At 34.3% G+C, this 115343-nt stretch carries 68 protein-coding genes, 1 tRNA gene and 2 pseudogenes (1 of these 71 running past the window's edge); 24 read left to right on the top strand and 47 right to left on the bottom strand.

The annotated features are described in order from the left end of the window. Positions 1-3041 precede the first annotated feature (3041 nt). Entirely contained in the window at positions 3042-4484 is a 1443-nt protein-coding gene (gene pcnB / locus CIPSTX3056_RS01215; protein WP_083595500.1) for a polynucleotide adenylyltransferase PcnB, read from the top strand. After that, positions 4481-4978 carry a 2-amino-4-hydroxy-6-hydroxymethyldihydropteridine diphosphokinase gene (gene folK, locus CIPSTX3056_RS01210; RefSeq protein ID WP_072666147.1) on the top strand — a complete coding sequence of 166 codons (498 nt, stop codon included), beginning with the start codon at positions 4481-4483 and terminating at the stop codon, positions 4976-4978. The genes pcnB and folK overlap by 4 nt, the downstream gene beginning before the upstream one ends. Before the next feature lie 737 nt (positions 4979-5715). Here folK and CIPSTX3056_RS01205 read toward each other — a convergent pair. From CIPSTX3056_RS01205 to ispA, 8 genes and pseudogenes are all read right to left on the bottom strand, one after another. Further along, positions 5716-6345 carry a DsbA family protein gene (locus tag CIPSTX3056_RS01205; protein ID WP_072666146.1) on the bottom strand — a complete coding sequence of 210 codons (630 nt, stop codon included), beginning with the start codon at positions 6343-6345 and terminating at the stop codon, positions 5716-5718. Between the two features lie 1061 nt (positions 6346-7406). Further along, entirely contained in the window at positions 7407-7970 is a 564-nt protein-coding gene (locus tag CIPSTX3056_RS01200; protein ID WP_072666145.1) for a UbiX family flavin prenyltransferase, read from the bottom strand. A gap of 700 nt (positions 7971-8670) precedes the next feature. Beyond that, entirely contained in the window at positions 8671-10188 is a 1518-nt protein-coding gene (purF, locus tag CIPSTX3056_RS01195) for an amidophosphoribosyltransferase (protein ID WP_072666144.1), read from the bottom strand. Between the two features lie 35 nt (positions 10189-10223). Beyond that, complete coding sequence (locus CIPSTX3056_RS01190; protein ID WP_072666143.1) at positions 10224-10715, bottom strand: CvpA family protein; 492 nt, start codon at positions 10713-10715, stop codon at positions 10224-10226. A gap of 428 nt (positions 10716-11143) precedes the next feature. Next, positions 11144-11278 (bottom strand): hypothetical protein, encoded by a 135-nt coding sequence (locus CIPSTX3056_RS03460; RefSeq protein ID WP_269456849.1) that lies wholly within the window; start codon positions 11276-11278, stop codon positions 11144-11146. 26 nt (positions 11279-11304) lie between these two features. Then, positions 11305-11541: pseudogene (locus CIPSTX3056_RS01185) on the bottom strand (accessory factor UbiK family protein); the annotation flags it as partial. 950 nt (positions 11542-12491) lie between these two features. Next, positions 12492-14357, bottom strand: a complete 1866-nt coding sequence (gene dxs / locus CIPSTX3056_RS01180; protein WP_072666141.1) for a 1-deoxy-D-xylulose-5-phosphate synthase — start codon at positions 14355-14357, stop codon at positions 12492-12494. A 17-nt stretch (positions 14358-14374) separates the two neighbouring features. Further along, positions 14375-15274, bottom strand: a complete 900-nt coding sequence (gene ispA, locus CIPSTX3056_RS01175) for a (2E,6E)-farnesyl diphosphate synthase (RefSeq protein WP_072666140.1) — start codon at positions 15272-15274, stop codon at positions 14375-14377. A 313-nt stretch (positions 15275-15587) separates the two neighbouring features. Between ispA and CIPSTX3056_RS01170 the strand changes: the two genes are divergently transcribed. Then, positions 15588-16565 carry a polysaccharide deacetylase family protein gene (locus CIPSTX3056_RS01170; protein WP_072666139.1) on the top strand — a complete coding sequence of 326 codons (978 nt, stop codon included), beginning with the start codon at positions 15588-15590 and terminating at the stop codon, positions 16563-16565. A 320-nt stretch (positions 16566-16885) separates the two neighbouring features. Here the strand turns inward: CIPSTX3056_RS01170 and pgi are convergent, their stop codons facing one another. After that, the gene (gene pgi, locus CIPSTX3056_RS01165) at positions 16886-18535 is read right to left on the bottom strand and encodes a glucose-6-phosphate isomerase (protein WP_072666138.1); all 1650 of its coding nucleotides are present in this window, start codon (positions 18533-18535) and stop codon (positions 16886-16888) included. 839 nt (positions 18536-19374) lie between these two features. Here pgi and hemH point away from each other — a divergent pair. After that, positions 19375-20334 (top strand): ferrochelatase, encoded by a 960-nt coding sequence (gene hemH, locus CIPSTX3056_RS01160; RefSeq protein ID WP_072666137.1) that lies wholly within the window; start codon positions 19375-19377, stop codon positions 20332-20334. An 841-nt stretch (positions 20335-21175) separates the two neighbouring features. On the opposite strand, the gene ychF is transcribed toward hemH, so the two are convergent. The 3 genes from ychF to mrdA form a co-directional block, all read right to left on the bottom strand. After that, complete coding sequence (gene ychF / locus CIPSTX3056_RS01155) at positions 21176-22270, bottom strand: redox-regulated ATPase YchF (RefSeq protein ID WP_072666136.1); 1095 nt, start codon at positions 22268-22270, stop codon at positions 21176-21178. Positions 22271-23555: 1285 nt separating this feature from the next. Continuing rightward, the gene (gene mrdB, locus CIPSTX3056_RS01150) at positions 23556-24665 is read right to left on the bottom strand and encodes a peptidoglycan glycosyltransferase MrdB (RefSeq protein WP_072666135.1); all 1110 of its coding nucleotides are present in this window, start codon (positions 24663-24665) and stop codon (positions 23556-23558) included. Positions 24666-24671: 6 nt separating this feature from the next. Beyond that, positions 24672-26579, bottom strand: a complete 1908-nt coding sequence (gene mrdA / locus CIPSTX3056_RS01145; protein ID WP_072666134.1) for a peptidoglycan DD-transpeptidase MrdA — start codon at positions 26577-26579, stop codon at positions 24672-24674. Positions 26580-28830: 2251 nt separating this feature from the next. Here mrdA and tamA point away from each other — a divergent pair. The 7 genes from tamA (at position 28831) to htpX (ending at position 43976) form a co-directional block, all read left to right on the top strand. Continuing rightward, positions 28831-30582: an autotransporter assembly complex protein TamA gene (gene tamA / locus CIPSTX3056_RS01140; RefSeq protein WP_072666133.1), complete on the top strand. Its 1752-nt coding sequence runs from the start codon at positions 28831-28833 to the stop codon at positions 30580-30582. After that, the gene (tamB, locus tag CIPSTX3056_RS01135; RefSeq protein ID WP_072666132.1) at positions 30579-34400 is read left to right on the top strand and encodes an autotransporter assembly complex protein TamB; all 3822 of its coding nucleotides are present in this window, start codon (positions 30579-30581) and stop codon (positions 34398-34400) included. Before tamA ends, tamB begins: the two co-directional genes overlap by 4 nt. 1168 nt (positions 34401-35568) lie before the next feature. After that, on the top strand, positions 35569-36636 hold the full coding sequence (gene hemE, locus CIPSTX3056_RS01130; protein ID WP_072666131.1) for a uroporphyrinogen decarboxylase: 1068 nt from the start codon (positions 35569-35571) through the stop codon (positions 36634-36636). A 1563-nt stretch (positions 36637-38199) separates the two neighbouring features. Further along, positions 38200-38418 carry a translation initiation factor IF-1 gene (gene infA / locus CIPSTX3056_RS01125; RefSeq protein WP_072666130.1) on the top strand — a complete coding sequence of 73 codons (219 nt, stop codon included), beginning with the start codon at positions 38200-38202 and terminating at the stop codon, positions 38416-38418. Positions 38419-38708: 290 nt separating this feature from the next. Further along, complete coding sequence (gene fldA / locus CIPSTX3056_RS01120) at positions 38709-39230, top strand: flavodoxin FldA (protein WP_072666129.1); 522 nt, start codon at positions 38709-38711, stop codon at positions 39228-39230. 238 nt (positions 39231-39468) lie between these two features. Continuing rightward, on the top strand, positions 39469-40104 hold the full coding sequence (gene grxB, locus CIPSTX3056_RS01115) for a glutaredoxin 2 (RefSeq protein ID WP_072666128.1): 636 nt from the start codon (positions 39469-39471) through the stop codon (positions 40102-40104). Positions 40105-43076: 2972 nt separating this feature from the next. Beyond that, entirely contained in the window at positions 43077-43976 is a 900-nt protein-coding gene (htpX, locus tag CIPSTX3056_RS01110; RefSeq protein WP_072666127.1) for a protease HtpX, read from the top strand. A gap of 70 nt (positions 43977-44046) precedes the next feature. On the opposite strand, the gene ruvX is transcribed toward htpX, so the two are convergent. From ruvX to paeA, 4 genes are all read right to left on the bottom strand, one after another. Next, the gene (ruvX, locus tag CIPSTX3056_RS01105; RefSeq protein ID WP_072666126.1) at positions 44047-44502 is read right to left on the bottom strand and encodes a Holliday junction resolvase RuvX; all 456 of its coding nucleotides are present in this window, start codon (positions 44500-44502) and stop codon (positions 44047-44049) included. Further along, positions 44499-45062: a YqgE/AlgH family protein gene (locus tag CIPSTX3056_RS01100; protein ID WP_072666125.1), complete on the bottom strand. Its 564-nt coding sequence runs from the start codon at positions 45060-45062 to the stop codon at positions 44499-44501. The genes ruvX and CIPSTX3056_RS01100 overlap by 4 nt, the downstream gene beginning before the upstream one ends. Before the next feature lie 84 nt (positions 45063-45146). Then, positions 45147-46109: a glutathione synthase gene (gene gshB, locus CIPSTX3056_RS01095; RefSeq protein ID WP_072666124.1), complete on the bottom strand. Its 963-nt coding sequence runs from the start codon at positions 46107-46109 to the stop codon at positions 45147-45149. A gap of 1090 nt (positions 46110-47199) precedes the next feature. Then, positions 47200-48504 (bottom strand): polyamine export protein PaeA, encoded by a 1305-nt coding sequence (gene paeA, locus CIPSTX3056_RS01090; RefSeq protein ID WP_072666123.1) that lies wholly within the window; start codon positions 48502-48504, stop codon positions 47200-47202. Positions 48505-49180: 676 nt separating this feature from the next. Here paeA and CIPSTX3056_RS01085 point away from each other — a divergent pair. The 7 genes from CIPSTX3056_RS01085 to murA all read left to right on the top strand — a co-directional run bounded on the left by CIPSTX3056_RS01085 (position 49181) and on the right by murA (position 55149). Then, on the top strand, positions 49181-49993 hold the full coding sequence (locus CIPSTX3056_RS01085; protein ID WP_072666122.1) for an ATP-binding cassette domain-containing protein: 813 nt from the start codon (positions 49181-49183) through the stop codon (positions 49991-49993). Beyond that, positions 49993-50775: a lipid asymmetry maintenance ABC transporter permease subunit MlaE gene (gene mlaE / locus CIPSTX3056_RS01080; RefSeq protein ID WP_072666121.1), complete on the top strand. Its 783-nt coding sequence runs from the start codon at positions 49993-49995 to the stop codon at positions 50773-50775. Before CIPSTX3056_RS01085 ends, mlaE begins: the two co-directional genes overlap by 1 nt. Before the next feature lie 6 nt (positions 50776-50781). Continuing rightward, on the top strand, positions 50782-51333 hold the full coding sequence (mlaD, locus tag CIPSTX3056_RS01075; protein WP_072666120.1) for an outer membrane lipid asymmetry maintenance protein MlaD: 552 nt from the start codon (positions 50782-50784) through the stop codon (positions 51331-51333). Positions 51334-51344: 11 nt separating this feature from the next. Next, positions 51345-51974, top strand: coding sequence for a phospholipid-binding protein MlaC (mlaC, locus tag CIPSTX3056_RS01070; protein ID WP_072666119.1), 630 nt, complete (start codon positions 51345-51347; stop codon positions 51972-51974). A 2-nt stretch (positions 51975-51976) separates the two neighbouring features. Beyond that, the gene (gene mlaB, locus CIPSTX3056_RS01065) at positions 51977-52273 is read left to right on the top strand and encodes a lipid asymmetry maintenance protein MlaB (protein WP_072666118.1); all 297 of its coding nucleotides are present in this window, start codon (positions 51977-51979) and stop codon (positions 52271-52273) included. A 1239-nt stretch (positions 52274-53512) separates the two neighbouring features. Then, positions 53513-53770, top strand: coding sequence for a BolA family protein (locus CIPSTX3056_RS01060; protein WP_072666117.1), 258 nt, complete (start codon positions 53513-53515; stop codon positions 53768-53770). Between the two features lie 92 nt (positions 53771-53862). Next, positions 53863-55149 (top strand): UDP-N-acetylglucosamine 1-carboxyvinyltransferase, encoded by a 1287-nt coding sequence (murA, locus tag CIPSTX3056_RS01055; RefSeq protein ID WP_072666116.1) that lies wholly within the window; start codon positions 53863-53865, stop codon positions 55147-55149. 932 nt (positions 55150-56081) lie between these two features. Here murA and dapD read toward each other — a convergent pair. The 5 genes from dapD to rsmH form a co-directional block, all read right to left on the bottom strand. Then, the gene (gene dapD / locus CIPSTX3056_RS01050) at positions 56082-56906 is read right to left on the bottom strand and encodes a 2,3,4,5-tetrahydropyridine-2,6-dicarboxylate N-succinyltransferase (RefSeq protein WP_072666115.1); all 825 of its coding nucleotides are present in this window, start codon (positions 56904-56906) and stop codon (positions 56082-56084) included. Positions 56907-58777: 1871 nt separating this feature from the next. Further along, positions 58778-58865 (bottom strand) — tRNA-Ser (locus tag CIPSTX3056_RS01045). Positions 58866-59955: 1090 nt separating this feature from the next. Beyond that, positions 59956-63402 (bottom strand): transcription-repair coupling factor, encoded by a 3447-nt coding sequence (gene mfd, locus CIPSTX3056_RS01040; protein WP_072666114.1) that lies wholly within the window; start codon positions 63400-63402, stop codon positions 59956-59958. A gap of 843 nt (positions 63403-64245) precedes the next feature. Next, positions 64246-64542, bottom strand: a complete 297-nt coding sequence (ftsL, locus tag CIPSTX3056_RS01035) for a cell division protein FtsL (RefSeq protein ID WP_072666113.1) — start codon at positions 64540-64542, stop codon at positions 64246-64248. Positions 64543-64545: 3 nt separating this feature from the next. Further along, a complete protein-coding gene (rsmH, locus tag CIPSTX3056_RS01030; RefSeq protein WP_072666112.1) occupies positions 64546-65481 on the bottom strand; it encodes a 16S rRNA (cytosine(1402)-N(4))-methyltransferase RsmH in 936 nt (311 codons plus the stop codon). Between the two features lie 1578 nt (positions 65482-67059). Here rsmH and CIPSTX3056_RS01025 point away from each other — a divergent pair. Then, positions 67060-68433: a UDP-glucose dehydrogenase family protein gene (locus CIPSTX3056_RS01025; protein WP_072666111.1), complete on the top strand. Its 1374-nt coding sequence runs from the start codon at positions 67060-67062 to the stop codon at positions 68431-68433. A 247-nt stretch (positions 68434-68680) separates the two neighbouring features. Here CIPSTX3056_RS01025 and tldD read toward each other — a convergent pair whose 3' ends face one another. From tldD to rpsB, 16 genes and pseudogenes are all read right to left on the bottom strand, one after another. Then, positions 68681-70126: a metalloprotease TldD gene (tldD, locus tag CIPSTX3056_RS01020; protein ID WP_072666110.1), complete on the bottom strand. Its 1446-nt coding sequence runs from the start codon at positions 70124-70126 to the stop codon at positions 68681-68683. 362 nt (positions 70127-70488) lie between these two features. Beyond that, positions 70489-71457, bottom strand: coding sequence for an acetyl-CoA carboxylase carboxyl transferase subunit alpha (accA, locus tag CIPSTX3056_RS01015; RefSeq protein WP_072666109.1), 969 nt, complete (start codon positions 71455-71457; stop codon positions 70489-70491). 12 nt (positions 71458-71469) lie between these two features. Then, complete coding sequence (dnaE, locus tag CIPSTX3056_RS01010) at positions 71470-74952, bottom strand: DNA polymerase III subunit alpha (RefSeq protein ID WP_072666108.1); 3483 nt, start codon at positions 74950-74952, stop codon at positions 71470-71472. A 574-nt stretch (positions 74953-75526) separates the two neighbouring features. Beyond that, positions 75527-76671 (bottom strand): annotated as a pseudogene (gene lpxB / locus CIPSTX3056_RS01005) (lipid-A-disaccharide synthase). Between the two features lie 3 nt (positions 76672-76674). Beyond that, positions 76675-77463, bottom strand: a complete 789-nt coding sequence (gene lpxA, locus CIPSTX3056_RS01000) for an acyl-ACP--UDP-N-acetylglucosamine O-acyltransferase (RefSeq protein WP_072666519.1) — start codon at positions 77461-77463, stop codon at positions 76675-76677. A gap of 3 nt (positions 77464-77466) precedes the next feature. Further along, entirely contained in the window at positions 77467-77922 is a 456-nt protein-coding gene (gene fabZ / locus CIPSTX3056_RS00995; RefSeq protein ID WP_157883603.1) for a 3-hydroxyacyl-ACP dehydratase FabZ, read from the bottom strand. 178 nt (positions 77923-78100) lie between these two features. Beyond that, the gene (gene lpxD, locus CIPSTX3056_RS00990) at positions 78101-79129 is read right to left on the bottom strand and encodes a UDP-3-O-(3-hydroxymyristoyl)glucosamine N-acyltransferase (RefSeq protein WP_072666106.1); all 1029 of its coding nucleotides are present in this window, start codon (positions 79127-79129) and stop codon (positions 78101-78103) included. Between the two features lie 3 nt (positions 79130-79132). Continuing rightward, positions 79133-79630: an OmpH family outer membrane protein gene (locus tag CIPSTX3056_RS00985; RefSeq protein WP_072666105.1), complete on the bottom strand. Its 498-nt coding sequence runs from the start codon at positions 79628-79630 to the stop codon at positions 79133-79135. A 144-nt stretch (positions 79631-79774) separates the two neighbouring features. Further along, entirely contained in the window at positions 79775-82192 is a 2418-nt protein-coding gene (gene bamA, locus CIPSTX3056_RS00980) for an outer membrane protein assembly factor BamA (protein WP_072666518.1), read from the bottom strand. A gap of 1481 nt (positions 82193-83673) precedes the next feature. Next, positions 83674-84537, bottom strand: coding sequence for a phosphatidate cytidylyltransferase (locus CIPSTX3056_RS00975; protein WP_072666104.1), 864 nt, complete (start codon positions 84535-84537; stop codon positions 83674-83676). A 26-nt stretch (positions 84538-84563) separates the two neighbouring features. Next, positions 84564-85313 (bottom strand): polyprenyl diphosphate synthase, encoded by a 750-nt coding sequence (gene uppS / locus CIPSTX3056_RS00970; RefSeq protein ID WP_072666103.1) that lies wholly within the window; start codon positions 85311-85313, stop codon positions 84564-84566. Positions 85314-85454: 141 nt separating this feature from the next. After that, positions 85455-86669 carry a 1-deoxy-D-xylulose-5-phosphate reductoisomerase gene (gene ispC, locus CIPSTX3056_RS00965; protein ID WP_072666102.1) on the bottom strand — a complete coding sequence of 405 codons (1215 nt, stop codon included), beginning with the start codon at positions 86667-86669 and terminating at the stop codon, positions 85455-85457. Positions 86670-86779: 110 nt separating this feature from the next. Then, positions 86780-87337: a ribosome recycling factor gene (gene frr, locus CIPSTX3056_RS00960; RefSeq protein ID WP_072666101.1), complete on the bottom strand. Its 558-nt coding sequence runs from the start codon at positions 87335-87337 to the stop codon at positions 86780-86782. A gap of 135 nt (positions 87338-87472) precedes the next feature. Further along, positions 87473-88198, bottom strand: a complete 726-nt coding sequence (gene pyrH / locus CIPSTX3056_RS00955) for a UMP kinase (RefSeq protein ID WP_072666100.1) — start codon at positions 88196-88198, stop codon at positions 87473-87475. Positions 88199-88354: 156 nt separating this feature from the next. Continuing rightward, positions 88355-89209 carry a translation elongation factor Ts gene (gene tsf, locus CIPSTX3056_RS00950; protein WP_072666099.1) on the bottom strand — a complete coding sequence of 285 codons (855 nt, stop codon included), beginning with the start codon at positions 89207-89209 and terminating at the stop codon, positions 88355-88357. Between the two features lie 310 nt (positions 89210-89519). Beyond that, entirely contained in the window at positions 89520-90206 is a 687-nt protein-coding gene (gene rpsB / locus CIPSTX3056_RS00945; protein WP_072666098.1) for a 30S ribosomal protein S2, read from the bottom strand. A gap of 1195 nt (positions 90207-91401) precedes the next feature. On the opposite strand from rpsB, the gene map reads away from it, so the two are divergent. The 4 genes from map to serS all read left to right on the top strand — a co-directional run bounded on the left by map (position 91402) and on the right by serS (position 99606). Continuing rightward, positions 91402-92190, top strand: coding sequence for a type I methionyl aminopeptidase (gene map / locus CIPSTX3056_RS00940; protein ID WP_072666097.1), 789 nt, complete (start codon positions 91402-91404; stop codon positions 92188-92190). 2847 nt (positions 92191-95037) lie between these two features. Further along, positions 95038-95610, top strand: a complete 573-nt coding sequence (gene gmhB / locus CIPSTX3056_RS00935; protein WP_072666096.1) for a D-glycero-beta-D-manno-heptose 1,7-bisphosphate 7-phosphatase — start codon at positions 95038-95040, stop codon at positions 95608-95610. An 851-nt stretch (positions 95611-96461) separates the two neighbouring features. After that, a complete protein-coding gene (asd, locus tag CIPSTX3056_RS00930; RefSeq protein ID WP_072666095.1) occupies positions 96462-97568 on the top strand; it encodes an aspartate-semialdehyde dehydrogenase in 1107 nt (368 codons plus the stop codon). Between the two features lie 745 nt (positions 97569-98313). Then, positions 98314-99606, top strand: a complete 1293-nt coding sequence (gene serS, locus CIPSTX3056_RS00925) for a serine--tRNA ligase (protein WP_072666094.1) — start codon at positions 98314-98316, stop codon at positions 99604-99606. Positions 99607-100097: 491 nt separating this feature from the next. Here serS and thiL read toward each other — a convergent pair whose 3' ends face one another. From thiL to CIPSTX3056_RS00885, 8 genes are all read right to left on the bottom strand, one after another. Continuing rightward, positions 100098-101087 carry a thiamine-phosphate kinase gene (gene thiL, locus CIPSTX3056_RS00920; protein ID WP_072666093.1) on the bottom strand — a complete coding sequence of 330 codons (990 nt, stop codon included), beginning with the start codon at positions 101085-101087 and terminating at the stop codon, positions 100098-100100. 49 nt (positions 101088-101136) lie between these two features. Beyond that, positions 101137-101556 (bottom strand): transcription antitermination factor NusB, encoded by a 420-nt coding sequence (nusB, locus tag CIPSTX3056_RS00915; RefSeq protein ID WP_072666092.1) that lies wholly within the window; start codon positions 101554-101556, stop codon positions 101137-101139. A 23-nt stretch (positions 101557-101579) separates the two neighbouring features. Further along, positions 101580-102050 (bottom strand): 6,7-dimethyl-8-ribityllumazine synthase, encoded by a 471-nt coding sequence (ribH, locus tag CIPSTX3056_RS00910; RefSeq protein WP_072666091.1) that lies wholly within the window; start codon positions 102048-102050, stop codon positions 101580-101582. 72 nt (positions 102051-102122) lie between these two features. Next, positions 102123-103241, bottom strand: coding sequence for a bifunctional diaminohydroxyphosphoribosylaminopyrimidine deaminase/5-amino-6-(5-phosphoribosylamino)uracil reductase RibD (gene ribD / locus CIPSTX3056_RS00905; RefSeq protein ID WP_072666090.1), 1119 nt, complete (start codon positions 103239-103241; stop codon positions 102123-102125). A gap of 1667 nt (positions 103242-104908) precedes the next feature. Continuing rightward, complete coding sequence (locus tag CIPSTX3056_RS00900) at positions 104909-105922, bottom strand: NAD-dependent epimerase/dehydratase family protein (protein WP_072666089.1); 1014 nt, start codon at positions 105920-105922, stop codon at positions 104909-104911. 214 nt (positions 105923-106136) lie between these two features. Continuing rightward, positions 106137-108572: a glycerol-3-phosphate 1-O-acyltransferase PlsB gene (gene plsB / locus CIPSTX3056_RS00895; RefSeq protein WP_072666088.1), complete on the bottom strand. Its 2436-nt coding sequence runs from the start codon at positions 108570-108572 to the stop codon at positions 106137-106139. Between the two features lie 2218 nt (positions 108573-110790). Beyond that, positions 110791-111432, bottom strand: coding sequence for a phosphatidylglycerophosphatase C (yfhb, locus tag CIPSTX3056_RS00890; RefSeq protein ID WP_072666087.1), 642 nt, complete (start codon positions 111430-111432; stop codon positions 110791-110793). Positions 111433-111985: 553 nt separating this feature from the next. Next, complete coding sequence (locus CIPSTX3056_RS00885; protein WP_072666086.1) at positions 111986-112354, bottom strand: Grx4 family monothiol glutaredoxin; 369 nt, start codon at positions 112352-112354, stop codon at positions 111986-111988. A 461-nt stretch (positions 112355-112815) separates the two neighbouring features. On the opposite strand from CIPSTX3056_RS00885, the gene galU reads away from it, so the two are divergent. After that, on the top strand, positions 112816-113718 hold the full coding sequence (gene galU / locus CIPSTX3056_RS00880; RefSeq protein WP_072666085.1) for a UTP--glucose-1-phosphate uridylyltransferase GalU: 903 nt from the start codon (positions 112816-112818) through the stop codon (positions 113716-113718). 191 nt (positions 113719-113909) lie between these two features. On the opposite strand, the gene rluB is transcribed toward galU, so the two are convergent. Further along, positions 113910-114659 (bottom strand): 23S rRNA pseudouridine(2605) synthase RluB, encoded by a 750-nt coding sequence (gene rluB, locus CIPSTX3056_RS00875; protein WP_072666084.1) that lies wholly within the window; start codon positions 114657-114659, stop codon positions 113910-113912. Positions 114660-115009: 350 nt separating this feature from the next. Continuing rightward, positions 115010-115343, bottom strand: partial view of a phosphoglucomutase (alpha-D-glucose-1,6-bisphosphate-dependent) gene (pgm, locus tag CIPSTX3056_RS00870; RefSeq protein WP_072666083.1) — the 3' portion only. 1310 nt of this gene lie beyond the right edge of the window; only the last 334 of its 1644 coding nucleotides appear in the window; the start codon falls outside the window, past its right edge; it ends in the stop codon at positions 115010-115012.

Below are 115343 nucleotides of genomic sequence, written 5' to 3'. Positions count from 1 at the left end.
ATGCAGAAGATCGTATTAAATATTCAGTAAAGGTATAGGATAAAACCTGCTTGTATATTCTGACATAGATGCTACAGAACATATAGCACTGCTCTATGACCGGCATGGAGGAGTTTTTATATGCTAGCTGATCTCCATGACTACATGAAGGTTTTGATATCCCAGAAAAGGCGTTGTCATCACTTTTAATACCAATAAATCATGATCTCTGCATGCTGAATTTTTCTCTTAATACGAATAATTTTAGGACCATATATTCCTGAAATTATAGGTTTCACCTCTACGGTACTGAATTAATCGCATCTATAGAAATAACTAGTCAAGACAAGCGATACCTTTAAAATTAGGTATTGTACAATCAATAGAAAGCAATGATGACTAAAGAAAAAACTTAAAAAGATTACTAACAATATATCGTTGATTGAAAATTAGTCTCATAACTAAAATCGGAAAATAGTAAAAACACTGAAAGAAAAATGCAAGATGTGATCTCACATTTTCACTTATGCTATAAAATATCTCAAATGCTGAGTTTTTAGTCAAACTAAAAACTAAAAAATATACATGTAGTGCATCGTGTAGTATATCATTTACGACAATCACTAGAATACATGATTAATGATGCCTGCGTTATCCATTGATTTAGCAACATATAAAAATTTCCTGTACCATCACATCAAGAATATTGGTTCTCACATGATATGATGAAATTTATATAACTTCATATACAATATATTATTCCAATGAAGGTAAAGTTTTTACTAATCAAAATTTTTCAAAACATATACAGTATTTCATATAAAATCTATCTAACTTATAGTAATTTCGAATGATTAAGTATCATGTTTCAATCATTCTTAATATTACATATTTATGATGCCATTAGATTATCGTTAGTTTTATAAAAACTATTCAGTTCACAGATGAAGTATAATGATAAAGCGATCATCCTAAATTAATATTTTTAATCTTTATCACTCAACAGATCTTTTAAGATATAAGCGAAAAACTACTATTGATTAGTAAAGAATGGTTTTATATTTTATGTAGATAATATCTGTATATATAGATAAGAGATAATGATTACACTAAAACCATGTAAACATTTAATGTGAAAATTTAATAAAAATATAAATCATAAAAACCTGAAAAATTTTCTAATATATTGATTAGTTATGGATGTACATAACTTACAATTAGATCACAATCTATTATATATAAAAAATATAATATATCTTACTACTATTAATATTAATTCAATCTAACGTTTATAATTAAAGATCATAAAATCTTTTTTATTATTTTTTAATATACATTATTTAGAGTAACTTACTCTAACGACAGAAGCTTATAAAGGTATAATAAATATTATACCTTTATAAGCTAAAGTTTGTTTACCAGCTGTTACACTGATAGACTGTCATAATAATATATATAAAATATATCTAGAAATAGATATATTGCTAGAATTTATTTTCTAAAATACATTGTGATATTATATTTTATGCAATTTTATATCATGATCACTATCATTGACAAATGGTAAGAAAAATTAGAATGTCTAGACTAGATAATATCACGCTTGTTTTATTTGCAAAACATAACTAAGTTAACTCAGTCATAAGATCCATGATGTACATTATTAAGAACGAATAATCTTCAACACTCGATGCACTATGCTAAAAATATCATCCCGATTAATAATATTTTATATAATATATTACATGTGTATTTTTCTGATAAAATGACTTACTACGTTAGTAGCAATATCAATCTACCCATCATAGATCGATCAGACGCATTCAAAAATTGCACTCATAGAATAAGATTAACTGTATAATCTCACTTGATTATCGTTCAATCACTTCCTGGGTATCACTAAAGCTAATGTGGGTGAAAAATCATAATCTCGTCAAATATTGCTCCATGAACCTTACTCGTGCTTGACTCAATTTTTCACTACATTGCTTACCATTTCTTTAATACATAACAGATATATAGGGTTATATGTCATGAATTATGTGAGATGCAATCTGGTATTGTAATATCTGTTGGGCGTGACTTCTCTACTTACCAAAACTTTGTAAAAATCAACTCTCGCTTTATATCTATCACTTACTTAAAACTAAAAATCATTAAGTATCGTCCGTTTGTTTATCCAACAGGATATATAAAATTATATAAACAAATCAAAACTGCATTCATTGTTTTATTTATGAAAAAACTACCTGAATAGACCCTCCAATCCTTGAACTCTTTAGTATAATGCCAGGATATAGTTATTCTCTTAAAAATAATAGAGTGCTATAGCACTATTTTATTCTAAGATAAAATCCTAGTACCTTTATTACACAACATGCACTGTCTGTGCAGGGGAAATAATAAATAATATAATCAATAAAAACATCCAACACCTGAATACAGTAAGCTAATCTATTATGTTATGATTATCGCTAATCTCAAAATTCTTCGTATATTGTTACGAAAAACGGAAGCATACTATACTTACACATACATTGTTCACAGAATAGCATTGACTTTACATAATAGGCAGCTAAACTCACACTAGAAAATCACCTACAGTATATAGATTATCTGTAATACGGATATAAAACACGCTAAATAGCACTCACTCATGTAAAAATATGAAAGATATCAACTGTATAGTTGATGTTATGTATTGTATTATAATAGAATACATCACTATATGGAAATATTTCATATTGATTCAAACACCCAGTGCTTTTATCTTACGCTGATCTTACTATCCTCTATAATATCTGCATAGATTCTGATACAGATATGATAATTGGCACAATTTTAGAATAAAATGCATCATCTTAGTGACGAAATTGTATCAAGAAGAGCCACATTTCAATGTGCAATTCTATTCAGTAAGAATAAAAAGTGTTGGTGACTATCGCATATGAACCGATCAAGACGCAGTAGTCATAACGTTCAACATAATCAATGGTTTTCATCTGAGCTATTGTTGAAGTTACCTTGCAATAGATTAGATACTTTTAGCATAGAGGTGTCCTATTTTTACCAGAGTTGCTAATTTTTATCGAAAAGTCCGTGGTTGCGAAGAAGTTATGGCAACTGAAATATCAGAAACATGCCAAGTGGCTATTATTACGCGGAATCACCATAATATCTTACATAAGAATATCAGCAGTAATGCTCTTAAAGTATTATATCGTCTGCATAAATTTGGATACGAGGCGTACCTCGTAGGTGGTGGAGTACGTGATTTATTGCTTGGTAAGCAACCTAAAGATTTTGATATAACTACTAATGCCACACCCGAGCAAATGCGTAAATTATTTCGTAACTGTCGTTTAGTTGGTCGCAGATTCCGTCTGGCCCATATTATGTTTGGAGACGAAATTATCGAAGTGGCAACCTTTCGCGGACATCATGAAATAGAATCAAAGAATATGAATCATCGTTATCATGCACAATGCGCTAAAAGTGGTATGCTATTGCGTGATAATATTTTCGGCTCTATCGAAGATGATGCTCAACGTCGTGATCTTACAATTAATAGTCTATATTACAATATCACTGATTGTACGGTACGTGACTATATAGGTGGATTAAACGATCTTAAGACAGGAGTAATCCGTATTATTGGAAATGCCGAAACTCGTTATCGTGAAGATCCAGTACGCATGCTACGGGTCGTGCGCTTTGCTGCTAAATTAGGAATGGGCATTGCCGATGACACTCGAGAACCAATCCCACGTTTAGCTACCCTGCTATACGATATTCCCCCTGCTCGTTTATTTGAGGAAATACTCAAACTTTTTCAGACTGGCCATGGCTATAGTACATATCTTAAGCTATGCAAGTATCAATTGTTCCAGCCTCTGTTTCCGATCATTACACAATATTTTACTGAAAGTGGCGATAGTCATATGGAACAGATGATCCTCTTAGTATTAACAAATACTGATATACGCATCCATAATCACATGCGTGTTAACCCGGCGTTTTTATTCGCTGCTATGTACTGGTACCCACAATTAATCATATCACAGACACTATCTAAAGAAAAAAACCTCAACTATTATGATGCCTTTATATTATCCATGAATGACGTGTTAGAAAGAGCTAATCGTGCGCTAGCAATACCAAAACGTATTACTACATTAGTGAGAGAAATTTGGCAACTTCAGTTGCGCCTCACTCGCCGGCATGGTAAACGAGCATTTACAATTATAACGCATCCGACATTTCGCGCTGCATACGATCTTTTAAAGATGAGGGCTCAAGTAGAAAAAAATAATAATTTAAAGCATCTGACCACCTGGTGGCTTGAATTCCAAATATCGGCACCACCAGAGCAAAAGACAATGCTTCAAATGCTTGATAGGAACCTAGTAAATTCATATACAAAGCAAGCAATATGTACATGTTCACCTGCTGATTACCACAATAAGACAATATCTACAATCAACAATAGTGATTATATAGAATGAATCGTGTATATCTCTTATTGGGTAGTAATCTTGCTAACCCACTGCGCCAAATTAGTAGCGCACTGGAGAAAGTGGCATCTATTACAAAATCTTACATTGTTTCGACCTCTTTCGTCTACGAAACCCCACCCTATGGTCCAGAAAATCAACCTAATTTTTTTAATGTAGCGGTAGCGCTTGATACTTGTCTAGATCCTCAGTCATTACTTAGTAGTACACAATGTATCGAAATAGAACAAGGGCGTATTCGACAGGAACCTCGATGGGGGGCGCGTACATTAGATATTGATATGATGCTGTTTGGGAATATAACGCTTAAAACACCTCAATTAACAATACCACACTACGATTTACATAATCGTGCTTTCATGATGATACCCCTTCTGGAGATCGCCCCCAGTATTTGTTTACCTAATGGTCAGCGGCTATCAGTTATTCTAGGAACTCTAGATCATGAGATAATAAATAATATTAGAAAGTCTCATTGTATATGAACTAAGTACATGAACTAAACCGGGCTTGACAATGCTAATCCCATCAACATACCATCTGTTTGTATAAACATTACTAGCAAGTAGCTATCTGGCGATACAAATAAAAATGTATCGCTTTATGGTTTTTCATACCTCTTATGCTTTATCGATGTAACCATTTAGTTCTACTAAAACAATACAAAAAGTATTTATCTTTAAAAGATTAAAAGAAATTATTTATCTTTAACATTTAAATAAGATCTACCATCTATATATCCGATAGTGAACAGCGTACACAGATGCTAGGTATCTATATGTGTACTTACACTAGGCTCTGGTCAGCTCTAAAGCTTATGCGTGGTTAATAAAATCCTTCTATGATGGATGTTGGAATATAATTCACCACATACTCTCTAAAAATAATTCTTATTTTATATCTCAATCAAGTGTCTGATTTATCTCGTAAGATAACTAATGTAAAGTCACTGTGCTGATAGTAAGAATATTACCGCTCTGTTTATTAGAAAAAGTATCTATATTGAAAGTCAAATGATCGTATTTACAGAACCCTCTCCAGATGGGAGATTATGATTCGTCTTTCTTCTAAACTCCTATCAAACAGGTACATCAGGTTTGGCATAGTTGATTCTATTAATGAAATAATAAAACTAGTAAGCATATTCTGCTTAAAATAGAACAGTATTCTAATGTTGATTATGCTTGTTATTATGTGTTCTTCTATTCTTAATAGAAATGCATTACTTCTTATGTAGTAAGAACTGAACTAAATCAGCATATTGCTGAACATAGGTAGCTATAGAGCTTGTATCAAATTCATCACTATTAATCATATATTTTCCATTTATAATCATTGTCGGTATTCCTTTAAGATGCATATCTCGTGCAACTTTGCCTTGCTGTGCACACAATGCGTCAATTACTGGGCTATTCCATGCAATATCATATTGCTTTGCTTGTATTCCAGTTGATTCAATAAACACTGTTTTTAAGGAAACTGGATCTACAATGTTCTTTTTAATAAGAACTCCTTCAAAAATAGGAAGAATTACTTTCTCTTCTAGACCCATCATCATCGCAATAGCCCATGCTCGAGTTATAGTATTACCCATCTCTCCACCAAGATTCGTAATATGATACTTAATCAGTTTGCTATGTAACGGAAAGTTGTTCTGGACAGTTTTATTAGACCGCCATTCTTTTTCAAACTCATAACAATGAGGGCAATAAAATGAAAAAAATTCCAGAACATTAGGCAGACCCATAACGGGCTGATCGAGACAGATATAATTTTGACTATGTGTTAATGGAGCAGCATAAGAATTACAAGTTAACATGGTAGCTAATAATAGTAATAGAATGTTTTTCATTTAATAATCTCTAGGTTAATAATTAAATTATTGAACTCATCATAAATCAGACAGGCAAATAAAAAATTATTCTTAATCACACCTTTATATTAAAGCGCTTAGTATACTTAACTAGCACAGTATTCTTACTGTCTGATGACTGTTTTTATGTATACCAAGTCAAATAGCAAGAGAAAACAGCTCTTAAAGAACTAGTTAATAAAAATGCACCGATGATAGAATGATGAAATGAATTAATAGCATCAAAAGTTCTAGTTAGACATCGATTATATATCATAGTTGTATTATTGCTATTGATACCTCTAGAAGTTGTAAGATCTAAAAATTCTATATGAGTAATACACGAGAATAAGCCAAACTACTATCGTAACGAATCATGCTGAATTAGAGCTACTCCAGTAGGATGTTAAGAATCGGTATTGATGATTTATCTCCATTCATGATAAATAATCATTATATAGATTTTTAGTACAATATCATTGTATTAAGCATGTATTGGCATTTAGAATATACATAATTAAACCAATAGATCATTTATAGTGAGGCACTGAACTTCCGTTAGGTTAATCAGTTACAAAAGTATTTTGTACGCCCTATTAAGCAAAACATATTCTTACAGATTTTTCCATGGCCAACGTTAAATTCTAGTTACTAAACCTTTGATATACACACCTGGTAATGTGCATTACCAATACCATGCAGTGTTATCAAAATTTTCACTCAATATTGATATCATATGCATTATAGACGAGTTGATTGTACCAAAGCTATCGTATCTTATTTCCTCTGCGTAATCCTTACTGAAGCGACACTGACATATCTATTGATATAGATTGTATGATTTTAAATTTTACCTGACTTGTGTGATGTTAGACATCTGATATAGAGTTTAGATATAAAACTACATCATACAAAGAAATACAAAGAAGAGCATAGATTATACACCTAAAGCTATTCTAGTAATAAGCGATCCTATGCATTCTATACTATTAAGCTGAATCAGAATCTAATTCAACCATATCTGTATCAATATGTATGAATATAGTGTATAGCTACTAAACTTACTTCCAGCGCATAAAAAGATCATTGTCTAGTTCAATGTCAAATTGATCTAATATACGATTGACTGTCTGATTGATAACATCCATTAAATTGTTGGGGCGGTGATAAAATGCTGCTACCGGAGGCATGATAATTGCGCCCATCTCAGCTGCCGCAGTCATCATGCGAAGATGCCCAAGATGCAAAGGGGTTTCACGAACACCTAAAACTAATCGACGCTTTTCTTTTAATACTACATCTGCGGCACGCGTCATTAATCCATCATGAGAGCTATAAACAATGCCAGATAAAGTTTTTATAGAGCATGGCAAAACTAACATACCAAGTGTTTTAAAAGAACCGGAAGAAATGCTCGCCGTGATATCACTTATATCATGTATGACATCAGCCATTTCCTGTATATCTCTGACCGAATAATCGCTCTCCAGCAGGAGAGTTTGAGATGCCGCTTGAGTTATTATGATATGCGTTTCAATATCACGAACCTTCTGTAAAACCTGTAAAGCTCGCACGCCATAAATTACTCCACTGGCTCCAGAAATTCCTAGAATAAGTCTTTTCATATCGTATTCTCCTATACAACATGATGAACAACATAAGGAATAAAATACTATTACACCTTATTAATCAACCCTATATTAGGTATATCTAGAAAATTATTTATTAATCGTAATATAACTTTTAAAAGAATGAAACACTTTGTCAAATTCAATCATTGAGTTAAATCGATTTTTATCTCAGAATACTTTTTGCAATATCTATTATCAATAGATCAATATGTCTTATACTGACGATTCTGCTGATTACAATCATTATTGTAATCAATAAATTTTAAGTGTATACTTTTTATGCAATATTAAAAAATAAAAATTTAGAAAAAATATATCTTTATTTCATAAAATGATTATATATGATTATATATCAGAAATTAATTGTAATAAATAACTGCCTGTAGTTTACCATCGTTTAATATAGCTAAAATATTTTGTAATTAAACTGTACCTGTCAAATAAGACTCTAATATCAGATAGATATTATCGTCTGAGAATATATATTCTACGGATAAAACATCAGATGGTATCTCATTATTGCTATCAGTTCAGTTTGCACTAAGATTATGATAAGAATCATCATTTCTATTACCTGCAGTACAGGCTTCATGCAATATCACGATTTCGTAAAGCTTAATTCATACGTTATCACTAACTTTAAAAAATGGAAAAACGTATAGCACTACTACCCTAAATTGATCATTATATCATTTTAGATCTCATTATATATTTCTAGACTCTCCATATCATTTTGACGCTGTAATGCTTTTGCGTCATCATTACGTAGTAATTGCAGATAATCAAGGTACGTCTTATCAATATCTTGAGTAACATACATACCATCAAATACAGAGCATTCAAATCGTTTAATCTCTAGATTATCTTCCCGAACAGCTTCAATGAGATCTGTTAAGTCTTGAAAAATTAATGCATCAGCACCAATTAACTGACGAATTTCTTCTAGATTTCTTCCATGAGCAATAAGCTCTTTTGCGTTTGGTATATCAATGCCATAAACATTTGGAAAGCGAATTTCCGGAGCTGCTGAAGCTAAGTAAACTTGATTTGCCCCTGCTTCACGTGCCATTCCAATGATTTGTTCTGAAGTGGTTCCACGAACGATTGAGTCATCTACCAGCAATACATTTTTACCAAAGAATTCTGCACGGTTAGCATTGAGTTTGCGCCTCACAGCACTACGACGCAAATGTTGCCCTGGCATAATAAAAGTACGACCGACATAACGATTTTTTACAAATCCTTGTCTATACGGCTTGTTCAGAATACGCGCCATCTCTAACGCTATATCACAAGATGTTTCAGGAATTGGGATCACTACATCAATATTATGGTCCTTCCATTCTCGGGCAATTTTAAGTCCCAGCTTCGTGCCCATGCGAACTCTAGCGCTATATACGGAAATCTTATCCAGAAATGAGTCTGGACGCGCAAAATACACATACTCAAATAGGCATGGATTGTGCTGTGGATTCTTAGAGCACTGTTGGCTAAATAGTTGACCGCTACCAGTGATGTACACTGCTTCCCCCGGTGCTACATCACGTAAAATTTTAAAACCCAGCATATCTAGCGCAACGCTTTCAGAAGCTACTATATGTTCCATGCGACCATCAGCTCTTTGACGCGCACCAATAACTAATAGACGAATCCCGTTGGGATCACGAAAAGCAACCAACCCGTGACCGATAATCATCGCAACACATGCATAAGCGCCGCGCACCTTCTGGTGCAGTCTAGAAACAGCTGAAAAAATATTTTCTGAAGAAAGTCGGTGCGCCTCAAAGCGATTAATTTCTTGCGCGAAAATATTAAGTAGAATTTCTGAATCCGAAGTGGTATTTACATGACGATGGCTATTTTCAAATAATTCTTTACGCAAAGTATGCGCATTTGTGATATTGCCATTATGCGCAAGGGTGATTCCATACGGAGAATTTACGTAAAAAGGCTGTGCCTCAGAAGCACTACAGCTACCAGCTGTAGGATAACGAACATGCCCAATACCCATATTACCTTGCATACGCCGCATATGACGAATATTAAATACAGCGCTTACCAATCCATTTGCTTTTCTCATATGAAAGCAGTTTAGGTCATCAAGAGTCACGATACCAGCAGCGTCTTGTCCACGATGTTGTAATACTGTTAATGCATCATAAATAGATTGGTTTACTGGCATAAAACCCGCCATCCCAACAATACCGCACATATTAATCGTTCCTCATAAGCTGAACAATAACACGCTTACCGTGGTATAGAAATTGATATGCCTTTTAGATAATTTAAAATCCAATGCATTAGACAAATACACTTCGGAGCAAGTTGAGATTTTTGCCAATCTGGAACTGCGTTACAATCAGTAAAGGTCTCTAAGAAAAAAAGTATTAATGAAGCAATGATCATGCCTCGTAATCCTCCAAAGCACATTCCAAGAACCTGATCCGTTCCTGTCAAACCGGTCTTTGAGACTAAGCATTCCATAAAAGAGCTCGCAATGGCTCCTATGGTTAGTGTACTAATAAATAAAGATGTTATAGCTACCCCATTGCGAAGAAGTATATTTTTTAATCCTGCAATAGTTAACCAATTCGACAAAACATTATAATAAGAATAAGCAATAAATAATGCCAGCCCCCAAATTACGAGAGATAATACTTCTTTAATTAAACCGCGTGTGAGACTCACTAAGATTGAACAAGCAATGATCGCTAATATAATATAATCTATCCAGATCATTACACGCTTCCGTTATTATTTTAATTTATGATATTTAATGTGTTTATACTAAAATTATACTTTTGATCTGTAAATATACTTTAATACAGTCAATCAGTATGCAATGCATGGTTAAATTATACAAGATAATGCTACAAAAGAATATCTATGCTATTAACCGTAAATACCTACGCATTAATACCTAATTAATTTGGAGGATGCTTAGTAGCATACCTTATATTACGTCAGATTATCTCTACTCTATTCAGAAAATGCTGTAAAAGTAAATCATGTCTAGCTTGATACGTCTGATTTTAAAAATGTTACTACACATCCTTTAATGACGCCTCATCGATCTTAACTATGACAGACTATGAAAGGAAATCGTAACAATATGGTTATATTTAATCTATATTACAGTCAGCATAGCTGTATGTATAAGTGGTGTATTAAAATGACGCTACTCTAGGCTTACCCTGCATGAATGACACGCGCTCACCATAAAACTTTAGTGGAATATTATCATCCTGCTCCCTATCTACTTGATAAAACTGAAGAGAAACGAGTGCTGAAACGCTGATCATAAAACTTGAATGGGGTATTATGATAATTGTTTTTCCAATATCACTAAGCGCTGTTCTAGAGCAGAGAGTTTTTCTTTCATGAGCAATAGAGCTTGAACTTGAGCATCAAACTCTGTACGGCTAACTAAATCCAGTTGCATTAATTGTGATTGAAGAATCTGACGGATTTTTTTTTCCATGTCATACCCGACGTCTCTTACACTTATCGGCATTGCGCTATGAACCTGACGAGCTAGACTTTCAATTTTTTTTAAATCAATCATTGTAGTTTACCTAATAAGCTCTAAGGATAGGTTATCTAATATACTTAGTTCTACTAGAAAGAACAGTCAGTACTATAGATAAAGTGTACATTTTTACAATATATCCTACAGATAGGAACATTTTTTGAACGCATGCATTATATCCTGATATAATGCTTATTAAAAATCACATGCTATAAAAAATATTCAATCTTGCCATAAGATTGATGATATCGCTGCGTTATGCAAAAAACACTTCTTATAATCCATATGCAGATCATCCGTAGTAGATCACGATGCAATATCAGATTCTCTCTGGATGCTGAACACTAATCATTATTCCTAGAATATAATACATAGTTAATATATTGTAGAATAATAATCTACAATATATTATGATTACAACGAGAACATGTAATATAAAATAAAGTAAAATGATTTACCGATACTATTTTACCGATACTATATATAATATATTCATATTTCTTGCTATAACTGCTGTGATCTGCATTACGTCTATTGCGTATACTGTAATCCGTAATGTTGTTGTATCTATTTAAATATATCTACGATACATATAGCAGCTTCATGCACCGAGTAATAGTGGATTAATTAAAAAAGTGCTTATCTATAGCGATAGAATACACGCACTACTAAATCTTAATATGCTATAACCTAAGAATTATCGCATGAATTCAGATATATCACTTTGCGTACCATAATGTTATGCATCCTTAACTGTCAAATCTGTATTTTTATTACAGACTGTCGTAGTCAGTAAGATACGATTGTATCACCATCGTTACTGATCGTATGATCTATCCAGTGGATGCATCTGTGATATCATGCTCAATATTGCACTAATATGAATAACTATATGTAATAATCATTACAATAAATTTCAATCATATAATGCAACAGAGTATTATTCTGCAATAATATAGCATTTTGATTGAATCAAAATAGCGCGTTTATTGTGCCAACCAATCTACGATTTGTTTTTGAATACCGATCCAATCTAACTGATAATCAATACGAATTTCATCTTGAGTTCCTTGAGGAATAAACTCATCCGGCAAACCAATATTCAAAACTGGCATTAATTTACGCTTAGCCATAAAAAGTTCATTAATACCACTACCAGCACCACCTTTAATAGCGCCTTCTTCAATGGTAACCACTGCGTGATAATGCTCTAATAAACCCAACACTAAAGACTCATCTAAAGGTTTTACAAAACGCATATCAATCAGTGTACTATTAATTTTTTCTGCTACTATTTCTGCTTGTTGAAGAAGAGGTCCAAAATTTAAGATCGCTAGTTTTTCTCCTTTTCTCTTTATGACACCTCTTCCGATAGGCAAAACTGATAGCGGCTGAAGAGGTACCCCAATACCATGACCACGCGGATAACGCACAGCACTGGGTCCTCCTTGATGATGGTAGCCGGTATATAACATCTGACGACATTCATTTTCATCGCTAGGTGTCATAATAATAATGTTAGGAATGCAGCGTAAAAAAGAGATATCAAATGCCCCTTGATGAGTTTGTCCGTCAGCACCTACTACTCCTCCGCGATCAATCGCAAATAATACTGACAATTTTTGAAGCGCAACATCATGAATAACTTGATCATAAGCTCTTTGTAAAAAAGTAGAATAGATTGCCACTACAGGACGATAGCCCCCGATCGCCAAACCAGCAGCAAAAGTCACTGCATGTTGTTCAGCAATTGCTACATCAAAATATTGCTTCGGATACTCACGTGAAAAATTAAGCATACCAGAACCCTCACGCATAGCTGGTGTCACTGCCATGAGTTTATCATCAGTTTCTGCGATCTCACTTAACCATTTACCAAAAATTTCTGAGTAGCTAGGAGGTTCTCCAGTATTTTGAGGTAATACACCGATATCTGGATCGAATCTAGGTACAGAATGCCAACTAATCGGATCCTCTTCTGCTGGAGCGTAGCCTTTACCCTTTTTTGTTATCACATGTAAAAACTGTGGGCCTTGTAATGTACGCATATTGCGTAATATAAGAACTAACGCCCGCACATCATGCCCATCTACCGGCCCGATATAATGAAACCCAAATTCTTCAAATAATACACCCGACGCTGGCATAGGTTTGCAGATCTTGTCAGTGCGCTTAAAAATCTCCTTTAAAGATTGCAGCCCATTTAGGATGTGCTTGCTAGTTTTATGGAGACAGGCACAAGTTTGACTGGGTAAAATTTGACTCAAGCGATTATTTAACGCCCCTACATTCTTAGAAATGGACATTTCATTATCATTTAAGACAACTAACACATTAGCCTTGATATCTCCCGCATGGTTCATTGCTTCAAATGCCATACCGGCAGTAATTGCGCCATCACCGATCACACAAACAGTTTGACGACCCTTAGCCTCTTTAGCAGCTGCAACAGCCATACCTAGTCCAGCGCTAATTGAGGTAGAGGAATGACCAACACTCAAAACATCAAAGTCACTTTCTTCGCGCCATGGAAACGGATGTAATCCATTTTTCTGGCGAATAGTACCGATCTGGTCACGACGTCCTGTTAAAATTTTATGTGGATACGCCTGATGTCCGACATCCCACACCAAATGATCAAATGGTGTATTATAGACATAATGCAAGGCCACAGTGAGTTCGACAACACCTAATCCAGAAGCAAAGTGACCACTAGAACAACTTACACTGGAAAGCAAGTACTGCCGTAGTTCATCGCAAAGCAATGGCAGACTCTCTTTGGGTCGCAAACGTAATTCTTGTACTGTACTCACCCAGGCAAGAGTAGGATACTTTTTCGGTTCAAAACTCATCAGCATCTCATATAATGTTATTTATCGCGTTGAATGATAAAACTTACCAGAGCTCGTAGCATAGTTGTATTATATTTCTGGTTAGAAAAAATTTCTAATACACTTAAAGATTTGTTATAAAGATCCCTTATTTTTATTCGAGAGTTATCTAGTCCAATCAGTTCAGGATAAGTGATTTTTTCCGCATACCTATCAGATCTAGTTTGTTTTAGTAGATTCTTATTATCATTAGCAATATCCAAAATATCGTCTTGAACCTGAAACGCTAACCCAATAGCATCAGAGAATTGGTCAAGATCTGGAATAGATTCCACACCAACATCCCCAGCCGTTAACGCACCTAGACGCACTGCTAATCGTATTAATGCTCCTGTCTTATGTTGGTGGATGCTCTCCAGTTTCTCGATAGTGGTCTTCTGCCTTTCCGAGATTAAATCTAGCATCTGACCACCACACATCCCTGTTACACCGCTAGCATGCGCTAACTCAGAAAGCATAGCGATACGCTTCTCGAGCATAACGCCAGGCATTATAGAATTAATCAGTATAGAGAAAGAAAGTGTCTGTAAAGCGTCTCCGGCTAGGATAGCGGTATCTTCTCCAAATTGACAATGACAAGTAGCTTGATCACGACGTACGCTTGCATTATCTATTGCAGGCAAATCATCATGAATAAGAGAATACGCATGCATGCATTCAATGGCTGCTGCCGGAGCATCAAGAGCTGCATCTTTTGCATGTAGCATATTACCTGTTGCATATACCAGTAAAGGACGTAAACGTTTTCCACCTAGCAATACACTATACTCCATAGCTTGAACTAGAGGAGTGCTTTTTAAAGGCAACTCCGAAACATAGTTCTTGAGCACTATGTTTATACGATTGTAATAACTATTTAGTAACACATGAAAACTCATTACTTTTTCCATTCTTACAAAAGAGTGAGATTGTATTTTTTCTATAACTATTATACCTTCGAGTTATTTTATATCCATCGCTATATGTATTATAATACCAATATGCTTCATAATTTCGTACTCTAATTTATCTGTAGAAAATATAGTACAATACAACAGAAGATTATATAATCTATGCAATAAATCAGCCAAGCATTATTTTGTAGACCTTGCCGCTGCTATATGAGGAAATAATCGATCTATAATATATCACATGATCTAGATATGATCGTCAACGCTAATAATCACTATTGGTCTTTCTTAGAGAAAAAGCATGAATAAACCCGCATTTATCATCACTATTGATACTGAAGGTGATAATCTTTGGAATAACTGTAATAACATTACAACAAAAAACACTTATTTTTTACCACGCTTTCAGGAGTTGTGCGAAACATATCAATTGAAAACAACTTGGTTGACTAATTATGAAATGATTATCGATCCTGCATATATTGAATTTGCTAAAAACATTATTGCTAATAAAAGTGGTGAAATCGGTATGCATTTACACGCCTACAATAGTCCTCCAATATATAACTTAACCGGGGACGATTTACGTTACAAGCCCTATTTAATTGAGTATCCTAAGAAAAGTATGAAGGAGAAAATTATTTACTTAACGAGCTTATTAGAGGATACGCTACAAGTCAAAATGCATGCCCATAGAGCAGGTCGGTGGGCGTTTAACACATTTTACGCTCAGTTATTAATTGAACAAGGTTATCAGGTAGACTGCTCAGTGACCCCTAGAATCAACTGGGCGCGCTCCATTGGAGATCCAAAAGGTTCTGGTGGCGTTAATTATCAGAATTTTCCTGATCAGGCGTATTTTATTGACGAGCAAGATATTGCGAAACCAGGAAGCTCAACACTACTTGAAGTACCGGTCACCACTCAATACAAACATGGTGTATGCATTAATCAGATACAAAAAGTTTTACATAGACTAGATGGTAAACAACATTATCCTACCGTGAGCTGGTTCAGACCACAAAAAGACAATGCAAGACAAATCGTAAAGTTAGTAAAAAAAACTTTAGCTAGCGGTAAAGATTATGTCGAGTTTATGCTGCATTCTTCTGAATTAATGCCAGGAGGGAGCCCAACTTTTAAAACTAAAAATGAAATTGAGAGGTTGTATCATGACTTAGAACAATTATTTGAGTATCTACACAAACGCACAATTAGCATGCAATTATCAGAATATTATGCAAAAAAACTTCTTACTCATCACAGGACTCTAGAATGATGCAACTACCCTCTTTCCATACTAATTGAGAACTAGGTGTTATATTTTCATACATTTTATATACTTGACATTAAGAAGAGATCCATGATATTAAATGGAATGTTTTAATTGATAGAAAGATTATTACACGTCTTACACATAGTAAAAATCGCGTGTGGATTGCTTATCAGATAAATATTGTAAAACTTAAAATAAAGAAGCCGATAATATGCTTTTTATAAAATAGATCATTGTAAATGATACTATATCATAGCCGATTGCTATTCATTAATATTGCTAGCAATTCGTAAGAAAAACTTACTATATTATAAAATCTCTCTCTATAATTTACGCCATAATTTATAACAATTAATCAGCCCATTAGTGGAACTATCATGATGATAGGCATTTTTTGCACAAGATATATCAAAAAGAATACGATTTGCCGCTTGTTTGCCTATCTCGACACCCCATTGATCAAAGCTAAAAATATTAAGAATAGCACCTTGTGTAAAAATTTTATGCTCATAAAGAGCCATTAGTGAACCGAGAGTATACGGAGTGATATAACGCAAAAAAATAGAATTAGTTGGGCGATTCCCTTTCAATACTTTATAAGTAATCGATTTTTGATATACAACGGTATCTTTCTGCTGATGATCATATGCTTTTTCTATTTCTTCACGTGTTTTACCAAAAGCTAGTACCTCAGTTTGAGCAAAAAAATTAGATATTAACTTCTCATGGTGGTTACTTAACATATGACGAGATACTGCAGATGCAATAAAGTCGCATGGTATTAACTTAGTGCCTTGATGTAGTAACTGATAAAAAGAATGTTGCCCATTTATACCTACTTCTCCCCAAATAATTGGGCTGGTCTGATAAGATATCACTCTTCCATTACGATCGATATTCTTCCCATTAGACTCCATGTTGCATTGTTGGACATAAGAGACAAAACGATGCATAGAATGGTCGTATGGTAAAATTGCTTCTGTTTCAGAATGAAAAAAATTACTGTACCATATGCTAATCAAAGCTAGCAGTATTGGCAAGTTCTTTGCTAGTGGAGCCTCATAAAAATGACGATCCATAGCATATGCTCCACTGAGTAGTTTTTCAAAATTTTCAAAACCAATAGCAAGCGCAATAGATAAGCCAATAGATGACCAAACCGAATAACGCCCTCCAACCCAATTCCAGAGCTCAAAAATATTATCGCTGTTAATTCCAAAATCACTTGCTGCTTTTCGGTTACTAGATAACGCAATAAAATGCTTAGATATGTCTACTTGTGTTCCTGAGGTTAAAAACCATGTACGCGCGCTGCATGCATTTGTTATGGTTTCTTGAGTCGTAAATGTTTTTGATGCAATCAAAAATAGTGTGGTATGCGGAGTTAAAAATCTTAATATTTCAGAAATATGCCCGCCATCAATATTAGAAACAAAATGCATCCTAAGATGATTTTTATATGGTTTTAGCGCTTCTGTAACCATGTATGGACCAAGGTCTGAGCCACCAATGCCAATATTGACCACGTCAGTGATAGCTTTCCCAGTAAAACCCCTCCATTGCCCACAAATTACTTCTTTAGAGAACAGCTTCATTTTTTGTAATACCGCATGAACCTGGGGCATAACATCCTGTCCATCTATCATAATTGGAATATTTACACGATTACGCAGAGCAATATGCAGCACTGCACGATCTTCAGTGCAATTAATTTTTTTACTAGAAAACATAGATCTAATGGCACTATGTAAATTAGTTTCTCTTGCTAGCTCCTGTAGCTTCTCAAGTGTCTCGCTAGTCATAATGTTTTTAGAAAAATCTACAAGCATCTGGTTTTGAAAAATTATAGAAAAATTAGCAAATCGTTGCGCATCATTAGCAAACAGGTCTCTAATTTTTACGTTTTTCATTTTTTTAAAATGATCCTGTAAGGCCCGCCAAGCAGCAGTATCTGTTGGATTAACATTTTGCATAAAACTTACTCTTATTAAAAATACTAGAAAGATTGATAATCTATAGCTTGGCAACACTCTACAGTTACGCCACTGATAGCTATCAGTGGCGTAACTGTAGAGATATTCTTATGATTTAACTATGTAATTACGCAGCACTAGGGCAGATAAAAGACTGAACAATAAAAACTTATTCAATATAACCACCAATTAGAGATAACCTAAAATAAACTATAAAATATCTTATTAAAAATACTCAGGCTGTAGCTGATGTTATAGTAAACAAGTTTATTGCACTAACGACATTAGTAAAGTATTTACTTATATATTATAGTAATTATAGTATAAAATTCATAGTATAAAATTGCATGCATAATAACCAATAATCTCTAATAGCTTATTGTAAGCTGAGTATGTATAAGAACAGTATTCAAGTCTATATGGATAAAGTTATAGCGTATTGTATTAAAGTTTTATTGCACTGAATATCGTAAAATTTTAATAAATAGTTTCTGTTTGATCCTATGTGACTCGTTTGACTCTATGCAACTAGAGGAAATATTACTGATGTATTATAGATAGCTAAAATATTATGTAATCATTCACCTATGCATCTATACTGACATTATCAAATATTAACCATCCCATGACATTTTAAAAAACTAGCGGTCGCTATACAATCAAAAGCAAAGTTAACCCTAAGGAATAATCTACGATAGATATCTCAAGAAAAATAGGCATTATAATATAATTATACTCTTTAGAAAAGAGGGTTATTATAGGTAACCAGAAGGTTATTCAATTAATACTATTACACTTGTTTGATCAAGGTTTAAGCAAAAACAGTCAAGGACGCAAAAATGCTAAAAGATCAATCAGGAGTCCTGCTAGTCAATACTGGAACACCTGAGGCTCCTTCTAAAACAGCTATAAAACAGTATCTCAAGCAGTTTTTGAGTGATCCAAGAGTTATTGATGCACCACGGTGGTTATGGTGGCCCCTGTTAAATCTAGTGATACTGCCTATTCGCTCTCGACGTTTAGTTAAATCATACACCTCGGTATGGATGAATCAAGGATCTCCTTTAATGGTGTATAGTCAAGGGCAATGCTGTGAATTATCTAAAAAACTAGATGTTCCTGTAGTGTTTGGTATGAATTATGGAAGCCCCAACATAAAGAGCGCTGTGGATATACTAATAAAACAAGGAGTTAATCGACTAATTGTTCTTCCCCTGTTTCCTCAGTTTTCTTGCGCAACTGTAGCGGTGGTATGGGATGGAATACATAAAGTCTTTTCGCGTTATCGAAGTATACCATCAGTCTATTTTATACGTGACTATGCGCAGAATCCAACTTATATTGCTGCATTAGCAGATTCTGTCAGTTATGCATTTAAAAAATATGGTCAACCGGATTTGTTGATTGTCTCGTTTCATGGTATTCCACAGCGTTTTGTCAATGAAGGTGATGACTATCCCCAGCGCTGCTATGCAACTTTTCAATTATTGATAGAGGCCTTAGGTATGACTCTAGATACAGCAATGCTAACGTTTCAGTCACGCTTTGGATATGAGCCTTGGCTTATGCCATACACTCAAAACACCTTAAAAACTTTACCAGATAAAGGTATAAAACGCGTTCATATCATAAGCCCTGGGTTTGCATCTGATTGCCTTGAAACGCTAGAGGAAATGAATATACAAAATAGAGAGGTCTTTCTTCGTGCGGGTGGCACTCATTTTGAGTATATTCCCGCACTTAATGTTGATGAAGCACACATTAATATGATGAAAGACCTAGTCACTCCGTTCTGTTAATGGGTTATGCATAGTTATGTGCTATGCAATCCTTAAGAGCACAATTGGTATATATTTTATATACTATGAGTGATTATCCCTGAACTATAAGGCTATATAAATTTAGCGTTCTTAGGTTTTGATTAAGTGTCATGTATTTTATAAAATCAAGACTAGTTCTATTATCTAGTTTGATTGAGGATCGCTATTGATTTCTATAGTGAATATCAATAACTTCATTAACTATTATTAATAATAGAAGATAATATTATGAATAATAGAAGATAACCCTATAGATCTTCATATATTTTAAGAAAATCCGGGGCATTCTGTGGGGTATACACAACATGACAACATGAACATGACATGCACAACACCATCCTTAATATCAATACAATACCTATACTCTATGCTGCTGGTTTATACGATAAAATTACCAACAAATTAATCAGATAGTAGCCTATTACAGATTTAAACTAAAATTATTGACCTTTTATGATGAGATAATTTTAGTATATTGCGATAATTATCACACAACACACACGAATTCAGAAGCCTAATGATGCATGATTTCCAGTCAAGATCTTCTCGTTATCAAGATTTAATAATGAACTCGTGAAAAATAGATAGTATCATTATATCTTACACAATTAAGAGTAATGTATTCTTGTATTTTTAATAAAATTTATTGATATTTTCACATCAATACCAATGCTTGAAATTTAATGTTGCAATTGTTCATATCAACATATAATCCTTAGTATTATCTGTATACCGTAAAATCAATGTTTTTATATTAAATAACAAAAACACTGAAAAGATTCCAGTGTACGAATCTTAAAGATTTTTGTATTTTTTTGTTTTATACATTAAAAAGAAAATGCATGATATCACCGTCTTGTACGATATATTCTTTGCCTTCTGATCGTACTTTTCCAGCTTCTTTTGCTCCTTTTTCACCATTAAAAGTTATAAAATCATCAAAAGAAATAGTTTGTGCGCGGATAAAACCTCTTTGAAAATCACTATGAATTTTACCGGCCGCCTCTGAAGCTATTGTTCCAATAGAAATGGTCCATGCCCTCACTTCTTGTGTACCTGCTGTAAAGTAAGTTTGCAAATGTAAGAGATCGTACCCAGCTTGAATTATACGCTGCAAACTAGTGCTTTGCATGCCTAGTGCGCTCATCAATTCCTCACGTGTAACATTTTCTAGCTTCGATAGCTCTGATTCTATTAATGCACAAACTGTTACTACTTCTATTCCTTCTATAGAAGCAAGATTATACAATTGGTCAAGATAGGTTTTATTTTTATAACTATCTTCATGCACGTTGGCTACATATATACTGGGTTTTAATGTTAGAAAATTTAAATCACGAATTAAATACTGATCTTGAGTACTTAGATTGAGAGTGGAAAGCATAGAAAAATTTTCTAAATGTGCTAGACACTGTTCGTAGATTCCTCGCTCAATTTTAAAATCACCATCTTTATAAGATCCTTGTTTTTTTATAATGCGCTGCAGAGCACGCTCACAGGTGTCTAAGTCAGATAAAATTAATTCGCTCTGAACAGTGCTAATATCATCCACAGGATTTACTGTATTATTGACATGTATAATATTATCATCTTCAAAACAGCGAACCACGTGGATAATAGCTTCAGTTTCGCGAATATGGGTTAAAAATTGGCTGCCTAATCCCTCACCTTTAGAAGCGCCTTTAACAAGACCTGCGATATCTACAAACTCTACAGTAGCAGGGACAACCCTCTGAGGCTGTACAATTTTTGCTAGTTTCTCTAAACGCATATCACTTATCGCCAAAATCTTGCTATGAGGCTTAATAGTACAAAATGGGAAATTTTCAGCTTGAACATTTGCACCAGTTAATGCATTAAATAAAGTAGATTTTCCAATATTTGGCATCCCAATAATTCCACATTTTAAACCCATCGCTACACCTTATATAACATCCTAATTAATAATGAGGATTTCGGCTTCTTCGCCTGATCAACCTAAAAACCACCTAGGTTAGCAAATTTCAGCTGAAATAATTAGAATAAAATTCTATTCATAGTTTTTACTGATACAGTAAATCATTTAATTTAAAGTGCTGTCTACGACTTTTCTTAACAGAGGTCAACAAAACTAACATGCATAACACTTAACTGAAAACACTAAAAATATGTTTTATATTAAAAATATAATTTTTTTTAAAAAACATACTTAATTTATTCAAAAAAAACCTTTTGCCTAGATGTTATCAAGAGTATTTTTGATTAAATCTTTATCATGCATACAGCGCGCATGCTACTCTAGATTTACCATTGACACAAAGCAATTAAAATTATAACAATCTTTTTTAGTAATCGCATTTTTCATTCATATATGGCATAGAATAGTTTTTTTGTAAAAAGGATAGGTACTATGCTGTTCTTCAGATTTGCTATTATTGATTTGCTATTATTAATGCAAGTATCATATATGCTTGTATATATGCCTCGACAATTTTTCGGTATATCTAGACCTCATCGCTTACATAATAATCTGTATGTAAGTTGAATATGCAAGTTGAATTGAAGACCAAATGTCTTATACAAAATAAAATTAAAGCAGTCTAATCACAAGCAAAAATGTATATACTACAGTTCATAAAAAACTTATAAAAATAAATTTTTACATAAAGGGTTAGCTTATCAAGATTCTACTCTGAGTTACTGTATTACACTTGGTAGACACTATCCATTAAAATCAAACTTTTGATTATGATACTCTGTAGAAAAAGTAACTAATCAAACAGCTAGAGACAACATATGTACATTTAGTGCAGATTAAAATCCAGAATTGTACTCTCTATACATACAAGATCAATAACGTTTGAGCGAAGATTTTCTGCTCTAAATCAGACGCTCATTGCTATATATTACGGAGGTAGTACAAACAGATCCAATCTAGTTGTCTCTCTGAATACTTCATATATTAATTAGTTTATCTACACTTAATAATTTGATACAATATATTAATTAATTTTAATGCCTAAAATGATTGTTCAGTTTACTCGTAATTAATATCATTTTTATAAACTCATGGTATGTTCTATAACTAAAAGAGAGCAGACTTAATCGGATTAAGATCTGATATCACTATCAGTACTTGCAGTATTAACTGTATAAATCAATTCTATCTAAATAAATATAATGCATGTCAATAAATGTAATGAATGCAGCTATAAATTCTCTTACAGGTTGTTTGATAACATTTTTTTATGTGTATGAATGGACATGATCATACCAAAACCAGCCATGAGGACTATTAACGCCGATCCGCCATAACTAATAATTGGCAAAGGCACCCCGACAACTGGCAACAGGCCACTTACCATGCCGATGTTGACAAAAACGTAAATAAAAAAAACTAATATGACTCCACCTGCCATGACCCTACCAAAAGTGTTCTGTGCATGAGCTGCGATTAATAATCCACGTATAATAAGTAGTATATAAAGCATAAGAAGAAGTACAACCCCTACTAATCCTAGCTCTTCAGCTAAAACAGAAAAAATAAAATCTGTATGTCTCTCAGGAAGAAATGCCAGCTGAGATTGAGTCCCATGCAGCCAGCCTTTACCTGGGATACCACCAGAGCCAATAGCAATTTTTGACTGAATAATGTGATAACCTGATCCCAGTGGATCGCTTGTAGGAGAAAATAACATCCTCATACGATTACGCTGATAATCATGCATGAAGTAGAGCCATAATATAGGCGTCAATGCGGCAATAGTTGATATTACTGTTATGATCAAGGTCCAGCTTATACCGGATAAAAATAATACAAAGAGACCGGAAACCGCAATCAGTATTGATGTACCCAGATCGGGCTGCACGGCAACTAGTAGAGTCGGAATTAATATTAGTATTAATGCGATTATAGTATTACCTATGCTTGGTGGATACGTATCGCGATTCATACACCGAGCCACCATTAAAGGCACAGAGATTTTAGCGATCTCTGATGGCTGAAAACGTATAAACCCAAGATCTAACCAGCGTTGTGCCCCTTTGCTAATGTGTCCAGATATGTCAACTAGAACAAGCAAAATCATAGAAATCGTATACAGATAAGGAGCCCATGTCTCATAAATACGCGGTGAAATCTGCGCCATAAATATCATAACACCGATACCCATACCAATCTGAATTACTTTATGTGCCATCATATCTACATTCTGTCCGCTAGCACTCCACATTACTAATAGACTTATAGCTAACAATATACTAATAATCACAAACAAGCATGGATCTATATGAAGACGACCCCAGATACGTGCACCCTCGTGTCTGATCATTATCGATTAGCGCTCCTCACGAGCAAGATAACAAAATGGTACGGTAGAGGTATTATAATAATGATGCATAGAAATCATGTAATAGTCTAAAATTTGACGTGTAATTTTTCCAACTGATATACCATCCCGTGCATTCTCAAGGATGACAGCAACTGCAATACGTGGATGATCGTACGGCGCATACGCAATCATTGCCTTATGATCACGAAGATTTTCACTAAGTGTATTAGCGTTATAGACTTCTGAATTTTTTAAACTAAAGACCTGTGCTGTACCTGATTTAGCAGCAATTTTATATGGTGCGTCTGCAAAATTTTTTCTAGCAGTACCATTAAAATGATTAGCTACACCATACATTCCCTTTTGCGCTATCTCCCAATATTTTCTGTTGACCTTACAAATAGGTGTAGCATTCAACTCATGCCATGGCACCTTATGATCTCCTTGTACCGTATAAAGCAAAAAATGTGGCGTTTTAATACTACCGTTATTAATGAGAACCATAAGGGCCTTATTCATCTGCACTGGAGTGGCAGTCCAGTAACCTTGTCCAATACCAACTGGAATCGTATCTCCCTGATACCAATGGCTTTTAAAGCGCTTTATTTTCCATTGACGAGTGGGCATAATACCAGAATTTTCTCCTACTAAGTCAATCCCAGTAAGACACCCATAACCAAACTGCTTCATCCATTTGCTTAAACGATTAATACCTATATCATATGCAATTTGATAAAAAAATGTGTCAGAAGACTCTTCCAGTGCCTTCATAATATCTAGATCGCCATGGCCAGATCGTTTCCAGTCGCGAAAACGTTTAGTCGACTTGGGTAATTGCCACCACCCGGGATCAAATAATATGGTATGATTTGTAATGACTCCGGCTGTTAATGCAGCAACAGCGATATATGGTTTTACTGTTGAAGCTGGTGGATAAGTGCCTTGAATAGCACGGTTAATAAATGGGCGATTAGTATTATTTAGTAACAGCGTGTACTGGTCTTGCGAAATGCCTCCTACAAAAAGATTTGGGTTATAACTGGGCATAGAAACCATTGCCAATACTTCTCCACTACGAGGGTCAGTGACAACAACAGCGGCACGACTACCCTTCAAGAGGGTCGCAATATATTGTTGTAGTTTCAGATCGATACTCAAGTAAACATCTCCACCGGCCTGAGGTGCCCTTTTATTAAGTTGACGAATGACTCGTCCACGGTTGTTCACCTCAACTTCTGCATATCCAGTGCTACCATGTAATATATTTTCATAATAACGCTCGATACCTAATTTACCAATATTTGGGGTCTCTGCATAATCAGACCATCTACCATTGTTCTCCAGACGCTGTATATCTTGATGATTAATTTTTGACACATATCCCAGCACATGAGTAAGAGCTGATCCGTAAGGATATAATCGCTTTTGATAGCCTTCTATGAGCACCCCTCTAAATCGATACTGATTCACTGAAAACCTGGCAATTTGAACATCGCTTAAACTAGTTTTTAACACTACAGCGGTAAAGCGATTCGCACGTTCTCTTTCTTTTTGAAAAGCGCGTAGTTCTTCAGTTGTGAGATTAACAATAGGCGTGAGTTGCTGCAAAATCAATGATAAATTTTTAATTTTTTCTGGTATAATTTTTAACTGATATATAGTTCTATTTAATGCTAGTAGCGTACCATTTCTGTCACAAATAAGGCCTCTTCTAGGCACGATTGGCACTAATTTAATACGGTTCGCATTAGAACGTGCACTATAATCTTTATGATAGATAATCTGTAGGAAATAAAGATTAATGAGTAATATTGTTGAAAGTAGTAAAATACCTAGAAAAGCAATATATTCACGATGAACAAAGATTTTTTTTTCAGCGGTATAATCACGGAAGAAGTTATATTTTAATTTCATTCGACGCTTCAACGCTTACCATCAAATCAGTTAATATAATCAATATGTTTATATTATAATAAACATTATTCATCGGCATACTCCGTACAATATAATCTCTTGCACCTATATACTAAAGACTCAACGCATTTTTGTGGAGTGTTAAAAATAGCTAGCTCTTAGCTATTTGCATTCTACTATGTCTTTGAGATATTCTATAGCACTAGCCATGCAGCCAATATATAGTCGAATACACTGAAAATATAGTCATATGAAATTATTCATAGAGGTACCAATAAAATAAAAATACTGTACGCAGTAATCCTTGTTAGCTGATTTTAGTAGCATCAAGCCATCTTGTATGCATGTATGCTTCTATCTCTTGGTATTACTAGAGATATTCTATAATTTGATAGCGGTAAGCTATAAACTCTGGCATCTTTTTCTAACACGGACATTACCGCTTATACATACTTTGATATATATTAAGGTATTAAAGATATTCTGTGTCTAGAGCAATAATACTTGAGACTCATAACACATGATTTTGTATCATACTTACTCAATATACGCTCAACATAAGTATTATGCTCTTTATTTCTAGCAACTATTTAAATATTATAATAGAGTTACCTAATCTTATAGATAATTATATCTATAATCGTCTCTTAGTGATATTTATCATCATTATATTATTCATTTTCATATACTAGAAAAACAGAATGTCAAGATATCTGTATTTAGTTGAATCTTGAATTATCATTAATATTAGGCACATTTATTAGTTACAGTAAAAGATCAATAAAGCTAGTGCTCAATACAACCGAATCAGTCTATCATGACAGAATGATACTGTATGATTCTTTACGATTATTATGAAGATAATTTGCCTACTAGCATAGCAATGACTGAAAATATACCTAAACTTACTATTACCTGTTAGTGACTTTTAGCTCATGCAAAGCATGTAGTTGTTAAAATACAATCATCTAAAAGATTATTTATCTTAAATCTAGACCATTTTCAATCTAGACGCATTATGTGATATTTTATGTTTATTCATTAAAGAATTAGAGAAAAATATAAAATATAATGACTATTATCAATATTATTACTATATAAAAAGATAATCCTTGTATTATCCGTTAGTTATCTTACTGGACATTATACCAATCTCCATGTACTATAGATAAACAGATCTTCTTAATGGTGGAAAACACAAACGGACCTTCTTCTTTAATTCTGCTTTAATAGTGAAGCTTTTTTAAAGTAGTAAATATATTTTTATTCTAATTTTTCATATAGGAAATTATATTCCCAATTATATTTAATAATATTACTAATATGTAATATGTAGTATGTAGTATGTATAACTCATGATCTTACTAAGTATATTACTAATATAGTATAACTAGTATAACACTATCTTAAATTACACCGATCCCACACAAAATAATCCATAACGAAAAAGTTTAAACAACAAGTAACTCATATACATTATAAATCTTAAACCATAAAAAATATTGTAGCGCTTTTATAATTTTTGATAAAATACTTTGCAAATAAGACAATACTACGAAAGAAGATACAAGGATTATTCTGAATAAAGTAACTGCTATCCCCGCATATTAATTTTTGCAAACACTATTTACCAACAGTACCAACAGATGATTGATATCTAAATATTTCTTCGTGGTAATCCAGTTAGATGATCTAAGATAATACGCGGTCCTAACTTATAAAAGAACTAGATTATGATCTAGATATTTCAGTATCAACGCAAAATATAATATAAGTGCTTAAGTCATGATTAACTAAGACAGACAAACTGTAATGCAAAAGATATAATATTTACAGAGGAATCAAAAAATCATATCCTTTATAGTCATCATCCTAGGAATTATCTATGCATGATAAAAATATACACATCTAGGCTAAAATAAAAAACCACTAGCCTATACGGATAGATAATCTTTTAACAACACACCATTAAGATACAATGATTCTGTATCATGATCACGGATCATATAACACTAGTAAGGCTCAGTATGATTCAAGCAACTGTTTATTAATAGATATTTGAACAGTATGACTATCGCAGTGATAGCACTGCACGATAACATGCAGTACTTGAATATCTTAAATATTATTAATGGTAAAAAATGAGACAGCGAGAACTTAATAAATATAGCCATGGAAAGACCATATCCCATGACACAACATCATGATCTGGTAATTCCATTATAGACAACAATAATCAGTAGGAGTCCTTTTGCCGAAAATTTATATCTGTCTTATATTGGCGCTATTCATTATTAGTACCTATTCTGCCCTCGCCCGGGCAGATCAAGCTAATTTAAAAATTATCGGATTATCTAAAGATTTAGAAACTAATGTTCAGGCACATTTGTCCCCTCTGACTAATCAGGGGGTTCTTACGGATATCCGTTTTCGCTCTCATATTGAGATGATGGTAAGAAAGGCCCTAAAAGCATTAGGATATTATCAACCAAGCATTACCTTTAATCTTGTGCAATCTCAGAGACCCCATCAAAAATCCCTGCTTATCGTTAACGTCATACCGGGTAAACCAATTAAAATCGCTCAAGCAAAAGTAACATTAAGAGGTAGTGCATGCAGAGATGATGATTATCTTGCCTTAGTGATGCAAGAAAGACCTCTTAAAGGCAGCATTCTTAATCACAGAAAATACGAAAATTTTAAAAATTCTTTAGATAAAATAGCATTACGTAAAGGTTATTTTGACGCTAATTATCTAAAAAGCCAACTACAAGTAGCCGTCCCTCGTTATATAGCATTCTGGGATATCGACTATGATAGTGGCGAACGTTATTGTTTTGGCACAGTGAATTTTATAGGTTCACATATCCGTGAAGAATATTTACAGAATATCGTACCATTTCACGCAGGTGATGTCTATTCTGCCAATAACGTGGCAGAGCTAACGCGACGCTTATCAGAAACCGGGTGGTTTAATTCAGTATCTGTTATTCCGAATATTGATAAAACAAATATAGATAAAAAAGTACAACTCAACGGAGTTGTTACAGCACGAGCTAAAAACACTATTGAGACTGGTTTTGGATCTTCAACGGATATTGGGCCGCATCTTAAGGCGCGCTGGAAGAAAAGTTGGGTCAATAACCGCGGACATAGCTTTCATACTATGATAAAGATCTCAGCGCCTGAAAAAAATCTGGAATGGACATATAAAATACCACTATTGCAAAACCCACTAGAGCAATATTATCTGATACAAGGTGGTGTAAAACGCACTCATCTTAATGACACGCAGTCTGATGCTTCCACTCTGTCTGTATCACAGTATTGGGAACGATCTAATAACTGGAAATGGGCCACTCACATACACTGGATATTTGACCATTTTACTCAAGGTAATACCACCAATACTACAATGCTAATTTACCCCGGAGTCACTCTTGATCGTACCCGTTCGCATGGCTCACTCATGATGCCCTCTTGGGGTGATTCTCAGCATTACTCTCTTGATATCTCAAATTCCCTATGGGGGTCATATATCGATTTTGTCGTAATTCAAGCAAAAAATGCATGGGTCCAAACTGTACAGGAACGATCTCGTTTTATTGAGCGTATTAATCTAGGTTGGATCAATACTAAGCACTTCTCAAAAATTCCACCGAATCTACGTTTTTTTGCCGGCGGTGATCACAGTGTTCGAGGCTATAAATATAAAGCACTATCTCCGCACGATAGTGCGGGAAAACTTACAGGTGCTTCAAAATTAGCCATAGGATCGATAGAGTATCAATATCATATAACTGGAAAATGGTGGGGAGCAATATTTGTTGACTCAGGCTCAGCTCTTCAAGATCTTCAAAAAAATCCCATTAATACTGGTGTTGGTTTTGGAGTACGCTGGCAATCTCTTCTTGGCCCTCTCAAACTTGATATTGCACGCCCAATAGGTAGAAGACAGGCACATAATGTACAATTGTACATTGGTCTTGGACCTGAACTATGAAATGGTTGAAGAAGGGTCTGATTTTTGTCTTTATCTTAACTATATTGCTATCTTCTTTCATTACGTTTTTAGTAGGCACTACAATTGGCATGAAACTAGTATTACATACAGTAATCAAATCTATACCTTCTGTCTATATCCAAAAAATCGAAGGAACTCTGCATGATGGTAGCTTAACAGGCGTCCACTATACCACGCCTGGTATCACAATAAATATAAATAAGGTTCACTTTAAACTGAGCTATCGGTGTTTAATTGATAGAAAGCTCTATATGAATGCAGTAATGTTAAAAAAAGTTAATATATTAGTAGATAAAAATTGGCCATCATCTCAGATAACTCATTTCTTATCGGAAAAAAAGAATTATAAATATTATATCTCCTATTGTCCTGTAAGGCTGAAGAGAGTGGCTATCTATGATGTCAAGATAAAACTAAAAAACACCGGAATATCGCTTGTATCTTTTATCGGCGGTATCAAGTGGAAACCACAAGAGCTCATACTAACACCGTCGCATCTTCAAGGGCTAACCATATCACTACCACAAACTAAAATAGAAGAATCAAAAAAACAGATATCTATCTATAATATAGATAGACGCTCTATAAATCCATCCTATACCTATACACATGTAGGAAAAATCATTAAAACGCTATGGAATACAACTCTAATTCAATATCTACCAATATTTAATCTCCCGATTCATGTCAATCTGATGACAATTTTTTGTGAAAATTTAAATTTTATAGGAAACACTCACACCTCTATTGATACACTTTTAATACAAGCTACCATTAAAAATCAGCAATTATATTTAAAAAATTTAGTAGTAGATGCCCCTGGGGGAAGCATACAATCTTATGGCCACATGAAGCTCCATGGCACATGGCCGCTAAACTTTATATTACATGGTATGATTAATGTTGCTGGTCTGAAAGATGAAACAATACAAGCTAACCTTAATGGCGATTTATGTGGTAATTTAAAATTAGTATGCAAATTGTCTGGATCGGTGCAAGCACTGCTCAATCTACATACTCAATTGGCTCTTTCGAAAAAACCAGTGTATATACAATTAAAAAGTTCCGCATTATTCTGGCCACTTTACGGAATAACACCATTCCGCGCCCATAATGTTAATTTTTTATTTAGGGGTGATCTAAGTGACTATTCTGTATCCTTAGCAGCAGATTTACAAGGACAATATATGCCATCTATTATGCTAATCGCTAATGGGAAAGGCAACACAGATAAACTCATTATTAATACACTGCAATTAAAATCGTTAAAAAATAAAACCGAATTTAAAGGACAAATTACCTGGAAAGAGTCACTGAACTGGTATGGAAAATTCAAGTTTTCTGATGTAACTACTAACAATCAGAATGCTGACAGAATCTCCCCCTTAAAGGGAGAGATCATTACCCACGGAAGCCTATACACTCGCAAGCACAAAATACCTAGAAATCATATATGGCAAGCACAAAATCCAGGGATATGGCTTCAAGCCACAGGAAAGCTATTTCATAATCCATTAAAGATCTATGGTTCATTATCTGCCCAAGGTTTAGGTCAATGCCATATTCCAATTATTAAATTAAATCTAGGTGGTAATACTCTTACTATTAAAGGTGTTGTGAATAAAAAGGTTAATCTACATATAGATATTAATGCTAAAAATTTGAAAAATTTTATTCCAGAATGCTCTGGCAGTGCACGTGGAAATCTCCACGTTCAAGGTGATCTGACAGAACTGCGTTTTTTAATGAATGGCAGTGCTAATCACTTAAGATGGCGTGATACACAAATCGCTCGCATCCAATACCGCGGATCCATTATAGCTAATAATAAAATTCAGAGCGAAATTACGCTACGTGTAGAAAAACTAAAGCAGAAAAAAGTGGTAATAAACTTTTTGCAATTACGCGCCATTGGTACTGTCATGAAACACATATTGGAGATTAATCTGAAAGGCAATCAAACTACAAGTAAAATTACCATTCAAGGCTCTCTTGATCCTATAGCAGGCCGGTGGAGTGGTACATGCCCTAATGCTTACTTCTCCAACACTCTAGGTGAATGGCGTTCAACCAATAATATTACTTTTGATTTTTTTTATGAGAAACAGATGTTCCATCTGTGGTCTGGGTTCTTCAAAAGGACAGACGTAACACTGCCCCTGATAAACCTCATCAAACCTGATAAATTTGGTCATCTTAAAATCTCTTTGCGTCATATAAATTTAGCCATGTTTAACATGTTTCTACCAATGACAGCTCAGTTATCAGGAGAGCTCAATACTGGATATGCAGATATAATCTTAAACTCTCATGCATCACTTTCTACCGGCGTTGTTTCCGTAATAGGAAGTAATATTATGATTAATCATAATATTATTGGCCATAATATACCTATTATCTTAAATAAATTCCAACTAGATCTAGCCTTTAAAAATCAGTGCATGCAGCTTCAATGGCGAATTAGTATTGCTAATAATGGGAGTGCAGATGGTAAAATTCAGGTTTCTGATCTTAGTGGAAAGCGTGTATTAATCGGGGATCTGAATGTTAATTCTCTTTCTATGGGGCTTCTGAGTTCAGTTTTAATGCCAGGTGAAACAATTTCTGGAGTAGTGAATACACATTTACGACTTGGGGGTAGCTTAAAAAAACCACAGATATTCGGAAAGATGTTGTTAAGTAATGCTAGCTTCGATGGTCACCTTATTCCCATTAAGCTCATCACTGCGAAAATGGCTATATTATTTAAGGGTGTTACCTCAAATCTAGAAGGAGTGGTTCAAACTGAGCAAGGAAGAATCGTTTTTCATGGAATCACTGATTGGCGTCGCTTAAGTCACTGGTATACACGTATTTCGGTCACGGGAGACAAAATTCGAATTACAGTACCACCCATACTCAAGATGGACATTGTACCAGATCTAACATTTACAGCCATGCCTAAATCATTAACCCTAGCAGGGGATATACATATCCCCTGGGCGCGTTGTTTAGTTCAAACAGCACCACTCACCATCAGCAAAGTTTCTTCTGATGAAATTCTGCTAGATTCGGATCTGAAACCCATAACACCGCAATCTATGACAGCACCTATCACTAGCCGCCTTACAGTGCATGTAGGTGACGATGTCATGCTAAACGCTTTTGGCGTACAAGGAAAACTTCACGGAAATGTAAAAATCACACAAGATAAACACGGCCTGGGTGTGCATGGACAAATGAAAATATTATCTGGTCGCTTCCATGCTTATGCTCAGGATCTTGCTATACGTAGAGGAGAGCTGCAATTTTCTGGATTGTTTGATCAGCCGTATTTAAATATTGAGGCAATCCGCAACCCCGAATCCACTACAGATGATGTAACTGTCGGAGTTAGAATTACTGGCTTAGCAAATGATCCTAAATTTGAGATTTTTTCTGATCCTGAGCAAACACAAGAATCAGCTTTATCCTATCTTCTTCGTGGCCAAAAATTAACTTCTGCCAGTGGTGATGGTTATGCATTAACATCAACACTGATAAGCTTAGGTCTTGAGCGTAGCGAAAACATTATTAGTAAGATTGGTCAGATTGTTAGAGTAAAGAATCTTTCTATGGCCACTATAGGAGCAGGTGACAAACAACAAGTACAGGTTAGTGCATATATTTTACCTAGCCTACAGATAAAATATGGTTTTGGCATCTTTGACACGCTAGAGACATTTACTATACGTTATCAGCTAATGCCAAAGCTATATTTAGAGGCGATGTCGAGCCTTGATCAAGCTATTGATGTTCTCTATCAATTTGAATTTTGATAATTAATGTCACAATAAGCAATACTAAGATACTGTGCTACACTTAATAATACACACACACAGGGATGGTCTATAGTAATGCAAAGAAATATTGAAGTACATTGCATAGATCAAATACAAAAACCTAGAATGTTTATGCCCAATTTAGAACATCATTTGGAACATCATAGCTTCAGATCACTGATGAGCTATGCCTGATCATCCTAAAAGCTGCTCTGCAGTTATGCTACAGAGCAGCTTTTAGGATTTTGTGATCGCAATATTTAATCTGTGGATTAAATATACTTAATACTTTTCGGGATTTATCTTGCTCGTATTTCTACTATAACTAACAGTAAGTTTACACATCTTCTTGAACGTATAGTAACGTAAATAATGTTACTGCATTTTACGTAAAACTGCAGTGTTAAATATACTCGTTGTGTATAGAAGATCAGTCACTAGCTGGATAGTACTAGTTACTATCTGAGCTCTTCAAGTAACTCATAAGATAAGAATTCCTTTCAGTACATCGCACTGGGGGTGATCAGTGTGTCATAGTAAATAGACGCTATATCTTAATCAGATGCTCTAAACAATATCAGGTTCTTTAGAGAATATTTAAATCTATCCTGAATATCAGCAGATCACATAATGTGATATAATTAACTCATAATCCATTCTGATTTTATGCAACGCTTTTTAATAAAAACACTCAACTTAACAAATGATTGTCAACATGACATGGGCATATCTATCTAATTGCTAAACATCATATTTACCATGATTCTCAATAGAGATGTAATATTTTAAAGAAACTTTCTACTATCTCTAGGTTTCTATAGCATAGAATATATGTTTGATTAAACTATTAGCAATATATATCGCATCAGTTACACAATGCATCTTAAGAAACAACGAAAACAGTAGCCGTATTATAATAATAATGCATTACAGATCCACATTAACATTATCAATGACACAATTCATCACTCTCATTAGAGGTATCTCAGAATGATAGAAGCAAAAAATATGTCTTTAACATGAGATAATACAAACATTCTTACTCGCTACACATGTAAAAATGATTTCCTTTGAATGACAGTTATGAGTAAATTTTATACACAGCGTTAGCGATATGGTTAATTAATATTATGTGTTAGGTCTAATTAAGAGACATAATTGAGACATGAATAAACTCAAGAACGATCGTTACCTACGTGCGTTATTGCGTAAACCCGTGGATAGCACTCCTATATGGATGATGCGTCAAGCTGGACGTTATTTACCAGAATATAAAGCAACTCGTGCCATTGCAGGAAGTTTTATGTTGTTATGTAAAAACCCGGAGTTAGCTTGCGAAGTAACGCTACAACCATTACGACGCTATGCTCTAGATGCAGCAATTCTATTCTCTGATATTCTTACTATTCCTGATGCTATGGGTCTAGGGCTCTCTTTTTCAGATGGGGATGGCCCGCATTTTGATTACCCTATCACTTGTCGTGCTGACGTTGAAAAATTATCGATTCCTGATCCGGAGCAACAACTTGGTTATGTTATGAATACAGTACGGGCTATTCGTAAAAGCTTAGACGGACAGGTACCAGTAGTTGGATTTTCTGGTAGTCCATGGACTTTAGCAACTTACATGGTTGAAGGGGGTGCTAGCAAAATCTGTACTAAATTAAAAAAAATGATGTATACAGACCCAAATACTCTTCACTTGATGCTGAATAAGTTAGCAGATAGCGTTATATTATATCTGAATGCGCAAATACTTGCTGGGGCTCAGTCCATTATGATCTTTGATACATGGGGTGGTATCCTAACAGGCCGTGGTTATCAAGAATTTTCACTCCAATATATACATAAGATTATCGACGGTTTATTTCATGAACATGACTGGCAGCGCGTACCAGTGACATTATTTACAAAAGGCGGAGGGCAGTGGCTTGAAGCAATGGCTGATATAGGATGTGACGCACTTGGCATAGACTGGACTACAGACATTGCTGATGCTAGACGGCGTGTCGGTAACAAAGTAGCTATTCAGGGTAATATGGACCCATCAATATTATACGCCTCTCCTTCTCGTATTAGAGCAGAAGTGTCCACAATACTTGCAGATTATGGCCATGGTAGCGGGCATATTTTTAACCTGGGTCACGGAATTTATCCTGATGTTTTACCAGAGAATGCCAATGAGCTAGTTGAAGCCGTGCACAAACTTTCGAGGGTGTATCATCTGCGATGAGACTGTATATGCGCTTTCTGATTAACCATCCGGTATTCTAGAAAGCTCTACTGAAGAATAGTCAGATTAGACTACTAACTACTACATGCATATAGTATATGAACCGAGATAATAACGCTTAAATTTCACATAAAAAATCAATGATTATACAATATATTAAGTAATGCTAATCTAAACACTCTTTGCTGTGTATATCAGTATTACTTGTTAGGCGTAATCAATAAATAATTTTACTCATCATAGAGTAATAATATTAGGTGTTAAATTTTTCTATACATACATTGTATTATACATTTATACACTATCATCAGGACTCAGAAAAATTCTGTCAAGATCAAGTAGATGCATATATAATCTGTATATATTACATAATAATATTATATTTATATTACTATATTAGTATATTAGTATATTAGTATATTAGTATATTAGTATATTAGTATATTATAGTATAATAGTATATTAGTAAGATTTTGTATCAAATATCAATAGTTACATTTAACTTTAGTGCTAATACGTTACTAACTGTTTGATATGTAAAAAATACTTCACATACCATCATGAGTTTCTCTATAGATTTGGGTTAATCTTTGATTACTATCAATTCATAGATAATATAGATAACTGACAATATAAACTCAGTTGTATTCTTAGTTAGAATAAATTGATTAAAACAATGAGCATTGTAATATTATAGATCTTATTGTCAAATATAACTGATAATATATCATTAGTAATATTGAAATAATTAACAACACCTTGTTAGAATTAAGTTACATTCAAACTATAATAACTATCGATACGTATTAAACAATTTAAAATATCACTTTTATTGTACAGCTCTATAGACTAATGTAGATACTATTGCTATAGTGAGATTACTAAGATCTTTTTGAAAATCAATTTCAGAAATAAGAACATTGCTATCGATGAATTACTTAAATAATACCTAATAAATATGCTCTCTTTAGTTTATTTATCTTGAATATATATCAATCTGTATAAATTACATAGATAGTGATAATTTAGACAATACATCAGGACTATCAGTCACTTTACGAGAAACATCAATCAGAAAAAATTTTTAGCATATTAACGTTTTACATAATTCATACACAAATATGATTAATCATATCAAACCATAATACGCATAGTAGTTTATTCTAGCACATGAATATTTTATTAATATCTTAGGTGTATTATAATATAAATTATATAAAAAATTACTGACAAATTTCACAAATTCTGATATTATTATTCAATAATTATTTTAAAACTGTAAAAGATAGTTTAATATAGGGTATTTAGCTAAAACATCGCCTAGATCGACACACACAGTAACCTGAAAAAATCTTTAAAACACTTTCAGTGACAAGATATATTATATATTTAATAAAGTCTAAGTCAGTTATATATATTGTCTCGCTAAGCGATTACAAATTTATCGATCTTTCGCTTTTTGAGAAGTGATATCTAAAATAGGCACAGTATCTGCATTCATGTGAATGAATCAAGTTAAAAATTCTCTTACCAGAGAGGCAAAACGTTGAACCAGAGGATTTCATGGCTAAAGAAGATAATATTGAGATGCAGGGAACAGTACTAGAAACATTACCCAATACAACATTCCGCATTGAATTAGATAATGGTCATACAGTCATAGCACATATATCTGGAAAAATGCGAAAGAATTATATTCGCATTTTAACGGGTGACAAAGTCACAGTAGAAATCACCCCTTACGACTTAAGCAAGGGCCGAATCATTTTTCGTAGTCGATAAATAATATAAGTCTATGATTAATTAGTTTTATGCACAGTTCTGCTATCAAAAAAGATAGCACTTAAAATACACTTATGCTCTAATAACTAAAATATCTATTGACAGATATCATCTATAAAACATTAATGCAGTCTATACTAATCACGTATACCCAATACTGAAGCGTTGTGATCTACTCTAGCGTATGATCATAAGATCATTGCTATATGACAATTAAGAGTAAGATGATTTATTACTTTTTTCGTAGGTTTTGAACTACAAAATACAGAGTTTTAGAGGTTACTACACCTATGGCACTTATCGGTATTTTCTTTGGTAGCGATACAGGTAACACTGAAAAAATTGCCAAAATGATCCAGAATAAGCTTGGTCATAACATTGCAGCACTGTTTGATATCGCTAATAGCAGTAAACAAGATCTTGAAAGCTTCAATATCCTACTACTAGGTATTCCCACATGGTACTATGGTGAAGCTCAATGTGATTGGGATGATTTTTTTCCTACTCTATCAGAAATAAACTTTTCAGGTAAATCAGTGGCACTGTTTGGCTGTGGTGATCAGGCAGATTATTCTGATTATTTCTGCGATGCAATGGGAGCTATAAGGGATATAATTGTGTTAAAATCTGCAGTAATCATAGGCCAATGGCCTTCTCAAGGTTATACCTTTGAGGCATCAAAGGGGATGGCAGATGAAACTCATTTTCTCGGTCTTGCAATTGATGAAGATAGACAACCGGAACTTACTAATGATCGGGTCAATCGGTGGGTAGAACAAATTTGTCATGAACTTAATCTAAAGATATCATAATAAAGTTACCAAGTCAAACAATGTAGATTCTTTAAATTTTGACATTATTCTATTTTTCAAGAAAATATAGAACTACATAATGTTCTCCTGAAATTATTTCTGATAAAAAGATCATAATTCTATTATCTTCATTCAAGCTACATATCCTCTAGTTGTTAGATTTCCTGCAACTCAATGATTATTCATCAAATATGGATAGATACCATCTATCCATATTTATATAGAGTACAATAAAAATATGAAGTTATATATATATGCTCATTGTCCATTTTGTATCAAAACACGTATGATTTTTGGTTTTAAAAATATCTCTGTTGATCTTGTTGTGCTAATGAATGATGATGAAGTAACACCAAAGAAAATGATTAATAAAAAAATGTTACCAATTTTGATGAGACAAGATGGACGCTATATGGCAGAAAGTCTTGATATCATTGAATACGTTGACGCTTTAGACCAAATCCCTATTCTGGTAGGCAAAGCGTCTCCTATGGTAAATTACTGGTTAAATCATGTGAATAAATACATATACCGTTTACTTATACCATACATAGCAAAAGCACCATTTATTGAATTATATACCTCCCAAGCACGTACTTATTTTAAGGTAAAAAAGGAAAAATCTTATGGCAATTTCAAGGACCTGACTAAAGATTTTCCAACATTAATCACGAGTCTGAATAACGATTTACAGCAGCTCGCGATGCTTATCGTTCAGCCTGATGCAGTGAACGGTCAATTGTCTATCGATGATATTAATTTATTCCCTCTACTGTATCTATTATCGCTTGTAATAGAAGTCAAGTATCCGGTACAAGTTGCTAATTATCGTAATAATATGAGCAGAAAAGCAAAAATACCTCTACTTTCTTAGAGTATATTTCGCATTTGACAATCAGAGCAGATTTTGTATAAAAATTATCTTACTATATATATGACAAATTTCATTAGATATAAAATGCTTATAGTGATGGAGATCATCATACTTTAATGAAAGTCTATCAAAATAACACAATAATATTATCCAGTATCGAGATATTATTACTACTTATAGAAACACGACATGGCAGATATATTATAGACCACTTCAAGTGCTATCAATTCTTATTATTACACACATCTACCGCTAAAAACATAAACCTCATACATATGAGATGTTTTTTGATTTACCAATAGTAAAGAACAAGATCGGCTTTATATTCAATATTTCATCTATACTCTATACTCTATATAGTATCGTAAGATACATATAAACCTTTGATCATCTGATTAGAAGACGCTGCACATACTTGCATACAATTTTATGCTGATTCATATTCAACTAAATAAAAAACAGGATAGGAAACATGCAAAAAAATGCAAAATTTTATACATGTATTGTATCTGTTGATTATGATGCGAAGAACATCTTTACAGATTAAATAGGTAAAATATTAATATTACTCAGCAGAAGGCAATCATTTTAGTTTTAGTACAATTAATACTTACGCAGCATGAGCAATAGATAGTCTAAAAGTACTATGCTCATTACTTGTACTTTAATGTCATTTTCTGTATCTGCGTAACCACCATCAATATTTATACGATACTACTCTAATCTAATGTCTCGATACACATGCCAATTCTCTCGCGCATTATATTAATGAAAACTTTAGTTATCATTATATGAGCAACTGGTATACTACTATTAAGATATATCCGTAATTCAATATATCGATGATTACTGTATCTATGGTATGAGCACTAGTAGCGCTTTTTATAAATATTGTATATTATTATAAAACATTATTGAAGTCCGTACCAAAAAGTCTATATTCAAAATGAATCATGTTATAAAATAAGCACTTATCTTAATTAAGATACCAGCAAAAAATACTCTTAGTGTTTAGACAGGCCTCATATCATTTCTAGTATGTGCAATAACTATCAATTTTTATTGATACGTATAAAATCAATGAGTCTTTAGGGATTAAATGTTAAGCTAACATATGAGTTAATTACTGATATTCAATTGCTACAATATTTAAGTCAATTAATGAATGAGTTTAGAGCGCTGATTCACTAAAAGTTGAACTCTTTATTAAGATTGATGAATTAAATAATAAAAATGATGATTAACATCATGGAAATTCCTACATCATATACATCATTCACAGAACTGATATTAAACGCAAAACTTTTTGAAAAATCACTTTAAAAATCACTATGAAGTAATTATTACAAAACTAATAAATCTATATTAGATATACAGTATCTATATTCTCTATTCTAGTATATAACCTGAATACTTAGTATAAATAAGTACATGAAGACATAATATAAAATATACGTAGAAACTATTTATTTTCAAAATATTTTAAATATAAACTCAAAACAATTGTGATTTCATTAGTACTGAGCAATAGATAATTGTATTATAAAAATATAAAATAAATAGTTAAAGTTTAATTCTAGAAATGCAACATCATTGGCATTTTGGTATCAAAAATATACATTTATATTAAAATATAAAACAAGATGTTATCAATACATCAGTATAAATAAATAAATAAATAAATAAAATTACGATGATCTATTGAATAATTATTGAATTTTTGACTTAATGCCTATTGAAATGTTATATCATGAATCAAAATTTACACAAAATAAATAAAGAAAGATATTACGAAAAAAGATCATTAAATATATAAAACAATTATAAGACATCCACAATTAGTAACGGACCTATACACACATAATCTACCAATATTATTCTAAAACTACTCTAATCCATATACCATATACGAAATATATTACATGTTATATTGCTAAGTAATATCTACAGTAATAAGATGTATTATATACATAATATATAATTATATATATTAATAATACATATCTGAACTGATTATAAAATCATATATATTTACTGTGTAAATGTATATTTACTCTCTAAACGTATGCGTATATGCATTGCATTCGATGAACTAATTAATGATACATTATATTGCGCGTTAATAAAAAGAACTTAGATCCTATTATTTTTGCATGATTAACTATCTTATGTTAATACATTATAAGACAGGAGTCACTCTAACTACATTATCGAATAAATTGTCATACAATGTCCATGCTAGCATTTTATACTACAACTAATGTTCCGAAAGAAAAATAATCGCTAAGTTTGTCTCTATGGTAAATACTTGATACATACATAAATCGATATAATCATGAGTAAACTGAGAATTACTTTAAAATCGTAGATCACTACAATCTGTAAAAATATTACAATATAAGAGATACTTTTATATAAAGATAAATCTATCCATGCATCGCCATACAATCGCCATATTAAGAGAAAGCCATACATAAGAGAAATATGCATATCAATTGTAGTTTATGATAAAATATCTCAGGCTAATATGTTGATGATATCTAATGTCGATGCTATCTTATCGATGATGCTTATCATCTCATAAACACTTGCTACGCACTTTATGATATTTTAGAAAAAGCCACTCTTGCGTAACTAGAGTAATTGACAAAGAAATAAATTGTCCATACTACACTAATACTCTTGTACCAGAGTGTACACGGAGCTTATTAATATAGTAGCGCTATGCAATCAATAGAGTCGTAGAATTCTCTACGTATTATGCATGAAATTTTGTGAACTAACTTCTGCTATCTCTTTCATCTAATAATAATTAGATGTATAATCCACACACTCGTTCAAGATATTACAAATAATATTCAACAAAACAAGATATCAGAAGATTAGTGTTATGGGTATCGAAGTTTTAGCCTATACTAGCTTATAAATATAGAAAACATATAATATATCACTAACTAAGGAGATTGATTGTTATGGTACGTATTGCGCTATTTCTCCTAACTAACCTTGCTGTCATGGTAGTGTTTGGATTTATTTTGAGCTTAACAGGTATCAGGTCAAGCAGTTTGACTGGTCTTATAATTATGTCCGGACTTTTTGGTTTTGGTGGCGCTCTGGTTTCATTACTCATGTCCAAATGGATGGCATTACGTTCTGTTGGCGGCGAAGTAATTCAACAGGCACGTAATGACACTGAGCGTTGGCTAGTAGAGACTATCACCCTACAATCAAAAAGAGTGGGTATCGCCACACCACAAATTGCTATCTATCATGCGCTAGACATTAATGCCTTTGCCACTGGTGCACGTCGTAATGCTTCATTAGTTGCAGTATCCACTGGTTTACTGCAAAATATGAGCCGTGATGAATCTGAAGCGGTTTTGGCACATGAAATTAGCCATATTGCTAATGGTGACATGGTCACTATGACCTTACTTCAAGGGGTTGTAAATACTTTTGTGATTTTTATATCGCGAATCATAGCTCAACTGGTATCAGGTTTTACCTCTGGCTCAGATGATAATGAAGAAGAGAAAAATAATGGCCATCCCATGGTTTATGTGATTGTCTCTACAGTACTTGAGTTTATCTTTGGTTTACTAGCTAGTATCATCACCATGTGGTTCTCCCGTCATCGTGAGTTCTATGCTGATGCCGGCGCAGCTCGTTTAGTTGGATGTTCAAAAATGATTGCTGCATTACAGCGTTTAAAAACTAGTTATGAACCAGAAGAACCCGGAAATATGATGGCGTTTTGTATTAATGGCAAATCGAAATCGATTGGTGAACTTTTTATGTCACATCCACCGCTCGACAAACGCATTGAAGCTCTACATAAAATAGAACAATCATACACAAAACAGAGTGCATAAAATAGCAAAATCATACACAAGGTGGTAGCAGAGAAGCTCTAATTGGTCTAAAAAAATCTCACCAATAACTCTAACTGCTCTCACTGATTTTTTGCATCTGATAATACGAATTCTCTAACCAACTTTCTAAAATAATTGCAGCAGACAGTGCATCAACACAATCTTTTTGGAGTAAAGCGGCAGACCCTCTTCGTTTAAATATTTCCGCCCGAGCTGCAATCGTGCTTAAGCGCTCATCATGTAAATAAACCGTGATGCTATAGCGTGTATTGATACACTGTGCAAAAAAAGATGTTTTTTTTGTAAAAGGCTGCTCACTGCCATCCATATTAAGCGGTAAACCTACCACAATATGGGTGGGCTGCCACTCATAAAAAATAGAATCTACCTGATTCCAATCAGGTACGCCAGACTGTGCTTTTAACGCTTGTAACGGATATGCAGTACGAGTGATACTCTGACCAGTAGCAACGCCAATGCTTTTCATACCAAAGTCAAATGATAAAAATGTCTGATAACAAGTCATGCATGACCCGCCTGGCTCACAATATGATACATATCAACGCCAAGATTTTTAGCCGCAGCGTTCCATCGTGATGCTATGGGTGTACGAAACAGCACATTACTATTTGCAGTGGTGGTTAACCAGGCGTTTTCCATTAACTCCTGCTCTAATGGACCTTGCCCCCAAGCGCAACAACCTAGAGCAACTAGTATATCATCAGGTTGTTCATCTGTACCTAAAGTTTCTAGAACGTCCCGCGATGTAGTCATTATTATATCATCTGACACGCGCATGCTAGAAGAAAAGGTTCGTTGTGCTGAATGTAAAATAAAACCTCGATCTTCTGCTAATGGACCTCCAGCAAAAACTGGTTTATTTAACTTAATCTTCGCTACTTTAGAAGAGTGCGTAATCTTTAATTTTTGCAGCATCTCTGAAACCATAAGATTCTCCATAGGTTTGTTAATAATCAATCCCATAGCTCCATCAGAGTTATGTTCAAAAATATAGACCACTGCCCGCTTAAATAACGGAGTTTTTAGTGTTGGCATAGCAATTAAGAAATGATTTTGTAAATTCATACCAAATATTCTGCATCTATTAAATACCTATTATTTCAGGTATTATAAAAAGAAATCTCTCTATGTATAGGGAGTGATACCCTACTATAAAAAGCATTTAGTTAAACGTTGTTCAATTACATCCATCAATAATCCACTAATTGATATTGGTACGGTTCTCTCAATCTCACAAATACAAGTTGGGCTCGTTACATTAATTTCAGTTAATTTATTACCTATAATATCTAACCCGACAAAAATAAGACCTTTCTGTTGTAAGATAGGGGAAACACGATTTACTATTTTTATATCACTTTCAGATAACATGCGTACCTCGCCATAACCACCAGCTGCAAGATTCCCGCGTGTTTCACCTACTTTAGGTATACGAGCTAAACAATACGGTACTGGTTGGCCATCTATAACTAGGACGCGCTTATCACCATCTGAAATTGACGGTAAATATTCTTGCGACACACAATAAACACTTCCATGTCGAGTCATAGTTTCAAGAATTACTGACATATTTAAATCATTCTGTTTAATACGAAAAATTGACACACCTCCCATTCCATCTAATGGTTTAATTATTATTTCATGGTGTCTGTGCCAGAATTCACGAATTTTTGTAGCATTTCTAGTCACTAGCGTCTCTGGTGCAAGATCAGAAAACCATAAAGTAAATAATTTTTCATTACAATCGCGTAAACTCTGCGGTTTATTAATAATCAGAACCCCTTGCTCCTCAGCGCGCTCTAGAATGTAAGTAGAGTATAAAAATTCAGTATCTAATGGAGGATTTTTACGCATGAGTATTACATCCAGGCTCGACAGCGCTATATCTTGTTCATTTTTTAATGAAAAGAAAGGAGAATTATTATTTTGTATATTGATATTAATTAATCGTGTGTAAGCGCGCCCTTCGCCCTGATATAGATACAAATCAGACATTTCCATATAATACACTGCATACCCACGAAGCTGCGCCTCTATGAGCATAGCTATGCTGGAGTCTTTTTTAAAATCAATCGAAGTAATTGGGTCCATTACCACACCAAGCTTGATCATCTCTATTGTTGCTCCTATCCATCTCCTTCATATCTCAGCATTTGGCTTAGTGATGCATTAATAATGCACCATATTATATTTTTTAAGCAACATCAGGCTATAAGCCTAGATAAACGATTGTAATCAGTGATTTTTACTATTTTTAAAAAATAACTTTTTCAAGACTAAAAGAACTCTAGGTATTTAATGATTTAATCAAGATACGCACGATACTATCGTGTTTCACATGTGCATCGCTAATTTATGACATGAATATATACTGCTCACCAAAATATATTATAACTTTATATCCCTAATGCCAAAACTTATTTCCATGAAATTACTACTTTATCTCTTCTGATAACATTAGCATCAGAACCGTTTATATATATTATATATATGCTGAGTAATATTTGAAATCATCTATAATATTGCATATACTCTATCGTGTTCAATGCTAAACTGACACTAACCTTGACATCTATACCCATTAGTTGGAACGGTTTTCAGCTTTTATAGCTCTCATATATGCTTAGGTATACTAGATTATAGTAGACATATAGATAATACTAGATATATAAATAAGCACCTCTAATATTTTTAAAACGCAGACCCATGCGTAATTAGAATGTAAGCTTGCCTGATACAGGATATAAGCTTGCCTTATACTAAGGTAATGATTTTTATTAGTAGTTAATGACTAACCTCTACCAAATAATGCAGCTTTTACCTAGCTGATCTTTCTATTATAAATAGAAATGGCTTGGGTTAAAGCAGATGAAATGCGTTAATATTATATCGTTTGACACTGCTCTCTGCTAGAATAATCCCTGGTTAAGATAGAATCTATGTACTCTTTAAGACAGTTAACTCCTCATGAAATCATGAGCAAACCATTATTATGGCAAACAACTTCTATAATCTATTTATATTTTGAGCGATCTAGATACAGTATCTATACTACACGATAGTAATAAATATATATCTCATCTTCCCTATCAGTGATTCTAATGTCTTGATATAAATCCTTTAAAAAAGAACCAAAAGATTATGTTATAATAAAAAGGATGTAATGTACATGCACGATATCTTGTAGACCTAACCATGATATTTATATTGATGATGTAATATTTGTAAAATCAACACGTGTAACAAGAAGCTGATCAATCCGATAACTGTCAGTATCCACTACTTCGAACTTATATCCTTTTAGTTTTACAAAATCAGTACGTTTAGGAATTTTTCGCAACATAAACATCATAAAACCACCAATGGTTTTATAATTTTCTGACTCTGGAAAAGCATCAATCTGCAATACACGCATCACATCATCAATTGGAGTCCCACCTTCAATTAGCCATGAACTAGCATCCCGTGCAACAATCTGATCTTCTAATCCTTGTCCTGCCAGATCACCCGTTAAGGTAGTCATAACATCATTAAGCGTAATAATGCCAACCACTAGTGCATATTCATTTATAATGACTGCAAAATCCTCTCCAGCTGTCTTAAAGCTTTCTAAAGCCTCAGATAACCGAAGAGTATCTGGTACAATAAGTGCAGAGCAGATCTGGATATTGCTATTTAGAGATAAAGTCTGGTGACTGAGAACACGCATTAGAAGTTCTTTTGAATCTATATAACCAATGATGTGATCAATATCATTGTTACAAACTAAAAATTTCGAATGTGGATGACTAGCGATCTTCTTTTTTAAGCTACTCTCGCCTTCATTCAGATCAAACCAAACCACGCTTTCACGCGGAGTCATAGACGAAGGCACTGTCCGTGATTCTAATTCAAACACATTCTCAATCAGTTCATGCTCTTGTTTTCGCAACACACCAGCTAATGCTCCTGCTTCAACTATAGCATATATATCATCAGATGTAATTTCATCCTGCCGCACCATTGGTATTTTAAAAATTCGAAATATAATAGTAGCCCCTCCATTAAACAACCATACCAGTGGACGGCATATAAATAGGCATACACGCATTATATTAATAATTTTCAGCGACATTTTCTCTGGAGCGTTCATTCCTAAACGCTTAGGAAATAAATCTGCAAATAATATAAACAAACTAGTAATCAACGTAAATGAACAGATAAAACTAAGACGTTCTGCGACATCAACATCAACTATATGCACAAAAAACGCAAAAAAAGCTGGAGAAAAAGCTGTATCACCGACAATGCCACCGAGAATTGCTACTGCGTTTACACCAATTTGGATTACAGTAAAAAACATACCAGGATTTTCTTGTATGTTAAGAACATGCTGAGCATTGATATTACCATCATCAGCTAAAATCTTAAGCTTAATCTTACGAGCTGCTGCCAGAGAAATTTCTGAAATTGAAAAAAATGAACTAACGAGAATAAGAAGTAATATAATAAGGAAACTGTCTAACATAAAAAATCCATCTGAGGTCTCGACTATCTCTATAATAAGTTAACAATTTTAATTAACAATTAAAATCACTGACACATTATATTGAATCTAAAACACAAATATTTACATTTCCGTATTTATTGTAAAATTCAAAAACTATTATTCTATAATATTCTATACATACCAAAAACCTATCATTTAACGTCAGTTGGTATAAAAATCGCATTAACATTGAAATAATAACCTAGCATCAGTATTTATATTTAATAAATAATGATCATTATATAATTTAACTGTGTGGCTATATTGATAAATTTTGAGTTGCTACTGAGAAAAATCAAATAACTTTTTCCAGCCACCGGTATTCTTATAAATTCAGATATACCAATAATTTTAGTACTCTTTGTTACAAGGAAGCGCTAAAAATAATATTTTAACCACATTGGTCATAGATAAGTTATATAATAACTAGAAGATCTATTTCCCATTGTTGATTAATTAGAGAACTAATTCAGTATAGATCGAACCATATTATATGTCAGATTTTATCTACAACACTTACCTACATTGGATGTATAATATATTAACATGATATATAAATATACCAGAATGGCATCTCAGGACGCTCAGAAAAATCTAATTATTGTTAAATAATTATTTAAACACAATAATAGCAATAGAGGTATTTACAGGTCATATGAAAAAAAACATAGTAGAAATCAAAAATCTAAGTTTTTCTTACAAAAATTTATTAATTTTCGATAATATTTCTATTTCTATTCCTAGGGGAAAGATAACAGCTATTATGGGGCCATCCGGTATCGGAAAAAGCACATTATTACGATTAGTTGGAGGACAGCTCCGTCCACAACACGGAGAAATATGGTTTAACGATAAAAATATCCCTGCTCTTTCTCGTTCATGTTTATATAAAACACGAAAAAAGATGAGCATGTTATTTCAAGCTGGCGCTCTATTCACGGATCTTAATGTATTCGATAACGTTGCCTGGCCGTTGCGAGAGCATTCTTATCTACCAGTGCCTTTACTAGAAAGCGCAGTCATAATGAAACTGGAATCTGTTGGATTGAGGGGGGCAGCACACCTGAAACCTTCTGAGTTATCAGGTGGCATGATACGGCGAGCTGCCTTAGCACGCGCTATTGCTCTAGAGCCAGACTTAATTATGTTTGATGAGCCTTTTGTTGGACAAGATCCTGTCACTATGAGTGCTTTAGTGAAGCTCATTAAAGAACTGCAACATTCTTTAAATATAACTTGTATTATCGTATCGCATGATGTTCTTGAGGTGTTAAATATTGCTGATTATACATATATTTTAGATGATAAGATAGTACTAGCGCAAGGCACCACACTAGAGCTGCATACACATCATAACATCCGAGTGCATAAATTTATTAATGGTATTACTGATGAACGTATGTCGTGCGCCTTTCATTCTAGGGATTATCTGAAAGATTTAATTGGATCAAGAAAAGGCATAGAGTAATGTATCTACAAGTATTGTCATTACTAGGTCGCAAAGTCGTTAACTTTTGTGCTTCCTTAGGACGCGCTGGATTAGTATTATTCCATGCACTATTTAGTTTTCCGCGTTGTCGCTTACATGCACCGTTATTGGTAAAACAACTATATAATATCGGAGTGCTATCATTATTAATTGTTATGGTTTCTGGGTTATTCATTGGCATGGTCTTAAGCATACAAGGCTATCGAGTATTAAAAACTTATGGTGCTGAAAGCGATCTTGGGATGATAGTAGCCTTATCACTCCTACGCGATCTAGGGCCGGTCATTACAGCACTCTTATTTACCGGACGCGCTGGATCAGCGGTTACTGCAGAAATAGGTCTGATGAAAGCCACTGAGCAACTGGCAAGCATGGAAATGATGGCGGTTGACCCATTGAAACGTATTATTCCACCTAGATTTTGGGCCGGCTGCATTAGCATGCCTTTACTAACTTTCATTTTTGTCTCAGTCGGCATTCTTGGCGGTGCAGTAGTAGGTGTCACTTGGAATGGCATTGATTCTGGTTTTTTTTGGACCGCTATTCGTGATGGGGTTCACTTAAAACAAGATATTACTAATTGTACAATTAAAAGTTCAATATTTGCTGTAACTGTGATATGGATAGCCCTATTTAATGGCTATGACGCCACCCCAACCTCCGAAGGAATATGTCAAGCCACAACGAGAACTGTAGTACATGCCTCACTAGCAGTACTAACTCTAGATCTTATTTTGACAACGCTAATGTCAGGGCACTAATACAACATGCAAACAAAAAAAAATGAAATTTTAGTAGGTTTCTTTTTACTGCTTTCGCTAAGCGCTATTCTTTTTTTATGTCTCCAGGTGAGTGATCTTCACTTACCCTTTAGCACGCTAACATGGAAGCTATATGCCACTTTTGATAATATAGGTGACCTAAAAATAGGCTCACCAGTTAAAATTGGAGGTGTAGTAATAGGTCGTGTCACGGACATTAAACTAGATCCAAAAAATTATTCACCAAGAGTTAGCATGGATATTAAAAATCAATATAATAATATTCCGGACACTAGTTCGCTTAAAATACGAACCTCCGGTCTATTAGGTGAGCAATATTTAGCACTAAATATTGGTTTTAGTGACCCAGAGATGGGTACTAGTATGCTAAAAGATGGGGGGACCATTCAGGATACAAAGTCTGTAATAATGCTCGAGGATATTATAGGTCAGTTTTTATACAAGAACGATAATGCTGACAAAAAGCATCAATTTTCTATAACTGATACTATAAGCTCAAGAAAATCAAAACCTAGGTTGGCAACCAGTAATCCATAACAGAGGACATTATGTTTAAACGTGTACTGATCCTAATAATACTATTCTCTTTACAGGTAAGAGCAGTAGAAACGGAACAGAGTAATCCTTATAAAATTATGGCAATAGTTGCCATGCATACTTTTGATCGAATTAAAAATGAACAGATGATTATTAATCATAATCCATCCTATCTTCAAAAAATTATAAATGAAGAAATTCTACCCTACATGCATGTGAAATATGCAGCTGCGTTAGTTTTAGGACCTTATTACAAAAATTCAACCAAAGCTCAGCGTGACAACTATTATAAGGCTTTTAGGCTATACGTATCCCATATTACTACTCAAATGCTTGCAATGTACAAAGGGCAATCTTTTTACATCACACCAGAAAAGCCAATTCATGAAGCAACGATCGTTCCTATTCGTATAAGTATAACGGATCCTTCTGGAAGACCACCAATGCAATTAGATTTTCAATGGCGTAAAAACAGCATCACCGGTTATTGGCAAGCCTACGATATTATCGCAGAAGGTGTAAGCATTATTACTACTAAACAAAATGAGTGGAGCCATATTTTACGCCAGAAGGGTATTAATGGTTTAACACAAACACTACAATCCTATACCAATCAACCCATAAAATCCAATAAGCAGTAAGCATGAATAACCAACTTAAGTGGAAGGTAGAGCAAAATAATCTCTACCTTATAGGTGTATTAATACATGAAACATTACTACCTTTATGGCATCAACGTCATTTAGTAATGAAATCTATAGAGAACATAGATGTTGGTGCATTAACACGAATCGACACAGGTGGTCTCGCTTTGCTAATTCACTTACAAAGCAAGAGCGTCCATCATCAAAAGCGGCCTCGTATTTCCGGAGTTACTAGTCAACTAGATGCTTTAATCTCACTCTATAACCTAAAAAAAATTATTAATCACAGGCCATAAGATCACCTCTGCTGCTAAAATATGCTAAAAGTCCATCTGATAAAGAAAAATTCCTTCAGGAAAATTGCCCATTACATTAACATCAAAGATTATACATCATATCATGATACATATATATTCGATATTCTACAGATCATTTTGAATCCATCTGTCCAGCTATACTATGCCATAATCTCTAAGCAATATCGTATCAATTGAATATTTTATCTACATGCGATCGTTCTCTTGAACGTCCTCTAAGAAAAACTTAGCTTGATCCTTATGCATAAAATTAACTTGGAATGTTATGATATAAAGTTAATACTCATTTTATAAGTACCCTAAATATTTTTATATACTAACTAATTTGTAATTAAGGTTGTTCAGTTAGAAACTCTCATTTTTTCTACTACCGTCGTCTATATAACTCATTATATAGCTATTTTGTGTGAATATGCGTCTTGACTTCTTGTTGTTTATATATATATATTTATATATATAAACATGCATTCGCTGTGAATAATTATCACAGCTTGTCTCTTCTGCATAAGGTGTAGAGAAGGTGTACCCCTACATGCCTAAATATAGCGTGTTGACTCTAGTGTTTTCACTCCGATAATAATACCGAGCACTTGCATTGTATATGTCATATCATACGAATACATAGCGCTTAGTGATTTTAACTGATCATAAGAAAAAATAACTAATCATGAGATGAATCTCAACAACACATTAACTCATAGTGATATATGATATATACAATATTTGTGTAGAGTACTACAATTAAATATTACACGCATATACACAGGACGAGATCTCTATCTAAACGAACATGTGAACACCCTACTTAAAGATTTTAAAATATTAAAGCCTTGAACGATAACAAATGCATAACCAGCACCTTATATAACGGATTATACTTGTGTAATCGTACATTACTAACCTACAAAGTATTATTGATTTATTTTATATATAAAATGTTAAATTTTATTGAGTTACTTTTTTAAAAGAACTAAAGAAATTACTTACAGTAATAATATAATTTTACATTTAGTCAAACTTTGTTAGATTATCTGTCACCCATCAGAATAATAATTAAAGTCATGGCCTGATAAAGTCAGATGATCCATGCACTATTCTATTAACTTTGTGCAGAATCACAGAAGTATGAGAAATTCTAAGATAATAGCATTTTTCTTTTAGAATTCTTAATATTCTTATAAGATGTATAATTATTTATGATATAGTGAGATTCAGAACATGGTTGATAAAAGTATCATTAAATCTGCTTTACTAAAAATATTACCATTACAAGAAGTCTATATTAGCGGTGATGACAACCATTTGCAGATTATCGCGATTGGTCAAATCTTTAACGGACTGAGCCGCGTTCAAAAACAGAAAATAGTGTATGCCCCTCTAATATCTTACATTACCGATAATCATGTACACGCTGTTTCTATTAAAACGTTTACCCCCGAAGAATGGCATCGGGATGCTAAATTGAACGATTATTAAACCTTGATATGTTAAGAAGTAATACTTACATGACCATAAAATAGTTTGTAGAACTTGTTGGTAACCATTTTTAGAACTCTCGAGTAGTGATAATGGATAAATTTCGTATAAAAGGTCCAACCCGGTTAAGTGGTGAAGTTACTATTTCTGGAGCTAAAAATGCTGCATTACCGATTTTATTTGCTGCTTTGCTTGCTGAAGATCCAGTAGAAATACACAACGTTCCAAGGTTAAGAGATATAGAGACCACCATCAAACTGCTCAGAAAGTTAGGCGTTAAGGCCAAACACAATAACGCAGTATATTTAGATTCCAGTAAAGTTAATGTGTATTGCGCTCCTTATGACCTGGTAAGAACTATGCGAGCTTCAATTTGGGTTTTAGGACCTTTAGTAGCACGTTTTGGAGAAGGCCAGGTATCACTACCAGGAGGCTGTGCTATTGGTGATCGACCAGTCGATTTGCATATTACCGGTCTTAAAAAACTAGGCGCTCAGATTAAAATAGAAGATGGTTATGTTAAAGCTTCTGCACAAGGTCGTCTAATAGGTGCCCACATTGTAATGGAGAAAATCAGTGTTGGTGCAACAGTAACTATCATGGTCGCAGCCACACTAGCTAAGGGCACCACTATTATTGACAATGCCGCACGAGAACCAGAAATTGTTGATACTGCTAATTTCTTGAATATTTTAGGAGCAAAAATTACCGGCACAGGCAGTGACTGCATAACGATTATAGGCGTAAAGAGACTAGGTGGTGGTGTTTATCGCATTTTACCTGATCGTATTGAAACTGGAACCTTCCTAATAGCAGGCGCTATTTCTGGCGGTAAAGTGATCTGTCGGGCCTCGCAGCCTAATACTTTATGTAAAGTATCTGAAAAGCTACGTGAAGCTGGAGCAGAAATCCAAGAAGGAAATAATTGGATTAGCCTAGACATGCATGGAAAACGACCAAAAGCAGTCGATGTTGCTACCGCGCCTTATCCTGGATTTCCAACTGACATGCAAGCTCAGTTTAGTCTACTTAATTTCATTGCTGATGGGTCTGCAAAGATCACTGAAACTATTTTTGAAAATCGTTTTATGCATGTTCCAGAGCTTTTGCGCATGGGGGCAAAGGTTTCAATTAAGCATAGAAACACCCTGATTTGTCATGGTGTGCAAAAACTATCAGCAGCACCAGTCATGGCTACTGATTTGCGTGTTTCAGCCAGCCTTGTGTTAGCGGGATGTATTGCTGACGGTATTACCCTAGTAGATTGCATTTATCATATAGATCGTGGATATGAATGTATTGAGCATAAATTAATTGCATTAGGAGCGAATATTCAGCGCATAACAGATCAGAATTCAGTAGACACCAACGATCAGTAGACAACCAGCAGACATGATTAGACCTAACAGAGGTGGCCACTGAAGGCCACTGTAGGATGCTAGTTTCTATACTTATTATTGTATAGCTATCTATCAATGTAATTGATCACAAAATGCATTTAGTACAATATGTAAGCAGACACACTGTATCTTCATACGATATCTTGATACAATTCCCTATATTTTAATTAGAAGGAGTTATCGGCCTAAAAAATACACTTTGTATCAACCTAGCTTCTAATGATTAACCATTAACACTATCTACTTTCTAGTTATAGTTTGTATGTCATGCACATTAGTATTAGTACGTTGATCTTATGTTGATTATGAATACATACCGTATCATTCTTTATTTAATTATAAGGTATGTATTCATACGTTATCTATTTAAAAGTCAGCGAACTCGGATAACTGCAAACAAAATTTACCGTTCATTTTAACTGGCCGTTTAAAAAAATCAAATTATACATCTCAAGAGAGCAGTCCAGTCAGTGGTCTTGATTATTAACATGAGCAATACTACTAACGTTCTTATCTGTCAGTATATAAAAGCACATCAGTCATTTTATTATCATCAGAAATAATTAATAGACGCTACAGTTTTTGCATCATGCTAAAACAGAACATTATACAAAATTCCAGTGTACCGCAGAATGTTTTATCCTTAGGTACTCTTAATAGGCCTATAAGATAGGATCAATGGGTTACCATAAAAGATGCGTTACTATAAAACAGAATCTATTAATATGTTTATATAAATGCTTGCATTACTTTATGGTCAACTCTTACTAGAGTACTCTCTATAGATTTATGACAGTATGCTCTGAAAACAATTTAATACAATCATACAAATAATTCATTTATAAAAATTAATTATGTAGTAGAAATATCTAAACATCGTCTATATGCATATATTACATAGACAAATAAATTTATTCATTATTACGTAATAATTGATTAATACTTGTTTTATCAAGAGTCTGAGCATCTACCGTCTTCACGATAACAGCGCAATAAAGATTGTGTTTTCTATTTTTTGATGGCAGACTACCTGGAACGACGACAGAACCTGCTGGGACACGCCCATAATATACCTGGTCGGTATCACGCTCATAGATTTTTGTGCTCTGCCCAATATATACCCCCATAGATATTACTGAACCAGCTTCTACGATTACTCCTTCAACGATTTCTGAACGTGCTCCGATAAAGCAATTATCTTCAATAATGGTTGAGCTTTTTTGTAGTGGCTCTAGAACTCCGCCGATACCAACACCACCGGATAAATGTACATTTTTACCAATCTGTGCACATGAACCAACAGTTGCCCATGTATCGATTAATGTACCTTCATCAATATATGCACCGATGTTAATATAAGAAGGCATTAAGATAGTGTTACGAGCAATATATGCGCCATATCGTACAGCTGCCGGTGGTACAACTCGTAACCCTGCTTTTTTAAAACAGTTAGCATCATAGTTTGCAAATTTCATAGGTATTTTATCATAACTAGGATTTGCTGAACTACCCATAACTTGATTTTTTTTAATGCAAAAAAAAAGTAATATTGCTTTTTTTACCCATGCGTGAGTGATCCACTGATGGTTAATTTTTTCAGTAACACGAAGACTGCCTTTATCTAAAAGATCTATAACATCATGAACTGCTTCACAAGTAATTTTATCAGTATTTTTTTTGTTAGTAGCGCATCGGTTTTCAAAAGCATCTTCGATAAATTTTTGTAACTGCTTCATAAATATTTTAGCTCAGATTATTCTCTTGCTTAATATTGCTAAAGAACACTTGATAGTACGTAAATTCAAATGCTATTCTTCTGTATATTGCTAGATCATATTAACTTCATTACTTTTATTTTTTCCACACGCTCATTGTATGATAGTTTTACATAGATGATAAAACTAAATAGATTGTGTGATATATAATTAGAGAAAATCTAGAACACTCGAAATATTTGAAACTATATTGTAAACTATATAAATAGATTCATACTGTTAGTAGCTCAGAAATAAAATCTTTACATTAGCAAGAACCTTATAATATTCAGCAATAGATCTTTTAGATTCACTGCTAAGCGTGTTGGCATGATTATTAGTAAACAAAAATTTTAGAATTTTATGACTTGATTTACTATCCAAGTTAAATTTAAGCTAGCATGCTTTTACATATAATTCAACCATATAATCTATATATTATAACAAGACGTTAAAATATATAGATTATACTAAAAATTTTAGATTAATCGATTGACTATAGGTCATACGCAAGTATGTAACATGTCTTTGCATTATCACTTTTAAGATTTTTTCAACATGAATCGATTCAGATACATTTCGTGAGAGATTTTGCAGTAGCATTATTCGAGTAGTACACATTAGAGTAGTTCATATAAAATAAAAAATGCACAGTGAATTTATGGATAACTTGTGGATATTTCTTAAAAACGTTGATAATTAGAAACATCTTCTTACGCTAACCTCTAGCGTAACAAATATAATGTAATCATTTAGAGAAGAATTTCTGGTATCTACAACTTATACTAAACTTATACTACTTGATATAGAACAAGGATATAGAACGAATCCTGGCATGCAATCTCTGATATTAGAATATTGGGTAGACATTATGGTATACATTGCAAGTGTATACATGATATCCAGGTCAATTGTGTATAATGAGTGGGTTGATACACTCATTCTAAAATTTTTGACAATGATTTTAACAATAACCACCTTTAACAATGACTAAAAAGGGTTATTTTTATCAAAGTATTTTTATCAAAGTATGTAGGCATCTCTATCCCCACTGAGTCACAATATACACGCAAGATTATCAGAGGCGTCAAAGAAAAATAAGATCACTTGTGATAAAGTGATACAGTAATAAAGCGATAAAGCAATAAATAATATGGAATATTATTCCAGCAGCAACTTTTTATAAAAACTCAAGATATTATTCAAATAACCAGCACATATTATGTTGCAAAATGATACTAAACAGTCTCTATATAATACACTCTCTATATGAAAAAATAATAATACATGTCACAGAACATATTTCATATATAGTTAAGCAAATACTACTTAAATTATTAATATTGATATTTACTAGAGAATAAAAAAATGAGCATCTCAACAAAATGAGAATCCTATTCATGTATAGAGTGTGTACGATGCTATATAGCATTCTATTTAAATTGCATACTACTATAATAACATTATTAACGTCAATCCAAACAGTAAATTAATCCTGTAAATAACTTTTAATTTTGTGAAAAAACTTTGATATATTCGTCACAGAGTTTTATTTTTAATAATGGTGAACCACAACAGCTAAAAATGCTCAATGTAGGAAAACTACTTAATAACTACTATCATCGAGTAAGAAAACTAAAAATTTTATATTTTAACTAAAGATTATGTAATGATACATACGTATAATGCTTGCATTATAGATTAACATCTGTAACCATATAAACTATATATTACTAATGAGTAATATGATAAAATTTTTAGAGAAACCACTCGAAATATAATAATATTCAATATTGTTTTGTAGCTAATAAGAGATATGCTCACGACATAAAATATACAATTCTGTCAATGATTGGCGGTGAGAGAGGGATTCGAACCCTCGATACGTCTCCGTATACACGCTTTCCAGGCATGCTCTTTCAGCCACTCAGACATCTCACCAAAAGTTATTCCATACATCTTATCAGAAACCTATAAGATTAGAAATAGCTTGACACAATCACAAAACTTATAAAAAGAAACACTTTATGTGTTAAACTACCTATACTTGATAGTAAAACTTTTATTTAGCGCTTATTATTGTAATGTTTCTGAATGCTGTAGTTGGCACGACTTGACAAATGCATTCAGATATATCAAGTTTTTTCTAAAATATATTATCTAATCTAATATCATAACTAAAGCTACTTAATGATCATTGAATGATCGACATTCCTAATAAATTAAAAAACTTCTCAGGTGTCCATTTTTTAATAAGATCCATCTTCACTTAATTGCTATTTGTACCATCATGTGTAGCAAAAAATATAATTTATAAAAGTTTGATTGTATTTTTCTTATAAACCATTTGCGCTGCACTGTTAAATGACTGAAATTACGCACATCGTAACGAATAATAACATCCAAAAAAAAACTTTTTTATCTATGTAATGAAAAAACCTCAGGAAAAATCTATAGACTCCATATCGTATGTTACATACGTATGTATATTGTATGTATTGCATACATACAATACATACAGTAAAATTTACCAAACATTAGCTTATGTACGTATATGATTATACGATCGTTACTTTTAGTAATAGCTATGCGTCCTATTTTATACTAAGATAGCGCATAGCTGTTAAATATAAATCAGTTGACTAATTTTATATGTAATCAGTATATTATATATAAGGCATACTGTATAAGGCATACTGAATCGATCATGCGCATAACAAGATTCTGAGTATTGAGTGAATAATGCTATCGCTATATGTAATCTGTACTACCATATTGTAATTTATCTACCATAATAAGTTTATTATGGTATCAACCAAGATTGCTTGAATAATTTTAATCTCGGCATGCTATGCATTGCCATTGTATAAATCAAAATATTCTATCTTGATATATTACACCTTAAAATATCAATAGCTATTTTATTTGTATAAAAACAATTAGCTTTTATCTTTACAGTTATCTCTTTGTTTTTTTAAGCAATTGCTCTACAGGAACAGTGTTCTGTTTGAGATCAGATAGATATCTATTATCAAGGAATTTTCTGATCAAACATTTTATGAATTAATGACACAATCCATTTCAAGCGCACTTTAGGATCTGATAAGTTACACCTAAACCTAATACGTGTTGGGCTATCTAAAAACCAAGAGTGTGGTTCTTTTGCTAAACAATCTATAAACCATCTCGTATCAACCTGATTATTTGTATCTAGCTCAATCCATCCTCCTTTTTCATGAGCTTCGACTTTTCGTATTCCAAGTTGTGTGGCTAATATCCGTAAGGCTGATATCTCTAGCAGCGTGTGAACACTATCTGGTAATAATCCAAAATGATTAATTAATTCTATCTTAATATTTTTTATCAAACTTAATTCTTTCGCGTTCGCAATGCGTTGGTAGAATGACAAGCGAGTGTTTACATTAGAAATAAAATTACTTGGAATCAGTGATGGCATCTTAAGGTCAATCTCAGTCTGACTATGAATTAAGTCTGCTAAAGATGGTTCTCGTCCTACTTGTAAAGCATGAACAGTATTCTCTAATAGTTCAGTATACAACGAAAAACCAATACCTTCTATCTGGCCACTTTGTCCTTCACCGAGTAATTCTCCCGCTCCCCGGATCTCAAGATCGTGCGTAGCAAGCGCAAGACCCGCCCCTAGATCTTCTATAGCAAGAATAGCTTCTAGGCGTTTCTGTGCATTAATAGTCATTGCTTTTGGATTTGGGGTAAGCAACCATGCATAAGCCTGATGATGGGAGCGACCAACACGTCCGCGTAGTTGATGTAATTGCGCAAGACCAAATCGATCAGCACGCTCGATTATAATCGTATTAACGCTCGGTATATCTATACCAGTTTCAATAATAGTAGTACACACCAATACATCGAAGCGCTGATGGTAAAAATCATGCATGACTTTTTCTAGTTCACGCTCACGCATCTGCCCATGGCCCAGTGCAATACGAACTGCTGGAAGCAATTCAGACAATCTTTTCGTAACTGTTGCAATACTGTCAATATCATTATAAAGATAGTACGCTTGACCACCACGAAGCACTTCACGTAAAATTGCTTCATAGACGATTCTCTCATCATATTCGTGCACAAAAGTTTTTACTGGTAAACGACGAGCTGGAGGGGTAGCAATTATTGATAGATTACGGATGCCATGCATTGCCATATTTAAAGTACGTGGAATTGGAGTAGCAGTTAACGTTAAAACATCAACGTTAGCCCGCATTAATTTTATACGCTCTTTGTGACGAACACCAAAACGGTGCTCCTCGTCAATAATCAGCAAACCCAGATCATGCCATGTAACTTTCTTTTGCAATAATTTATGAGTTCCGATAAGAATATCTACTGTTCCTACGAACACATCTGTTAAGATCTGAGACTCCTCTGTATCCGTACGAAATCGTGATAACATCTTAATAGAAATTGGCCAATTAGCAAAACGATCCAGAAAATTATCATAATGCTGCTGAGCTAAAAGAGTAGTCGGTACCAGTACAGCTACTTGTTTATGGTTTATCACCGCTAAAAATGCAGCACGCATGGCTACTTCTGTTTTACCAAAGCCTACATCTCCACAAATTAAACGATCCATTGATACAGGTCGACACATATCTCTTAATACTTCATTAATAGCTTGTGCTTGATCAACAGTAGTAAGAAATGGAAAACTTTGACAAAATAACTGATACTGTTCTAAATCTTGTTTAAATGAAAACCCAGTCTTTGCTGTGCGCTGCGCGTAAATATCCAAAAGCTCTACCGCTACATCTTGCACTTGTTCAGCAGCTTTCTGACGAATTCGCGACCAAGTGTCTTTACCTAACTTATGCAATGGCACATCTGAGCCAGAACCTCCAATATAAGGACTAATTAAACGCAATGACGATATAGGTACATACAACTTTGAATCTTCTGCATATATAAGAACAAGGTATTCAACTGCAATACCGTTCGTTTCTAAAGCAATTAACCCCATATAGCGCCCAATACCATGTTCGATATGTACGACAGGCTGACCTAGAGACAACTCTGATAAATGTCGAATAAAAACTTTAGAATTAAAATCGTAAGGGGTTCGTTTATGGTACTGAGTAAGGCTGTCACCCAATAAGTCTCTTTCGCAGATTAAGGCGCGCTTACGCCTGTGATCAATAAAGCCTATTTCACTAGCGGAAATTAATAAATAGTTACCAGAACTTTGTGCTTGTGATAATGAATGAATGATTGTCAATTTTTCTACAATGCAAGCTAAGCGTTCTTGTAGAACTTCTCGACGCCCTTCGCTTTGTACTGAAAATACTACCTGTCCTTCAAAGGAGTTTAAAAATTTTTGTAATCTATCTAACGGTTGTTTAGATGCTTTTTCACTCTTAAAAACTGGTAAAGGGGCATATCCTAAATTAGTATTACAGGGATTCTCTTGCAATCGTTGAGCACTGAGTCGCATGGATGGCCAATTTTTAAACTCGCGCAATAATTCATCGCTACTAAACCATAGGCATCTAGGCGATAGCGGAGGTCGCATTACATTAGCATGGTGAACCTTATAACGACGCTTCAGATCTTTCCAGAAACGCTTTGACACAATCTCTACCTCACCAGTAATGAGTATTAGCGTATTCATTGGTAAATAACTAAATAATCCCGGTAAAGGCTCTTCAAAAAATAATGGCTGCCAGTATTCAATACCAGCAGGCAACATACCTGTTTTAACCTGCTGACACATATGACTCGATTCACTTTTAATATTAAAATTCTGAAACCATTGCTTAGTGAAGCATGCAAATGCATCATTATCTACAGGAAATTCATACGCTGGCAGCAACGCGATTTCTGTAATTTCTTCCGCAGCAAGTTGAGTGTTAATATCAAACAAATGCAAGCTATTAACCTGATCATGAGACAAGCTCATACGACAAATCTTATGACCGCCCATAGGATAAAAGTACCAGAATTCCCCATCATTAGAACACTCACCAGGTTCCATTACATAATGAACACTGCGATATCCTATTTGTTTTAGTTGAGTCAAAAATTGATCATGAGTTAATTTTTGACTAATTTTTATTGCACATATAGTATTTAATAGAAAACTATAAGGACATACCTTCTGCATTAAGGTATTAACAGATAAAATCAGTATGCCGTGCTTTAGCGTTGGCAGTTTGTATAACAAAGATAAACGAGAAGAGATAATCTCTTTATCTGGAGAAAATCTATCAAACGGCAGGGTCCCCCAATCGGGAAATTGCATTACTATTCGCTTAGTGAGTCTTTTAATTTCTTCACATAGGAGCTGTGCATATTGTATATCTTGTGTAACAATCATTACTGGACCATGATGACGTTCAGATATTTCAGAACATTCAATAGCATAAGCCGCACCGGTTAGTTGTCCTAGCTGCCGCTGGTCACCCGCTTGAAACGGTAAATCATAAAAATAGAATTCTGGCATAATTAGTTGTATACTTTTTAAGTAAAAACATCAGTTATTTTGGTAAAGTATTTACCTCAGGTACGTTAGTAAAACACATCTCTTTATATTAGATGGAGAAGCAACAATAATAATATATAATAAGTAAAATTTTTGATGTTCAGAGTGTAATGAAGCAATCAATGCAATTGTTATGTCTTCTCGCTGGTCGTATACAAATTAACACACTATCTTTTAAAGCAATTTGCTCTTATCTTAATACCCTAGATTACATCATCTGTATCTATTAGGCGTACAGATTGCCCTTCCTATATTCATAGGCAGTCTTGTTGATTTTTACTACGCACCCCCTAATGTGTACTTATGAATCTTACGAGCCACATTCTGATATGCGTAATAATATCTTACTATCTTAGCATCTGAGTATCTTAGTATCTTAGTATCTGAGTATCTGAGTATCTGAGTATCTGAGTATCTAAAATTTTATTACGCTCATCAGCTGTGCATGTCTCTTTTAGTGCCTCATAAGGTATGAGGCATGACTCCCCTTTGGGGAGATTGTTAACAATCTATTTATTATTAAACTAAAGCATAAATCTTTTTCTGGTATAATCTATGATTATTATACTATGTCTTCTATTTTTATTAATGAACAACATTAGGTTCCATACATTACATTGCACAAATTTTAGTAACTATGACACAGACTTTAGTAAATATTGCTCTTCACGATAATCGACTCTCTTGATTGATTTTATAACTACATAACTCCACAGATAAACTATCAAGTCTCTATTTAGCTTGCATGCAGATCCTTATGGTAACATTCAGAATATATATAAATATATGTCCATTGACAATGCATCAGTCTCTAATACTTAGTATTTTTGTCTGTACGCCTTGTTGATGAGCATCCTTAGTTCCGTTATTACCAACTAAAGCATTCTCCTCAAGAATGAGGTTACGCCACTCAATATCTAACGCATGACGTTGTAAAAATAACCGCTCGCGTTGAGCAACGCATAATCGTGTTTGGTATGTAATGTGTACAACAAAAATCGCAGACATTAGTATCATCATTAAAAGAGATATGGCCATCTTTCCATGATGCATTAAATCTATAAAAATGATCTGAGGTAAGCTATATCTTTTGTTTTGCATACTCTAGATACGCTCTGCAATACGCAGAATGGCACTGCGGGCCCGTGGATTATCAGAAATTTCAGTGATATTTGGCATAATTTTATATAGAGATTTTAGATAGAGCCTTTCTAATTGATTAAGCTGAACTTCTGATATCGGCAATCCAGATGGTACCTGTGGTCTGTTACTGTACTCTTTTATAAAATTTTTTACCAAGCGATCCTCTAAGGAGTGAAAAGTAATAACCGCAAGACGACCCCCGGGCTTTAAGAGTTTTAGCGTCCCTATAAGCACCTGTTGGATTTCTTTTAGTTCATTATTAATCACTATACGAATAGCTTGAAAGCTACGTGTTGCGGGATGTTTGGATTTTTCTCTAAATGGAATGGCGGTATAAATTACATCAGCTAAATCTTTAGTGCGCATTATCGGAATTTTACTATTTCTCTTAACAATAGCACGAGCAATACGTTTTGAAAAACGCTCTTCACCGAAAGCTCTTAGTGCAAAGGCGATCTCTTCTTCTTTTGTATTAAGCAACCATGTTGCCGCTGATCGGCCATGAGTGGGATCCATCCGCATATCTAATGGTCCGTCCCTCATAAAAGAAAAACCACGTTGAGCATTATCGATTTGTGGTGAAGACACACCCAAATCTAGCATGATACCGTCAATTTTTCTTGTCAATCCACGCGTTGTAATATATTGGGCCATTTCAGAAAAAGGACTGTGGACAACAGTAAAACGAGGGTCAGTAATCTGAGACGCAGAAACGATTGCCTCTGGGTCACAATCCATGGCATATAGACGCCCTTTCGTTCCAAGATGCGATAAAATTGCACATGAATGCCCACCGCGCCCAAAAGTTCCATCAATATATATGCCATCCGGCTTTATATTAAGCCCGATGACTGCTTCGTTAACTAAAACTGGTATATGTTTTAAAATATTCTTCATGGAAATCTTTTAGTTTTTTACAACCTTTAATTAGTAAAGAGGTCGTATTGAGTAATCTTGCATCTCAATTTATCCCATAATATTCTTTGATTATTATATTTTATCTTAAGATTACAGATCTTAATAGATCGATAAATTTAAACCATTTTGCTAATTAAATCATGCAATTTACCAAACCAGTACAATATATAAAAACGTAAGCAGTAAACCTGATACTACTAAAACAGTATATCTATTGACTTTAGGTGTATATCTATAAGATATCTATCTTTGTATTATCTTCACTATACTGAACTGTAAGTGCTTATATTATATAAGCACGATACTATCGTGAATACTACTGACAGAAAAGTACATAAGATCAATTGCAATACCTCTAATTAAATAAGCCATAAATATGCCCAATGATTGAAAATTGACCTTTATTCATGCATGCTACTCTATCTATTAGATTATTCTACTCTATCTCTTAAATAATAATGATTGACATATCCTTTAATAGATAAAGGACCTATTTTCCATATGAATCCGCTACATCTCCCGTCTGACTCATTGATTAGTCCATTAGTTATGCTTGTAGTCTCGCATAGTAAGATCAATGCTTGAATTCCTAGTATTATATTAACTGATAGCCGCCACATATTGAAAATTTTCCATATATCACCTTTCACGCTGAATCTTAGGTAAGATGGGATGATTTTTGTCAACAATAGACTAAAACTTTTTTAAGCTATTTTACAGCGTAAAATTATACTATCTAATGATATATTAACAGACTCTTAAAAAATAAAGTTTTTATTCAGACTTATCACTGGTTAAAAGAAATATAACTCTATACGGCATCAATATTCTAATCTCAGCAGAGCTTTAAGCGCTGACTGTACTACTGTTAAAGTTATTTATAATAAGAAAACTATACATAACGCCTGTCCATTTAGAATAAATCGTCTGCTCAAAATAGCAAATGACGAATAAATAACTGACCCCATAGTCGAAGGTTAATCATGGGAAGATATCTGTCATAATAGGTATTATTATGATATCTTAATCTATATAACAGTGTTCACGTAATATGATGTTATCCCAATGACTTGTTGCATTAGCAAATATCAAAGATAAAACATCCTGCATAGAAAAACACAAGTTATTTTTAATATGAATTAAAACAAAAGAAGTATCATAACTATATAAAATAATCAAATACAACCATAGTAGCAATAAAAAGTGTTTCTTTAACCCTTCATACTAAGACGATGCACAAAACAAATATTTTCGCATAAGATAAAATTAAAAATTTATAAAGATAACCATGAATTTTTATTTAAAGACTGTGAGTGTTACAGCGAAAACAAACCATTAATAGTTATGTTGAGAATATATAAATACTACAGTATAGAACTCTGAAAAGAAGAGCTCTGACACTAGTAGATAGCGAACTGGAGAAGCTTGTTTAAAATACACGAATCGAAAATCTTATATACAAATCAATTTATAACTCTATAAAGCTAACCCGATGAGCAGAAAGCACGGTACGCTTCATATAATTACAAAAAATATCGTTGTTAACTAGGAAAACACATGAACATTACAGTATTTGGTATTGGTTATGTCGGTTTAGTGAAGGCTGCTATTTTAGCTGAAGTTGGGCATGATGTACTTTGTATTGATATTGATACTATAAAAATTAAGCGCTTAAAGCAAGGGAAAATTCCTATTTTTGAACCCGGTCTGACTCCGCTCATTGTTAAAAACTATGAAGCTGGGCGCTTACAATTCTCTTCTTATGCAGAGGAAGGGGTTCATCATGGATTAATACAAGTGATTACTGTTGACACACCATCAGCAGCCGATGGTTCACCTGACTGTACAAACGTTTTCTCTGTTGCGCATATGATTTCTAGATATATGAATAACTACAAAATAATTCTAAATAAATCAACTGTTCCAATCGGGACCACAGAAGATATTCGTTGCTTAATTAAAAAAACTTTGGAACAACGTGGTATAAAATTAACATATGATGTAGTATTTAGCCCCGAATTTTTAAAAGAAGGCACAGCAGTTACCGACTGCATGAATCCAGAACGCATTATTATTGGGGCTAGCAACACAAGCCCGCTAAAATTTCTATATGAACTTTATCAACCTTTTAACCAGCATCACAACCGCATACTCCTGATGGATATTCGAAGCGCTGAGCTCACTAAGTATACTGCAAATTGCATGCTTGCCACTAAAATTAGCTTTATGAATGAAGTTGCTAACCTAGCAGAGCTCCTTGGTGCTGATATTGAAAAAGTACGTCAAGGGATTGGTTCCGATTCGCGAATTGGGCATTCATTTATTTATCCTGGCTGTGGTTACGGCGGATCTTGCTTACCAAAAGATGTGCGAGCCTTAATACAGATTGCTAAAAAACTTGGATATGATCCATGTTTATTAAAAGCAGTAGAAGATGTTAACGAAATTCAAAAATATAAACTATTAACCTTTATTAAACATCATTACAAGAATGACCTGAAAGGCAAGACTTTTGCTCTGTGGGGTCTCTCTTTTAAACCTAATACCAATGACATCCGTGAAGCTTCTAGCAGAGTTATAATAGAAGCATTATGGAAATTTGGCGCAACCATACGAGCTTATGATCCAGAGGCAATATCAGAGATAAAACGCATTTATGGTTTCCGTAATGACCTAAAACTTATGGCTAATAAAGAGCTAACTTTACAACACGCAGATTCTCTTATCATATGCACGGAATGGAAGGATTTTCGAATGCCTGATTTTAATCTGATTAGAAATATATTAAAAGAACCAGTAATTTTTGATGGACGTAACTTATATAATCCAGAACACATGAAACAACTCGGATTTATTTATTATGCTATTGGCCGTGGAGAGTCTATTCGAAAATCACTCGATACTGTATTGGATAGTAATAAAAATAACTAATCACTACTACACTACTACACTACTACACTACTACAGATACCATTTTAACTTTAAAGACTATACCAAAGATTGTATAAATACATATCCAGGTATTTATATGAATCAAAAGATATTTCGATATACTATACTGCATTGAATATCAAATCATCATGCATTACAAAAGGTTCGATTATAACTTTTTTAAATTAAAACAAGGTTTAACACAAAATAAGATTCAGCAATGGTAAATGGATGCGCAGTCTGACGCTTAAGCCGTTCCACCTACAGTAAGTGTATTAAGTTTTATAGTGGGTTGCCCAACACTCACCGGAACAGTCTGCCCCTCCTTGCTACAAAAGGAAACCCCCGTGTCTAATGCAAGATCATCCCCTACCATTGAAATATTCTTCATGGCTTCAATACTAGACCCAATGAGCGTAGCTCCTGTAACAGGGGTAGTCACTGCACCATTTTGTATTAAATAGGCTTCTGAGGTAGAAAAGACAAATGTACCAGATACAATATCTACCTGACCACTACTTAATTTTGCTATATATAATCCATAGTCGACACTTTCAATAATGTCTAGTGGTTTTGATGATCCTGATAGCATGTAGGTATTAGTCATACGGGGTATTGGTAAATGTGCGTAAGACTCACGACGACCATTACCAGTTGTACTTACGCCCATAAGTTGAGCATTCAATTTATCCTGTAAATAACTCTTTGCAATACCTTGTTCAATTAATACATTATATTGACCCGGTACACCTTCATCGTCAATAGAAAGAGAACCGGAGAGACCATAGATCCTACCATCATCTACTACAGTACAAAGTTCAGATGCTACCTGATCACCAATACGACCACTAAATATAGAATTTTCACGTCGGTTGGCGTCGCCTTCTAAGCCATGACCCACTGCCTCATGTAAAAGAACACCTGGCCATCCAGAACCTAAAACAACAGGAAGTGATCCTGCAGGAGCTGGCTGAGCATATAAATTCACTAAAGCCATGCGAACAGCATCTCGAGCCCATGCTTCTGCTCGCACTTCACCTTCTATGATATCTAAGAAAAACTTATAACCAAAACGACCACCACCACCACTTATGGCTTGTTCTAGTTTTCCCTGATCCTCGACTTTCACATTAATGAGCAATCCAATGAGAGGACGGATATCACCCGCTAACGTTCCATCAGTTGCTGCAACTAATACCTGTTCATATGAGGCTGTTAAATGGACCGAAACATCCTGAACGCGCTTATCAGTGGTGCGTGCTATATGATCAACTGCGTGAAGTAACGCAATCTTATCTTCAGGTGTGAGAGTATTCAAAGGGTTTTCATATGAGTATTGTGGAGGAGGTATCTCTTGTTTAAAGCAACCAATCTTTCCATTACCTTGCTCAAGCGCAATACTACGTGCAGAAATAGAGCTCTGATTTAAAGCCTTTAATGTGATGTCATTAGAATAAGCAAAACCAGTTTTTTCACCAACTATAGCGCGAACTCCTACTCCATGATCAATATTATGATAGACATCTTTAATAATTTTATCTTCTAATGTCCATGATTCATACGAAACATGCTGAAAATAAAGATCACCATAAGTGAGATTTTTCTCAGACAGGAAATCTAAAGTTAAAGATAAATCTCTTTGACTTAAGTGATTTTCAGCTAAAATATTTTCACTAATTAAGGTCATGTTCATGAATATCCGCTTAATATAATATATCTAATAATACTAATTATATCACTAAAAATACTACAAGTAGTATAACTATCATGTTGAATTCACCAAGATTATTTCTGTACGAATAAATGCATAATATAACGCTTATTTAAATTTATACTCATCTAATAAATAATATAAAAACAAATCTATATCACTATATAGCGATATAGAATAACGTAGCTATCACTAATGCATAAGATTCTTCTCGTAATCGGGGTACTTTACTATTTTAAACATACATATACTACAAATTTTAGTAATCTTTATGAGTGAAACGATAAATAGAAACACACGAACCCACGTGAGATGCATCAAATGCTATAACGTTCGATATGTCATTAAGATACAGCCATAGCACTATAGCTCATTAATCTTTGATAGCGACGATCAAGTAATTCTTCTTTGCGTAAAGTCTCTAACTCTGCTAGATCTACTAAAATTTGCCGTTTTATTGTTTCGCTAATTACTGATAAATTACGATGCGCTCCCCCCAATGGCTCAGGAATGACAGTATCAATCAATTTTAACTCTTTTAAACGAGTAGCAATGATAGCCATAGCTTCAGCAGCTAAAGAGGCCTTATCTGTGCTCTTCCATAGAATAGAGGCACATCCCTCTGGAGAAATCACTGAATATATACTGTATTGTAACATATTAACCTTATCACCGACACCAATAGCCAATGCCCCCCCAGAACCCCCTTCACCAATTACAGTGCAAATTATTGGCACCGAAAGCCTAGACATCTCACGCAAGTTACAAGCGATAGCTTCCGCTTGTCCGCGTTCTTCAGCGCCAATGCCAGGATAAGCACCTGGTGTATCAATTAGTGTAATAATCGGCATATGAAAACGCTGCGCTAAGTCCATTAGACGTAATGCTTTACGATAACCTTCCGGTGCTGGCATACCAAAGTTACGGCGAATTTTGTCTTTAGTTTCCCTACCTTTTTGGTGCCCAATGATCATCACAGGGCGCCCAGAAATACGTGCAATACCACCTACAATAGCTTTATCATCTGCATAAGCACGATCGCCGGCCAACTCATCAAAATCAGTAAATATAGTATTAATATAATCTAATGTATGAGGACGTAACGGATGCCGAGCTAACTGTGCAATTTGCCAAGCACTTAAGTTAGAAAAAATTTTACGTGTCATATAGGTGCATTTATCACGCAATCTATAAATTTCCTTATCAATATTACTGCGTTCTGGCTCCGCTGGACGGCAAATGTCTTTTAGAGAGTTAATTTTTTCTTCAATCTCCATAAGAGGTTGCTCAAAATCTAGATAATTGAGACTCATGATCATCCTATTTTAATAAAATTCTAATTTTACTTTATCCAATCCTATTAAGAGCCTTAAATCATTTAATAAGCCATCATGTAATAAAATTCTCCACGACTCACCAAAACATAATGTAACTCGGTAATTACTTCCTTGGTAGTGTAATTTCACAGAAGTACTTCCTGGACGATATGATGCCAATACATCATGTAAATTCTGTATAAACGTTAAATCTATGTTACTATTTCGTACAAAAATCGAAAGATAACGCGTATGTTGTGCACGAGCTATGTTAAGATCAGTAATCTTACGAGCTGTTATTTGCATTCCACCATAAAACCTATCGATACTCACCTGACCAGTAACAATTAAGACACGATCTTTATCTAAAAGGTATTTAAATTTATCCAATACATCGGGAAATAATTTTACTTCAATTTTACCCGAATGATCATCTAATGTACACACACCCATCCGCTGACCATTTTTTGTTGCTATAACCCGAGATGACACCACTACACCAGCAACAGTAGTCATTTCTCCTTTTTGAGTTGGATGTACATCTTTTAAGCGATGACCACTAATATAGTGCGAAATTTCTTCTAAATACGGATTAATAGGGTGACCAGTAAGGTAAAAGCCCAATGCTTCTCTTTCCCTTTCTAATTGAACATTTTCCGCCCAAGGTTTGACATTAAAATACCCTTTGCTAACTAAATCCTGTGAATCTAATAATACTCCGAAAATATCGGATTGTCCTATCTCTTCTGCCTTACTGTGTTGGTTGGCAGATTTAATAGCATCAGGTAGCGCACTTATTAAGGCGGCCCGATGTTGACCTAGGCAATCTAAAGCACCAGATGTAATCAATTGCTCCAAAACTCGACGATTAATTTTTTTAGTATTAATGCGTACACAGAATGAAAAAAAATCACAAAAACAACCGCCTTGATTTCTCGATTTAATAATTTCTGTAATTGGACCTAAACCAACCCCCTTGATAGCACCAAGCCCATAAACAATTTCTGATTTATCATTAACATAAAATTGATGTAATCCAGAATTTATATTTGGTGGTAGAACCTTTAAGCCTATTCGCCAACATTCATTTACTAAAACAACTATTTTTTCCGTATTATCTATGTCAGCATTCATTACTGCTGCCATAAATTCAGCTGGATAATGGGCTTTGATCCATAGCGTCTGATAAGATACTAAAGCATAAGCAGCAGAGTGTGATTTATTAAAACCATATCCAGCAAATTTCTCAACTAAATCAAAGATCTTTATTGCTAGTGTAGCATCTATGCCTTTTTCTTTAGCTCCTTGTTCAAAAATACCCCGTTGTTTAGCCATTTCTATAGGGTTTTTTTTTCCCATGGCTCGACGCAACATATCTGCACCGCCTAGGCTATAACCAGCTAAAACCTGAGCAATTTGCATAACCTGCTCTTGATACAAGATTATACCGTAGGTTGACTCAAGCACCGGCTGAAGCAACTTATGCTCCCACTGTATATCTGGATACGATATTTTTTCTCTTCCTTGCTTACGATTAATAAAGTTGTCCACCATACCGGATTGTAATGGTCCAGGACGGAAGAGTGCAACTAAAGCAATAATATCTTCAAAACAATCCGGCTGTAATCTCTTAATTAAGTCTTTCATGCCACGTGATTCTAATTGAAATACTGCAGTAGTTTCAGCATTTTTTAATATTTGAAAGCTTTTTTGATCTGAAAGTGAAATCTTAGAAATCTCAATCGATTTAAGACTATTTTTTTTGCGACGCGCATTAATCATTACCAACGCCCAGTCGAGAATAGTTAATGTTCGCAATCCGAGAAAATCAAATTTAACTAAACCAGTGTACTCTACATCGTTTTTATCAAACTGAGTCACTGGATTCTGGCCATTTTCGTCACAATATAATGGCGAAAAATCAGTAATTTTTGTTGGCGCAATCACTAAACCTCCGGCATGCTTACCAGCATTCCGTGTCACACCTTCTAGCTTACGCGCCATATCGATAAGAGATTTTACTTCTTCATCTGTATTATAGAGCTCCATTAAGCTAGGAGAGTACTTTAAAGCTTTTTCTAATGTCATACCTGGATCTGATGGAACCGCCTTAGCAATACGATCAACAAAAATATAAGGGTGCTCTAATACACGCCCTACATCGCGTATCACTGCTTTTGCCGCCATTGTACCAAAAGTAATAATTTGTGACACTGCGTGGCGACCATATGTATTTGCTACGTGTTCAATGACTAAGTCACGCTTTTCCATGCAAAAATCAATATCAAAATCAGGCATTGATATACGTTCTGGATTTAAAAAGCGCTCAAATAATAAATTAAACTCTAGTGGATCTATATCAGTAATTTTTAGAACATAAGCTACTAATGAGCCAGCCCCAGAGCCCCGACCAGGACCTACTGGAATTCCATGCGCTTTAGACCACTGAATAAATTCCATCACAATTAAAAAGTAACCAGGGAAGCCCATTTGATTAATCACCTGTAACTCTTTATTTAGTCGCTGCTTATAATGCTCGCGATGGAGCATACGTACATTTTGATCTGGAAAACGATGCGCTAAACGAGCCTCGAGGCCATACTGAGATTTTTGAATCAAATAATCTTCTGTAGATATTTTTCCAGTGGGAAACTGTGGTAAAAAATACTCACCAAGCTGAATAGTTACATTACAACGACGAGTGATTTCTATACTATTTTCTAATGCCTCAGGAATATCTGAGAAAAGTTTGCACATTTCCTCTTCGCTACGTAAATATTGCTGTGCACTATAGGAGACAGGGCGTTGAGGATCACCTAAAGTATATCCATTTTGTATTGCTACACGAATTTCATGAGCCTCAAAGTCTGACAAAGAGAGAAAACGTACATCGTTAGTGGCGACAACAGGAATAGTATAGGATCTTGCTAACTCTAGCGCTGCATATAAATATATCTCTTCATTAATTCTACCGGTCCGGCTCAATACAAGATAGTATCTGTTAGGAAAATTTTCTTGATAAAAGTTCAAGAACGCTTCTGCTTGTATTGTATTACCACGTAATAACATTTTACCGACATCACCTTGATGTCCACCAGATAGTAATATCAGACCTTCCTGATGGTCTAGTAACCAAGCACGCTCTATCGTTGGACCATGTGATCCATAACCACGTAAATAGGCGCGTGAAATTAAAAGCGTCAGGTTCTTATAACCTTGATTATTAGCTGCTAGTATCGTGATGTTGGCCAGTTCATTACCTATTATGTGGCAACTGATTCTAAAATCAGCACCTATGATTGGTTTAAGACCGTGCTCATGCGCTAGCTTATAAAACTTAATCAGACCAAATAGATTAGTAAAGTCCGTAATAGCAATGGCTGGCATCCCCATATTTGCTGCATGTATTACTAATGACGATATTTTTGTTAAACCATCTCTTATAGAGTAGTCACTACGGACGTGTAAATGAATAAAGCGAGGTTCTGGCATCTTAATTCCCATGCACGAATTAGAAACTAATTAAAGAAAGGAAAACTATTGTACTATCCGCAGGATTCAATAAGAGTATTGTGTAAGAAAATCACAACGATACATCCAATATAAAACAGGAATACAGAAAAAATATAAAACAAGTCTGTTAAAAAGAAAACACCATCAGTCAATGCAGACTACTTAGTCTTTCGCTATTAACTGATATAATAAATTATTTATAGCGATGTATTAAGAGACATGCAATGATAAGGTATAAATTTTTATTTTCACAATGATTAGTTTTATCTAAAATTTCAGTCAAAATATAAAAGATAAATACTCAAGATCTATATTCTGTCTAACTAGTGTAGACCTTGGAATCTAATTTTTATACTCATAACGTTATTTTTTGCTTTTAATCCTATTTTTAGGCATCTTTCTTTTCAAGAAACTTAAAAGTATTTACCAACATACTGCAGTGTGTTAGAGGTGTCATAGTCCGTTATCATATGGTTTATTAACTTAAAAATAAACGTCATACCGCCGTAACAGTTGACATGATCTTATGCAGTACCGAAATATACCGAAAATTTTATTTACAAATTTCAAGTACTGCCTCTGCAGCCTGCTCATTTGCGTTCCAACGTAGTTGCCGATGTAAATTAGAAAAGACATCAAACAATGGATAGCAGGTTTTCTTTTGACCTAAAAATAATTCTAATTCAGCAGAAAGCCGTGATGGTTGACAGTGATCCTGCAATAATTCAGGCACAAGCTCAAAACCTGCGAGGAGATTAGGCAATGATACATACTCTGTCTGCACTAATCGCTTAGCTAACCAAAAAGTAAGCGGGTTTACGCGATAAGTAACGACCATAGGGCATCTAGCTAACATGCACTCTAGAGTAACTGTACCAGAAGCAAGCAAAGCAGCATCACTAGCTTGCATTGCCTTGCGACTGTGTCCACCTAAATAACGCACTGGTAAATCTGGCGCGACTCGGGCTTTAATTGCTTTAAATTGCGATTGATGTTTAGCATGAATTAGCGGTACTAAAATCTCCAATGCTGGATATTTCTCTCGTAAAATCATTGCTGTTTTTAAAAAATCTGCACTTAACATGTCTATTTCAGAACTACGACTTCCAGGTAGTAACGATAAACATAAAGCGTTTTCTTCAATTCCAAGCTCATGCCGTGCAAATGATTTGTTCGGTACAATTGGCATAACATCTGCTAAAGCATGACCAATAAAACGACAAGGAATATTAAAATGATCATACAATCGTTTTTCAAACGGAAAGAGTAGTAATACAAGATCAGCTGCGCGTCCAATTTTAAAGATACGATTTTTTCGCCACGCCCATAATGCTGGACTTACATAATGAATAGTACGGATGCCTTGACGCTTTAGGTTTTTTTCTAATGTTAAGTTAAAATCCGGAGAGTCAATACCAATAAAAACGTCTGGTTTGAGGGTAATTAATCGACGCGTTAAGGCGCGACGAATACGCCATATACGACGTATATGGCAAAGTGTTTCAACAAACCCCATGACAGACAGATCTGACATATCATACCATGCCACACATCCTTCAAACTGCATCAGTGGTCCAGCCACCCCCACAAAATAAGCATTAGGATGTTTTTTTTTAGTGCATGAATAAGCCCAGCGCCTAGTATATCACCAGAAACCTCTCCAGCAACCAAGGCAATAATTAAAGATTGTGTATCCATAACTTAACGAATAATCCCCCTAGTAGAACGAGCAAAAAAATCATAAAATAGCTGAACTTCCGGATGTGAATGTGCAATGCTAGCAATCTCAGGTTTGACTTTATCAAGTGTTTTACCGCTGCGATACAGCATCTTATAGGCAGCGCGGATCGCGGTTAATGCCTCTTTACTAAACCCATGACGTTGCAAACCTACCACGTTAATCCCGAAAGGTCTTGCATGATTTCCTTGCGCAATAATATAAGGAGGAACATCCTGTGTCACACCAGAGCATCCTCCTACCATAACATAAGAACCGATAATACAGAATTGATGTATTGCTGTCATACCACCAATAATTGCAAAGTCATCAACATTTACATGCCCAGCTAATGTAGCATTATTAGATAAAATACAATTGCTTCCAATGATGCAATCATGAGCAATATGTGCGTTTACCATTAATAAATTATCATCACCAATACGTGTAATGCCTTCTGCTTGCACAGTACCACGATGAATAGTTACACTTTCACGTATATGATTGCGATCTCCAATCTCAACTCGTGTTGGTTCACCAGAATATTTTCGATCCTGATTCACATCGCCAACTGAAGCAAATGGCCAGAGAGTATTGTTTTTTCCGATAGAAGTATGACCATGAACTACCACATGTGATTTTAGAACTGTGCCAGCACCAATTCTAACATTAGAACCCACGACACAAAATGGATTAATTTGGACGCCAGCGCCAATTACAGCGCCTTCTTCAACAATGGAAGTAGGGTGAATAACGGCGGTAGTATCAATCACCAATTAAACCTCCCGGCTACGGGCACACATCATTTTTGCTTCACAAACAATTTTGCCATCAACGGTAGCATCACCTTTAAAACGTGTGAGCCCACGACGAGTTTTTTCAAAGTTAACTTCCATAATCATTTGATCGCCTGGAACCACTGGGCGTTTAAAGCGTGCTTCATCAATTCCTGCAAAATAGTAAAGTTCGCCCGATTCTAATTTGCCCATACTTTTAAATGCAAGAATACCAGTAGCTTGAGCCATAGCCTCTAAGATTAAAACTCCTGGAAAAATAAGTCTTCCAGGAAAATGACCTTGAAAAAACGGTTCATTTACTGACACGTTCTTCACTGCTCGTAAATATTTGTTTTTTTCAAATTCAATAACGCGATCAACTAATAGAAATGGGTAGCGATGCGGTAAAAGGTTAATGATCTCTTCAATTTTTAGGGTATGCATGTGAATAGTCAAAATACTCTTCCCGTCCTCAAAGCTAATCGCATCAATAATGAGACTTGTAAAAAATTATGATTTTTCCACAAAACCATAAATTATTTTTGTGTCCCTATACTTACTCTTAACTTCACATATTATTTTATCTACACTATATATATTATCTATACTATATATAAATTATGTGGTATTGTGGTTATTTTTTTATATTTTCAAATTTACGCTCAATATTTTTCAAGCGTTTTCTGATATCATCAATATTCATTACTAATGTCGCAGTTTTGCGCCAGGTTTTATTGGGTTGAATTGGGACGCCTGAAGAGTATATGCCAGGTTCCGTAATAGATCGCATTACCATACCCATACCAGTCACCGTGACTTTATCACAGATATCTATGTGTCCATTAATAACACTTGCGCCACCAATCATACAATATCGACCAATTTTAAGACTTCCAGCCATAATAACACCGCCCGCTACTGCAGTATTATTTCCGATAATCACATTATGTGCAATTTGACACTGATTATCTATAACAACATCATTACCAATTTTCGTATTATCGAGGGCGCCACGATCAATCGTGGTACAGGCACCAATCTCAACACGGTGCCCTATAATTACCGTACCTAAATGAGGAATTTTAACCCACTTGTCACCATCATACGCATAACCAAAACCGTCAGAACCAATCACTGTTCCTGATTGAATTAAACAATCCTGTCCAATTTCTACTTCATGATAAATAGAAACATTAGCCCACAATCGACTCCTGGAGCCAATATGAGTTTTTTTCCCAATAAAACATCCGGCACCAATTACTACATCATCACCTAATACAACATCAGATTCAATGACTGTATTAGCGCCAATTGCTACGTGCTTGCCCAGAAAAGCTGTCCGGTCAATCACTGCACTTTGCGCGATCCTTGTCGATGGTTGTGGTGTGCTATCAAATAATTGCGCTATACGAGCATACGCTAGGTATGGATCAGCCACCACCAATGAAGAACCATGAAAAAATTCAAGATCTGCCCGTTTTAACACCACCGCTGAAGCTTGGCACCCCGAAAGCTTTGTACGATATCGCTTATTGGAAAGAAAAGTTATCTGACCTCTTTGTGCAGACCGCATAGATGCAATACCAAAGATGGAAATTTCTCCGTCACCATACAATTCTGCATTTAACGCCTGGGCCAAATCAGCCAGTCGAATGAAAAACATAGATTATTTTACCTGCTTTAAAACATCAGCAGTAATATCTTTTTCTGAGGCAACATAAGCAACCGCACCTCGATCAAGTACTAAATCATAACCTTTAAGTTTAGCAACTTTCTGAACAATATTCTGAATTTTATATATAATTCTATCTCGCTCTTCTATTTGGCGACGACGATTGTCCTGATCAAAGACGCGAGCAGTATTATTAAATTCTTCGCGCTGTTTGATAATCTCTTTTTCCATTGCAAGCTGGTCACTTGCTTTCATAGTTGATCTATCACGCTGAAGATTCTGTATTTTAGTTTGCAAACCATGCTCCATACTTTGCAAGGCAATCGTTCGATCCTTAAATTCTTTTTCTAACTTATGTGTTACCACAGAAAGTTCTGGTAATTGCTGAAAAATATCAGAAATATTTACTACTGCGATTTTATCAGAAGCGTTAGCTGATACAGAAAAAATCAAAAAAAAACTCAGACTGACAACACGCAACACCTTTTTCACTATTAAGCTCCTTATGAACTTTTAATATTATTAATTATTATTACTACAGTTCTACAGTACAGAGTGCATCACTATTATGCCATGCTAACTAGACTCCTTTACTTCAGATTATCGCGCATGATTTAACTCTATTTAAATACTGTACTACCAAGTTTTTCCTATATAAAATTGAAATGGTTCCGATTTATCACCATGATACTTCTGAAAAGGATAAGCATAAGAGAATACCAATGGCCCAAGAGGTGACATCCATTGTAATGCAGCACCTGCCGAAATACGAATATTTCTAGGTTGACTATAATCTGGAATATGCAAGCGCATCATCTCCTTAGTCTCTTCCCAGTGCGTATCCCATAACATGCCAGCATCCACAAACAGAGAAGTACGTATTAAATTCACATATTTTGCATTAAGAAAAGGTGTGGGTGTTATTAACTCAGTACTTAAGACCACTAGAGCATTACCACCAACTGAATCTTCAGACTGACATATACTACTTAGTGAGCTACCAGTACACTTAGACTTAGATAAAGCATTATTATAATATACAGCCTTTGGCCCAATAGTGTTAGCACGTAAACCTCGTACTGTAGTTAAGCCACCGGCATAAAAGTTTTCATAAAACGGCAACTCCTTACTACCCAGACCGTCTCCATAACCCAGACGGCCGCGACACAATAGAATCCAGTCTTTCCTGAGATTTAATGGAAAATATTGTTGCATACTCATCATGATCCTATAGAAAGTATTGCTTGAACCAGGTATGGTTATTTTTCCATTCAGATTCGCATCATGCCCTCTAGTAGGAAAAAAACTACGATCTAATGTGTTATAGGTCCAACCATAGTTCAAAGTAATATCATCTGTAGAAAACTCTTCAGTAGTAGAAATTGAGGGGGTTTCACCATGAGCACGCAAATAGCGCCACATAGCAATTTGTGGTTTCATATCAGAAAGACTGTGGTGTAGATAACCGAAACCAAAACGGAGCGTATTTGCTTCGTTTAATGGAAAACCAAGCGTGCTATCCCCTCCATAATATTTATTAGTATAGTCTGACAAATCTGCAGCATGAGCTTTAAAATCATTATAAATTAAACGCCCGCCAAGACTCACGCCAAAAGCAGTAAAATAAGGATCAGTCAATGAGAGTTCAGCATACGTCATATAATCATTTTTTGTGCTGTTTATGCCGATCGCATTACCAGTCCCCAACCAGTTGTCCTGAGTGAGTCCAATCTGAAAATTCACACCGTTTTCTGTGCCATAGCCTACACCTAAGTTAATTGTGCCCGTGTTCCGCTCTTGTACTCTATACACCACATCTACTTGATCGAGGGACCCAGGAACCCGTTGTGTTTTAGCGCTAACTGAAATAAAATAGCCGAGACGATTTAAGCGCTCCTTTCCTTGATCAACCAGATCACGTCGTAACCACGCGCCTTCTATTTGCCGCACTTCACGGCGCAAAACAACATCTTTTGATACCTGATTACCCTCAAAACGTACTTGGCGCACGTAATATCGACTACCTGAATGAATAATAAAATTTAACTTTATGGTTTTTTGAATATCATTGATATTTAGATTAGTCTGAATCTTTGGATATACATACCCTTGATTTCCTAATATTTTTTTAATAGCGTCTTCTATGCGCAACGCATGCTCTCTATTATACAGAGCACCAATCTGCTCTGATTTTAAAGTCTGAACCTCTCTTGACTCTAGTTGTATATCGCTATTAATGCTAATATCAGATACTTGATACTGCTCACCTTCAGTTACATTTATAGTAATAAAAATACCTGTTTTATCTGGAGTCAGATTAACCTGAGTGGAATCAATATTGAAACGTGCATAGCCACGATTGAAATAGAAGCTTCGTAAGGTTTCCAAATCTTCATTGACTTTTTGTGTCTGATATTTACCATTACTAAACAGATGCAGCCAGGAAGCGTTATCTTTTAATTGTAAATGAGAGATAAGTTCATCCGTACTGAATATTGTATTTCCCACTATGTTAATTTGTTGAATTTTTGCAGATCTACCTTCAGAAACAAGCAATTTTAAATCAACACGGTTACCTGGTAATGAGGTTACAACAGCCTGAACGTTGGACCGATAATGACCAATGCTATAGTAAAAGTCCTCTAATCCTTGTTCAATCGCGGTAAGAGTAGCACGATCTAATGCCTTGCCAATACGTATACCAGAGGAATTTAAATGCTGTTTTAACATCTCTTCCTTAAGAATTTTATTGCCTGAAATAGTGATGCAAGCAATGACTGGACGCTCTTTAAGTTTTACAATCAGTGAACCACCATCACGTATCAGCTGCACATCATCAAAGTTTCCAGTTGCAAATAATGCGTGCATAGTCTTTTGAATATCCTCCTGAGAAGCCACACCTGCAACACGAATAGGCATATTTCGTAGTACAGATTCAACGGAGATCCGCTGCAGTCCATCAAAAAAAATATTTTTTACCACAAATCTATCCGCACTATATACAGTAGCGCTGCTCAAAAGCAGTGATGCTATGAGAAAATTTTTCATCGGCATCCTTTGATAAATGCATCCCAACTTTACATTATATATTTTATTACATAGCATAAAATTATATAATGTAAAAAAATTAAAAGCGCGATCAATCATTGAAAACATAAGCCCTTTCTTTAAAAAATATTGGACCAATGCAGTTAAAATAACAAGAAAGTTTATGAATGTGTTCAGGCATAGAGCTACCTATTATCTTTAATCTAAAGACAAAGTCTATTATCAATACCTAAACTAACGGTGAAAAATAATCAATCATCCAAAGATTGACGCTTAAAGAACGCTAGGAGCATGACGTAGACAATGCAGTAAGATTCTGTTAATCTCAACAGACACGTTATAATACTAAAATAAATCCATCGAAATTATGGAATGATCTCTCGCATATCCTGCATTGTTATATTCTCAATATTAAAACCTGCTTTTCAGTCATAAGTAGTTTCTTTTATAAATAAAAGCTATAATTCACGCCAATACAGTGTTCTATACGTAACAGGCAGTAACAGGCATAAAGCTGATGTAACCCCAAATCCTGCAACAGGATTAAACTTTTTATAAGATATGGTTCTGCTAAAAATGAGAAAAGCTATATCTTATAATCGCATTGCTTAACTGCTAATTCTAATAGAGTTTATCTATCGGAGTGATTCCACTCTAACACGCTGAAATGCTCTAAGGGCAATCATAACTAAATTATTAAAAAATATCTTTCTCTAGTCTTATCGGCTGGCTATAAAATACTGTTGTATCTCCAGTACCAGTGATCTAGGCAGATAAGCCTATAGCAGATAAGCCTATAACATACATACAAATACACTGTGCTTTCAGTAGCAATAACAGCAATTCTTCAATGATCTATGCATCATTAAAATATTTTTGTTAACAACTCTTCTAGGACTGACTCTACTAAGACTCTAGATGCCGGTTCGCAAACTGACCCTTGGATACTATCAATATATTTTTATTTGCATGCATTCAGATACATTACATGCCTAAAGCAATGTTGACTTGACTGTAGTAACAGCAGAAATTCAGCAAGTAATCACTAAATACATCTTAAATATGACCAGAATAGGTTCTGTCTAGTACGCCAGTATCTAGAAATCACACTCGTAATTGACGAAGAACTTTATTTTTATACCTCGCAAGAGGTTGTATCATTCATGCTGATCTAAAGGCTCACGCAATTCTCAATAGCTATGTACTGATTGAATCTAAATAAATGCACCTAATTGATATTATAAATCAAATCTATTCAGCATTGTGTAACTCTATTACGATGTAAAAATACTTTCCTAAAAACTCACTGCTCCAAACTAATAGAGCATGAGATTATTTTACTAGGTACTGATTCACTATCTAAAATGTAAACAATCATGTGCTGTGATAAAATAATTTTTATACCATTTTATGCCAATAGAAGTTAATACGTTTAAGATGCTACTAAGGTAGTATACTATCCTTAGATAGTACCTGCAATAATCAACTTAGATAGTACCTGCAATAATCAACTGCAGACTAGCAAAAACTGGAGCTGCAGCACTTAGGCTATCAATACGATCTAGTATACCACCATGTCCAGGGATTAAGTTTCCGCTATCTTTGATACCAACTGTACGTTTAAAAATGCTTTCGCTTAAATCACCCAGAACAGAAGCAAGCACAGTTAATATCGAACATAACAACAGGCTTATCGGTGATATATGCAATACTGTTAGTCGGCTAAATAGAAAAAAAATCACATACGAGCTAAGCAGTCCACCTAATAAGCCTTCCCAGGTTTTTCCTGATGAAATTTTTGGCACTAATTGATGCCTTCCAAAAACCTTTCCAAATAGATAAGAGCCAGAATCTACCCCCCAAACTAATATTAATAAATATAGGAGGCGCCACGCGCCGACAGCATGATCTAATTGATAGTGATACTGACGAATCATTAGCATACCACAAAAAAACGACCAAATAGTTAATAAACCAAATAAAATAGCTAAAATTCGTGAAGTTCTCCACAAAAAGGCTGAGGAAGGGTAAAATATTACTAAAGGTAATACCAATATCCACCACCATATTGCAACCCATAGCACATCAGGGATGCGCAACCAATGTATCCGCTCCAGAGAATTACCAGATAGCATATCCAAAGTACTAATACATAACATTAACCCACATAACAGTATGAACAACACTCGATGATAAAAAAGAGATAAGCCCGCCAAAGGACACCATTCCCATGCAGCTAACATGCTTATTAAAAATATAATGATACCAAATGCCAAGATAGGTAGGTAAAATATTGCTCCAATAATAATTGGAATAAATATTAGTGAGGTGATACATCTCATTCGTAACATCCTACCGCCTCAGTTCTTATCAACATTTAAAGAGTGGCGCCACCAAATCTACGCTCTCGTTTTGCAAATGCATTGAGCGCACCTTTAAAAACGTCCTTATCAAAATCAGGCCACAGTGTGTCTGTAAACCAAAATTCTGCATAAGCCACTTGCCATAATAGAAAATTACTAATACGATATTCTCCTCCGGTCCTGATTACAAGATCAACAGGTACCATCGTACTTAAGCATAAATGTGCGCTTAATGTTTTTTCTTCAATTTCATCTGGACGCAGAAGACCATCTTGCACTTTTTCGGCCAACGTCCGCACTCCATGAATGATATCCCAGCGCCCGCCATAATTAGCAGCAATATTTAGTATTAAACCTTGATTATTTTGAGTTTTTTCTTCCGCACAGCGGATACAATCTTGCAAGCGATGACTAAAACGGGTAGTGTCTCCAATAATATTCAAGCGAATATTATGTTTGTGTAAATTTTTAACTTCTGTATCAAGAACTAACACAAATAACTCTAATAACGCTATCACTTCCTGACTAGGACGATTCCAATTGTCACTGCTAAACGCATATAACGTTAGTGCATCCAATTGGTAACTTACAGCATAACTAACAGCACGCCGTACAGATTCAGCGCCTGCCTGATGACCAGACATGCGTAATTTTCCTTGTTTTTTTGCCCAGCGACCATTACCATCCATAATAATTGCTACATGACGGGGCTTAACCATATGCATCTGCTGGTTCTTGTATTGCAATTGATCTTCGGATGACATCACACGTCATGCTTCCCTTAATTCAGAATTTTATAACTTCTAAAAATCTTGCTTTATTAAAGCTAAGCTAGCATAATATAATGCATAATTTTATAAAAACTATTAATACAATACGAGTTAAAATTCATAAATAATCGTAAGTTAAATTATCATAGATCGTTTTCCGCTCAAGCGTGGTAATATCTCCCATGCTATAGATCTCGCTTCACTATCAATAGCAAGTACCGCATCAACGCTATCCGGTTCACAATAAGACAAAGTGTCTAAAACTGCAGAATTCAGTGAAATAATATCAGTAAAAGCTATTCCTGATGCTAAAAATGCTGCTACTGCAACCTCATTAGAGGCGTTCAATATCGTAGTAGCTGCCTGTCCCGATTGACTGGCCTGAATAGCGAGCTTAAGACAAGGATAGCGAACATAATCAGGTTCTAAAAAAGTCATTGCTGAAATATGATGAAAATTCAGCCTTGGAGCTCCTGAACTCACTCGCTGAGGCCATCCCATACCATAAGCAATGGATGATCGCATATCCGGAACGCTCAGCTGTGCCGTTATACCACCATCCAAATAACGAACCATGGAGTGTATAATAGATTGTGGATGGATAATCACTTCTATCTGCTTATCAGAAGCATTAAAGAGCCATCTTGCCTCAATGTATTCTAAACCTTTATTCATCATAGTAGCTGAATCAACAGATATTTTACGCCCCATCAACCAATTTGGATGGGAACATGCTTGATCTGGTGTCATATCACGCAACTTCGATAAGGGGGTGTCGCGAAATGGACCTCCTGATCCTGTAAGAATAATACTCTCAATACCGTTATCCTCTAGAACACCAAACCCTAACTGAGTCTGTAAAGATGCGGGTAAGCTTTGGAAAATGGCGTTATGCTCACTATCGATAGGTACAATCTGAGCCTGAGAGGAGATGACCGCCTCTAGAAAAAGTCGACCACATGTTACTAATGATTCTTTATTAGCCAGCAAAACTTGTTTACCAGCCTGAATAGCAGATAAAGTAGGCAGCAACCCTGCTACTCCTACAATTGCAGAAACCACCTGATCAACATCATCCAAAGCAGCCATATCACAAATGGCCTGGTGACCATGTAATACCTCAGTGGCAATATGAAGATAATGCAATTGAAATCGTAATTCACACGCAGCTTTTGCATCTAGCATAACAGCGAAATCCGGACGAAATTCTAAGCATTGCCGCATCATCCCTTCCACATTTCGTCTAGCTACTAAAGCTTTGACGGTAAATAGCTTACGATTTTCTCGAACTACAGATAGTGTGCTACTACCGATAGAGCCAGTTGAACCAAGGATCGTTAATTGCTTCATACGTTTACTTAGTATAATCCAAACACAGTCGTTATTGCAAAAAAACGGATAGTTAGTCTAATTTGGAATATTTTACATAGTACCAACACATAACTACTGTGCTAAAAATTTTAAAAATCTAATATATCCTTCTCTTTATCTAACAGAATTCTATCTATCTTTTTAATAAAAAGATCAGTGATTTTCTGTACTAGTTCTTGTGCGCGCCGATCCTGTTCCGAACTAATTTTTTTCTGTTTTAAAAGCAGCTTAATGTTATCATTGGCATCACGCCGTATATTACGAATCGAAATTTTCCCCTGCTCAGATTCACTACGTGCTAGTTTAATCAGCTTATGTCGACGCTCTTCGGTTAGCGCTGGTAACTGAACGCGGATATCTATGCCTACTGTCTGCGGGTTAAGACCTAAGCCTGAAGTTATGATTGCTTTTTCAACTAAAGAAATGATAGATCGATCAAATATATTGATCTTTAATGTACAGGAGTTTTCTACAGTAATATTACTTAATTGAGATAAGGGGGAGGGCGACCCGTAATAATCAATGACGATACCGTCAAGTATAGATGCCGATGCACGCCCGGTACGAATTTTTCTAATATTTTGTATAAACACTTCCACGCATTTTTTCATGCGTATTTCGACGTTATGCTGAATATCATTAATCACTCTGAAAACCTTAAAGTCTATTTATATTACCGCTATGTTCAGGAACTGCAAACACAATCTGTCAGTGACGTATCACTCTCATTAGATTGGCAGTGCCTACCTTAATGCTCGTTATGTATGTATATTAAATAAAAATTAATTTGTGATTAGAGTGCCTTCTTTGTTGCCCATAAGTATACGACGTAGAGCTCCTGGCTTGTTCATATTAAATACACGAATGGGTAGTCCATGATCACGCGCTAAGGTAAAAGCTGCTAAATCCATTACTTTTAGGGCACTGCTTAGTACTTCTGAGTAAGTGAGTTTTTCATATAAAACTGCCTCCGGATAGCTGTTTGGATCAGCAGAATAAACACCATCTACTTTAGTAGCCTTAAGTACTGCATTGGCCTTAATTTCAATACCACGCAAACAAGCGGCAGAATCAGTAGTAAACAATGGGTTACCAATACCTGCTGAAAAAATAACTACGTGATTTTTCTGTAACAGACTATTAGCCTTGTCCCAGCAATACGTATCGCAAACACCATTCAGAGGGATCGCGGACATGAGCGTAACCTTCATATAAGCACGACACATAGCGTCTCGCATTGCCAAACCATTCATTACTGTTGCTAGCATTCCCATTTGATCACCTACTACACGATTCATGCCAGCTCGTGCTAAACCGGATCCCCGAAATAAATTACCACCGCCGATAACTATACCTACCTGAATACCTAATGCTACTAACTCTTTAACTTCTATTGCCATACGATTTAATGCACCAGCATTGATTCCAAAACCCTCAGGACCTTGAAATGCCTCACCGCTTAACTTTAGCAGGATACGTTGATATACAGGTTTTATATAGGTCGCCATAGTCGTGTCCTAGACGATATCTGTAATCAGGAATTCTAGGTTTTACTAGAATTATCTTTAAAATCTCAGGGAATGATGTGTAGTGAAGATGAGATTGTTATTGAATAGTTAGATTTAAAAATCAACGATCTAATCTCAATGATGATTCTCGTGAAACTATTTTGTGACTTGAATTAATTCTGAAACTTCTGTTGCAAAATTTAATATGTTTTTCTTGATCCCCTCACCTACCTCAAATCGTATAAAATTATTAACAACAGCATGCTCTTCTGCAAGGTATTGGCTGACATCTTTATTTGAATCTAAAATAAATGGTTGACTAGTTAGAGATATTTCTCGAATAAATTTTTTCATCCTACCTGTAACTATTTGTTTAGCGATCTCTTTAGGTTTTCCGGATTTCATTGCAATCGCTAATTGAATCTGGTACTCTTTTTCTAAAACTCCAGATGATACATCTTCTGGTGTAATAAATTCAGGCTTGCTTGCTGCAATATGCATAGCAATTTTTTTCGCAAGGCCTGCGCTTGCTCTAGTCAGAGAAACTAACACACCAATACGTTCACCATGTAAATATTGTCCTAAGACTGCACCTTCTAAAGAAGCTATGCGTCGAATATTAATATTTTCACCAAAGTGAGAAATTAAAGACATGCGCTCCTCCTGAAACCGCTCTTCTAGTTTTTTGATATCCATTACCTTACCTAAAACAGCAGCGTCAAGTACTTTATCAGCAAATAGTTGAAAACTAGTAGCCTTAACTACAAAATCTGTCTGACAGTTAATCTCTAGCATGACACCATAATTCCCTATGATTTTACCTCTAACTACACCTTCTGCAGCTATATTGTTCGCCTTTTTTGCTCCTTTAATGATACCCGCTTGACGCATATATTTTATGGCTAAATCGATATCACCATGCGCATCAGTGAGCACTTTTTTACAATCCATAATACCTGCGCCGGTGCGTTCTCGTAAATCTTTTACTAGAGCAGCAGTAATCCTAACCATGCTTTTCTCCTAGATTAACCCGCATCACATTCATCATACGTGCGTGTATGCAATACATCACAGCATGCCTGAAAAACATACTAATTCCTTCATTAAAGAATTATATAATAACTACCAGGAAAAGTCAAAATCTCAAGACCTCTTGAGATCATTGCATCATAATAGCTATCCCCTCATAAATAATTTTATAATAACTATTCCCTCATAAATCACTATTTACTTTACTTATCATTACTTATCGAGAGATAAAATATATCTAGTACATTAAAATAATAGCGCAACAGTTATTTAGATTTTATTTTTGCCTCAATTATATTCTGGATAACCCTTTACGAATAGTAGCTTCTACTGTTGTAAGATATAAGTTGATAGCACGAATAGCATCGTCATTTCCAGGAATGACAAAATCCACACCAGCTGGATCAGAATTTGTATCTACAATCGAAAATACTAAGATACCTAAATTATTTGCTTCTTTAATGGCAATATGTTCATGATGAGCGTCTACAACAAAGAGTGCATCTGGCAGACCACCCATATCTTTAATCCCACCTAAACTATTTTCTAGCTTAGCTAACTGACCAATACGAATCAGTGCTTCTTTTTTGGTTAGCTTCTCAAAAGTGCCATCCTGAGACTGAATTTCTAACTCTTTTAACCGCTTAATAGACTGACGCACTGTTTTCCAGTTAGTCAGCATGCCCCCCAACCAACGGTGATTAACAAAAAATTGATCACAGCTCAAAGCGTGCTTCTTAATAGCGAGATTTGCCGCACGCTTAGTACCAACAAACAAGATTTTACCTTTACGAGTAGAGATCTTTGTAATTTCAGATAAGGCTTCATTAAACATGGGAACAGTTTTCTCAAGATTAATAATGTGCACCTTATTGCGAGACCCAAAAATAAAGGGTTTCATTTTTGGATTCCAATATCGAGTCTGGTGACCAAAGTGTACCCCTGCTTGTAGCATTTCATGCATAGAAATAGTTTCCATAATTACCTCTATAAAATAGACAATACTCATTATATTGATATGTGGTTAAAATTACACATCTCCAATAAAAAAACCTATTAGCTTTAAACTAAATAGGCTCTTCAGAATTACATCAGTAAATATCTGTGATAGCACGGAGCATCCTGTACGCGTAGCTTTTATATCACATAAGTAATCACAAGCAATAAATGATTGCATGTGCATATAGTGTAATTTACTGTAACATTGTCACTATTTAGTGTAATGCGACGCGATCACACTGCGTGTTTACATTTTCACTACATGTCGACGCTATTAAACTTCAATCATCATCAAACAAAACGTGCGTAATGTAAGATACTATTATCTACAGTATTGTATTTGATTGTACTAGTATCTATGACAGTTTAGATTACTGCTTATGAAAAGTACTTATCGACAAAATAAAGCATAACATAATAACATAAGCGATAAGAAATAAATGTAGATCTTGCGATACACATAGAGCGATTTATGCAGTATAATATAGATTATTAAGAACAGTTCTTATACCTACTAATATTTATTATAACTAAATTTACGATAACTATCGTATACGAAGTACTCTATATGAAAGCAACATGACTGCTGTATGTAGCACACAGTAATATGCACAAGTGTCTATCATTAGATACGGTTTTACCGACACTAAAAGTTGGTTTAGCATTTCATTTAGAGAGAGATGTTAGACGCATTGTACAGCATGAAGATGCATAGTGTGTGACATTGTGATCGCTTGCTTTAATATATACATCTTAACCAAGATAGAGTACCTCAAGATAGAGTACCTAACGTATCTAACTGGGGTATGCGGCAAATTCTACTACCAATATAATATCTGGTTCATGGATCGTATTTGAACATGTATTGATATATTAGTTGTGATCTCTACATCATACAGTAGATACAATAGATACAATTCAAAGACTAATCCATTGATGGTGATCATATAACTCTAGAATTATGGCATGCCTTGCATCATACCTGACATAGAGCAAGCGAGATTAATCAGATACTTTTATGTATAAAAATATTAATGTTTATTGTTTATATTTATTATGAATCTAAGAGAGGATTCAAAGACTCCTATTTTAAATTACCATAATTGACAGTATTCTACTATGGTACTATTTTGTATCAAGTGGTGTCATCCTTCTAATTTAATACGGAGACATTTATGACTATTAGAATTAAATCTCATGAAGAGATACATAAAATGAGAGAAGTTGGTCGTTTGGCTGCTGAAGTTCTTGAAATGATCAAGGATCATGTTGCTCCTAACGTTAACACAGAAACACTAGATCATCTATGTAATGATCACATTACTAAAAAACAACATGCGGTATCCGCATGCCTAGGTTATAGGGGATACCCAAAATCTGTATGTATCTCAGTTAATGATGTGGTATGTCACGGAATTCCAAGTCAGAGTGAAATCTTAAAAAATGGTGATATTGTTAATATTGACGTCACAGTGTTGAAAGATCACTACCATAGTGATACCTCTGCTATGTTTATAGTAGGTCAGCCGACTCTTCAAGGTGAACACCTTTGTCGTATTACACAAGACAGCCTCTATCTCGCTATACAACTCATTAAACCTGGTATTCGCCTGAGGACTATCGGTGCGGAGATTCAAAAATTTATTGAAAAACAACATTATTCAGTAGTACGAGAGTACTGTGGACACGGTATTGGAAAAGGTTTTCATGAAGAACCTCAAGTTCTGCATTATGATGCTGATGATGGCGGTGTAGTATTAAAAGAAGGCATGGTATTTACTATTGAACCCATGATTAATGCTGGGAAATCTGGTGTCTATACTCTAAAGGACGGATGGACAGTTAAAACCAAAGACTCTAGCTTATCTGCTCAATATGAACATACCGTTCTTGTAACCCATAACGGATGTGAGGTTATGACGCTACGAAAAGATGAACTCATCCCTCAAATATTTACACATTAACAAGAGTAATCTATAATATAGGTAAAGATCAAACAGATAATTCTTGTAAAGAATAACCACAATCCAGTGACTATTGAGTGGCCATATTTCATATTACATCAAATCTTAAAAATCTAGATAAAAACTACAGATTATATAGTAACATACTATATATACGAGTAGCTAAATTTTTACAATTTTTAATAAAAAACTCTTATCATGATAGGTCTTTTGTCTTTCCTAGGTATCGGGCACTGAAATCATCAAAACATGACCATACCATGACCCTCTATGCATAAAATATAAGAAATAATACTCAGGAGATTCCTGATAATTCTGTCCAGGTTTAGTATTCTCAGACAGAAACTAATATTACTGGTAAAATTTAAAAAGCAATATGGAATATCCCGTCCTTGCTGGTATTATCCAATGCGGGATTAGAATGACACTGGCAAAATATACTTATCTATAGATATTGAATAGATGTTCTTATGATTAGAGAACAGCGGCAAATCTTGACGAAATCCGATTCTTTATACCAGACCAAAAAGTGTCACTGGTTTTTGTTAAAATGAGCTCTATCTCTAAAATAGATTTATTTAGCATAACTAGATTATTATCTTTTGATAGTCTAAAAACGTACTTTGCTAATTTTAGCTTTTGCAAAGTTAGTACAGTTCATGCCCTAAAAATTTCCTTGAAGAAAGTTAATCACTACTTCAATTTGCATAATACCATTAGTGCTATTTGTGACATTAAGACACTAAAAAATTTTAGACTGTTGAACATGAAGCATTTTGCTATTACAGGGGGGTCTAATTGTCATACACTTCAAAAGTCACATACACTTCAAAAGTGACGCAAGAATTGATTGCACCATTTATCTTCTCAGGTAAAGAGTAGCTACTCATGTTCTAATACATTCAAGAGACTGTACATGATTATTGATACAACACTTAAGTATACTGCTAACATCAGCATATATCAACATAGCATATTTTGGCATCATAGATCATCTTGATTACAAATCAAGACATAGAGGACATATTGGTCATTTGTTCAAAATGATCTCTTCTATAGATTTTATATAGATTGTTACAGTATTCCCATTCTAGGACTGCTCTTTTCTTAAAGGTGCTCTTACAAGATATTATACACAAGACTCTCACTTTACACAGTCCTGATGGATACTAGTTCTCGGAAGAACAATAAAATTATAATTTATAACCTGTACTTTAAGTTATACTAACAGGACAACGCTGTTTGTTAATCAAACCGATCAATGATATCTCTATCAAGCAGTCTGATCTTGTATTTCAAGAGGAATATAAATGCATTTAGAGAGGAATGTAAATGATCTGAGCCTAATTTTAATACATTTATTAGCGCTCTGTATAAAACAGATATATAAACTTTTTACTGCTTCTGCGTAGTAGATATTGATATACAGATATTTTTCTATTGCAGCATTCGTACATTACTATTATTCTTGCTCTGCCATTATTGTATAATGCATACTGATTTTACAATAAATACTGAGCGCATATTATATGGGGTGGTTGCACTGATATGTTACAGATCAGTGATTTAGATGATTGCTATACACATACAAAAATAATGTTATGTACAGGTTAGTATAATATGACGACAATCTAACATCCTGAGCACACTTCTGATCTTATGTGTCATATTTCACATAGCTTGATTATACTGAATCCATATCTATTAAAAGTATGCGACCCGATATACACCTACAAGTAATAAAATTAACTATGCAATGTAATGATGCAGAGACCGCAACTCTGCTACGTTCTTAAATAAAAACGATAACTTATCTACAACTAAAATGTGATATATCTGTGATATATCACAGTATTGCGATACAAGATAGCTATGAATTATAATGCTCTAATATAAAATCTCTTTATGCTATTTGATACCATTAACATGGCAGAATATTATCATTCACAGTTACATGCACACCTATATGTTGCTCTTATTACCAACTAAACATAACGTTTTTAAAGTGATATATAATATATGATACTCGTTCTATCGATATTATCAATAATAATAATAAATATCACTAAATCTTACTTAGATAGAGTAAAATTTATAAGATAATACCGTGTTAATCGCCTGATTAAAATTCATAAATTAGTTTTAGCTTATCTCATATGCGATATTTTTCGTTTTTAATAAAAAATAAATTTATTAAAATTTGCAATTACTTTACAGTTCATATTGTATTCTAATACTAGAGATTTTAGACGCCTCAGCCGTTTCTGTTGAGCAAGTGAGATAGCGAAAATCTATAAAGCATTTATCTTATATCAGTGAGCATTAAGAAACACTATATTAAAACACACTATTATATAGTTATTGTGATTGATATAAGAAACAAAAACATCACAACAGGGACTTCCCAAGAAGTGATGTGTGGACTATACTGGTTAAAATATATAATATGAAAATGAGCCTCGAACTATATATAGATTTCTGCTTTAATATTCGAAAAATCAATATCTAAAGCAAACCTAAAAGGTTTGTCAGCTACTGATAGGCAATGCTATATAACACACAATCTATACTATAAGGCAGCTATTGTATTTATAAATGCAATATATGCATTTGACATCTATTATACAGTAACGACCAGTAACGACCAGAAGATATATATTTTTATGTGTCTCTCATTAATCTTGATTCGATTCTCTCATATATAATGATATATTTAGCGATGTACTAGCATACAAGAGCGATCAGAAAATATAACGAGCATGCGTGTATATACTCTCGTTTGTTCTTTGATTTATACCTATGTGTATCAAAAGATACCTGCATAATAACAGATCTTTAGGAAAGTTTATGCATCGTTATCGAATGCCTGCAATTTTTTTAGATAGAGATGGCACCATAAATCTAGATTGTGGATATGTTTCCACAATCAAGACTTTTATATTTATTAACGGCGTTATTGATGCAATGTATAAACTAATAAAAATGGGTTTTTCTCTAATATTAGTTACAAATCAATCTGGTATCGCACGCGGTATATTTAGTGTAGATCAGTTTATGACCCTAACTAGATGGATGGAGAGAACTCTTGCAAAAAACAATGTCAGGTTGGATGGTATTTATTTTTGCCCACATAATCCTCCAAACTTAGTGCGTGTATCGTATCAGTTGTGTAACTGCCGCAAGCCCAAACCAGGTATGTTGCTTGCTGCCCAGAAAAAATTCAATATTAACATGTCAGCCTCCTATATGATTGGTGATACTATTGCAGATATGCAGGCAGCAAAATCAGCAGGTGTTGGAAAAAAAATACTAGTGCGTAGCGGTAAAAAGCTGCCAAAAGAATATAACCATAACGCTGATTGGGTACTAGATAGTCTAAAAGATTTACCTCAGTATATCCAATCCAAACATCTTAAATGACCATTTATTTTATACTATTTGATACTAAAATCCTGTAAAACCACTGTAAAGACACTGAAATACATGTCTATATAGCTCCTGCTATATAGACAAATGAATCCGTAAAACTATAAGTTAGTTACTTTAAGTAAATGATCCGTGATCATACCAAAATCTTTACGAACACTGGTGATTATTTTGACTAATTGAACATCGTATACCCTATGATAGCTCTAATTATAATCGATGCACAATCTATCCAAAATGCTCTAAAAATCAACTCGATACTTCCAGATACGCATCACACCCTGTAATGAATAATTACAATTAAAAGATCTTTCTGGCTAATAAATAGAAATTAATATAAATAGAAATTAATATTACTGCACGACTTAATGATTTTTGGCGTCAATAGGTAAATCATCTGATTTTTAATATCAATTACGTGTTATACGTCATAAAAATATATTACTAGCTCTTTCATACTGTTCATAAAATCAGCAATGATTAAAGGCATCTCTCGCTTTTCATAATTCTGTAAATTTAGATTAATCATCGGTTTTAATAAAAAGATTATATCACTTATTAGCTTATATCTAAATATTTAAATAGACTAATCATAGTTACTATCTATAGTCTATATATAGATATATAATACATCCATGTATTATATATCTATATATAGATATATAATACATCCATGTATTACCTACCCTTTTATTTACTTTGTATTCTTAAAAGCTCTTCTTTAGAAGAAATTAGTATCAAATTGAAGAACAGATGATAATATAGACGGTATTGTATTACATATAGAGATTGTTTGATCAAAAGGTCATATCAAAGCTTTTATTATTCAACTAAGATGATTAGAAATGAAAACCTTAGGATTAATTGGATGGCGAGGAATGGTAGGCTCTGTCCTAATGCAGAGAATGCATGAAGAAGGTGATTTTAATATAGTACATCCTATTTTTTTTTCCACTTCTCAATATGGTCAGGTTGCACCGATATTAGATGGAAAACCAACGGGGATTTTGCAAAATGCACTTGATATTAACGCATTACAGGCACTTGACATCATCATAACCTGTCAAGGTGTAGAGTATACTAAACGTATATACCATAAGCTTCGCAGTACAGGTTGGTCTGGTTATTGGATTGATGCAGCGTCGACCTTACGTATGACAGATGACGCAATAATCATTCTTGATCCGATAAATTATCAGGTCATTTATGATGGTCTAGATAGTGGGGTTAAAACTTTTGTAGGAAGTAATTGCACTGTCAGTCTCATGTTAATGTCACTAGGTGGGCTATTCGCTCATAATTTAGTAGAATGGGTCTCTGTGGCAACCTATCAAGCGGCTTCTGGTAGTGGTGCGCATCATATGCGTGAATTGTTGAATCAGATGGGCGTCATACATCATCATGTCAAGAAGGAATTACAAAACCCAACATCCAGCATTTTAGAAATTGAACGTAAAGTTACTAGGATAACAAAAAACGATATTTTGAAAGAAAACTGTACTGTACCATTAGCGGGTAACTTGATCCCCTGTATTGATCAATACTTACATAACGGTCAGACTCTTGAAGAATGGAAAGGGCAAGCTGAAACAAATAAGATTCTAAACACTACCCATACCATTCCAATAGATGGTATATGCGTAAGAATTGGGGCGTTGCGCTGCCACAGTCAAGCACTGACCTTAAAATTAAAACAAAATATTCCTTTGTTAGATATTGAACAATATATAACCGCGCATAACTCATGGGTTAAAATCATACCAAATGATCGAGAGATGACTCTACGACAACTAACACCAGTAATGGTGTCAGGTACATTAAATGTCCCTATCGGTCGATTGCGCAAGCTGAATATAGGGCCAAAATATGTTTCTGCTTTTACTGTAGGTGACCAATTATTATGGGGCGCAGCCGAACCGCTACGCCGCATGCTTCGTCTACTGCTAAGTTAATTAATTCATGATAATTTAAATTATCATCGATAATATTTTAATTTTATTTAGGTAATAAAATACCATAACATAACTGTTGCCATGCGTTTTGCATGAGTCATTTAAAAATTTTATATCTCGTTTGTACAATATAAGTTGCTTAGCAACCCGTAATAATATGAGACTGTCATACCTCTAGAGTGTTGCTATATTAGTGATATGAAATATCTGCGCTGCTCAGTCAGCATATACAGAAGTTGAGGCTATTTAACATCTATCACATTAGACACGTTAAGATGTTTTAAGCAATTATGTATCATTGTTTACACTCAGTGTTCCAAGTTATAGATTATGCACGAATCCACACAGAGAGCGCACCAATATCAAGAGGTTGCAGTAGCAATGTTGTATATCTGATAAATACTACCAGTATTTATGCGTCGTAGTGTTATTCTAATGCTGTATTACGGACAACAATATTTGACCATTGAGCATCATTTAATGCAGTGAGCTGTAAACTCAAAGGCAGATTTTGTATACAAAATAGTTTTAATCAAGATTATATCTTGAATGGTACCTTAGAATATATTTACTACAATTTTCACTATTAGTAACTTTAAGTATACATTTTTATGTTAAACATAGATTAAGATCACTGATATTAGTTTGTGATATCTAATAAAGTAGACTTTTTAATTTAAACTCGCACTAAATTTCTAAATTTACACTGTTTCTGTTTTGATTTGTAACTATTTATAGGATTAGCATGCTTGATCGAAATCTACTACGAAAAGAACCAAACTCTATTGCTAAAAAACTATTACGACGAGGTTATGTTTTAAATATAGAAAAATTATACGTATATGAGGAACGGCGTAAATCGCTACAAATTTCAACAGAAACCCTGCAAGCAAAGCGTAATTTGTATTCCAAATCTATCGGATACGCTAAGCAGAGAGGAGAGGAAATCACACAGTTATGCAACACGGTTAAACTACTGTCTGAGCGAATCGATACACTGAAAAAAGAATTAGATTTGGTATGTAGTGAAATAGATACTATTTTAGTATCTATTCCAAATATCCCTGATGAGGGTGTACCTATTGGACAAAATGAGAGTAATAATCAAGAGATTAACCGATGGGGTAAGCCTAGAGAATTTAATTTTACCATACGCGATCATGTTGAGCTAGGTGAGCGTACTTCAGGGTTGGATTTTCGGGCTGGGGTCAAAATTACAGGCTCGCGTTTTATCGTTATGAGAGGCCAAGTGGCACTAATGCATCGCGCGCTTAGCCAGTTTATGCTCAATCTCCATACAAAACAGCATGGATACCAGGAGGTACATGTACCATATATAGTGAATAATATCAGTTTGTACAGTACTGGTCAGTTACCAAAATTTACTCAAGAACTGTTCTATGTGGATTCCTTAGATTCTATATTTTCTAATAAACATTATGCTCTCATTCCTACCGCCGAAGTGTCACTAACTAACCTTGTACGGGATGAAATTCTTGAGGAAGTATCTCTTCCATTAAAACTAACATCACACACACCATGCTTTAGATCTGAAGCCGGTGCTTATGGTCGAGATGCGCGAGGCCTGATACGTATGCACCAATTTGACAAAGTTGAAATGGTACAGGTCACTCGTCCACAAGATTCTCAGGATGCGCTAGAAGAAATAGTGAAGCACGCTGCAACAGTTCTACAGCTTCTAGCTATACCATACCGCACTATGTTGCTATGTACTGGTGATATGAGCTTCAGTTCACAAAAAACTTATGATCTAGAAGTCTGGTTACCCGCTCAAAATACCTATCGAGAAATATCTTCCTGCTCAAATATGGGGGATTTTCAGGCTCGTCGCATGAAAGCACGCTGGCGCCCTAAAGGCAGCAAAAAAACTCATTTTGTTCATACAATAAATGGTTCCGGGTTAGCGGTGGGGCGAACCCTCGTAGCAGTTCTAGAAAATTATCAACAAGCCGATGGCCGTATTGTAGTGCCAGAAGTTTTAAAGCCATATATGCATGGTCTATCTATAATAGGATAAACTACAAAATTGCATGAATAACTCATAGTAATCATGGCATCTAATAAGGATTTTTGTAAGCAGCCTAATCTATTATAATATAAGCTAATCATTTTATTCATTTATGAAACCGGTATGCTCAATAGATTGATTTTTGTTTTAACAAAAATTATGATCGCTTCTATACACAATAGATTGTTATGATATTAATTATTCATTCTGTGGTCACGCAGAATTATGGACCTTCGTAAAGCTTGTTGAACTTTAAAAGTCAAAACCTATAAGTCAAAGCACTTATCGAAGTTGGTACAAGCTGTAGATAATTTTATATCGATATACTTTGCTTAATTGTTACAATTTAACTGTAAACATTACAGTATTTAGTTGTACATGATTAATCATTGGTGTTTTTTATTGCTATACACTAATATAGTCATATATCTACTAATCTCTAAACTTTAGTAAAATATCTACTACTTGCTAAACGCTAGAAATATTTTATAAAAGCATGGCTAAATGCATCCTTCGTGCATGCGAAAGTGATCAAATCCTTTAAGACATATCTTTACTGGTTTATGGTTTTTTAAAAACGTTAACCCATTTTCTTGTGGAAAAACTTTTCCAATACAGGTGTATGATACTCCGTGAGGTCCTAGTGCGATCTCTAAACTAGCACGATTCATTTCTGGTACAGTAAAGCATAGCTCATAATCTTCTCCACTGCTTAGTGCCCAACGCAAAGCCTGTTGTGCGGAAAAATTTTTCGTGATCACGGAAGATATTGGTAGTGCGTCAAGATTCAGTTGCGCACCACAGGAGCTAGCTTCTAAAATATGACCTAAATCTGAAATCAAGCCGTCTGATAGATCAATGGCAGAGCTAGCTAAATCACGTAACGATTTTCCCTGGGGTACTCTAGGGATGGGGCGTAAATGGCGCCGAATTAGAGCATCGCGAGAAACTTGGTCATGAATATTAATTTTATCCCGTAATAACTGCAAACCTGCGACACTATCACCTAAGGTACCCGTTACATAAATCCAGTCGCCTACACATGCACCGCTTCGTTTTAATGCCAGACCCCGAGGAACTGTTCCATGAATACCTAATGTCATGCTAAGCGGTCCACGCGTTATATCCCCACCGATAAGCTGCATCTGATAGTAATCTAGAAAATCAAATAAACTATCACTAAAAGCTTTTAACCAATTATTGTTAACTTTTGGCAATGTTAAAGCAAGAGTTAACCATGCAGGATCTGCACCTATTGCAGCTAAATCGCTCAGATTTACAGCTAAAGCTTTATAAGCCAGATCAGCTGGATGAATATCGCGTAAAAAATGCACACCTTCTACTAAAGTATCAGTGCTGATAGCTAACGTCTTCTTTTCCGACACATTTACTAACGCACAATCATCACCGATACCTTCTTCTACATCATGTCGAGAGCAGAGTTCACGACCAAAATAACGTGAGATCAGTTCAAATTCGCCACATGCCATAGTTATATTCCACAACTTCAATCACGATAATTATAGTAATCTATACAGATTATTTACGGTTAGGTCGAACCTTTAAAGCAAGTTTATCTAATACGCCATTGACAAATTTATGGCTATCTTCAGCGCCAAAAATTTTTGCTAACTCTATTCCCTCATTGATTGCCACTTTATAGGGCACATCTAGACGCTGGTTTAATTCAAATAAAGCGATACGCAGGATAGCCTTTTCTATCTGACCAAGGTCGTCAATCTGACGGGAAAGATATGGTTGCATTAATTGATCAAGATAGACAACACAAGTTACAATGCCGCTAACAATCTCTCGGAAGTAACTAATGTCAACATTATGAATATCTTGTTCTAATAGAAAATTATTTTCAATATCCATAATGTTGTTTTCAGAAATTTGCCAAGCATATAGCGCCTGTACCGCACATTCTCGCGCGCGACGACGAGCAAAAGGATTCATGAAAGGCCTCTATATGTATCGGGTTATTCTTGAATAGCTTTTAAAATATTAATCATTTCCAGAGCAGTCAGAGCAGCCTCAGCCCCTTTATTGCCTTTTTTTGCTCCAGCTCGGTCGATTGCTTGCTCAATATTGTTCGTTGTTAAAACACCAAAAGCTACTGGAATATTGCTATGCATAGAAATATTAGCTAAACCGGAGCTAGCTTCACCTGCTATAATGCTAAAATGAGCAGTACTACCTTGAATTACTGTGCCCAGAGCTATAATTGCATCATATTTTTTAGTTTTTGCTAATACTTTAACAACTAGTGGAAGTTCATAAGCACCTGGTACCCATATAACTGTAAGATGGTTATCTTGCACTTGACCAATACGTTTTAGTACATCAATCGCCCCACCTAGCAAATATTCATTAATAAATTTGTTAAAACGTGCCACAACCAAAGCAATACGCGAATCTGGAGCAATAATAGTAGCTTCAATCAGGTTCATAATCTTTCTTCCACAATTTATCTAATGTACTCACAGGAACAATTATAGCATACTTATAAACAACCGTTGTATTTACGTATATATAATATGAGATGGCTTTAAAGTCAGCCTAACATCTGGACCTACTAATTTAATATCACTAAAATCTAAAACAAGAACATCATCTAATGTTTTTATTTCTGGTATCTGACATAGTCCACGACCAGTATCGCCTATCAGTTTAGGTGCAAGATAGATAATTAATTCATCAACGACCTTAGCTTTCAATAAAGCACCAGAAAACTGTGAGCCCGCTTCTACTAAAACAGAATTAATTTCTTTTCGTCCAAGAAGGACTAACATAGAAACTAAATCAATATGACCATCATGACAGGGTATGTTGAATTGCTTAACATTATCCGGCCATTGAGTGTTATCACACATATGTCTCATTAGCCAAGTTTCGCCAGGTTGATTAATTAATTGGTGCTCTTGAGTAATACGATTTTGACTATCTATGATTATACGTATAGGTTGCCGCAAGACACCTTTCGGATATATCTCTTGGCTAGCAAGATCTAATTCATCGTAACGCACAGTTAAAGATGGATTATCTGCTAGGACAGTTGCGCTAGTGCTGAGAATAGCTGAACTTTGTGCACGTAGTCTTTGTACGTCTCTTCTTGCCTCTATAGAGGTAATCCACTGGCTTTCTCCGTTAGACGTAGCTATTCTTCCATCCACAGAAGAACCGAGCTTTAACTGTATCCAGGGAAAACCACTACGCATACGTTTCAAAAAACCGCGATTTAGCGCTTCTGATGCAGACATCATCAACCCGTGACTAACTTTAATACCTGCTTTTTTTAAACACTCTAGGCCACGACCAGCTACTTGAGGATTAGGATCTTTCATGGCTATGAAAGCATATCTAACCCCAGCATCAATAAGTGCATTGCAACACGGCGGTGTTCGCCCGTAATAACTGCATGGCTCTAATGTAATATATGCAGTAGATCCTCGTGATTTTTCACCTGCCATGCGTAATGCGCAAATTTCTGCATGGGGTTCGCCAGCTCTTAGGTGATAACCTTCCCCCACAATATCGCCGTCACGTACCAACACACATCCAACGTTAGGATTAGGAGAAGTAGTAAATCGACCACGATGGGCCAGTTCTAGCGCACGGGCCATATAAGATTGATTGCTCATTCCATGTATCCTAAGAGCTAACATTGCATTACTAAGTAGATATATCTTTATGAATATCAGAACTACCTTGATTATGGATAATAGATATCACTTACTTAGTTGATCGCACTTATAGATGGTGATGATTGTATTAACGTACGGCACACAATAAGAGTTGGCCTCAGTTAAGACTATAAAAACATTAAACGTTTCCTTAATACAGAAGACTTATGAATTCTTGGTATAGTTAATATATTTTAACATTCTTGACAATTAGTCAAGATGATGTGCTTCTAGTATTTAGCTCTAATTAGTTCAAGTCATATTAACTCACTATGTCATAAAAATTCTTTAACATAACTTACGCTTGATATAAAAAGATGGCTTCATGATAGAAAAATGGATCTAATGCTAGGAGTGATCTATTAGTATCTTTAACATACTGAATCAATAGATAAAAATACCGTGATTAAGCAATTAATACATATTAAACAGTTAATTAAATTCTATTAAATATTAACTCAGGATCATCACTTATTCATAATAATACTATTAAACAACAACTATCAAAAAACATCTAAGTATTGTATCTCAATACTAGAATAGTCTATAATTAAATATATACAATTAATACTTAATTATTTAATTTGTATACCAGAATGACAAACCTCGCTCAAGACATATGCATTACCTGTCACAGATAGATATCATTAAACAGGTGTGATTAATTGTTACTAATGATAGTCTAATGCCAACAACACTATAAAATTATACCTTGCGTATCTCTTTTAAATTAAAAATGATTGTAAAAGAGCCTGGTGGTGTCTTTGAGCTGATGACAGAAGCTCTATTTCTATAAAATATAATAAGCATAACAGTGTACTTAGATCAGCTAATATTTTAAGATTTTATACAGATTATATTTTTATGTAAGTCTAACAGACTAGAGTAATGATTCTATTGGAGATATATACAATCCTGATATAAATAGTAAATACTATTTATATCACTAATATGACTATGTTGTCTTCATAGATATATCTAGGGAATTGATAGTTACTTTTACAGTATCTTACTGTATTTTACTAATTTACTTTTATATATTGCATGTATAATTTTCATTATACTAAAATAAAATGTTAAGCATGATACAATCATATATATTTTTAGAACTAGACATAATGAAATACTAGCAAATACTAGCAAATACTAGCAAATACTAGCAAATACTAGCAAATACTAGAAGTATAGTATATATGTACACTATCTACATTATGATCTAATTAATAGATTTGAAAAGGGTCATCAAGAGATTACTCTTATGTAGTATAAAAAAGATAAAGCTATAGTATATAAAAAGACTTACATATTACACGAATTATGATGTGCTGTAGAAAAATCTACATCATCTTTATAACTCAACCACACTACAAAAAGGCGAAAAAGTACAATACTTTAGAAAAATCTCATTAACAAATTGCACATGTATTCAATACAGTAAAGCAAACTTTTTATTGTATTAATAAAATTAATAGGATGCTTTTCAGACACTACTATATGCATTTCTGATGTCGAAGCTCAAGGATACACACTGCACAGCTGCAATCTTCTGAGATCATTGTCACCCGAACACTGACTTTTATTATACTTTATGAATAGTGTGCAAAATAGAGTTCTAATGATATTTTTTATTGTATTTGGTAAAAGTCCTTGTACCATTTTACAAAACAACGTACGCCTTCTTGTATTTCAGTGTACGGTTGATATCCCATGATCTTAACCAAGTCACTATTATCAGAGCTCGTAGATATTATATCACCAGGTTGCATGGGTAACATGTTTTTATCTGCCACTATACCTAATGCGTCTTCTAATGCTTCGATATAATTCATTAATGTCACTGGATGACCATTGCCAATATTAAACACTTGATACGGTGCTGAACTACTAGCAGTCCTACCTCCTTCCACTGTCCAATCTGGATTTACTTTAGGAATAGCATTATGCAAAACCATAATCGATTGAACTATATCATCAATATAAGTAAAGTCGCGCTGCATTTGACCATAATTATATATATCAATACGTTTGCCAGATAAAATAGCTTGTGTAAATTTAAATAATGCCATATCTTGACGCCCCCACGGTCCATATACAGTAAAAAAACGCAAACCAGTAGTTGGGGTCCCATATAAATGGGAATACGCATGAGACATTAATTCATTAGCTTTTTTAGTAGCAGCATAGATAGAAATTGGATGAGTGGTATCATCATCTACACAGAATGGCATCTTACGATTTAAACCGTATATTGAACTAGAAGACGCATATAAGACATGCTCTACATCACTATAACGACAACATTCTAAAATATTTAAATGACCTACAAGATTCGCGTCAGTATAAGCCATTGGGTTCTGTAAAGAATACCGCACTCCCGTCTGGGCAGCTAAATGTATGACACGCTGAACGCTGTTAGATTGAAACACTTCTCTCATTTTTGCATGATCAGAGATATCTACCTTTTGAAAAGAAAAACCCATATAATCACTGTTAATAGTTAGACGGGCTGTTTTTAAATGTATATCCTGATTACAATTATTTAAATTATCTAACCCGATAACCTCATGACCAGCATTAAGAAGATTCTGTGTTACATGAAAACCAATGAACCCTGCTACGCCAGTAACTAAGAATTTCATATTATTCTCCTAAATATCAATTTAACATTGATACTCTAACAGTTGTGGTCTCATCACAACTGTTCTGGTTGTTCTATCACAGATAAATAAATAAAACATATGTCAAATCCTACCTCTGTGATTCTATAATGTGTAAAATTAATAACTATTTTTAAGAAATTGGTTCAAGATTTGAAAGAATAGAGCTGTACTAGAAAAATAGTTTTTATTATAATCATCTATCTATAGCGGAATGCTCAATCGTTATGCGTATATCTTGAGGTATTAAGTTAGAGAGAATGCTATAGATATGCTTAGTACGTTTATCCTGCGTACACTGAAAATCCTTAGACTCTTGTCTATAACCTTGATTACGTATCGTAAAGATTAAAGTACTTAACATTGTTTTATCATAGAGCTCTAAAACATGAGTACCATGTAAAACAGATAAACGCTGTGCTATCATGCAACTCTTATCTGAGATCATTCTTCTAGTGATTGTCGGATGCATAATTAAGATTGCAAAAATAATAGCATAACGCTGTAGCGCTTCTTGTGCACCTCTTGCTAACAGTTTTAATATATACAAACAATCTTCTTTTAGAGAAATGCAACTTCTTTCTTTTTTTAAGAGTCCTTGACGCTCCATCTCAGACACTAATGAATCTACTATTCCAGGCAATTCATCCTGAGACCAATTTAAGAAGAACTCACTTTTAAGAATAGGATAAACCATGCTAACTTGATAATGTAACTCAGTGCAATCTACTTGATGGTTCTTCAGTATAATAGAAGCGATTAATGCTGGTATTATGAATATGTGATAAATGTTATTACGATAATAAAGTAAATATTTTACCTTATTTTGGGGTAAAATGATAATATCATCAAATAAACCCTCCTTTAGCTCAAACTGATTCATACTCAGTGCATGCTCTAAAAGTTTTTGAGCAGTCGCTGTAGGCACTGTCGCATCAGAGGAATATGGTACATTTCTCACAAGTTGTAAATAACAATCGAGTTGTTGAATAAGTTGTTGACGCGGTAAAGAATATTGATCTGAACCTATTAGAGCCATCACACAAAGGTTGATGGCATTAATTGCTGCAGCATTATTAATTCGTATCATGATATGTTGTGCAATATCATGTACAGCTGAAGTTAACCATCCTGGATGCTGAGCTGTGATGGGATCAATAGAGTTCCGCCATTCCGGTATGCACTGATCTAAATACTGCACTAAAGAGAGCGGCTCTCCAAAGTTAACATAGCTTTGACCAAAATTACGTAATTTTCTTAATCCACGTAATATAGAAATTAACCCTTCTTTTTCTTTCATGGCTCCAGCTAGTTCATTCAAATAAGATTTAATTTCTATCACATGTTCGTAACCAATATAAATCGGTATAATAGTAATTAAACGCTGCTTTTCACGTAGCATTGCTTGTAAAGTCATTAAAAGAATACCTGTTTTTGGAGGCCTTAGGTATCCGGTACGCGAACGTCCGCCTTCGATGAAATATTCCACTGGATAGCCGTAAGAAAATAGCTCGCTTATATATTCGCGAAAAACGGTTGAATATAGTTTATTACCATTAAAGGTTCTGCGCATAAAAAAGGCACCCAAATAACGGAATATTTTTCCAATAGGCCAAAAATTTAAATTAATACCGGCCGCAATATAAGGCAAGGTTAGTCCTTGAGAATACAAGATATATGAAATTAGTAAATAATCCATATGACTTCTGTGACAAGGCAAATATACAATTCCATGCCCTTTATAAGCGACGTCAAATATACGCTGGCCTCCTCTGACGTTGATATCCTGATAAAGCTTACCTACGGTCCACTTCATAATGCGATAGGTCAAATAGATCACCGTGTGAGAGAAATCAGCAGAGATCTCTTGTATAAATATAGTAGCATTTTTTTGGGCCCTCTGATAAGAAATGCGTTTATTGTTCGCCTCTTCTTGTATTGCTTTTCTAATAACTTTAGACTGCAACAGTGTCGTTAATACGTTACTACGTCTTAACATTGGCGCATCAGTCGTTACAAGACGCTGGCGTATAAAATATATACGCGCTGCACGAATCAACTTCATGGAAAATTTTTCGTTAGGCTCATACTGAGTCAGTATGTCGCGCATTGAGATAATCGATGAAAAATATATAAAACTGTCACGACCCAAAAGACATACTGTTAATAATTTTTTAATTTTACTGAACAACTGATAATATGTTGCTTTATGTTTATTATTGCGATTTTTACTAGGGACTCGTCCAACAATTATTGACACGAGCACAATGTGAATATTCAGCTTAAAATCATGCTTATGTAGTTTTAACATCCAGTTAAGCAATTCCACCAACTGTAGATTATGGATAATGGAAGAACGTAAATCTACGCTATCCTGAAGAAATACGTAATGAGGAAGTACTTTACCAGAAATCTCTATAGGTAATAATGGATCAGCTAGACCTATTTTTTGACAATGATTTTGTAATATACTTAGGTTAGTTTTTGATTTATCAGGCAAGATGTATACGATAGTATTTTCTCTATTAAAATCTACGATAGATGATACATTCGCCGAAACAATCCGACTTTTCACAAACATTTTCATAAGTATTTTAAATAAAAAATTATCTATTATACTACCAATTAACATAGATCTAACCGAAAACCCCTTAAGCAAGTAAGTACAATACCATATGATTAATATCGTTATATTATAATATTTATTATTAAAATATAATAATATAAACACTACTAGATACAATTTAAGATAACTGAATGATATTGCATATTATTGAAGTTGATGTATAACACTGTAGTTAACATACTTATATGTACATGTAAGATCTTCACACGATAGATGATCTCTCTAAGAGTCCAGTAAATGACTGATACTAACTGTTGAATAAAAAAAAGTAATAAAAACCTATAACACCTTGTAATCGATCATTATATTATAAGTATAATTGCGATTTAGGAGTACTAATGGTTATCTGGTTAATTTTATACTAACAGTATTTTAGTACTAACAGTATACTGTCACTTGAGGGTAATACATGAAAATCATCGCATAAGACTAACTAAAATACAATGTCAAGCGCTACCACTGATATAGTTTCATGGTAGTAAATAATGACATTCTTCAAAAGATAGTAAAATAGATATTTATCTAGTATTATGTTCGAAATTTTTATATCAAAATGATAGCTATGCAATCTACTTTCATGGCTTGCTTTAAAATGTCAAATAATAGTTAATCTATCATAAGATAGTATGTCTTTGTGTTTCTACAGAATAAAACATAAAGAACTCCACCAACACGAGTATGTTATATTTTGAGGGATTATGGCGTTCTTGTGGCTTTTATAAAACCTGGCTTATATCAGCCAATTTATTATATCACATACAGAAAATCATTCATTGTGTATAACCAATACAATTCATCTATGAAAATTTTTCTGTGTCTGTTTCAAATATCCTGAAAGGCATGCAAAGTCCTTTTCAGAGTCCTAGGGACTATTTTCTTTTCAATAGCCTCTTCATATTCTTGCAAAACATTTAAACTACGATGATTAATACACGTTAATCAGTTAGTGATTGCACAATATATCTAAATTATTTAGGTAATAATCTTAAGGCCATGGTGCTTAAAATAAAAGAAGTAACCATGTAAATTAATTATGTGTTCGAGCAAAATTACTGCCTTATTCTACAAGAAGCTTTATTTCTTTTATTTTATAAAATATTATCTTTTACTTTTATTACATATTCCACATACTAGCCATTTCATACCACATACTAGCCATTTCATAATAGTAAAATTATATGGATAGCTTGGGTCTCTAACGATATAGATTAATTTCAAATTAAGAGAGATTAGCAGGCATTAATGTACTATAATTACATTCAATAAAATTCAGCACTTTTGAGATTCTATGTATCTGTGCATAACATCCTACAAAAATAAGATATTGTATCTTTTTGTAGGTTGAAAACATAATATAAAGTTGTATACTTTTACTGCATTACCTTGACTAAATTAACAGATATCTCTTCTTATTTATAATAAAAAGGGACATTTACTGAGTATGATTTAAATCACAAAATAGTTCACTAACTATGCGTACCATAAAGAACTATATAATCAAAAGGGATTTTAAAAACCAAAATCACATTTTTATGTAGTTTTTGTGATATCAATCAACTCAAAATTACGTAAAAAGCATTTATTTATCATAAAAATTAGATTCAGTAATCTACTGATAGACCCATGCATAGATTATGCAATGCTAACCACTAGATACTTATGAACAGTTCACTTAATAAACAAAGAACACTTTCAGATAAATTAGATCATTTATTTTGATAAATATTAAAGTGGTTTTTGAAAAGTGGTTTTTGATATGCAGATAAATACCTAATTTCATGAAATAAAGGCATGAATAGAGTCATGATAATATCTTAGTTTAAATCAACATCACTAATGATTCTTATCATTCTTATTATAAGAATAATATTCAATATTTATTTAAATAGGTTTATTCGCAGAGGCTCGGGTAGCATTTATGTAAATCTTTAGATAGAAATCTAAATTTGTATTCCACTGGTAATGCTATTGGATATGCCGTGATCTATATAAAGATTCATTTTTAATGATTCTTACCAATATTAAGATAAAATAAATTCTTAGGTAGAAACATAAGCCTCTTTTAATACTGATTAAGTAAAACTTATGACTGCTAAATTGTACACAACACTATAGAATAGATTTTTCAGAAAATTATATTGATAGGGATCCACGCTTCTATGAACGGGTAATTCGATCACAATAGTTTTATAAAATCGTTATCTCTAAAAGTTGTTTACCGATTTTATGATAAAATCTCATAAAAATCTCCCGATGGAGTCACACGAAACCGATTTTGACAAAACAATAACAGCGGATCATCCAGTACACTGTCACTATAGCCACTCTCAAGTTGTAATGGCTGACCAATGCGTTCAGTTAATTGTGCTACTTTTTCACGCCCAACACATCGCATAGATAGTACTCTTCCTCCATAAGATCTAACCATCTGACTAGCGATGAGTTGGACGTGTGGAAAAAAATCAACATTGTGATATATTCGCTCTACTAATGCTTGCGGTGATCCAGTAATTAACCAAATATCAGTATCTATACATCTAAGATGCTCAATAACTCGTTGGTGTATTTTTACATGGGGGGTTTGTCGCTGCAAAAACCAATTTGTAAATTCCTCTTCTCTTTGTATTAGTAGAGATTCGCTATGGCCGACCGTCATGGACCATAAGAGCAAGCTAATTGGCCAACACGACGCACGACCATTTATTGCAAGCCCTAACCCAATTAGCGGTAAAACCACTAAGAGCAGTAGAATATTGAAATAGTGATGCCATAATAACCAATATATAAAAGAACGAAATATATCCTCTTGATGTAATGTACCATCAAGATCAAAAAATATTATGCGTCGTCTATGGCAGGTTATCATAAACTTTATCCTAGAACTCTACAAAAACCTATTGAGGTTTTATAACATGAACTCTTAGGCAAGCAAGAATTTTTCTGTAATACAATATGCTCTGCAGCGCCTCCTTAACATCTCCGCATAGCATAAATCCAACAGATAAATTTCACAGTCATCATTTCTGCAATCACAAAATTAGTTATGCACTGCAAATTCGTATACTCATAACCATCACGATATTGTATGACTGTCCTTCTATCGCTGCATGAGTATAAATTGTACTGTACCGCCTTATAAGTAAACAGTCAATCTTAGATATACTACTATGAATAACAAAGCAATACAAGAATTAATGGATTTATTCTGATTTAGTCTTAATTACAAATTATAAGATACATTTATTATTTAGGTATCAACACCTCTAATCTTTAAATGAGATGGGATCAGAGGCACTATATGGGCATCTAATGCATAATAAGTATTATTAGAATTATTAATATACAAGATATATATTTTGCGCTCTCCTTATATCAAGGAGAATATTGCTTTATATTGCAATTGCATTGTAATAATTATTTTAATGTTTACTAACATTAGATACATCCTGAGTGTTTTTGGTAGATCTGTTATATTTTTGTGCAGTTTCTGTAATTAATTGTTGTAATTCGCCTTTCTGAAACATCTCAAGAATAATATCACAGCCGCCACACAACTCACCATCAATCCATAATTGCGGGAAGGTTGGCCAATTAGCATACTTTGGCATTTCAGCGCGAATCTCTGGGTTTTTTAATATATCTATATAAGCAAAACGCTCACCGCAGGCCGTAATAGCCTGTACGGCCTGAGCTGAAAAACCACAACTAGGTGACTCAGGAGAACCTTTCATATATAGTATAATAGGGTTCTCTATAATTTGACGTTGAATTTTTTTTAATGTACTCATGGTTCCTCTTTTCTGTAGGTTACACTACACGCTATAATTTTAGTAGTAGTTATACTATCTAATACTCTATGTCTATATTCAGTAATATTTAACGATGTTATGCATAGACGCACCTATAAAGAATTATCTAATCAAATCCTGATCGTAATTGCAATATCTCATTTACCTTAGATAATTACAATTTATATTTATTTTACAATCTTTTAACTATCAACTGTTTTAATATATGTAGTATTTTCCTTCAGATACCTTTCAGATACAATAAAAAAGAAGTAATATTATTTAGATAGTACCAGATAAACATCTTCTATCTTAACTACAAAATATAACACTTAACTACAAAATATGACACACTGAGACAGCAAGAGAACTAGCATTGCTATGCTCATAGCATACGCGCTCTTGCTCTGGAGATATTAATCTCATCATCATTAAGGTATGGCAGATTTGGAGAAAATGCAATGCCTACTGGTCACTTAAAAGTACACAAAGCAGTAATTCCAGTCGCTGGCTGGGGAACCCGCATGCTACCTGCTACAAAAGCTCTTCCAAAAGAGATGTTGCCATTGGTAGATACACCATTAATTCAGCATGTTGTTAATGAATGTATTGCTTCTGGAATTAATAATATTATACTAGTAACGAATTCTTCTAAAAGATCAATCGAAAATCACTTTGATACTAGTTTTGAGCTAGAGACTATGCTGGAAAAGCGCTCTAAACAGAAATTATTGGACGAAATTCAGTCCATATGTCCACCATCTGTTCATATGATGCACGTTCGTCAAGGAACAGCCAAGGGGCTGGGTCATGCACTAATGTGTGCAAGGCCACTCGTTGGTGATCATCCGGTCGCTATAATGTTACCTGATGTCATTTTAGATGAATACACATCAGACCTATCACGTGATAATTTAGCAGAGATGCTTAGAAGATTTCACACAACTAGATGTAGCCAAGTGATGGTAAAACCAGTAATGAATGTCACGACTTATGGTGTTGTAGATTGCTTAGGAGAAGCATTAACTCCGGGGGATAGCAAAGTAATAGCTGGTATAATAGAAAAACCTAATATCAATCAAGCACCATCAAATCTTGCAGTAGTAGGTCGTTATGTGCTATCAGAAAAGATTTGGCCCTTGCTAGCTTACATATATCCAAAAACTAATGACGAAATACAACTAACTGACGCTCTATCGTTACTGATAGAGCAAGAAACAGTACACGCTTATCGCCTAAAAGGTAAGAGTTATGATTGTGGGAACAAGTTAGGTTACATGAAGGCTTTTGTGACATATGCCATGCATCATAAAACGCTAGGCAATGATTTTAAGATTTGGATAAAAAAACTTTTAGTCACATAAACAATGTATATACTTAAATATCTATTCATTTAATTTTAAATAACAAACGTGATTTTTTGAGTATATGATTATTGTATTTCTTATAAATTTTTCTTAGTTTCTTAAGAAGAACGTATTGGTATCGGTTGATATGTTTTAATATCGAGTTATCTCAATTTTTTCTAAAAAATTTTATCTATATAGTGAGTATTCTAATTTTTTGTAAGACCAACTAAATTGTATAAAGAGTTTACAGAAAATCGGTTGAGCTCCCTCCAGTTCCCAGGTGATAAGTTTCTAGGTAAAGATATATCACCATAGCGTATACGAATTAGGCGGCTAACCTGTGCGCCTAATGCCTCCCAAAAACGACGTATCTCACGATTACGCCCTTCTACTAAAATCATCTTATACCAACGGTTAATGCCTTCTCCGGCAACAAACTCTAAGGCTTTACATTTTACCAATCTACCACTAAGTGTCATACTAAAACGCAAAAGCTGAAGTTTTTCATCATTAATCACCCCGAAAACCCGAACCATATACTCACGCTCTACTGCGTAACTAGGATGCATTAAACGATGAGCTAACTCTCCGTCAGTAGTAAATAGCAGTAAACCTCCAGTGTTGATATCTAAACGTCCAACTGAGACCCATCTCCTGCCTTTTAATTTTGGCAAACGAGAAAAAACAGTGTGACGCCCTGTGCGGTCATCACGAGTGCATAACTCCCCGTCTAGCTTATAATAAACTATTACTCGGCACTCTGTAATAGATGTAGAAATATTCAATACTATATCATTATCTATATGTATTTCTGGTAAAGGGTGTAAGTGTACTCTATCCCCTAGTGTCGCCAACTTACCATTAATTCTAACACGTCCATTAGTAATCATGCTTTCAATGACGCGTCGAGAACCATATCCAGCTCCTGCTAAAATTTTTTGCAACTTTTCAGTCATCTAACCCTCTATGAACTGAACTTAGCTTTCAGTAAAAATACATATGACAAAATAAGCCATACGGTATCTCATTGTATGCTTGCATATTATCTTAATCTTATAATTTTATCTCAAATTATACTAAAAATTGTAATAAGATTACTAATAATTTTCTTATGTGAATGTGATTTATCTATGTAATCTTTGCATAGAGCTTTTAAGGTAAAATCTTTATGCACTAAAGTTATTTTAATAAACCAGATCTCTTGTATTTAGCATAACATCAAAGAGAGCAGCGCGACAGCAGCTTCTTTTTTTACTTTTTGCATACCAATAGGTATTATCTTATATCTAATAATTGATAAGATCTTTTATGGGATATCGTTAAAGAGGGAGTGAACAAGCTGCATAGCCTCGTGCTCTATTGTATTGCGATGTTCTGTACCAATAAAACTTTCACAGTACAGTTTATACGAATCTTCTGTACCAGATGGACGTAAAGCAAACCAGCCATTTTTTGTGATAATTTTTATACCTCCAATAGATTCTCCCTGGAATAAAGAATCTGTTTGGCAAGAAACAATGACGTCTCCTGCTAAAAAATTACTATTCATTCTACTAAGTGATGCTTTTGATAAAGCCAGTTTCTGCCTAAACGTAGCGGGGGCTTGAACGCGAGTATAACTAGATTCACCAAAACGCTTA

It is taken from the genome of Candidatus Erwinia haradaeae, assembly GCF_900698965.1.
Lineage (GTDB): Bacteria > Pseudomonadota > Gammaproteobacteria > Enterobacterales > Enterobacteriaceae > Erwinia_E > Erwinia_E haradaeae_A.
This window is presented reverse-complemented; position numbering and strand designations above follow the sequence as displayed.

Bases quoted from the DNA above. Each gene is read 5' to 3' on its own strand.
- nusB (WP_072666092.1), bottom strand. From the start codon at position 101,556: ATGAATCCTTTTGCTCGTCGTCGCGCGCGAGAATGTGCGGTACAGGCG.
- ruvX (WP_072666126.1), bottom strand. From the start codon at position 44,502: ATGACTTGTTATCAGACATTTTTATCATTTGACTTTGGTATGAAAAGC.
- map (WP_072666097.1), top strand. From the start codon at position 91,402: ATGACTATTAGAATTAAATCTCATGAAGAGATACATAAAATGAGAGAA.
- folK (WP_072666147.1), top strand. From the start codon at position 4,481: ATGAATCGTGTATATCTCTTATTGGGTAGTAATCTTGCTAACCCACTG.
- mfd (WP_072666114.1), bottom strand. From the start codon at position 63,402: ATGCCAGAATTCTATTTTTATGATTTACCGTTTCAAGCGGGTGACCAG.
- CIPSTX3056_RS01205 (WP_072666146.1), bottom strand. From the start codon at position 6,345: ATGAAAAACATTCTATTACTATTATTAGCTACCATGTTAACTTGTAAT.
- CIPSTX3056_RS01060 (WP_072666117.1), top strand. From the start codon at position 53,513: ATGGTTGATAAAAGTATCATTAAATCTGCTTTACTAAAAATATTACCA.
- tsf (WP_072666099.1), bottom strand. From the start codon at position 89,209: ATGGTTAGGATTACTGCTGCTCTAGTAAAAGATTTACGAGAACGCACC.
- CIPSTX3056_RS00900 (WP_072666089.1), bottom strand. From the start codon at position 105,922: ATGAAATTCTTAGTTACTGGCGTAGCAGGGTTCATTGGTTTTCATGTA.
- ribH (WP_072666091.1), bottom strand. From the start codon at position 102,050: ATGAACCTGATTGAAGCTACTATTATTGCTCCAGATTCGCGTATTGCT.
- ispA (WP_072666140.1), bottom strand. From the start codon at position 15,274: ATGAGTTTTCATGTGTTACTAAATAGTTATTACAATCGTATAAACATA.
- CIPSTX3056_RS01085 (WP_072666122.1), top strand. From the start codon at position 49,181: ATGAAAAAAAACATAGTAGAAATCAAAAATCTAAGTTTTTCTTACAAA.
- mlaC (WP_072666119.1), top strand. From the start codon at position 51,345: ATGTTTAAACGTGTACTGATCCTAATAATACTATTCTCTTTACAGGTA.
- grxB (WP_072666128.1), top strand. From the start codon at position 39,469: ATGAAGTTATATATATATGCTCATTGTCCATTTTGTATCAAAACACGT.
- ftsL (WP_072666113.1), bottom strand. From the start codon at position 64,542: ATGCAAAACAAAAGATATAGCTTACCTCAGATCATTTTTATAGATTTA.
- rpsB (WP_072666098.1), bottom strand. From the start codon at position 90,206: ATGGAAACTATTTCTATGCATGAAATGCTACAAGCAGGGGTACACTTT.
- mrdB (WP_072666135.1), bottom strand. From the start codon at position 24,665: ATGATCAGACACGAGGGTGCACGTATCTGGGGTCGTCTTCATATAGAT.
- tamB (WP_072666132.1), top strand. From the start codon at position 30,579: ATGAAATGGTTGAAGAAGGGTCTGATTTTTGTCTTTATCTTAACTATA.
- asd (WP_072666095.1), top strand. From the start codon at position 96,462: ATGAAAACCTTAGGATTAATTGGATGGCGAGGAATGGTAGGCTCTGTC.
- infA (WP_072666130.1), top strand. From the start codon at position 38,200: ATGGCTAAAGAAGATAATATTGAGATGCAGGGAACAGTACTAGAAACA.
- dnaE (WP_072666108.1), bottom strand. From the start codon at position 74,952: ATGCCAGAACCTCGCTTTATTCATTTACACGTCCGTAGTGACTACTCT.
- thiL (WP_072666093.1), bottom strand. From the start codon at position 101,087: ATGGCATGTGGCGAATTTGAACTGATCTCACGTTATTTTGGTCGTGAA.
- mlaB (WP_072666118.1), top strand. From the start codon at position 51,977: ATGAATAACCAACTTAAGTGGAAGGTAGAGCAAAATAATCTCTACCTT.
- CIPSTX3056_RS01190 (WP_072666143.1), bottom strand. From the start codon at position 10,715: ATGATCTGGATAGATTATATTATATTAGCGATCATTGCTTGTTCAATC.
- CIPSTX3056_RS00975 (WP_072666104.1), bottom strand. From the start codon at position 84,537: ATGTTACGAATGAGATGTATCACCTCACTAATATTTATTCCAATTATT.
- purF (WP_072666144.1), bottom strand. From the start codon at position 10,188: ATGTGCGGTATTGTTGGGATGGCGGGTTTTATGCCAGTAAACCAATCT.
- accA (WP_072666109.1), bottom strand. From the start codon at position 71,457: ATGAGTCTCAATTATCTAGATTTTGAGCAACCTCTTATGGAGATTGAA.
- mlaE (WP_072666121.1), top strand. From the start codon at position 49,993: ATGTATCTACAAGTATTGTCATTACTAGGTCGCAAAGTCGTTAACTTT.
- mlaD (WP_072666120.1), top strand. From the start codon at position 50,782: ATGCAAACAAAAAAAAATGAAATTTTAGTAGGTTTCTTTTTACTGCTT.
- gmhB (WP_072666096.1), top strand. From the start codon at position 95,038: ATGCATCGTTATCGAATGCCTGCAATTTTTTTAGATAGAGATGGCACC.
- gshB (WP_072666124.1), bottom strand. From the start codon at position 46,109: ATGATCAAGCTTGGTGTGGTAATGGACCCAATTACTTCGATTGATTTT.
- dapD (WP_072666115.1), bottom strand. From the start codon at position 56,906: ATGAAGCAGTTACAAAAATTTATCGAAGATGCTTTTGAAAACCGATGC.
- bamA (WP_072666518.1), bottom strand. From the start codon at position 82,192: ATGCCGATGAAAAATTTTCTCATAGCATCACTGCTTTTGAGCAGCGCT.
- pyrH (WP_072666100.1), bottom strand. From the start codon at position 88,198: ATGGCGACCTATATAAAACCTGTATATCAACGTATCCTGCTAAAGTTA.
- yfhb (WP_072666087.1), bottom strand. From the start codon at position 111,432: ATGATAACCTGCCATAGACGACGCATAATATTTTTTGATCTTGATGGT.
- uppS (WP_072666103.1), bottom strand. From the start codon at position 85,313: ATGTCATCCGAAGATCAATTGCAATACAAGAACCAGCAGATGCATATG.
- dxs (WP_072666141.1), bottom strand. From the start codon at position 14,357: ATGAGTTTTGAACCGAAAAAGTATCCTACTCTTGCCTGGGTGAGTACA.
- plsB (WP_072666088.1), bottom strand. From the start codon at position 108,572: ATGTTAATTGGTAGTATAATAGATAATTTTTTATTTAAAATACTTATG.
- CIPSTX3056_RS01100 (WP_072666125.1), bottom strand. From the start codon at position 45,062: ATGAATTTACAAAATCATTTCTTAATTGCTATGCCAACACTAAAAACT.
- paeA (WP_072666123.1), bottom strand. From the start codon at position 48,504: ATGTTAGACAGTTTCCTTATTATATTACTTCTTATTCTCGTTAGTTCA.
- CIPSTX3056_RS00885 (WP_072666086.1), bottom strand. From the start codon at position 112,354: ATGAGTACATTAAAAAAAATTCAACGTCAAATTATAGAGAACCCTATT.
- CIPSTX3056_RS03460 (WP_269456849.1), bottom strand. From the start codon at position 11,278: ATGATCAGCGTTTCAGCACTCGTTTCTCTTCAGTTTTATCAAGTAGAT.
- fldA (WP_072666129.1), top strand. From the start codon at position 38,709: ATGGCACTTATCGGTATTTTCTTTGGTAGCGATACAGGTAACACTGAA.
- htpX (WP_072666127.1), top strand. From the start codon at position 43,077: ATGGTACGTATTGCGCTATTTCTCCTAACTAACCTTGCTGTCATGGTA.
- hemH (WP_072666137.1), top strand. From the start codon at position 19,375: ATGCTAAAAGATCAATCAGGAGTCCTGCTAGTCAATACTGGAACACCT.
- ribD (WP_072666090.1), bottom strand. From the start codon at position 103,241: ATGAGCAATCAATCTTATATGGCCCGTGCGCTAGAACTGGCCCATCGT.
- ychF (WP_072666136.1), bottom strand. From the start codon at position 22,270: ATGGGTTTAAAATGTGGAATTATTGGGATGCCAAATATTGGAAAATCT.
- CIPSTX3056_RS01170 (WP_072666139.1), top strand. From the start codon at position 15,588: ATGAATAAACCCGCATTTATCATCACTATTGATACTGAAGGTGATAAT.
- rluB (WP_072666084.1), bottom strand. From the start codon at position 114,659: ATGACTGAAAAGTTGCAAAAAATTTTAGCAGGAGCTGGATATGGTTCT.
- tldD (WP_072666110.1), bottom strand. From the start codon at position 70,126: ATGAACATGACCTTAATTAGTGAAAATATTTTAGCTGAAAATCACTTA.
- murA (WP_072666116.1), top strand. From the start codon at position 53,863: ATGGATAAATTTCGTATAAAAGGTCCAACCCGGTTAAGTGGTGAAGTT.
- CIPSTX3056_RS01200 (WP_072666145.1), bottom strand. From the start codon at position 7,970: ATGAAAAGACTTATTCTAGGAATTTCTGGAGCCAGTGGAGTAATTTAT.
- galU (WP_072666085.1), top strand. From the start codon at position 112,816: ATGCCTACTGGTCACTTAAAAGTACACAAAGCAGTAATTCCAGTCGCT.
- serS (WP_072666094.1), top strand. From the start codon at position 98,314: ATGCTTGATCGAAATCTACTACGAAAAGAACCAAACTCTATTGCTAAA.
- hemE (WP_072666131.1), top strand. From the start codon at position 35,569: ATGAATAAACTCAAGAACGATCGTTACCTACGTGCGTTATTGCGTAAA.
- pgi (WP_072666138.1), bottom strand. From the start codon at position 18,535: ATGCAAAATGTTAATCCAACAGATACTGCTGCTTGGCGGGCCTTACAG.
- mrdA (WP_072666134.1), bottom strand. From the start codon at position 26,579: ATGAAATTAAAATATAACTTCTTCCGTGATTATACCGCTGAAAAAAAA.
- rsmH (WP_072666112.1), bottom strand. From the start codon at position 65,481: ATGAAGAATATTTTAAAACATATACCAGTTTTAGTTAACGAAGCAGTC.
- CIPSTX3056_RS01025 (WP_072666111.1), top strand. From the start codon at position 67,060: ATGAACATTACAGTATTTGGTATTGGTTATGTCGGTTTAGTGAAGGCT.
- ispC (WP_072666102.1), bottom strand. From the start codon at position 86,669: ATGAAGCAATTAACGATCCTTGGTTCAACTGGCTCTATCGGTAGTAGC.
- lpxD (WP_072666106.1), bottom strand. From the start codon at position 79,129: ATGTTTTTCATTCGACTGGCTGATTTGGCCCAGGCGTTAAATGCAGAA.